This window comes from Paraglaciecola sp. G1-13 (assembly GCF_055809255.1).
Genome location: NZ_CM147903.1, coordinates 4554116 through 4669458, shown reverse-complemented (window position 1 = coordinate 4669458; position 115343 = coordinate 4554116). Strand labels below are relative to the sequence as shown.

Annotated in this window: 99 protein-coding genes and 1 tRNA gene (1 of these 100 cut by a window edge); 53 read left to right on the top strand and 47 right to left on the bottom strand. The window is 45.0% G+C overall.

Features of this window, described 5'->3' with window-relative positions; genetic code table 11:
* The 6 genes from proB to AC0L6N_RS19815 all read left to right on the top strand — a co-directional run.
* Positions 1-910 carry the 3' portion of a glutamate 5-kinase gene (gene proB / locus AC0L6N_RS19840; protein WP_473477122.1) on the top strand. The gene continues 188 nt to the left of window position 1, outside the view, so only the last 910 of its 1098 coding nucleotides appear in the window; its start codon lies beyond the left edge, outside the window; the stop codon is at positions 908-910.
* Between the two features lie 48 nt (positions 911-958).
* Positions 959-2209, top strand: a complete 1251-nt coding sequence (locus AC0L6N_RS19835) for a glutamate-5-semialdehyde dehydrogenase (protein ID WP_011576951.1) — start codon at positions 959-961, stop codon at positions 2207-2209.
* A gap of 488 nt (positions 2210-2697) precedes the next feature.
* On the top strand, positions 2698-3990 hold the full coding sequence (locus AC0L6N_RS19830; RefSeq protein ID WP_041714152.1) for an NAD(P)/FAD-dependent oxidoreductase: 1293 nt from the start codon (positions 2698-2700) through the stop codon (positions 3988-3990).
* Positions 3991-4232: 242 nt separating this feature from the next.
* Positions 4233-5642 (top strand): nidogen-like domain-containing protein, encoded by a 1410-nt coding sequence (locus AC0L6N_RS19825; protein ID WP_473477119.1) that lies wholly within the window; start codon positions 4233-4235, stop codon positions 5640-5642.
* A 63-nt stretch (positions 5643-5705) separates the two neighbouring features.
* A complete protein-coding gene (locus tag AC0L6N_RS19820; RefSeq protein WP_473477116.1) occupies positions 5706-6194 on the top strand; it encodes an invasion associated locus B family protein in 489 nt (162 codons plus the stop codon).
* A gap of 240 nt (positions 6195-6434) precedes the next feature.
* The gene (locus AC0L6N_RS19815; RefSeq protein WP_473477114.1) at positions 6435-8330 is read left to right on the top strand and encodes a hypothetical protein; all 1896 of its coding nucleotides are present in this window, start codon (positions 6435-6437) and stop codon (positions 8328-8330) included.
* A gap of 29 nt (positions 8331-8359) precedes the next feature.
* On the opposite strand, the gene AC0L6N_RS19810 is transcribed toward AC0L6N_RS19815, so the two are convergent.
* A complete protein-coding gene (locus tag AC0L6N_RS19810) occupies positions 8360-9823 on the bottom strand; it encodes a M20 family peptidase (protein WP_473477112.1) in 1464 nt (487 codons plus the stop codon).
* Between the two features lie 73 nt (positions 9824-9896).
* Here AC0L6N_RS19810 and AC0L6N_RS19805 point away from each other — a divergent pair, with 73 nt between their 5' ends.
* The 5 genes from AC0L6N_RS19805 to AC0L6N_RS19785 all read left to right on the top strand — a co-directional run bounded on the left by AC0L6N_RS19805 (position 9897) and on the right by AC0L6N_RS19785 (position 14177).
* On the top strand, positions 9897-10793 hold the full coding sequence (locus AC0L6N_RS19805) for a DMT family transporter (protein WP_473477109.1): 897 nt from the start codon (positions 9897-9899) through the stop codon (positions 10791-10793).
* Complete coding sequence (gene can, locus AC0L6N_RS19800) at positions 10790-11380, top strand: carbonate dehydratase (protein ID WP_473477107.1); 591 nt, start codon at positions 10790-10792, stop codon at positions 11378-11380. The genes AC0L6N_RS19805 and can overlap by 4 nt, the downstream gene beginning before the upstream one ends.
* Positions 11380-11919 carry a histidine phosphatase family protein gene (locus AC0L6N_RS19795; protein ID WP_473477105.1) on the top strand — a complete coding sequence of 180 codons (540 nt, stop codon included), beginning with the start codon at positions 11380-11382 and terminating at the stop codon, positions 11917-11919. Before can ends, AC0L6N_RS19795 begins: the two co-directional genes overlap by 1 nt.
* Before the next feature lie 171 nt (positions 11920-12090).
* Positions 12091-13323 (top strand): multidrug effflux MFS transporter, encoded by a 1233-nt coding sequence (locus AC0L6N_RS19790; protein WP_473477103.1) that lies wholly within the window; start codon positions 12091-12093, stop codon positions 13321-13323.
* A gap of 206 nt (positions 13324-13529) precedes the next feature.
* Positions 13530-14177, top strand: coding sequence for a YiaD family glycine zipper/OmpA-like lipoprotein (locus AC0L6N_RS19785; protein ID WP_006994964.1), 648 nt, complete (start codon positions 13530-13532; stop codon positions 14175-14177).
* A 156-nt stretch (positions 14178-14333) separates the two neighbouring features.
* Here the strand turns inward: AC0L6N_RS19785 and AC0L6N_RS19780 are convergent, their stop codons facing one another.
* A complete protein-coding gene (locus tag AC0L6N_RS19780; RefSeq protein ID WP_011576940.1) occupies positions 14334-14666 on the bottom strand; it encodes a hypothetical protein in 333 nt (110 codons plus the stop codon).
* Between the two features lie 555 nt (positions 14667-15221).
* Positions 15222-16706 (bottom strand): ketol-acid reductoisomerase, encoded by a 1485-nt coding sequence (gene ilvC, locus AC0L6N_RS19775; protein ID WP_473477101.1) that lies wholly within the window; start codon positions 16704-16706, stop codon positions 15222-15224.
* 144 nt (positions 16707-16850) lie between these two features.
* On the opposite strand from ilvC, the gene ilvY reads away from it, so the two are divergent.
* A complete protein-coding gene (gene ilvY / locus AC0L6N_RS19770) occupies positions 16851-17705 on the top strand; it encodes an HTH-type transcriptional activator IlvY (protein ID WP_006994967.1) in 855 nt (284 codons plus the stop codon).
* Here ilvY and AC0L6N_RS19765 read toward each other — a convergent pair.
* The 3 genes from AC0L6N_RS19765 to AC0L6N_RS19755 all read right to left on the bottom strand — a co-directional run bounded on the left by AC0L6N_RS19765 (position 17702) and on the right by AC0L6N_RS19755 (position 21288).
* The gene (locus AC0L6N_RS19765; protein ID WP_473477098.1) at positions 17702-18838 is read right to left on the bottom strand and encodes a PepSY-associated TM helix domain-containing protein; all 1137 of its coding nucleotides are present in this window, start codon (positions 18836-18838) and stop codon (positions 17702-17704) included. The genes ilvY and AC0L6N_RS19765 overlap by 4 nt on opposite strands.
* Before the next feature lie 217 nt (positions 18839-19055).
* Positions 19056-20570 (bottom strand): YifB family Mg chelatase-like AAA ATPase, encoded by a 1515-nt coding sequence (locus AC0L6N_RS19760; protein WP_473477096.1) that lies wholly within the window; start codon positions 20568-20570, stop codon positions 19056-19058.
* Positions 20571-20667: 97 nt separating this feature from the next.
* Positions 20668-21288, bottom strand: a complete 621-nt coding sequence (locus AC0L6N_RS19755) for a trimeric intracellular cation channel family protein (RefSeq protein ID WP_473477094.1) — start codon at positions 21286-21288, stop codon at positions 20668-20670.
* 449 nt (positions 21289-21737) lie between these two features.
* Between AC0L6N_RS19755 and ilvD the strand changes: the two genes are divergently transcribed.
* Both ilvD and ilvA read left to right on the top strand, forming a co-directional pair.
* Positions 21738-23585 carry a dihydroxy-acid dehydratase gene (ilvD, locus tag AC0L6N_RS19750; RefSeq protein WP_473477092.1) on the top strand — a complete coding sequence of 616 codons (1848 nt, stop codon included), beginning with the start codon at positions 21738-21740 and terminating at the stop codon, positions 23583-23585.
* Positions 23585-25135 carry a threonine ammonia-lyase, biosynthetic gene (ilvA, locus tag AC0L6N_RS19745; protein ID WP_473477090.1) on the top strand — a complete coding sequence of 517 codons (1551 nt, stop codon included), beginning with the start codon at positions 23585-23587 and terminating at the stop codon, positions 25133-25135. Before ilvD ends, ilvA begins: the two co-directional genes overlap by 1 nt.
* A gap of 93 nt (positions 25136-25228) precedes the next feature.
* On the opposite strand, the gene plsB is transcribed toward ilvA, so the two are convergent.
* Positions 25229-27664, bottom strand: a complete 2436-nt coding sequence (gene plsB / locus AC0L6N_RS19740; RefSeq protein ID WP_473477088.1) for a glycerol-3-phosphate 1-O-acyltransferase PlsB — start codon at positions 27662-27664, stop codon at positions 25229-25231.
* A gap of 193 nt (positions 27665-27857) precedes the next feature.
* On the opposite strand from plsB, the gene lexA reads away from it, so the two are divergent.
* From lexA to AC0L6N_RS19710, 6 genes are all read left to right on the top strand, one after another.
* Positions 27858-28481 carry a transcriptional repressor LexA gene (lexA, locus tag AC0L6N_RS19735; RefSeq protein WP_011576932.1) on the top strand — a complete coding sequence of 208 codons (624 nt, stop codon included), beginning with the start codon at positions 27858-27860 and terminating at the stop codon, positions 28479-28481.
* 409 nt (positions 28482-28890) lie between these two features.
* Positions 28891-30015 (top strand): cytochrome c oxidase subunit II, encoded by a 1125-nt coding sequence (coxB, locus tag AC0L6N_RS19730; protein WP_473481393.1) that lies wholly within the window; start codon positions 28891-28893, stop codon positions 30013-30015.
* A gap of 10 nt (positions 30016-30025) precedes the next feature.
* Positions 30026-31624 (top strand): cytochrome c oxidase subunit I, encoded by a 1599-nt coding sequence (gene ctaD / locus AC0L6N_RS19725; RefSeq protein WP_011576930.1) that lies wholly within the window; start codon positions 30026-30028, stop codon positions 31622-31624.
* Positions 31625-31642: 18 nt separating this feature from the next.
* Positions 31643-31870 (top strand): hypothetical protein, encoded by a 228-nt coding sequence (locus tag AC0L6N_RS19720; protein WP_473477086.1) that lies wholly within the window; start codon positions 31643-31645, stop codon positions 31868-31870.
* Positions 31867-32469, top strand: coding sequence for a cytochrome c oxidase assembly protein (locus AC0L6N_RS19715; protein ID WP_473477085.1), 603 nt, complete (start codon positions 31867-31869; stop codon positions 32467-32469). The genes AC0L6N_RS19720 and AC0L6N_RS19715 overlap by 4 nt, the downstream gene beginning before the upstream one ends.
* Before the next feature lie 11 nt (positions 32470-32480).
* The gene (locus AC0L6N_RS19710; protein ID WP_011576928.1) at positions 32481-33362 is read left to right on the top strand and encodes a cytochrome c oxidase subunit 3; all 882 of its coding nucleotides are present in this window, start codon (positions 32481-32483) and stop codon (positions 33360-33362) included.
* A 61-nt stretch (positions 33363-33423) separates the two neighbouring features.
* Here AC0L6N_RS19710 and AC0L6N_RS19705 read toward each other — a convergent pair whose 3' ends face one another.
* On the bottom strand, positions 33424-33633 hold the full coding sequence (locus AC0L6N_RS19705; protein ID WP_011576927.1) for a DUF2909 domain-containing protein: 210 nt from the start codon (positions 33631-33633) through the stop codon (positions 33424-33426).
* 69 nt (positions 33634-33702) lie between these two features.
* Between AC0L6N_RS19705 and AC0L6N_RS19700 the strand changes: the two genes are divergently transcribed.
* The 6 genes from AC0L6N_RS19700 to AC0L6N_RS19675 are packed head-to-tail and all read left to right on the top strand — an operon-like array spanning position 33703 to position 38130.
* Positions 33703-34416: an SURF1 family protein gene (locus tag AC0L6N_RS19700; RefSeq protein WP_473477082.1), complete on the top strand. Its 714-nt coding sequence runs from the start codon at positions 33703-33705 to the stop codon at positions 34414-34416.
* Positions 34400-34960 (top strand): hypothetical protein, encoded by a 561-nt coding sequence (locus AC0L6N_RS19695; protein WP_473477080.1) that lies wholly within the window; start codon positions 34400-34402, stop codon positions 34958-34960. Before AC0L6N_RS19700 ends, AC0L6N_RS19695 begins: the two co-directional genes overlap by 17 nt.
* 10 nt (positions 34961-34970) lie before the next feature.
* Positions 34971-35948, top strand: coding sequence for a COX15/CtaA family protein (locus AC0L6N_RS19690; protein WP_011576924.1), 978 nt, complete (start codon positions 34971-34973; stop codon positions 35946-35948).
* A gap of 9 nt (positions 35949-35957) precedes the next feature.
* A complete protein-coding gene (cyoE, locus tag AC0L6N_RS19685) occupies positions 35958-36875 on the top strand; it encodes a heme o synthase (RefSeq protein ID WP_473477077.1) in 918 nt (305 codons plus the stop codon).
* Entirely contained in the window at positions 36872-37510 is a 639-nt protein-coding gene (locus AC0L6N_RS19680) for an SCO family protein (protein WP_473477075.1), read from the top strand. The genes cyoE and AC0L6N_RS19680 overlap by 4 nt, the downstream gene beginning before the upstream one ends.
* A 2-nt stretch (positions 37511-37512) precedes the next feature.
* On the top strand, positions 37513-38130 hold the full coding sequence (locus AC0L6N_RS19675; protein WP_473477073.1) for a GNAT family N-acetyltransferase: 618 nt from the start codon (positions 37513-37515) through the stop codon (positions 38128-38130).
* Here AC0L6N_RS19675 and AC0L6N_RS19670 read toward each other — a convergent pair.
* The gene (locus tag AC0L6N_RS19670; RefSeq protein ID WP_473477069.1) at positions 38127-39176 is read right to left on the bottom strand and encodes a polysaccharide deacetylase family protein; all 1050 of its coding nucleotides are present in this window, start codon (positions 39174-39176) and stop codon (positions 38127-38129) included. The two genes, AC0L6N_RS19675 and AC0L6N_RS19670, sit on opposite strands and share 4 nt — an antisense overlap.
* A 115-nt stretch (positions 39177-39291) precedes the next feature.
* Here AC0L6N_RS19670 and AC0L6N_RS19665 point away from each other — a divergent pair, with 115 nt between their 5' ends.
* Positions 39292-40635, top strand: a complete 1344-nt coding sequence (locus AC0L6N_RS19665) for an MATE family efflux transporter (protein ID WP_473477067.1) — start codon at positions 39292-39294, stop codon at positions 40633-40635.
* On the opposite strand, the gene AC0L6N_RS19660 is transcribed toward AC0L6N_RS19665, so the two are convergent.
* Both AC0L6N_RS19660 and nfuA read right to left on the bottom strand, forming a co-directional pair.
* A complete protein-coding gene (locus AC0L6N_RS19660) occupies positions 40580-40858 on the bottom strand; it encodes a hypothetical protein (RefSeq protein ID WP_041714148.1) in 279 nt (92 codons plus the stop codon). The two genes, AC0L6N_RS19665 and AC0L6N_RS19660, sit on opposite strands and share 56 nt — an antisense overlap.
* Positions 40859-40870: 12 nt before the next feature.
* Complete coding sequence (gene nfuA, locus AC0L6N_RS19655; RefSeq protein ID WP_011576918.1) at positions 40871-41449, bottom strand: Fe-S biogenesis protein NfuA; 579 nt, start codon at positions 41447-41449, stop codon at positions 40871-40873.
* Between the two features lie 159 nt (positions 41450-41608).
* On the opposite strand from nfuA, the gene AC0L6N_RS19650 reads away from it, so the two are divergent.
* A complete protein-coding gene (locus tag AC0L6N_RS19650) occupies positions 41609-44167 on the top strand; it encodes a M14 family metallopeptidase (protein WP_473477064.1) in 2559 nt (852 codons plus the stop codon).
* On the opposite strand, the gene AC0L6N_RS19645 is transcribed toward AC0L6N_RS19650, so the two are convergent.
* Entirely contained in the window at positions 44151-44825 is a 675-nt protein-coding gene (locus tag AC0L6N_RS19645; protein WP_473481391.1) for a ComF family protein, read from the bottom strand. The genes AC0L6N_RS19650 and AC0L6N_RS19645 overlap by 17 nt on opposite strands.
* Before the next feature lie 108 nt (positions 44826-44933).
* Between AC0L6N_RS19645 and bioH the strand changes: the two genes are divergently transcribed.
* The 3 genes from bioH (at position 44934) to AC0L6N_RS19630 (ending at position 47078) form a co-directional block, all read left to right on the top strand.
* The gene (gene bioH / locus AC0L6N_RS19640) at positions 44934-45710 is read left to right on the top strand and encodes a pimeloyl-ACP methyl ester esterase BioH (protein ID WP_473477060.1); all 777 of its coding nucleotides are present in this window, start codon (positions 44934-44936) and stop codon (positions 45708-45710) included.
* A gap of 68 nt (positions 45711-45778) precedes the next feature.
* On the top strand, positions 45779-46042 hold the full coding sequence (locus tag AC0L6N_RS19635) for a hypothetical protein (protein ID WP_011576914.1): 264 nt from the start codon (positions 45779-45781) through the stop codon (positions 46040-46042).
* Positions 46043-46076: 34 nt separating this feature from the next.
* Positions 46077-47078 (top strand): putative metalloprotease CJM1_0395 family protein, encoded by a 1002-nt coding sequence (locus AC0L6N_RS19630; RefSeq protein ID WP_473477058.1) that lies wholly within the window; start codon positions 46077-46079, stop codon positions 47076-47078.
* 71 nt (positions 47079-47149) lie between these two features.
* Here the strand turns inward: AC0L6N_RS19630 and AC0L6N_RS19625 are convergent, their stop codons facing one another.
* The 3 genes from AC0L6N_RS19625 to AC0L6N_RS19615 form a co-directional block, all read right to left on the bottom strand.
* On the bottom strand, positions 47150-47590 hold the full coding sequence (locus AC0L6N_RS19625; protein WP_473477055.1) for a hypothetical protein: 441 nt from the start codon (positions 47588-47590) through the stop codon (positions 47150-47152).
* A gap of 207 nt (positions 47591-47797) precedes the next feature.
* Positions 47798-50125, bottom strand: a complete 2328-nt coding sequence (locus AC0L6N_RS19620; protein ID WP_011576911.1) for a Tex family protein — start codon at positions 50123-50125, stop codon at positions 47798-47800.
* Between the two features lie 354 nt (positions 50126-50479).
* Positions 50480-51382 (bottom strand): LysR family transcriptional regulator, encoded by a 903-nt coding sequence (locus tag AC0L6N_RS19615; RefSeq protein ID WP_473477052.1) that lies wholly within the window; start codon positions 51380-51382, stop codon positions 50480-50482.
* 125 nt (positions 51383-51507) lie between these two features.
* On the opposite strand from AC0L6N_RS19615, the gene AC0L6N_RS19610 reads away from it, so the two are divergent.
* Positions 51508-51855 carry a hypothetical protein gene (locus tag AC0L6N_RS19610; protein WP_473477050.1) on the top strand — a complete coding sequence of 116 codons (348 nt, stop codon included), beginning with the start codon at positions 51508-51510 and terminating at the stop codon, positions 51853-51855.
* A gap of 162 nt (positions 51856-52017) precedes the next feature.
* Positions 52018-52797, top strand: a complete 780-nt coding sequence (locus tag AC0L6N_RS19605) for a hypothetical protein (RefSeq protein WP_473477047.1) — start codon at positions 52018-52020, stop codon at positions 52795-52797.
* 582 nt (positions 52798-53379) lie between these two features.
* Here the strand turns inward: AC0L6N_RS19605 and AC0L6N_RS19600 are convergent.
* The 6 genes from AC0L6N_RS19600 to trxA form a co-directional block, all read right to left on the bottom strand.
* Entirely contained in the window at positions 53380-55746 is a 2367-nt protein-coding gene (locus AC0L6N_RS19600) for an Ig-like domain-containing protein (protein ID WP_473477044.1), read from the bottom strand.
* A 466-nt stretch (positions 55747-56212) separates the two neighbouring features.
* Positions 56213-56288, bottom strand: a tRNA-Thr gene (locus AC0L6N_RS19595).
* A gap of 84 nt (positions 56289-56372) precedes the next feature.
* Positions 56373-57515 (bottom strand): 5-(carboxyamino)imidazole ribonucleotide synthase, encoded by a 1143-nt coding sequence (locus AC0L6N_RS19590; RefSeq protein ID WP_473477041.1) that lies wholly within the window; start codon positions 57513-57515, stop codon positions 56373-56375.
* Positions 57512-58003, bottom strand: coding sequence for a 5-(carboxyamino)imidazole ribonucleotide mutase (gene purE / locus AC0L6N_RS19585; RefSeq protein ID WP_473477040.1), 492 nt, complete (start codon positions 58001-58003; stop codon positions 57512-57514). Before purE ends, AC0L6N_RS19590 begins: the two co-directional genes overlap by 4 nt.
* Before the next feature lie 275 nt (positions 58004-58278).
* The gene (rho, locus tag AC0L6N_RS19580) at positions 58279-59544 is read right to left on the bottom strand and encodes a transcription termination factor Rho (RefSeq protein ID WP_006995004.1); all 1266 of its coding nucleotides are present in this window, start codon (positions 59542-59544) and stop codon (positions 58279-58281) included.
* 267 nt (positions 59545-59811) lie between these two features.
* Entirely contained in the window at positions 59812-60138 is a 327-nt protein-coding gene (trxA, locus tag AC0L6N_RS19575; protein ID WP_008303866.1) for a thioredoxin TrxA, read from the bottom strand.
* Between the two features lie 101 nt (positions 60139-60239).
* On the opposite strand from trxA, the gene rhlB reads away from it, so the two are divergent.
* Positions 60240-61505 (top strand): ATP-dependent RNA helicase RhlB, encoded by a 1266-nt coding sequence (rhlB, locus tag AC0L6N_RS19570; protein ID WP_006995006.1) that lies wholly within the window; start codon positions 60240-60242, stop codon positions 61503-61505.
* Positions 61502-63013 (top strand): Ppx/GppA phosphatase family protein, encoded by a 1512-nt coding sequence (locus tag AC0L6N_RS19565; RefSeq protein WP_473477037.1) that lies wholly within the window; start codon positions 61502-61504, stop codon positions 63011-63013. Before rhlB ends, AC0L6N_RS19565 begins: the two co-directional genes overlap by 4 nt.
* Positions 63014-63209: 196 nt before the next feature.
* Here the strand turns inward: AC0L6N_RS19565 and hemB are convergent, their stop codons facing one another.
* From hemB to tatA, 7 genes are read right to left on the bottom strand one after another with little or no spacing between them, the layout of a single operon-like run.
* The gene (gene hemB / locus AC0L6N_RS19560) at positions 63210-64211 is read right to left on the bottom strand and encodes a porphobilinogen synthase (protein WP_473477035.1); all 1002 of its coding nucleotides are present in this window, start codon (positions 64209-64211) and stop codon (positions 63210-63212) included.
* Between the two features lie 48 nt (positions 64212-64259).
* Complete coding sequence (locus tag AC0L6N_RS19555) at positions 64260-66155, bottom strand: sensor domain-containing diguanylate cyclase (RefSeq protein WP_473477032.1); 1896 nt, start codon at positions 66153-66155, stop codon at positions 64260-64262.
* A gap of 3 nt (positions 66156-66158) precedes the next feature.
* Positions 66159-66947 (bottom strand): TatD family hydrolase, encoded by a 789-nt coding sequence (locus tag AC0L6N_RS19550; RefSeq protein WP_473477030.1) that lies wholly within the window; start codon positions 66945-66947, stop codon positions 66159-66161.
* 1 nt (position 66948) lies between these two features.
* Entirely contained in the window at positions 66949-67533 is a 585-nt protein-coding gene (locus tag AC0L6N_RS19545) for a hypothetical protein (protein ID WP_011576903.1), read from the bottom strand.
* Entirely contained in the window at positions 67530-68339 is an 810-nt protein-coding gene (gene tatC / locus AC0L6N_RS19540; protein WP_473477028.1) for a twin-arginine translocase subunit TatC, read from the bottom strand. The genes AC0L6N_RS19545 and tatC overlap by 4 nt, the downstream gene beginning before the upstream one ends.
* A gap of 6 nt (positions 68340-68345) precedes the next feature.
* Entirely contained in the window at positions 68346-68645 is a 300-nt protein-coding gene (tatB, locus tag AC0L6N_RS19535; RefSeq protein ID WP_006995013.1) for a Sec-independent protein translocase protein TatB, read from the bottom strand.
* Positions 68646-68659: 14 nt separating this feature from the next.
* The gene (gene tatA / locus AC0L6N_RS19530) at positions 68660-68914 is read right to left on the bottom strand and encodes a twin-arginine translocase TatA/TatE family subunit (protein ID WP_011576901.1); all 255 of its coding nucleotides are present in this window, start codon (positions 68912-68914) and stop codon (positions 68660-68662) included.
* A gap of 145 nt (positions 68915-69059) precedes the next feature.
* On the opposite strand from tatA, the gene AC0L6N_RS19525 reads away from it, so the two are divergent.
* A complete protein-coding gene (locus AC0L6N_RS19525; protein ID WP_473481389.1) occupies positions 69060-69980 on the top strand; it encodes a hypothetical protein in 921 nt (306 codons plus the stop codon).
* A 62-nt stretch (positions 69981-70042) separates the two neighbouring features.
* Here AC0L6N_RS19525 and ubiB read toward each other — a convergent pair whose 3' ends face one another.
* The 5 genes from ubiB to prlC form a co-directional block, all read right to left on the bottom strand.
* On the bottom strand, positions 70043-71677 hold the full coding sequence (ubiB, locus tag AC0L6N_RS19520; protein ID WP_473477026.1) for a ubiquinone biosynthesis regulatory protein kinase UbiB: 1635 nt from the start codon (positions 71675-71677) through the stop codon (positions 70043-70045).
* A 3-nt stretch (positions 71678-71680) separates the two neighbouring features.
* Positions 71681-72322, bottom strand: coding sequence for a ubiquinone biosynthesis accessory factor UbiJ (locus tag AC0L6N_RS19515; protein WP_011576898.1), 642 nt, complete (start codon positions 72320-72322; stop codon positions 71681-71683).
* Positions 72323-73123, bottom strand: a complete 801-nt coding sequence (gene ubiE / locus AC0L6N_RS19510) for a bifunctional demethylmenaquinone methyltransferase/2-methoxy-6-polyprenyl-1,4-benzoquinol methylase UbiE (protein WP_011576897.1) — start codon at positions 73121-73123, stop codon at positions 72323-72325.
* 145 nt (positions 73124-73268) lie between these two features.
* Positions 73269-73976: a DNA-3-methyladenine glycosylase I gene (locus tag AC0L6N_RS19505; RefSeq protein ID WP_473477024.1), complete on the bottom strand. Its 708-nt coding sequence runs from the start codon at positions 73974-73976 to the stop codon at positions 73269-73271.
* 30 nt (positions 73977-74006) lie between these two features.
* Complete coding sequence (gene prlC / locus AC0L6N_RS19500; RefSeq protein WP_473477022.1) at positions 74007-76049, bottom strand: oligopeptidase A; 2043 nt, start codon at positions 76047-76049, stop codon at positions 74007-74009.
* Between the two features lie 267 nt (positions 76050-76316).
* Between prlC and gorA the strand changes: the two genes are divergently transcribed.
* Together gorA and AC0L6N_RS19490 are read left to right on the top strand one after the other, a co-directional pair.
* The gene (gorA, locus tag AC0L6N_RS19495; protein WP_011576894.1) at positions 76317-77666 is read left to right on the top strand and encodes a glutathione-disulfide reductase; all 1350 of its coding nucleotides are present in this window, start codon (positions 76317-76319) and stop codon (positions 77664-77666) included.
* A gap of 327 nt (positions 77667-77993) precedes the next feature.
* Positions 77994-78794, top strand: coding sequence for an RMD1 family protein (locus AC0L6N_RS19490; protein WP_473477020.1), 801 nt, complete (start codon positions 77994-77996; stop codon positions 78792-78794).
* A gap of 88 nt (positions 78795-78882) precedes the next feature.
* Here AC0L6N_RS19490 and secF read toward each other — a convergent pair whose 3' ends face one another.
* The 7 genes from secF to AC0L6N_RS19455 form a co-directional block, all read right to left on the bottom strand.
* The gene (gene secF / locus AC0L6N_RS19485; RefSeq protein ID WP_473477018.1) at positions 78883-79869 is read right to left on the bottom strand and encodes a protein translocase subunit SecF; all 987 of its coding nucleotides are present in this window, start codon (positions 79867-79869) and stop codon (positions 78883-78885) included.
* On the bottom strand, positions 79866-81692 hold the full coding sequence (secD, locus tag AC0L6N_RS19480) for a protein translocase subunit SecD (RefSeq protein ID WP_473477017.1): 1827 nt from the start codon (positions 81690-81692) through the stop codon (positions 79866-79868). Before secD ends, secF begins: the two co-directional genes overlap by 4 nt.
* 169 nt (positions 81693-81861) lie before the next feature.
* Positions 81862-82431, bottom strand: a complete 570-nt coding sequence (locus AC0L6N_RS19475; protein ID WP_473477015.1) for a hypothetical protein — start codon at positions 82429-82431, stop codon at positions 81862-81864.
* Between the two features lie 211 nt (positions 82432-82642).
* Positions 82643-84817, bottom strand: a complete 2175-nt coding sequence (locus AC0L6N_RS19470) for a glutamine synthetase III family protein (protein WP_473477012.1) — start codon at positions 84815-84817, stop codon at positions 82643-82645.
* A gap of 467 nt (positions 84818-85284) precedes the next feature.
* Complete coding sequence (locus AC0L6N_RS19465; protein ID WP_006995027.1) at positions 85285-85716, bottom strand: 3TM-type holin; 432 nt, start codon at positions 85714-85716, stop codon at positions 85285-85287.
* Between the two features lie 47 nt (positions 85717-85763).
* Positions 85764-87158, bottom strand: coding sequence for an N-acetylmuramidase domain-containing protein (locus AC0L6N_RS19460; protein ID WP_473477010.1), 1395 nt, complete (start codon positions 87156-87158; stop codon positions 85764-85766).
* A gap of 257 nt (positions 87159-87415) precedes the next feature.
* Complete coding sequence (locus AC0L6N_RS19455) at positions 87416-88303, bottom strand: LysR family transcriptional regulator (protein WP_473477009.1); 888 nt, start codon at positions 88301-88303, stop codon at positions 87416-87418.
* Positions 88304-88425: 122 nt separating this feature from the next.
* Between AC0L6N_RS19455 and nhaA the strand changes: the two genes are divergently transcribed.
* The 5 genes from nhaA (at position 88426) to AC0L6N_RS19430 (ending at position 93660) form a co-directional block, all read left to right on the top strand.
* The gene (nhaA, locus tag AC0L6N_RS19450) at positions 88426-89631 is read left to right on the top strand and encodes a Na+/H+ antiporter NhaA (RefSeq protein ID WP_011576886.1); all 1206 of its coding nucleotides are present in this window, start codon (positions 88426-88428) and stop codon (positions 89629-89631) included.
* Positions 89632-89744: 113 nt separating this feature from the next.
* Positions 89745-90254, top strand: a complete 510-nt coding sequence (locus AC0L6N_RS19445; RefSeq protein WP_473477008.1) for a hypothetical protein — start codon at positions 89745-89747, stop codon at positions 90252-90254.
* Between the two features lie 287 nt (positions 90255-90541).
* On the top strand, positions 90542-90916 hold the full coding sequence (locus AC0L6N_RS19440) for a PA2779 family protein (RefSeq protein ID WP_041714147.1): 375 nt from the start codon (positions 90542-90544) through the stop codon (positions 90914-90916).
* 27 nt (positions 90917-90943) lie between these two features.
* Complete coding sequence (locus tag AC0L6N_RS19435; RefSeq protein ID WP_473477007.1) at positions 90944-91987, top strand: PA2778 family cysteine peptidase; 1044 nt, start codon at positions 90944-90946, stop codon at positions 91985-91987.
* A gap of 539 nt (positions 91988-92526) precedes the next feature.
* Positions 92527-93660 carry a serine hydrolase domain-containing protein gene (locus AC0L6N_RS19430; protein ID WP_473477006.1) on the top strand — a complete coding sequence of 378 codons (1134 nt, stop codon included), beginning with the start codon at positions 92527-92529 and terminating at the stop codon, positions 93658-93660.
* Between the two features lie 116 nt (positions 93661-93776).
* Here AC0L6N_RS19430 and hslU read toward each other — a convergent pair whose 3' ends face one another.
* The 4 genes from hslU to priA form a co-directional block, all read right to left on the bottom strand.
* Positions 93777-95108, bottom strand: a complete 1332-nt coding sequence (gene hslU, locus AC0L6N_RS19425; protein ID WP_011576881.1) for an HslU--HslV peptidase ATPase subunit — start codon at positions 95106-95108, stop codon at positions 93777-93779.
* A gap of 78 nt (positions 95109-95186) precedes the next feature.
* Entirely contained in the window at positions 95187-95711 is a 525-nt protein-coding gene (hslV, locus tag AC0L6N_RS19420; protein WP_006990951.1) for an ATP-dependent protease subunit HslV, read from the bottom strand.
* 206 nt (positions 95712-95917) lie between these two features.
* Complete coding sequence (locus tag AC0L6N_RS19415; protein WP_011576880.1) at positions 95918-96448, bottom strand: SPOR domain-containing protein; 531 nt, start codon at positions 96446-96448, stop codon at positions 95918-95920.
* A 131-nt stretch (positions 96449-96579) separates the two neighbouring features.
* A complete protein-coding gene (gene priA, locus AC0L6N_RS19410) occupies positions 96580-98757 on the bottom strand; it encodes a primosomal protein N' (RefSeq protein WP_473477003.1) in 2178 nt (725 codons plus the stop codon).
* Positions 98758-98982: 225 nt separating this feature from the next.
* Between priA and rpmE the strand changes: the two genes are divergently transcribed.
* Together rpmE and AC0L6N_RS19400 are read left to right on the top strand one after the other, a co-directional pair.
* Positions 98983-99198 carry a 50S ribosomal protein L31 gene (rpmE, locus tag AC0L6N_RS19405; RefSeq protein ID WP_011576878.1) on the top strand — a complete coding sequence of 72 codons (216 nt, stop codon included), beginning with the start codon at positions 98983-98985 and terminating at the stop codon, positions 99196-99198.
* 607 nt (positions 99199-99805) lie between these two features.
* Positions 99806-101053, top strand: a complete 1248-nt coding sequence (locus AC0L6N_RS19400; protein WP_011576877.1) for a malic enzyme-like NAD(P)-binding protein — start codon at positions 99806-99808, stop codon at positions 101051-101053.
* A gap of 76 nt (positions 101054-101129) precedes the next feature.
* Here AC0L6N_RS19400 and AC0L6N_RS19395 read toward each other — a convergent pair whose 3' ends face one another.
* Positions 101130-101717 (bottom strand): TetR/AcrR family transcriptional regulator, encoded by a 588-nt coding sequence (locus AC0L6N_RS19395; RefSeq protein WP_473477001.1) that lies wholly within the window; start codon positions 101715-101717, stop codon positions 101130-101132.
* 155 nt (positions 101718-101872) lie between these two features.
* On the opposite strand from AC0L6N_RS19395, the gene AC0L6N_RS19390 reads away from it, so the two are divergent.
* The 8 genes from AC0L6N_RS19390 to AC0L6N_RS19355 all read left to right on the top strand — a co-directional run bounded on the left by AC0L6N_RS19390 (position 101873) and on the right by AC0L6N_RS19355 (position 113914).
* Positions 101873-103291 (top strand): NAD(P)-binding protein, encoded by a 1419-nt coding sequence (locus tag AC0L6N_RS19390; protein WP_473476998.1) that lies wholly within the window; start codon positions 101873-101875, stop codon positions 103289-103291.
* 1 nt (position 103292) lies between these two features.
* The gene (locus AC0L6N_RS19385; protein WP_473476996.1) at positions 103293-104378 is read left to right on the top strand and encodes a DUF2855 family protein; all 1086 of its coding nucleotides are present in this window, start codon (positions 103293-103295) and stop codon (positions 104376-104378) included.
* 137 nt (positions 104379-104515) lie between these two features.
* Positions 104516-106012: a methyl-accepting chemotaxis protein gene (locus AC0L6N_RS19380; RefSeq protein WP_473476994.1), complete on the top strand. Its 1497-nt coding sequence runs from the start codon at positions 104516-104518 to the stop codon at positions 106010-106012.
* 72 nt (positions 106013-106084) lie between these two features.
* On the top strand, positions 106085-106645 hold the full coding sequence (locus tag AC0L6N_RS19375) for a DUF6436 domain-containing protein (protein WP_473476992.1): 561 nt from the start codon (positions 106085-106087) through the stop codon (positions 106643-106645).
* Between the two features lie 226 nt (positions 106646-106871).
* Positions 106872-108368: a methyl-accepting chemotaxis protein gene (locus tag AC0L6N_RS19370; RefSeq protein WP_473476991.1), complete on the top strand. Its 1497-nt coding sequence runs from the start codon at positions 106872-106874 to the stop codon at positions 108366-108368.
* Positions 108369-108581: 213 nt separating this feature from the next.
* A complete protein-coding gene (locus AC0L6N_RS19365; RefSeq protein WP_473476990.1) occupies positions 108582-110186 on the top strand; it encodes an ABC-F family ATPase in 1605 nt (534 codons plus the stop codon).
* Positions 110187-110581: 395 nt separating this feature from the next.
* Positions 110582-112756 (top strand): hypothetical protein, encoded by a 2175-nt coding sequence (locus AC0L6N_RS19360; RefSeq protein ID WP_473476988.1) that lies wholly within the window; start codon positions 110582-110584, stop codon positions 112754-112756.
* 51 nt (positions 112757-112807) lie between these two features.
* Entirely contained in the window at positions 112808-113914 is a 1107-nt protein-coding gene (locus AC0L6N_RS19355) for a Fic family protein (protein ID WP_473476985.1), read from the top strand.
* 13 nt (positions 113915-113927) lie between these two features.
* Here the strand turns inward: AC0L6N_RS19355 and AC0L6N_RS19350 are convergent, their stop codons facing one another.
* Entirely contained in the window at positions 113928-114149 is a 222-nt protein-coding gene (locus AC0L6N_RS19350) for a histidine kinase (RefSeq protein WP_473476982.1), read from the bottom strand.
* On the bottom strand, positions 114142-115185 hold the full coding sequence (locus AC0L6N_RS19345) for a GGDEF domain-containing protein (RefSeq protein ID WP_011576867.1): 1044 nt from the start codon (positions 115183-115185) through the stop codon (positions 114142-114144). The genes AC0L6N_RS19350 and AC0L6N_RS19345 overlap by 8 nt, the downstream gene beginning before the upstream one ends.
* Positions 115186-115343 lie beyond the last annotated feature (158 nt).

The window sequence follows — 115343 nt, the reverse complement described above, 5'->3', positions numbered from 1 at the left end:
CTATAAACATCACCCATCGATCGCTGAAAAGCAGGCGATGGCTGCGATTGGGCAAACGCATATGATGGCGAATTGGGCGCGTTTATTTGATTTCGACTGCGCACAAATCTTGCTGACGTCTGATGATCTGCATAATCGCACGCGCTACGTCAATATCAAAAACACGTTACGAGAACTGCTGCGTAACAATGCGCTACCAATCGTGAATGAAAACGACACGGTTGCTATTAATGAATTAAAAGTAGGCGACAATGATAACTTAGCGGCTTATACCGCGTTAGTTGCCCAAGCTGATACTTTGATTATTTGTTCTGATATTGATGGCTTGTATGAAGCAGACCCAAGGCAAAACCCACTTGCCAAGTTCATTCCGACGGTACATGAGATTGATCAAAGTATTCATGACTTAGCCGGTGGAGCCGGTACAAGTGTGGGTACTGGAGGCATGCGCACCAAAATTCAGGCCGCCGAGAAGTGTGCTAAAAGTGGGATCCAAACGTTAATCGTCAACGGCCGCAATCCAGATGTGTTTGAGCAACTTGCTCAAGGGCAGCAGCCGGGAACGTTATTCTTGCCCATGAAAAACCAAGACGGTGCTCGTAATCAGTGGTTACGGCATACGTTGCGCTCAAAAGGTACGTTAGTCATTGATGAGGGTGCTCAGAAGGCGCTGATCCATAAAGGCGCTTCGCTGCTTCCTTCAGGTATTACCAGTGTCTTAGGGGCGTTTAAACCCGGTGAAGCGGTTGATATTCGGTTCAAAGACCAGATAATAGGGAAAGGCCTTTCCCTATATGGCAATAGTGAGTTGCAGCAAATAAAGGGGCAACGAAGCGATAGAATCGAACCTATTCTGGGTTATTCATCGGGTGAGGTTGCCATTCATCGTGACGATTTGGTTTTACTCTAGCTATCGCGGTTCAACGAAGTTTGTTATCAATTTAAAAGGTGTTTAAGAATGGAATTTTCAATCGCTCAAGCGGCCAAAGCGGCACGTATTGCCTCGCGTCAGGTAGCTAAACTGTCTGCCACTCAAAAAGAAACACTGCTAAAAGACATCGCAGAGCGGATGTTGGGCCAAACTGAAACCATTATTGTAGCCAATGAAAAGGATTTAGCAGCAGGGCGAGATAACAATTTGGACGATGCCATGCTTGATCGTTTATTACTGACGCCGCAGCGCATCCAAGGTATTGCAAATGCGGTTTTTGATATCGCAGCGCAAGCAGACCCCGTGGGCAGTATTGACCATATGCAACAAATGCCGAGCGGCATCCAAGTAGGGCGAATGCGTATTCCCTTAGGCGTGATCGCTATGATTTACGAGTCTCGCCCGAATGTGACTATTGATGCCGCAGCGTTATGCTTAAAAGCCGGTAACGCCGTTGTATTACGCGGCGGAAAAGAAGCCCTACATTCGAACTTGGCGCTTGCCGCGTGTATCAGTTACGCCTTAGAGAAGCACGAAATTGACCCCGCTGCAGTGGTTGTTGTGCCAAATCCTGACCGCGCAGTCATGAATGAACTGATGACCCTTAACGAAGATATTGATTTGATTATTCCACGGGGTGGTGAAGGTCTGATTAGATTTGTAAGCGAAAATAGCAGAATACCTGTGATTCAGCATTACAAGGGCGTGTGTCATTTATATGTGGATGATGCCGCTGATGAAAATAAGGCACTCAACCTACTAAAGAACGGCAAAACTCAGCGCACAGGCGTATGTAACTCACTTGAGACCTTGTTAGTGCATCAAGATATCGCTCCAACGTTTATGCCGAAGGTGAAAGCGTTATTTAACGAGCATAAGGTTAAGGTTCATGGCTGTGAGCGAAGCCTACAATATTTCGATAATGCATCTCTTGCTACACAAGATGATTGGCATGCTGAGTACTTAGCGATGGAAATCGCAGTGCGTATAGTAGATGATTTTGATACTGCGATTGAGCATATTGAAACATACAGTTCAGGGCATACAGAGGTGATTGCCACACAAGACTTCAGCCGAGCACAGCAGTTTATTCGTACTTTGAATTCAGCCGTGGTGATGGCTAACGCCTCGTCGCGTTTCTCGGATGGCGGCGAATTAGGCTTAGGCGCAGAAATTGGTATATCGACAAGTAAATTACACGCTTACGGACCAATGGGCGCTGAGTCGCTAACCACTCAAAAATTTATTGTGTTGGGTGATGGTGAAGTACGCGGGTAGCTATTTCAATAGCCTATTAGATTAGCGCTTTTTATAAATATGATCAGGGCTCACAACTCGGGCCCTGCTTCACTTGGAGTTTACTGTGTACAAAGTGTTAGCGCCGCTGCTGCTTACTTTTTTTCGAGTCAGGCTATCTGTGAATGATAAGGGCGCTGTTTGGGCCGTTATCACTAAGCGCACCAACATTTTCCGGCCGATATACGCTCTGAGCGCCATCATTTCGTCTTCGATGAACAGTTATTTTTTCGCCATACAGCAAAGAGTTAGTGTGTACTTGCTTACCTCTTCTCTGTTCATTTTTGATACCCTTTATTCATTTAAAATCAGATGTTTAATCACAACTGATGATTCTGTATCTTTCCTTAGCCAATTCTTCGCTGCTTGTTCCACCAGCTGCTTATTCCAATCTTCTGCGCTGTTTTTCATGTCTTCAGCCCATGGCAAGGTTAAACCCTATTCTATCGCAACTTTAAAAGGTAATTTTTATGAAACGAATAGTCGTTGTAGGCGGCGGGGCGGGTGGTCTTGAGTTAGTTGCTCAACTAAGCCGCTATTGTCGTAAGCACGCAGCTGTGGAGCTGGTCTTGGTCGATAAGGTCAGAACACATGTTTGGAAGCCACTTTTACACGAAGTGGCGGCTGGCATTATCGATAAAAACTCCGATGGAGTGGATTATCGCATTCATGCTAGTCGTCTTAAATATGAATTTCAGCAAGGCACATTGAAAGGTATCGATGAGCAAAATAAATCGATAGCGCTGGACGCACTTTATGATGAAGAAGGCCAGCTGATCCTGCCTGAGCGCAGTATTGAGTACGACATACTCGTATTAGCGGTTGGAAGTGTGAGTAATGACTTTGGTACGCCAGGCGTGAAAGAGCACAGCTATTTCTTGGATTCTTTAGAGCAAGCTGAGCGTTTTCATCGTGCGTTGCTCAACCAAATGCTGAAGGTCAACCAGCCCAATACTCAACAATCGATGCTACGAGTATCGATTGTCGGAGCTGGCGCAACGGGTACTGAGTTAGCAGCACAATTACATCATGTTGCAAATTTATCCCGGGCTTATGGTATGCCTGCCATGTCGGCCCAACGCCTAGAGATCTCGATCATTGAAGCGGGCCCCAGAATATTGCCAGCACTGCCGGAGCGCATCGCCTATGCAGCCAAAAACGCGTTACAAAAAATTGGCGTAAAGCTGTATGAAGATACAAAAGTGACAAGGGCTGAGAAAAATGGATTTGTCACTGCTGATGACGAACTCATCGAAGCAGATTTAATGGTATGGGCAGCAGGTGTTAAAGCGCCTAATCTGATTAAAGAGCTCGATATGTTTGAAACCAATCGCGCGCAACAAATTTTGGTCGATCCGCAGTTAAGGGCTAAAAACCACCAAGACATATACGTGCTAGGTGACTGCTGTGCGTTTCAGCAAGAAGACGGTACTTGGGTACCCCCTCGAGCGCAATCTGCTCATCAAATGGCATCGACAGTGTACAAAAATATAGTTAATCAACTCCAAGGTAAGGAGTTTGAAAACTATCAATACAGTGATTATGGTTCGCTTGTTCACTTGAGTAAGTACAGCACAGTAGGCAGCTTAATGGGTAACCTGTCTAACAGCAGCATGTTTGTGGAAGGTAAGCTAGCGCGCTTGGTGTACACCTCACTCTACAGTATGCACCAGTTCGCAGTACATGGATGGTTAAAAGCAACCTTAACCATGCTGAGTCGCAGAGTGAGCAAATTTGTTGGGCCAAAACTGAAATTACATTAACCGTCAATGAGTTACTAAAGCCAAGCACTTGTCTTGGCTTTTTCTGTTACCTAAATCCTGCTCAAAGAGTATTTAATTAACCTCACACTTTACGAAAACTGTCAAATAATTTTACATTTCGAATCTACTAACTCTCGCTATTTTCGATAACTATTTGTTTTTTATAATTTTTTACCTTGTGGTCTAGTAATTGCTATCGCGCATCCCTGAATGATTTCGGTGTAAACAAAAGGATGTAATAAATGTTTGATTTCAAGAAGTTAGTAAAGGCCGTTGCCCTCAGTGGTGTTATGGCAACCAGTATTTCTTCTCTCTCGGCAAACGCAAGTGTGTTACTGGAAGGTTGGGAGGGTGCAGGTGAGTCAGGTTTTGGCCAAATAGCACTAGAAAAAAATGATGATGGATCAAGTGGTGAAATTTTCTTCAACGATTATGAAGGCTTAGGTTTTGACTCGGGCGTTAACTTTTTCGGGCGTAGTCACAACTCTTTCTACGTAAACAATAACGGCAATATTAGCTTTAATGGTGCTGTTGGTCAGTTCACACCAGACCCATTCCCCAACACTTTGATTGGAGATGATGACTTTGACGGCGGTGGCGATTGTGGTGTCGATTGTATTGATATGCCTCAAGCGCAAACTAATCCAGCATTTATCACAACCGAAAATGATGATATTCCAATGCCCGCTGATTTAAATACGATTGCTATGATCGCTCCTTTCTGGGCTGATGTAGACACAGGCTGTGACGACTGTGGTGACGTGTTTATTGGCTCGCCTAATGCTGAAACTATGGTTATCACTTGGGATGGTGTAGGTTTTTACCCTTCAGATAGCTCGCTAACGAATACCTTTCAATTAGTCCTAATTGACCGTGCTGACACCGGTGCTGGCAACTTCGATGTGGAGTTCCGTTATGAAGACATTAACTGGACTACTGGCGGTGCTTCAGACGGTGAGAACGGCCTTGGTGGTACACCTGCTCAAGCGGGTTATGATGCTGGTGATGGCGTAAACTTCTTCACTCTTCCAGGTTCACGCACTGGTGAAGTCGTAAACTTAGATACAGCTGACAGCAACACAGGTACGGCAGGTATTTGGAAATTTGCCATTCGTGACGGTGAATTACCGGGTGACAACGCTGAAAACCCGCTTATTCCAGTAATTAATCCTGAAACACCAACTGACTACAACTTTGAATTCGTTATTATCGAGCCTGAAACACCGATTTTTATCGACCCAGATGTAGCGGTTGGTTATGACTATATCGTCAATAGCGGCCCCAGCATTACCTCGGTTATGTTACCTACTGGTTTTGGCGATGATGTTTATGACCTTTGGTTGTGGGATGCCGCCTTGATGGATTGGTACGATACTGGGGAAGATTTGCTTGGAGGTGTAACGTTTGACTTCACCACCGCGGTTGACCGTTTCCGTATTCTTGGTATTGAGACTTCAGAAATGGTAGATCCAACGGATCCCAATGCATTTGTAACCGCATTGACCTTTGATGCAGCTGGTACAATTAACATGAACCAAAATGCAATTACCGAATTTGTTGACGACCCTCAGGCGGTATCTGCACCTGCTGGGCTTGGTATCTTCGCGTTATCTTTGTTGGTATTCTTACGCGCAAGAAAGCGTCGCGCTTAAGACTTTATCGATTGAAAAGAGGAGCGATGGCTCCTCTTTTTTTTGCCTAAACGGAGTTGTGTAATGCGTTTTATTTTTGCTTTTTTTATTCTTGGCATAAGCATTTCTAGTGCGGTACAAGCACAGAGTAAGCAGAATTTTGGTTCGTGGAGTTTACTGTGTGGCGAGCACGGAAATTGTTCTGTTAGTCAGTTGGTGGCGATGGATCCTGAGGGAACGAAGGTCTTGCTGGGTGCCAACATAAATTTCTCTATGTCGAACAGCTTTCCCGTTTTAATGCTGCGTATGCCGCCAAATTTGAATAAAAGCAGCGGCGTTGGCATTAAGATTGATGATAACAACGCTATTCAAGTTGCCTTGTCTCAGTGCACATCTGTGGCATGTCAAAGCGTGATTAAAATCGATAAAACTTTGTTTGCGGAAATGCGTGGTGGTCAAGTCGCAAAAATCGCATTCGCGTTAGAAAAAAGTAAGCAACTGACCTTACCTTTGTCACTTGAAGGGTTTGCAGACGCATATGCAGCTTTACTTGCTACGCGCAAAGCATCTTAATTTCTAATATTCGAGGTGGTTGTGTTCTATGCCCACCTCATGTGAACCATCTCAAATTAAGCACCTCATTCTTTCAACTGAGTCTCAATTATATTGTCGCTGCGATTAGACTCTCGTATTAGCGCCCGGCACCCGTCTTTATTAGTCTTAATGAAACTAAGACTTGTATCGACAGTCAATAGTCTTTAAGTTTCTGAAAAATAGTACAAAAACTACGAACATTTAAAAGGATGTATTGCAATGGCATATGATTTTGGTACCAATACCTTAGGGATCAGTAACCCATTTAAACCTGAAGGTTTGGCTAAGGCGGTCAGTGGTGTGGCGATTGTCGTACTTGGGGTCATTGCGCTTTTAGGCGTGGCAGAAGACTTAAAGACAGACATGGTGTTGGCTTGGGTGAATGCATTACTGGGTTTAGCGCTTCTTACCTTGGGCTTGCGGCATGCCGGTATAGGTTTGTTTCAACTGTTTAAGTATTTTGTTGGGCGCTCCGTGCCTACTTCTCTTGCTTACAATCATAATTCGAGTGAAAAGCAAAACGCCCAGCGTGAACGCTTGCAAACGGCCTATGACGCACAAGAATTAGAATCCATGTTAATGGGGCGAAAAAATGCCACCTTTACTGAGCCAGAAGGCTGGATTGCGCGCCTTATTCATACCCTATTGCCTCGCTTAATATTTAGCCCCTACCCGATCCGTAATTTTGTACAGGAGTTGGGCGGTTTAGTGTGTGCTACCATCGTTGGGTTGATCGCATTTGGCGCGGCTTACTTTGTATCGGCATCTGGCTTAGTGGGTAATGCGGGTGTCATTATTACCCCTATTCTATCTGTATTGTTGCTAGTGTATTTGATTGCCCAGTGGCGAGGCACATCGCATTCACTAGCCGCGCCGAACATGCGCAAGTTACAAGCGAAGACGGCTGCCAGCCTAGCGAAATTGCTCGTGTTTGCCATAGTGGTGCCGATTGCCATCGGTTTTGCTTACAACCAATTGGATGGCAGCACAGCTCAGAATGTTCAGCAGGTACTAGCCGATGTTGTAGCGTTCGATGCATGGTGGAACTTATTGCTACTGATCGTACTCGTCTTGGCTGTTATCGCTTTGTCCTGGGTCATGATACGTGAGCGTTTAGCGCTGGCAAACCCGAGCACAGAAGTAAGTGAATTTCGTGAAAATTTACAAGAGTCGGTGCATCCGAACGAAATATTTATCAATATTGAAAACATCGTTTTAGCTAATCGTCGCTATAAAGAAATTCCCAATCGCATGTATCAAGAATTTGATCCTAAGCTACAAGAGCAAAGCCAAGGCAAGGGCAGTTTTAAGGGAAAATTGCTTATTGAAACGCAGCCAGAGTACAGTCAGTTAACCTTTAGCGAGAAGTTTAAAGCGTTTCGCCTTCTGGCAACGGTTGCCGCGCAAGTCATGATATTTGTCGGCGCTTTGTTATTCTTTTTTACTGTGCAAGATGGATATCAGTTGTATCAATTTATGGCTCAGCAGCTAATGAACATGGACGGCTTAAGCCAAGCTCGGGTTGACGTAATTTTGCAAGCATTTGGCTTGCAGCTAAGCGGATTTCTGGTTCTGCTGTTTAGTTGGTTAACCGTCTCTGCAGGGGCGACTATTTTGGCCAGAGGCACACATTTATTTTGGTCTGAAATGCAATTCAGTAGCCTGCTAATGTGGATGAAAACGGAGGGGACATTTACCGAAAGTAAGGTCTCTACTGGCATGTCTATTCATGATTCAACCCGCTCTGAAAATGTCGTGGTACGCAGCTCCATTACACCTTGGATCATTACCTCTCGCGTCATGACATCAACCTTTGCTACTACGGGTACTAAAAACTTGGAAATGCCACGTTATGTCATGCAAATGGACAAGAACAATCAAGAGCTACAAGGCATTGTTGGGGAAATTACCCAGTTTTTACGCAAGCGTGAAGCCATTGCTTCGATCACCAATGAGCAAGATTTATCCAGCGCTGAAAATATCTATCGGGTGAACGAAGCAAGCCGAGCGAAGCCTGAGCGATTAGAGGGTGAGACAAGCGAAGCGGAAAAACGCAAGCTTGAGGAGCAAGCGGCCGGTAAACTGCGCCAAGACGACCCTAACGAGTCGTCTTAAATTACACATGGTTTAACAGGATAAGCAGGTTAGCCTTGTGCCGCCTGCTCAACCATTGCGTAATAAAATTGAATCGCTTGGATATAATCTTTAACCAAAATTTGCTCATTTACTCCGTGAAAACGTTTCATGGTTTTCGGGTTAAGGCGCACCATCATAAATCGATATACATTGTCCGATAGTCCATAAAAATTAGAGGCATCCGTTCCGCCTTGGACTAAATACGGCGCGACAAGCAGGTTTTGATCTAAGCGACGAATAGTTTGCTCAATCAATTTATAACCGTAGCTTTCGGTGGACGATACCGGTGATGCTTCATTAGTCATAAAGGCCTCAATGTTGACTCTGGGGTCGTCTATGGCGCGAGTGATATGTTGCGTGACGCTGTCTATGGTGTCGCCGGGTAAAATTCTAAAGTTCACCACTGCTTGTGCTTCAGTAGGCAAAATATTCGACTTAGAGCTGCCTTTGAGCATAGTGACCGCCGTAGTGGTGCGAATACTCGCAGCTGAACTGGGGCTTTTTAGCATCATACTTTCAACTGCTGGCGAAAACAGCCACAAGTTAGACATAGGCAATCGAGTGGCTAAATCGGTCGCGAAACCTATGTGCTTGAAGGTATCTTGAATAAAGCGCATGTCTGTAGCAAATGGGGCTGCTTCTACTTTTACAATAGCTTGGGCGAGAATACCGGCAGCGGTATGTTCAGGAGGTTGTGAAGAATGCCCTCCTGGCGCGTTAACCGTCAAACGTAAATTAACGAAGCCTTTCTCCGCAATACCAATAACGGCAACAGGCTCGGTCACACCGGGCAGCATATCTTGGGTGACTACGCCGCCTTCATCTAGTACAAATTCGAACTCGACATTTTGTGTCGCTAGAAAGTCAGCAATTTTGCGCGCGCCATCTTTTCCGCCGGCTTCTTCATCGTGACCAAATGCATAGTAAATGCTGCGTTTAGGCTGAATATTCTGTTCAAGCAGCATCTCCATTGACTCCATCAGGGCTACCACACTGATTTTGTCGTCTATTGTGCCTCGGCCCCAAATGGTGCCGTCAACCACCTTGCCACTAAATGGTGCTTGCTCCCATTGGTTTGCTGTTGCCTCGTCGACCGGTACTACATCCATATGGCCCATAAATAGCGCAGGTTTCAGGCTTGGGTCACTGCCCTTTAGGTGGTAAAGCAAACTGAAATCATTGATGACTGTAAGTTCAGCGTGTTGATTAACCCGTGGGAAATTCTCTTTTAGATAATCTTGAAAGGCAATGAACGCGTCTTGGTCAAATTGACTGCGATCGTCAAAGGAAATAGTAGGGATTTGAATCGCTTTGCTGAACCGAGATAACACGGCTTGCTCATCAACAGTGACTGGAATCATAGGCGTATCGACTACGTACTGTTTATTCTCAAAAAAGCTGCTAGCGCGGTAAAATAAAACGCCACACAGTACCAATAGTAAAACCGCAAAACTTATTATTATTTTTTTCATATTGCGCCACTTATTGTCCGTTTAAAGTTAGAATCGCCAGCCAGTATAACGCTATCTGATTCAGGGGATCTAGTTGTCAAATTCAATCTTGTTTTCAACAGTTGCTTTGATATGGGGTACAACGTGGATCGCAATTACCTTTCAATTAGGTGAAATTAACCCTGTTTTGTCTGTGGCTATTCGGTTTACTTTAGCTGCCGCTATTTTAGGGTGTTACTGCGTAATAAAAGGCCTTTCGCTGCGCCTACCCCTTCACTTACATATCAAGATGGCTTCTGCAGGACTGTGCTTGTATGGCTTAGAATATAGTTTGCTGTATTTGAGCCAGCAATACATTATTAGCGCGCTGGTGGCTTTGATGAGTTCGGGCATGATTTACATTAATGTGGTTTTGCGAAGAGTCATCCTTAAAAAGCCGATACGCATGGAAGTGGTCATTGGAGCGGCATTTGGCATGTTAGGCATGGGCTTTATTTTTTATCCTGAGTTTTCTCAGGTGCAGGCTGATACGGTACTCGCTTTAGGAATTGCGTTAGCTTTGGCTTCATTTTTATTCGCCGGGTTTGGCAATGTAATATCGGAGCGTATTCTTGATTATGGTACGCCTGTTATCCAAATGAATTTTTGGGCAATGAGTTATGGTGCTTTGGGTATTTATACCTTTGCTCTGTTAAGCGGCGCAACATGGACATTGCCAAGTCATTGGCAGTATTACGCGGCATTGACCTACTTAACGCTTTTCGGCTCAGTCATAGCTTTTGGCGCATATATGAAACTGATTCGGCGAATGGGTTCTGACAAAACTGCTTATGTAGCGCTGGTGTACCCTATAGTGGCCTTGGTTGTTTCCACTCTATTTGAAGGGTATCAATGGTATTTCGCTTCTGTGCTTGGGGTACTGTTTGTCATTTTGGGTAATGCTATCGCTATGGGTAAGTTACCGATAAAACGTTTCAGCGAGGGTGTATGAGCGATATAAAACAGCTACTTGAGAACAACAAAATTTGGTCACAAGGCATGAAAGAAGCTGACCCAGACTTTTTCGACAAGCTTTCTAAGCGTCAAACGCCTGAGTATCTTTGGATTGGCTGTTCCGACAGTCGCGTGCCAGCTAATCAGCTTTTGGGCTTGGTGCCTGGAGATATCTTCGTTCACCGCAATGTGGCGAATTTGGTGGTGCACACCGACTTCAATTGTTTGTCGGTTCTGCAATACGCAATTGAAGTACTTAACGTAAAGCATGTCATTGTGTGTGGCCATTATGGCTGCGGTGGGATTGACGCTGCACTACGAGACCAACAATTGGGGCTAATTGATAACTGGCTTGGGCACATAAAAGATATCGCGACAGTCTATAAAGAAGAGCTAACAACACTTTCAGACGAGCAGCGTTCGGCGAGATTGTGTGAACTAAATGTCATCGAGCAAGCTAATAATATTCGTCGCAGCAATATTTTCAAAGACGCACAAACCCGAGGGCAAAAAATACGCATTCATAGTTGGATATACAGCCTCAGAAATGGCCGAATTAAAGATTTAGCGAAGCAAGGATCGTGATGATCAAAACAGACAAATTCCTACGTTTGGGACTAGCATTATTTATTGCATTGGTTCTGAGCATGGCAGTAAATGCAACGGTCAATGCAAGTTTTGCGGCAAGCGGCCTAGTTGAGAGCCAATCACTACAGCGTTGGTATTTTGTGCGTCATTTTGAAAAGAAAACCGGTGCTGATCCCACATTAACTGACATAGGGTATAGGCGGGCAGCCGCATTGGCCGAGTATTTTCGTTATGTGCCATTAACCTCGGTGTATTCAACGAATTATAAGCGCACCATGCAAACTGCAACGCAAAGTGCACAGCAACAAGGTTTACTGATTAATTCATATGATCCTAGCCATCCCAAGGAATTGATAGAGCGGATTGCACAACAAAGCAGTGTGCTGGTGGTTGGGCACAGCAATACTGTACCAGACTTAATTCGCGCAATGGGCGGTAAGGCAGATGATTTATCAGAGAAGGATTATGGGCGTCTGTTTATTGTGACAAAAGCAGGTGGTCGTACTAGCACGCAAAGCATCATTATTCCTTATTAGATTTTTCGTTTTATGGCGCAGATATATCAGCACAACATGTGTAATGAAGGTCAACACCCTCTGAATTTGTTCACTATTTCTTACCTTAATTTTCCATCAAAGCAGATAAAACATTCAAGTCACACTTCAGTCGATGATAGAATTATCATTTAGTCTAACAAAGGAATTCTCATGGCCAACGCCCGCTTTACTACTGATGCTAAGGTTAAACCTGCCCTAGGGTTAGTTGAATTTGTGGCTCTGATGGCGTTGATGACTTCTTTGGTGGCTTTAAGCATTGATGCCATGTTGCCGGCGTTGAATCAAATCGCTTTAGATTTGGTGATTACTGACCCACAAGATACGCACCTAATCGTTTCGCTATTTTTCATTGGCATGGCATTTGGCCAATTATATTTCGGCCCTGTGTCGGACGCAAAGGGACGCCGCTTTACCATCATTACCGGGCTGATTATTTTTGGTTTGGGTACGGTTGTGTGTATGTTCGCTGAGTCTTTGACCGTGCTCTTAGTGGGCCGAGTAATACAAGCTTTTGGTGTGTCTGGACCTCGGATCGCGGCTTTAGCCGTTATACGAGATCAGTATAAAGGCGAAGCGATGGCCCGGGTGATGTCTTTTATCATGATGGTGTTTATTTTGGTACCCATGCTCGCGCCCAGCTTTGGCCAAGCTATTTTATTTTGGTTTTCTTGGCAGCATATATTCTCATCTTTTTTAGTGATCGGTCTTCTTACTGGTATTTGGTATTTTAGTCGCCAGCCCGAAACATTGCCTAAAGATAAACGCGTTCCCTTTAGCTGGAAGCAACTCTCAATTTCTAGTCGCTATATCTTGGGCAATAAAATGGTGATGTTTTATACCTTGGCAATGGGGTTCGTGTTTGGGAGTTTTCTGGCGTACATCAGTGCCTCTCAAACCGTTTTTCAGGTGATTTATGATACAGGCGAGCTTTTTCCTCTGTATTTTGCTTTGCTGGCTTTCTCTATCGGCTTTGCTTCATTTATTAACGGTACGTTAGTCATGCGCTTAGGCATGCGTAAATTGTGTACCTGGGCTGTCTTTGGTTGGTTAGGTTTTACCACTTTGCTACTTGTAATGTGCCTAATATATCAAGGCCTTCCGCCACTATATGGCTTAGTCAGCATCTTATTTGCCGCGTTCTTTTGCATTGGTATTTTATTTGGAAACCTCAACTCTATGGCAATGCAACCTCTGGGGGATACCGCGGGCCTTGGGGCAGCGATAATAGGGTCGTTAAGTAGCATGGTATCAGTTCCTGTCGCGGTATTTGTGGGTAGCTTTATAGATAGGACAATGACCCCTATCGCCGTCGGGTTCGTAGCTTTCGGGGTTATCACCTCTTTGTTTTTCTGGTTTGCTGAACGCCCCCAAAGCAACACTTAGTTTCACCCAACTAATAGTCAGTCAATCAATCAATTTAAACCCCAGGTGCGAAAGATGATACGCGGGGGTTACATTGGAACAGTTCCTGCTTTCTCTCAATCATTCATATATCGTTCAGCTATAAGTTGGATAATTCACACTATAAATTTTGCCTTGCGAAGTGCAGTTGCAAAGTTAGGTCAAAGACGTTTTATAAGGAGTGTCAGATGTACAAGAAACTAGTTATTGGTGTAGCGCTATCGGGCCTAGTATTAAGTGGTTGCGCGTCGAATTCTATGGGCGGCGCATCGAATACACAAAAGGGTGCAGGCATCGGCGCCATCGTAGGTGCATTAATTGGTAAAGGCACTGGTGACAACGATAAGAGCCGTTATGTATGGGGGGCAGCGGTAGGTGCACTAGCAGGTTCAGCCATTGGTAATTACATGGATAAGCAAGAGGAGGAGTTCCGTGAGGAGCTTGCCGACAGCGGTGTAGAAGTGTACAGAGAAGGTGATACTTTACGTCTATACATGCCTGGCAGCATCACATTCAGTTCTGGAAATGCCAGCGTTGACAGTAGCTTTTATCCTGTACTTAAGGATGTTGCTTTGGTGATAAACAAGTATGAAAAAACTACATTGATGGTAGAAGGGCATACTGATAATACCGGCGCAGATGACATGAACCAGCGTTTATCTGAGGCACGAGCAAACAGCGTTAAAAATTATTTAGTCCAAAACGGTGTTGATAACAGACGCGTTTCTACCTTGGGCATGGGCGAGTACACTCCTATCGCAGATAATGCTACTCAAGCTGGTCGTCAGAAAAATCGTCGGGTAGAGCTGAAAATTATTCCTATGAGTAAGAATTAAGTCGTAGTCAGTTTTGAGGGAGTAATGGTAAAGAAGGGAGTCGTTAAAAGCAGTGGGGCGCAATGCAACGTGCCTCATTGTTATCCTTAACAATGAAAGCAATACGTCGATAATACGATTTTAAGATTTTCTGAAGTGGTGGGTAGTTCTGAAGGTTTACTTAACTAAACGAATAGCGGGACGCTGAATTTTAGCCGGTTCTATCTCAATTACTTTTGAGCTACGAACCCCGTTTTTCATCCGGTCATAAGATACATATTTCATATCTAATGATTCGCAGAACTTGTAAATGGTTAAGAAGTCGCTCTTAGAAAGTTCTTCATTGTCTTTGGTAAGCTGTGTATCAATGTACATCTGCTCGCCATTTGCTGTAAGCATCGCTACAGCTGAATAGGGATCGCCATGGTTGGCTACTTTGAGTGCTCTAACCATTTTTACTTCAAATACCCAATCGCCCATTTTAGTCATTCTAGTGATTCTTTCGCTCATTGGATTTCCTGTTGTGTTAGTGGGTACATACTTAGGGAGTTCGGGATCATCCTATAAGCAATACGTGGGCCATGTTGCTGATCGCGCTATGTAAGGGATGTCGGCAATAAGTCATCGTTTAATGTTTCTTTTTTGCTACAGTGCTATTCGATAAGTGCCGAAATTGTTAAAAAGTTGTACTCATTTGGCATGGTTAAATTTTTGACCTTTGATTTATAAGATAAAAATGCTCCCGAATGGGTGTATGTATTCGGTAACACTCTTTTTATTTTATTTAAGGATTGGGACATAGTTTGAGACAAAATCAGTTATTGAAAACTCTTCTTGGAAAGTTCAACTAGTCATGTCGGGTAAAATAATTGGTCGCACATAAGTAACAGATCCTAGCAATAAACTGAATTTGATCCTGCATTTCCACCCTTTTAAGAATTTGTTTTAACGTGAGTTTTAGAAAATCACCCATAAAAAAGCCCAGCCAAATTGGCTGGGCAAAGAGGGCTTTTTACAGCACCTAACGACAGAAATCGTTCAATTTACTATTCGTTACTAGAAGGGTTACACCGCTTCAACTATGGCTTTCATGTCAGTCATGTAACCACGTAGTGTATCGCCTACACTTTCAACGCCATGCTCACGAATGGCTTTGTTAACGGCTACAAGTGTTTTATTGTCAACGCTATTGCTAGCTGCAGCGAAAGGCTTACCAATTAACTCTGTACCAATGCTTGGCATTAATTTATCAGCCAATAAAGGAATGGCCGCGTTAGCGAACAGGTAGTTGCCATATTCTGCAGTATCAGAGATAACTACATTCATTTCGTACAAGCGCTTACGGGCGATCGTGTTAGAAATGAGCGGCGTTTCATGCAATGACTCGTAGTAAGCAGACTCAGGTAAAATGCCCGCTTCAACCATAACGTCGAATGCTAACTCAACACCCGCTTTGATCATGGCCACAATGAATACACCGTTATCGAAGAATTCTTGCTCATCGATTTTACCATTGTATTCAGGCGCATTTTCAAAACCTGTTTGGCCTGTTTCTTCACGCCACTTCAATAAGTTAGCGTCACCATTGGCCCAATCTTCCATCATAGTACGCGAAAATTCACCGCTGATGATATCGTCCTGATGCTTACCAAATAGTGGCTTTAACATGTCTTTAAGTTGCTCAGATAAATCAAATGCCTTGATTTTAGCTGGGTTCGATAGGCGATCCATCATGTTGGTCACGCCACCGATTTTAAGTGCTTCGGTGATGGCTTCTAGGCCAAACTGAATCAACGCTCCGGCATAAGCGGGGTCGATGCCGTCAGCCACCATTTTCTCGTAACCAAGAACGGCCGCAGCTTGTTGCATACCACAAAGGATCGTTTGCTCGCCCATTAAGTCAGACTTAACTTCGGCTACGAATGAAGACTCAAGTACGCCTGCACGATCGCCGCCTGTTGCGCTTGCGAGTGCTTTAGCGATATCCCAACCTTGTTGCTGAGGATCGTTTTCAGGGTGAACCGCAATTAATGTCGGAACACCGAATCCACGCTTGTATTCTTCACGTACTTCAGTGCCTGGGCATTTTGGTGCACACATCACGACTGTGATGTCTGAACGAATTTGTTGGCCTTCTTCAACGATGTTAAAACCGTGAGAGTAACCTAATGAAGCACCTTCTTTCATAAGAGGCATAATAGCTTCAACTACGCTTGAATGCTGTTTATCAGGCGTTAGGTTGTAAACCAAATCAGCACTTGGAATAAGCTCTTTGTACGTACCAACAGTAAAACCATTACCGCTTGCACGTTGGAATGAATCGCGTTTTTCATCGATAGCGGCTTGACGAAGCGCATAAGCAACATCCAAACCAGAATCTCGCATGTTAAGGCCTTGGTTTAAACCTTGAGCGCCACAACCTACGATGACTATTTTTTTGCCTTTAAGGAAATTACAGCCTTCTGAAAATTCGCTGCGCTGCATGAATCGGCAACGACCAATTTGGTCAAGTTGCTGACGTAAAGATAATGTATTGAAATAATTTGCCATTTTTTTATAAATCCTAGTAAGTGCAACAAGTCAGTGACGATCTCGTGTGATTGAGAGAATAGGGTATTTCATCTATTGAATAAAATGATATATTTGCAACTTAATATTTCATATTCTGCAATAACGTTTTTGTGAAGGAGTAAGATGGACATTCGAAGCTTGGAATTATTCCAACATTTAGCCAGTAGCTTGCACTTCAGCAAAACTGCTGAAGCGTTGTTTGTCAGTCCCTCTACCCTTAGTCGTGTCATTCAACGCCTTGAAGATGACTGTGGCACACCACTGTTTGTGCGGGACAATCGAAAAGTAAAGCTCACCGCCGCTGGAGCAAAACTATTGCGCTTTTCACAGCAAACCTTGTCTGAATGGAAGAAAGTCAAATGGGAGCTGCAACAAGATCACGAGCAAATTCAAGGCGAATTAAGTTTGTTTTGTTCAGTGACGGCCAGTCAAAGCCATTTGCCAAAATTACTTGATAGCTTTCGTCATCAATATCCCCAAGTAGAGATAAAGTTAAACACCGGCGACCCAGCTCTATCTGCTAGTAAGGTGATGAAACAAGAAGTGGATGCAGCCATTGCCATTCATACCCCTGACTTCCCTCCTGACTTGACGTTCTTACCCCTTGGCGAGGTGCCTTTACTGCTTATCGCACCCAAAGAAACCCAGCTAACCCGTTTGAGCCAAGTGGATTGGCGCGAACATTCTGTCATTCTGCCTGACTCGGGACCATCAAAACGAATTGTGCACCACTGGTTTGCTGAGCAAGGTATTCGACCGCGAGTGTACGCAACGGTAGCGGGTAATGAAGCGATTGTAAGCATGGTAGCGCTGGGTTGCGGCTTGGGCATTGTGCCTGAAATAGTGTTAGACAATTCCACCATAAGTCAGCGTGTAAACCGTATTCGGTTGGATGACATTGAGCCTTACCAAATTGGTTTGTGTTGCATCAGTAAGCGGCAAAGTGAGCCTGCTATTCAGGCGCTATTTAACTGCTAACGAAGGGATTGCGTTTTCAAAGTTGAAGACCCTTTTTTGCTCGTGCGCAATCGCCAGCGAGTGAAGCCTAAGCTAAATAAAGCGAATACAATTGAGCCACAAATTACCCACAAAATCCGAAGTGCTAAGCCCCCTACACTGCCGTTGTGCAAAGCATGCAACCAACCTTTTATGCTATTTGCAGGGCCATGCTTCCACGCAGAATATGTACTAATGATCTGCCCTGAGTGGGCATCCACGTATACAAATGTATTGGGGAAGCGATGAGATGGATCTTCAGGTATTTGGAAGCGAAACGTATAGAATTGTTGAGCACTTAAATTGTTGTCGGGGGTTTGGATCCATGCCAGACGTGATTGCTGTAGGTCAGCGCCATTTTGAGCAATGTTTGCCTGTCTCGCTGCATTAATTGCATCAGAAATCGGCACAGTATGCTGTATTGTCGTATTCGCAACACCGCTTAGTTTAGAGGCTGTTTGCACTGGCGAAAACAGCAGCCCCAGGACCTTATTTGTTTCTTGTGGCAGGGATAGCATCACGCCAGTGGCAACAAGCAGTAACAAGGGAACGACACTCGCGAGTCCCAGTATTTTGTGCCAATCGTAAAGCAAACCGATACGTGAGCGGCGTCGTTTAAATGTAAACGCCCTATGCCACTGGCCTTGCTTCGGCCACCATGAAACTAATCCGCTCACTAGCAAGAATAATGTCGCTAGACCTATGTAGCCTATGACGAAAGTGCCTATTTCACCAAAGAGCAACGTGTAGTGTAAATTGTATAGCCAAGTGGCCAAATAGTGCCCCCAATAGTCTTCGCGAAGCACTGATAGGCCGTCACTGCTTAACCACACCATTAGGGGGGCAAACCCTTCACTACGAGTCTCTACGGGGTTGTAATAACGAGCTGATATTGCGCTTTTGCTGTCACTCACCTCAATTCGCCAAGGGCCTTTTTTATTCGGATACGTTTTATTGAGTGTATGTAATGCGCTGTCCCAACTGCTATCTGTGGCCAGTTGCGAACGTTCGAGTTCTGGGTGTAGCCAAGTATCTATCTCAACATAAAATACTAACACCGCCCCTGAGAGGCATATTATTGTCAGTAATACGCCGAGACTTAAGCCCAACCACAAGTGGAGCCTTCTGGTGTATTTGCGAAATGAAAATGAATGCAATGTGAGCCTTGATGCGCCAGGTGATTTTTTAGCTAATACCAATTCCAATAAATTATTGCTAGGTGGCTAATTATTTAATGGAGTGGGTAGATTAAGGACTGTTAATAGCCTCGGTTAAGAAAGCATAACCTGAAAGATTTTTAATTCACAAGAAACACTCACATAAAGTGAAAATTTAATTGTAAGCAAGCTGCGCCAACATACGATCAAAGGCTCGGTAATTAAGGGCTTCGGCCAGATGTTGGCGGGTTATGTTAGGCTGATTAGCAAGGTCTGCGATAGTGCGAGATACCTTTAATACTCTATGGTAGGTACGCAGTGACAAGCCTAATTTTTCAACGGCAACTTGCAAAAAACGTTGATCGTTACTTGAAAGCTGACAGTACTCTTGCACCTCTTTGCTACCAAGCATAGTGTTGGGTTTGTTGCTGCGCGAAAGGGCAATATTACGCGCAAATACGACTCGCTCTCTGGTTTCTTTACTGCTACATCCTCGCGTCTTAACTTGCTCAGAGAACTCATTGCCGTTGAGCTTAGGCACATCAACTTGTAAATCGATACGGTCCAAAAAAGGTCCTGAAATACGATTTAAATAACGCAATATTTGGTCAGCAGTGCAGCGCCCGTCATTAAGGCTGCCCGTTGGGCTCGGGTTCATCGCTGCGACTAACTGAAACTGAGCCGGAAACTGCGCTTGTCTGGCGGCACGTGAAATAGACACCGAGCCTGACTCTAGCGGCTCTCGAAGTACATCAAGCACTTTGCGATCAAATTCTGGTAATTCATCTAAAAACAACACGCCGTGATGAGCGAGTGATATTTCCCCGGGCCTTGGCACACTGCCACCACCGACTAACGCAACGGCCGAACTCGTGTGGTGGGGATGGCGAAAAGCGCGCTGTTTCCACGTTTGTGGGTTAACCGGTTTACCTACGATCGAATGAATGGCGGCGCTGGCGAGGGCTTCTTCATCGGTCATGGGCGGTAAAATAGTGATCAAACGACTGGCCAACATCGTTTTACCTGTGCCTGGTGGGCCAGTGAATAACAAGTTGTGTCCGCCGACTGCCGCTATTTCTAGGGCACGTTTTGCTGAACTTTGCCCGACCACATCTTGTAAATCCACGTTATATTCGGCTTCTTGCAAGATGTTGTCAGATGTAAATAAGGGGAGAGTTTTTTGCTTGCCTAAATGGTGAAACACATCAAGTAATTGATATGCAGGGACTATCTTCGCTCCGCTGATAAGAGCAGCTTCATTCGCATTTTTAGCGGGTAATATAGCGGTACGACCCTCCTTAAAACATGCATAAGTAAAAGGCAGCGCGCCTTTGATGGGGCGTATTTCACCGGAAAGTGCAAGTTCCCCTACTAACTCAATGCCCTCAAGGCTTGCGCCTTTTAGTTGATTACTAGCAGCGATAATACCGATAGCGATGGCAAGATCGAATCGACCGCCTTCTTTCGGTAAGTCTGCGGGGGCTAAGTTAACGGTTATACGACGAGCAGGAAATTCAAAGCCTGAATTTATCAGGGCGCTACGCACGCGATCTTTGGCTTCGCGCACCGATGCTTCAGGCAACCCAACTAAGTTAAAACAAGGCAGCCCGTTGGCTAAGTGCACTTCTACAGTGATAAGCGGCGCATCAATGCCGACACTCGCTCTTGAAAATACTACCGCTAATGACATAAGCAAGGCCTTTTGCACGTCAAACTCGAATGCCATAAGGCTAGTCAAGTGAGCAGGTTAGCGCCACTTAGCATAACGAACAAAGCGGTTTAAGGCTTCATTCCATGTGTTCCGGGTTGAATACAGGTAAATGCCAGTGCCATTTCATGGCGGCTAAACGGGTGGTCAGTGTTACCGCAAAGCCCATGATCATGCAGCTATAAGTGGATAAGCCGAGATAAGATCCCGCAATGTACGTGGCGCCGCCAATGATACATGCCGTTGCATACAAATCGCCTTTCAAGACTAATGGAATTTCGCGACAAATCACATCACGAATTAAGCCACCAAACACAGCGGTCATGGTACCAAGGGCTATCGCGATAAAAGGGGATGCGCCGTAGCTAAGGGCTTTTTGTAAGCCCATGACGTTGAAAAAGGCTAACCCTATGGCGTCGGCAACTTGCAAATATCGCAGGGGGAAGCGATGGCTAATACGTAGCCATATGATGGTACAAAGCGCGGCGCCTAGAATAGCAAAGAAGAAGCTATGATCTTGCACCCAAAACACAGGCAGATCTAAAATAATATCACGCAGAGTGCCGCCACCAATTGCCGTCACTGAGGCTAAAACGACGACGCCAAAGCCATCCATATGCTTTTTATAAGCCATTAATGTGCCAGAGACGGCAAAAACAGCCACGCCCATTAAATCAATCCAATGTAACCAGGTACTCATATTTTTCTCACTGCTATTTGAGGCTGAATGATACCGATAAATGACAAATTCTAAATAGCCAAACTCAGCGTTTGTGTATAAAGGACACAAAAAAAGCCTATAGCATTGCTTGATCCGTTGTGGGGGTTCGTGTTACCAATATAGGCAGTGACGATATACCAAATTTAAATTAGAAATTTATCTAATGTTCTATTCCGACTCGTGCAGCAAAGTAATTATTTTGGTGACAGTGGTGGAGACATGTTCTCCGCGGGGATAGATCTGAATTAACGTCAGACAATTTTAACCCCCCGCACGAAAGTTCGGGGGGTTTTTTGCTTTTAGCGGCAACATTTTCCGAGATATCAATTTCGACAACCGGACGAGGTTTTTCGCGCATACCGTTTCACCTGCGACCTCGACGGATTTTTACACTATTAATGCACTATTTAAGTTAGAGAGAAGAGACAATGCCAAAGTTACGTTCAGCAACCACAACCCAAGGTAGAAATATGGCCGGCGCTCGCGCGCTTTGGCGTGCGACTGGTATGAAAGATGGGGATTTCGGCAAGCCGATTATCGCGGTGTCTAACTCATTTACTCAGTTTGTACCGGGTCACGTGCACCTAAAAGATATGGGGCAGTTGGTGGCGCGTAGCATTGAAGCGGCTGGTGGAGTGGCAAAAGAGTTCAATACGATTGCGGTAGATGACGGTATTGCTATGGGTCACAGCGGCATGCTTTACAGCTTACCTTCTCGCGAAATCATTGCTGACTCGGTTGAGTATATGGTTAACGCGCATTGCGCCGATGCGATTGTTTGTATTTCTAACTGCGACAAAATCACCCCTGGCATGTTAATGGCGTCAATGCGTCTAAATATTCCGGTTATCTTTGTTTCTGGTGGCCCGATGGAAGCGGGCAAAACCAAGCTTTCAGATCAAATCATTAAATTGGATTTGGTGGATGCCATGGTCGCGGGTGTTGATGACAACGTGAACGACGAGCAAAGTGGTGAAATTGAGCGTTCTGCGTGCCCTACATGTGGCTCGTGCTCAGGTATGTTTACTGCCAACTCAATGAACTGCTTAACGGAAGCGCTTGGTTTGTCATTACCAGGTAATGGTTCAATGCTTGCGACGCACGCTGACCGCGAAGGTTTGTTCAAACAAGCGGGTACGCAAATTGTTGAGTTGTGTCGCCGTTATTATCAGCAAGACGATGAATCAGTTTTACCGCGTAACATTGCCAACTTTAAAGCATTTGAAAATGCCATGAGTCTTGATATCGCCATGGGCGGTTCAACCAATACTATTTTGCATTTATTGGCGGCAGCGGTGGAAGGTGAAGTGCCTTTTACCTTGGATGACATTGATCGCTTATCTCGCAACGTACCGCACCTATGCAAGGTTGCGCCTTCTACCCCTCAATACCACATGGAAGATGTGCATCGTGCGGGTGGTGTGCTTGGCATATTAGCCGAGTTGAATCGCGCCGGTTTGTTGCACGAAGACACTCCACATGTGTTAGGAAAATCTATTGGTGAAGTCATAAGTGAGTGGGATATTACCCAACCTGAAAACGCCCATGCCCTCGAGTTTTTCCGTGCAGGCCCTGCTGGCATCCGAACCACGAAAGCATTTAGCCAAGATTGCCGTTACCCTACCGCCGATACCGACCGTGAAAACGGCTGTATTCGTAGCCGCGCAAATGCATTTAGTGAAGAAGGTGGCTTGGCCGTGTTGTTCGGCAATATTGCGCAAGACGGTTGTATTGTAAAAACAGCCGGTGTGGATGAGTCCATTCACGTATTTACTGGTCGCGCACGTATTTACGAAAGCCAAGATGACGCAGTGAAAGCTATTTTAGCCGACGAAGTGATTGCTGGTGATATAGTTGTTATCCGTTACGAAGGCCCTAAAGGTGGACCGGGAATGCAAGAAATGCTGTACCCCACGACTTACTTGAAAGCCAAAGGATTAGGCAAAAAATGCGCTCTTATCACAGATGGCCGCTTCTCAGGCGGTACGTCTGGTTTATCGATTGGCCATTGCTCGCCAGAAGCCGCTAGCGGCGGTGGTATCGGTTTAGTGGAAGAAGGCGACAGCATGACCATCGATATCCCCCAGCGTAAAATTGGTGTTGATATTAGTGATGAAGTGCTTCAAGCCAGACGAGAAAAAATGGAGCAGAGCGCTAATCCTTGGAAGCCAGTCAGCCGTGAGCGTAAAGTGTCACTCGCGCTTAAGGCATACGCCTTATTGGCAACAAGTGCGGATAAAGGTGCTGTGCGCGACGCAAGCAAATTGGAAGACTAATGACCACCAGTGCCCAAGAATATTTAAAAAAGGTTTTAATGTCGCCAGTGTATGACGTGGCGGTAAACAGCGAGTTTGTCCATCTAGACAAATTCTCCGCTGTTTTAGGGAATGATGTATGGCTCAAGCGAGAAGATCAGCAACCGGTTAAGTCGTTCAAATTGCGTGGTGCATATAATAAGATCAGTCACTTAGATGATGAAGCGCTAAACGCGGGGATCATTACCGCATCAGCGGGCAACCACGCCCAAGGTATTGCTTATTGCGCCTCTCGCAAGAATATTCAGGCCACTATTGTGATGCCAGAAACCACCCCTGACATTAAGGTGGACGCGGTGCGCAACTTCGGAGGTGCTAACGTCAATGTAGTGCTTCATGGTACTAGCTTCGACCAAGCCAGTGAAGAGTCTAAACGTTTGGCTGCGCTGCATGGGTATACCATGATCCCGCCATTTGACGACCCAGACGTTATTGCCGGGCAAGGGACCATTGCCAAGGAAATGCTTGAGCAAAACCCGAATCTGGATATCGTTTTTATCGCAGTGGGCGGCGGCGGTTTAGCCGCTGGCATGAGTGTGTATTTGAAGCAGCTCAAGCCCAGTATCAAAATTGTCGCTGTAGAGTCCAGCGAATCTGCTTGTTTACAAGCGGCTTTAAAGGCTGGTGAGCCTACTCCTTTGCCCTTTGTAGGGATTTTTGCAGACGGTGTAGCAGTGAAAACCATAGGTACTGAAACATTTCGCTTGTGTCAGCAATATGTAGATGAAGTCATTACCGTTAACAATGATGAGTTATGCACGGCAATCAAAGATATTTTCGATGATACCCGCGTGATTGCTGAGCCAGCAGGCGCATTGTCTGTTGCAGCCATGCGTAAATACGCTAGGCTAAATGACGTTAAGGGTAAAGTCTTTGGTGGCGTGTTATGTGGCGCTAATATTAATTTTCACACTTTGCGTTATGTGTCTGAACGCTGTGAATTAGGTGAGCAAAAAGAAGCCGTATTTGCCGTTAAAATCCCTGAGAAAAAAGGCGCGTTTAAGCACTTCTGCGAACTGCTAGGTGGTAAAACCATCACTGAGTTCAACTATCGTTTTTCAAGTGAAAAAGAAGCGCATATTTTTGTGGGTGTGAAGTTGCGAAGGGGCCAAGAAGAGTTTGCTGAGTTGATGGCCACTTTGAGTGCAAATGACTACCCTTGTCTGGACATGTCAGACAATGAAATGGCAAAACTGCATGTGCGCTACATGGTAGGTGGTCGCCCCCCTGCTCTGCTTCATGAGCACTTGTTCTCATTTGAGTTTCCTGAACAGCCAGGAGCCCTAATGACCTTCTTAAAAACCTTGGGCGAACGCTGGAACATTACTTTGTTTCATTACCGTAACCATGGTGCTGCGGAAGGTTTAGTGCTAGCGGGGTTTGATTTCCCTGATAACGAACGTGCTGATTTTGAGCAACACTTAGGTCAACTCGGCTACCAATACTCTGAAGAAACCGAAAATCCCGCCTATAAGTTTTTCTTATCAGACGTGAACGGTATTTTCAGCTAATAATTTGCGGTTATCGGTTAAAAAAATGCGCTCGGTTAATCACCTAGCGCATTTTTTATGTGCTCAATATTCACTCATTAGCGTATACACGATTTAAATTTGCTGAAGTCGTTGAGTGATCTCAGGCGAAATTAATTCCTCCACACTTGCTAGCAGTGCTTCGCTGGTATCTGAATGCTGCAACTGCCCTTCGCTAGATGCGTTGATTAATTCGTTATCTTTCAAGGCGTGAATGAAAGTAGATAGTACATTTTTGTCGAAAAACTCTGGTGAATTAATGCCATGTAACGCCGCTAAACGCTCTGCAAATTCTCGACTCTGTTTTTCTAAGCGACCACGGCCAATGGTTTGTTCCTTCTTAAGAATGGTCAGCACGGCAGCATAACGTTGCAGGGTTTCTTGAATGCTTCGATTCAGCAACCAGAATGAATAAAACGCTTTGCTAGTGGCAGCGGGCGGGCACAGTGTGTCATCTTCAGCACGCAGTAAACCCATATCGATCATCGTGCTAAGTAAGCGATCTGTATAATTCATTGCTTCTTCGTGGCTCATATAAATAAATAGCTCGCGCTGCAGCAAAGGATATAGCTGGCCAACGAGGGAGATGACTTGCGGCCTTGCCAAGCCTTTATGGGCAAATACAATGGCGCTGACTAAGCCAGGTAGGGCAAACAAATGCAAAATATTATTGCGATAATAGGTCAATGCCACCGCATTTTTGCGTTTTAGGGAGATGATAGTGCCAAAACTGTCTTGGGATACTTCCAGCTTATTTAGCTTTAACGTATTTTCTACCAATGCTTTGCCATCAAGCTCAGGGATGCTAGATAAGTCACTGTAAGGCGCGGCCTTTAACAAGTCTAGGTAGTCGTCAATGGCGCGTTCGAGTTCATCCTGTGCCATTGCATGTTTCTTAGCGGAAAGTAAGCACATGGCGCACAGTGACATACCGCTGACAGCGGCCGCTTGGTTGATTCGGCCCATAACATCATTGGCTAAGGTATTCACGGCAGGGGTTAACCAGCGCGGTTTTTTATCGGGTTCTAAATTTTGTGCTTCACGCCAATCTGGCACTTCGCTATCAAGAAAGTTGCTTAAATTAATTGGATCACCGAAATTTAAAAATCCGTTTCCGTAGTTTTTCAGCTTACGTACCGCGGAGAACACCTGAAAAAAAGATTCTTTCTTTTTGTCTGTGCCTTTGAGCTCTTTCAAATAGCTTGAGACTTCCATTACGTGCTCGTAGCCAATGTATACAGGTACAATACTGACGGGGCGGTTAATGCCTTTAATCAGTCCCTGAAGGGTCATGGCCAACATACCCGTTTTAGGCGGTAGTAAGCGACCTGTTCGACTTCGGCCTCCTTCAGGATAATACTTCACGGAATAGCCTTTGTTGAAAAGTAGCTCTAAATACTCTCTGAATACCGCGGTATACAGCTTGTTGCCGGCGAAGCTGCGACGTAAGAAGAATGCGCCACATTTTCGTAAAATTCCGCCAATCGGCCAAAAGTTGAGATTGATACCCGCAGCAATATGCGGTGTCACTAAACCTTCGTGATAGATGACATAAGTTAAAAGGAGGTAGTCCATGTGGCTTCTATGGCACGGCACGTAGATAATTTCGTGGCCATTTTGCGCTAACGCCCTGACTTTATCGGCATGTTTTACTTCAATGCCGTTGTACACTTTGTTCCATATTTTTGTGAGTAAGCGGTCGCCAATTCTTACTAACCCTTCGCGATAATCTGCGGCAATTTCATCGACATATTTCTTCGCTTTGGCTTGTATCTGGTGATTTGACTGCTTCTTGCTGCGCGCTTCGTCGCTAACTGCTTGGCGAACAGAGTCTGCGCCCAATACTGCGTTATATAATTCTTGTCGTTCGAGTAACATTGGGCCTATGAGATTTTGGCGGCGACGATGAAAGTGCGTGCCCGCTAAGCGGATAAGCTTGTGGCCTATTTCTTCATCACTGCCTTTTAAATCTGCCATGGTACGAGAGGATACAGCCTTGCTGTAACAAACGAAGTTATCTCTACCTAAAAACAGCACAATAAAAAACTTACGTAACCAGTTTGGAGATACCTGGTTGGCGATAATATCTGACCAGCCGGATAGCTTTCGGCCGGGTGCTCTGCCCCAAAAAATGGAAACCGGGACGATTTGCAAGTCTAACTCTGGGTGCTCTCTGTGGATCTGGAACAGACGAGTAACATCATCTGCAATTTTGGTGATCTTCACTTTTCGAGTAAGCAAAGAACGTGGTTGTTGTAAAAACAAACATGCGGGTAATTCCTTACCACCGATTTGCACCGGCTCGGAGGGCTTAGGCAAGCCTAGGGAATTGGTAGACATTTTTAAAGCAAATTGATCAGTGACCGAGTGTGTGCGCAATAGATAAATAATGGGTTTGGTGGTATCGATCCCAAGTTCGGTCGCTATATCTGTAGGAATGCTATTAACTTTAACCAGCCATTTTAGCGGAACAGATATCATTGTCAGCAGCAGTTTATGCAGCCATGCCATAAGAGTGGTACCTAGATAATGAAAGACCTGTATAGGATACCACGTTATTCGGCTTTTCCACCCCGCGTAATCAGTTTACAGGTCAGAGGTCTTATAGAAAATTACCTTTAATAAACAACAAAGAAGAAAAATTTGAGATTTAGCAACGACTGTATATACTCACAGTTAAACTGTATGAAACAACAGGCTGTGTATGCGTCCACTAACTCCCAGACAAGAAGAAGTCTTGCAACTGATTAAAACCACCATGCTAGAAACAGGCATGCCGCCAACACGTGCAGAAATAGCACGGCACCTTGGTTTTAAATCGGCAAATGCGGCTGAAGAACACCTCAAGGCTCTGGCTCGTAAAGGAGCAATTGAGATCTTGCCCGGCACGTCAAGAGGTATCAGGCTCACTGAGCCTTTAGAAGATCAATTAGAAGACCAAGGTTTGCCGCTTATTGGTCGTGTTGCCGCCGGTGAGCCCATTTTGGCTCAAGAGCATGTTGAAATGCATTACAAAGTTGACCCAAGTTTATTTAAACCCAGCGCTGATTTTTTACTTAGAGTTAGCGGCATGAGTATGAAAGACATTGGTATTTTGGATGGTGATTTACTGGCCGTGCATAAAACAACGGATGTGCATAATGGTCAGGTGGTAGTTGCGCGAGTAGATGAAGATGTAACCGTTAAACGGCTTGAGCGAAAAGGTCGACAAGTCGTACTACATGCTGAAAACGAGGATTTCCAACCTATTAAAGTCGATCTAGCGACGCAGCCTTTTAATATCGAAGGTATCGCTGTTGGTGTTATTCGTAATGCTGACTGGATGTAGTTGAACATTTTTTTAGGCAGTTTGCTGTTACATTATTGATCATTTTCGAGCTTCGCAATGGAGTTCGAAAATATTATTTTATTCCATGAAAACATCCCATCTTACCTACCTCATATTGCCTTTTCGCATATCATTTAATCTATGTGTTTGTTACTGAGTTGTTAACGTAACACACTGATAGACTGATTAAAATTTGGTCGATTGAATATAAAATATACAAAAAAACTGGACTACTCCCCCTATTTTGAGTAATGCTTGTTACACGATTAACAAGTCAGTAACAAAACTTGTCGCGTGCTGAACCTTACAATAATAAATTAGAACGTAGAGTTTGATGGTTATCACCACTATTTTACGCGTTTGACAAGCAGGGGGTCGAGTGAAGAAAATTTCGTTGAGTGTAATGGCAATGTTAGGTGCATTTAATTGCAGCACCGCTTTTGCAGATTCAGTGTCCGACTTAGATCAGTACCAATTAAACATGCGCAAAGGTGTGACTGATATCAGCGCCGAGGTATATGACCTACATATGTTGATGTTCATCATATGTGTGGTTATCGCTGTTGGTGTGTTTGGCGCTATGTTCTACTCCATTTTATTTCATCGTAAATCTCGTGGGGCTAAGCCTGCAAACTTCCACGAGAGTGTTAAAGTTGAAATCGCTTGGACCGTCATCCCTTTTATTATCCTCATTGTAATGGCTATCCCTGCAGCCAAAACGTTGATCGCTATGGAGGATGCCAGTGAACCGGAAGTGACGGTGTTGGTAACAGGGTCACAATGGAAGTGGCACTACAAGTACATGGATAACGACGTCGAATTTTATTCTCGCATGGCAACTCAAGCCGATGAGATTACAGGTAAATTAGACAAGGGTGTTAATTACCTCTTAGAAGTAGACCAACCTTTGGTGATCCCTACCGATAAACGTGTGCGTTTTCTTATTACCTCAGACGATGTTATTCATTCTTGGTGGGTACCAGACTTCGCAATCAAGCAAGACGCTAATCCAGGTTTTATTAATGATGCTTGGGCTAAGGTCAATGAACCGGGTATTTACCGTGGGCAGTGTGCTGAATTATGCGGAAAGGATCACGGGTTCATGCCGGTTGTGGTTATCGCAAAAGAGCCCGCCGAATATGATAAGTGGATAGGCGAGCGTCAAGCCATCCAAGAACAGGCAAAAGCTGAAGAGCAAAGATTACTAGCAATGAACATGAGCAAAGAAGAGCTCATGAGCAATGGTCAAAAAATTTACAATTCTGCATGTGCAGCCTGTCATATGCCTAATGGTGAAGGGTTGCCAGGGGTATTCCCAGCATTAAAAGGGAGTGACATTGCGCTGAACGATATGGCTGCGCATATTGATATCGTGCTTAACGGTAAATCAGGTACCGCAATGGCCGCCTTCGCTAAACAGTTAACAATGTCAGAACTTGCCGCAGTGATTACCTATGAGCGAAATGCGTGGGGTAACGATACGGGTGATCTAGTTCAGGCGAAAGACATTAACGCTGCATTAAACGGGCAGTAGGGAGACGATCATGAGCACAGTAACCGACACGATCCATCACGAAAACGATCATCACGAGCATCATGCGCCTCCTTCTGGTATTAAGCGCTGGTTGTACACGACAAACCACAAAGACATAGGCACGCTGTACCTTTGGTTCGCATTTATCATGTTCTTAACCGGCGGCGCGATGGCGATGGTCATTCGGGCGGAATTGTTTCAGCCGGGCCTGCAGATAGTTGAGCCTAACTTTTTCAATCAAATGACCACAGTTCATGGCTTGATCATGGTGTTTGGTGCTGTTATGCCCGCTTTTACAGGGCTAGCTAACTGGTTAGTGCCTATGATGATTGGCGCGCCAGACATGGCTTTGCCTCGCATGAACAACTGGAGCTTCTGGATCTTACCCTTTGCGTTCTTGATTTTACTGTCTTCGTTATTTATGGAGGGGGGCGGCCCTGCATTTGGCTGGACGTTCTACGCTCCTCTATCAACTACGTACAGTGGTGACAGTACTGCTCTGTTTGTTTTCTCGGTACATATCATGGGGATTTCATCCATTATGGGGGCGATTAACGTCATAGTGACGATCTTTAATATGCGCGCCCCAGGGATGACATGGATGAAAATGCCGCTCTTTGTTTGGACGTGGCTGATAACAGCATTTTTGCTTATTGCGGTCATGCCTGTATTAGCCGGCGCAGTGACTATGGTGTTAACAGATAAGTTTTTTGGTACTAGCTTCTTCGATGCCGCAGGTGGCGGCGACCCCGTGATGTTCCAGCATATTTTCTGGTTCTTTGGGCACCCTGAGGTTTACATCATGATACTGCCCGCCTTTGGCATTATCTCGCAAATAGTACCGACCTTTGCACGCAAACGCTTATTTGGCTATGCCTCTATGGTGTACGCCACGGCATCTATTGCATTGCTGTCGTTTATCGTCTGGGCTCACCATATGTTTACGACTGGGATGCCGGTTTTTGCTGAGATGTTTTTCATGCTAGCCACCATGCTGATATCTGTGCCCACCGGTGTGAAAGTATTTAATTGGGTAGCAACCATGTGGCGAGGCTCCATGAGTTTTGAAGTACCTATGTTATTTGCTCTAGCGTTTATCGTGCTGTTCACGATAGGTGGTTTATCTGGCTTGATGCTGGCGATAACGCCTGTGGATTTCCAATACCATGATACTTACTTTGTTGTTGCGCATTTCCATTACGTATTAGTGACGGGCGCCATCTTCTCAATTATGGCGGCGGTATATTACTGGCTACCCAAATGGACAGGAAAAATGTTTGATATTACGTTAGCTAAATGGCATTTCTGGTGTTCATTAATTTCTGTAAACGTATTGTTCTTCCCGATGCATTTTGTTGGCTTGGCCGGTATGCCAAGACGTATTCCAGACTATGCATTGCAGTTCGCTGATTTTAATAAATGGATAAGCTTAGGTGGATTTGCGTTTGGTTTATCTCAATTGATTTTCTTAGCGTTACTTATCAAGGCATGCCGTAAACAAGGTGACCCGGTAAGTGACCAAGTTTGGGAAGGGGCAGAAGGTCTAGAATGGGAAATACCTTCACCTGCTCCGTATCATACGTTCGAAACTCCGCCTGTTATTAAATAGGCGGTACAGGAGCATATTATGTTGCTAGTCAAAAAGAGGTTTTCCAAGACGCGACTTTTGAAGCGTTCTGTTGCATTTACTTTCGGCTTAATTGCGTTTGGCTTTTGCAATAGCTTGCAAAGTGATGCTTATTTTCCTCTCAATGATACCGTGCATTTCGCATTACAAAGTGAATATACCAATGCGCAGTACGCTCAGCAGGGTCTGGCTCAGTCTTACTCAGGGATGTTCTGGCACTCGCTATGACAGACAACAGGCAAGAGCCTAATACGTCAGATGCTGCCAGTGCTGAAAAGCCGAGCAGTCATGGCAAGATGGTAATTAAATTACTCGCTATCGTATTGGGGATGTTTGGTTTCGGTTTTGCATTAGTGCCTCTTTATGATGTGTTTTGTGATTTAACTGGGTTAAATGGTAAAACGGCTAACTCCGCGGCGGTTTATGAGGTCATGGAAATCGATGAGTCTCGCACTATAACCATCGATTTCATCACACGAACCAATACCGGTATGGCGTGGCAGTTTGAAGCAGAAAAACGTCAAGTCCGGGTTCATCCGGGGCAGATGAATGAAATTAATTTTACTGTTAAAAATCCGACTGCTCACCCTGTTGTCGGTCAAGCTGTACCTTCGGTTTCACCTGGTACGGCGGCGTTATTTCTAAACAAAACAGAATGCTTCTGTTTTGAGCAACAGGTTTTGCAAGCAGGTGAATCAGCGGTTATGCCCATGCGGTTTTATGTGGACCCACAGTTACCTGAAGACATTACCTATTTTGCATTGCAATACACCCTGTATGACGTCACGGCGACAGCGGGTGATCTTGTAATGAATAGTGGTCAATAGGAGAACGAATAATGGCTCAGCCAGATTATGAAAAGTATTATGTTCCGGATAGCAGTCCTTGGCCGATAGTGGGAGCCATTGCATTATTTTTAATTGCCGTTGGTGCAGGTAACTTTGTGATTGAACAAACCAAAGGCACGTCTGGTTACGGTGGATATATTCTGACAGCTGGTTTTGCGACTCTGATATTTATGTTGTTTGGTTGGTTTAGAAATCAAATTCATGAGTCGATGAGTGGCTTATATAGCGATCAATTAGGACGCTCATATCGACAAGGTATGGCTTGGTTTATCTTTTCTGAAGTCATGTTTTTTGCAGCATTTTTCGGTGCGCTTTTTTACGCTCGAATGATTTCAATACCTTGGCTAGGTGGCTCTGGCAACAACGCCGCTACAAATGAAGTGTTATGGCCTGCATTTCAAGCAATGTGGCCGCTGGTGCAAACCCCTGGCGGCACAGAAACAGAAGCCATGGGCTGGTATGGCCTACCTCTGATTAACACCGTCATCTTATTAATTTCATCCGTTACTTGTCATTTTGCGCATGTGGCACTTGAAGAGAATAAACGTGGCCGCTTGAAACTTATGCTTGGTATAACTGTGCTGCTTGGAGCGATTTTTATGTCGTTGCAGGTTGAGGAGTATATTCATGCTTATCAAGAAATGGGACTAACCCTGCAATCGGGTGTGTATGGCAATACCTTCTTCTTATTAACCGGCTTTCACGGACTGCATGTGACGTTGGGCGCAATTATCCTGTTTATTATGCTACTTAGGATCTTTAAAGGGCATTTTACTCCTGAAAATCACTTCGCTTTTCAAGCAGGTAGCTGGTATTGGCACTTTGTTGATGTGGTTTGGGTAATGCTGTTTTTCTTTGTGTATATATTGTAATTAAGGTGACGTACTCACAGGTTAAAAACGGGCTTGTGGGTACGTCGTGTAAAGTAAAATATTAATAAGGACGTGGGTTGGGCTCAATAAGACCAGTGGCCATGGCAATAAGTATGACCACTACAATTGCCACCGAGGTTAATACCCGTCTTCCAATATATTTGCTCATATTCGCTTGTTTTGGTTCGTTTTTAAGCATTACAGTCATGGCTTTAAATAAGTTATAAATCATAACGATAAGTAGTATTCCGATGATTATCTTGATGAGCACTTTGTTCTTTCCTCTCGCTGTTATTTTTATTGTTGATTAGGCATGCTTAGGCTTATTAAGCGATTACCTATGATTTCTACACTAGTGACTTTGTGCGCAGTTGTCATCATGTTTGCACTGGCTAATTGGCAATTGCACAGAGGATTAGATAAAGGTAAGAGAATGCAAAGTATTGCTTCTGTATCGAGTAACGCGTCATTGTCATTCGAGAGGGTACTCACTATCGATAAGGATATTCAGGATTTGCCGGTAAGCTTTAGTGGCGCAATTGATCCTCAAAAGATTTTTTTAGTCGATAATCGTATCCATCAAGGCCGCCCAGGGTTTGATGTGTATGGTGTAGCACGGCGGCAGACTCAAAACGTGCTGATTAATTTTGGTTGGATTGCAGGTAACTTAATGCGCAATGATCTACCACAAGTCACTTTGCCAAACACGTTATCGGGCGCACTAGGGAGAGTCGTTGAGCCCACAGACAACCCGATGATCACAGAAACAGCAACGCCAGAAGCAATATGGCCTAAGGTCATACAGCAAGTCGATATCCACTTTATAGAGCAAGTTATACAGTTAGAGTTGCCACCTTTCGTGATAACGCTAACGGACAGTAGTGATGATTTCATCCGCAACTGGCAACCCGTGGTTATGCCTCCTGAGAAGCATTATGCCTATGCTGTGCAGTGGATGGGTTTAGGCATCGCCGCTTTTTTAGTTTACTTTTTCGCACTTCGCGCACGTTTTCGCGCTGCACATAAGAAGGGATCCCATGAACAACACGAGTAACAAACGTTTGATTATCACACTCGCCGTGGTGTTTATTTTGCCTGTGGTGTTAGCCAAATTGGCTTTAGATAATAACTGGTTCAATAAAGCAGCGACTAACAAAGGGGAGTTACTATCACCCATATTAGACATGAGCGCTATTCAAGACAACGCTGCTGAGCCCAAGTGGCAGCTGGTATACGTCTTACCTTCACAGTGCAGTATTGAGTGTGAGAATGCCTTGTACAGTGTTGAGCAAGTATGGACAGCGCTTGGAAAAGAGCATGACAGAGTGCGTGCAACTGTCATTAGTACACCTGATAGTGACGTCAGTGTCGCTAGGCGGTTGTATGAGCATAGTGCTGTTAAGTTGTTAAAAACTAACGTGGAAAGTGTTAATAATGTGTTTAAAGGTGAGCCGGTAAATGCTATTTTCATTGCTGATACCTTGAATAACGTGATCTTGCGTTATCCACTTCAAGTTGAGCAACAGCAAGCCATTTTGCATAGTCGTGACATTTTATCTGACCTACGCAAGCTGCTGAAATTATCACGTATTGGTTAGAGGGTCGTTCATGAGGAAATTGGTGTTGGCAGGCCTTATTCTTGCCATAACTGTGATTGTGCTAGGTGCATACACGCGGTTGACCGATGCAGGGCTGGGATGTCCAGATTGGCCAGGTTGCTACGGACACTACAAAGTGCCCGTGGCGCAAGAGCAGATAAATGCTGCAGAACTGGCGTTTCCAGAACGACCTTTAGAGCCCCAAAAAGCGTGGAACGAGATGATCCATCGCTACTTCGCGAGTGCGCTAGGCTTACTCATCTTGATCATCTTTGTGGTGAGCATAGTAAAGCGTGCTTATCATCGACCTATTAAGTTACCGTTTTTCCTGCTATGCCTGGTCATATTTCAAGGCATGCTAGGTATGTGGACCGTCACCCTTAACCTTTTACCTATTGTCGTTATGGGTCACCTTTTAGGCGGCTTTGCCGTGTTGTCATCGTTGTTTCTGCTTTACTTACGCCTTCTACCATATCGCATACCAGGTGGTGATCAGCAAACCCGACGTCTAGCAAAGTTTGGCTTGATAGGGATTGCCATCCTTATAGGCCAAATAGCATTAGGCGGCTGGACATCAGCAAATTATGCGGCGCTAGCCTGTACCGAAATGCCAATTTGCGAGAGCAACTGGTACGAGCGCCTAGATTTTATAGGAGCCTTTAGCTTGCCAGAAGCAGATAACTACGAGTACGGGGTGCACGATTATGCCCAGCGTATGACCATGCATATAGTGCACAGGGCTGGCGCGCTAATTACGTTTATTTATCTGTGCTGGTTGGCTATTCGCATTTACGGGGTAGCAAGCTCTGGATTGTTAAAAAAAATTGCCACTATCATGGTATTAGTACTAGGCATTCAGGTCATTTTGGGTGTCAGCAATGTGGTATTCAGTCTGCCGGTCGGTGTGGCCGTTATGCATAATGCCGTTGCCGCTACACTACTACAAATTTTGGTGTTACTTAGTTACACCCTCTATCGCAAAACATAGGAGAGACCAATGAGCAAATCTGTTGGTGTTGCACCTCATAACATAGTAAATAAATCAGGCCTCCACTGGCGTGATTATTACGAGATGACAAAACCTAAAGTGGTAATGTTGCTCCTACTGACCGCTTTGGTAGGCATGTGTTTGGCGAGTGAAACTTGGATCAGTTGGAAAATACTTTTGGCAGGTTTGACCGGCATTGGTTTTTTATCTTCTGCAGCAGCGGTTATTAACCACGTAGTTGATCGTAAAATTGATGCGCAAATGGCGCGGACCTCGAATCGCCCGATGCCTAAAGGCAAAGTTTCTCCCCAGCGAGCGCTCGTTTTTGCAGGCGTGCTTACGGTGGTGGGCTACCTTATTTTAGAATTATGGGTCAATCGCTTAACCGCTTTGTTGACGTTAGCCAGTTTAGTGGGGTACGCATTTATTTATACCATGTATTTAAAACGCGCTACGCCTCAGAATATTGTTATTGGCGGGTTAGCTGGTGCAGCGCCACCATTACTCGGTTGGACGGCGGTAACGAATGATATCCATGCGCATGCATTACTCTTAGTGCTCATCATATTCATTTGGACCCCTCCACATTTCTGGGCGTTGGCCATTCACCGTGAAAAAGACTACGCTCGGGCGAAAATCCCTATGCTGCCATGCACGCACGGGATCGAATTTACTAAAACATCCATTTTACTGTACACGGTGCTATTAGCGCTCATTGGCGTGTTACCTTATCTGATTGGCATGACAGGCGCGATATATTTGCTAGGCTCCAGCGCATTAAACGCTGGCTTCTTGTATTATGCATGGAAATTAAAATTCGCCAGTGACGAACACACCGCTATGAAAACGTTTAAGTTTTCGATTATCCATTTAATGGTACTGTTTGTGGTCTTACTGGTTGACCATTATATGAGATTTACTTTTTGAGCAGATTAAATTTAGCGTTAATCGCCTTAGTGGCATTGGTTGTCGGTGTTGTGATCGCAGTGACTATAGCGCCCCCAAAGAGTGATGAAACGCAGTATATTAAGCTTTACCCGCAAGCGAGAGCCTTGCCTGATTTTTCTTTGACTGACAGTAAAGGCCAACCATTAACCAATAAAAACTTGCAAAATCAATGGACGCTCGTTTTCGTTGGCTACACTTTTTGCCCTGATATTTGTCCCACAACGCTGGCTGACTTAAGCAGCATTTATCCTGAGTTGCAACGCATTAAAGGGCCTTACCCGGTCAAGGTGGCGTTTATTTCGGTCGACCCAGCGCGAGATACAACAGAAAGACTAGCGGAATATATCGATTTTTTTGAGCCTGACTTTATAGCCGCAACCGGCGAGCATGCTGATTTGTTTCCTTTCGTTCGCGCAATGGGCATGATGTATTCGACGTCACAAAGCACAGACGACGAAAACTACTTGGTGGATCACAGTTCATCTGTGGTGGTGGTAAATCCGCAAGGTCATGTTGTGGGTCGCTTTAAACCAGAGTTTGCCCCAGGCAAAGTTGCAGTGAGCGACAGTAAACGGATTCTGCATGACATGACTATCTTAGCGACAACCAAATAACTGTGCCTCGCGTACGTCAGGCAACAGCTCAAGACACGCAAGAAGCGGTAGCCTTGATTATCTCTTCTGCGCCTGAAGCCATTCCCCTTTTATTTAACCAACAATCCCTGCAGCATCAATATTTTGCGCGCAGTTACATGAAGCAAGCTTTTTTACATCAACATGGCCAATTTGGCTTTGGTAATCATTGGGTCATAGAGTTGCAAGGGCAACTTGCTGGGATAGGCTGTGCATGGCAACGTGAAATGGGGGCAATGTATGTACAAGCAACTCTTGAAAGCATGACACAGTATTACCAAGGTACTGATGTTCTTGAAGTGTTGAATCGATGCCAGTCATTACAGCAAGTATTTGCTCGTCCTGCAGACGATGAATTGTGTATCGGGCATATCGGTGTTGCAAAGGCGTTTCAGCGAAAAGGGCTATGCAGTGAACTCCTAACTCATTTTACAGAAAAGGCTAATGAGTTAGGCAAACAATTTCTTACCTTAGACGTTAAGCAAGACAATGCGCCCGCTATACATTGTTATCAAAAATTTGGCTTTAACATTGAGCGCTCTACTGTGGATAGCAGCCCAATGAAATTGGGCACCTACCTGCATATGAGAAAAACGCTTTAATCTAACCACTGCCCCTTATCTGAGGTAATAAACCAAGGTTTTGAGTACCAATAATAACGTGAGGGCGCGCGTTTGCTCGGCGCTGTGCAGTTTATTCTGGAGCGCCCGGCAGGCAATTTTTGTTTAAAATCCACTCTGATCAATGCCTGGTTCACGGTGATTTTCTGTGCATCACCCTGAAAATAGCAGGTAATTTGTGCGTTGTTTATATCATCGCTTTGCACGCTGAATTCGAAGGTAAAAGGTTCGCCACTAACGAGTGGTGTATTTGGCGATGGATTTTGTACTGGCATAGCAAGACTGGCCATTTTCACTTTTAGACGTGCCAAATTCGCGTAAATACCGGCTGCCGGAAAGCGCGGAAGCGCTGAAAAATCACTAAAGCTTGCAATAGCACCAGAGTGCTGAGCAAAGCTCACGTAACCTAATTGTGTAAGCTGTTTTTGTAGTTCAGGGGAGTATTCACCGTAAGGATAGGCTAAGAATTTATCTCGTACGTTTAAATTATCTTCTAGTAATTTTTCGGCTTGTTGAATATCGCTGATACGACGAGCTAGCCATGCTTCATCACTCTCATTGGCTAACCGATTAAGTAAATGCTCATGACGTAAATTATGGTTGGCAAAGCTGGCACCTTGTTTAGTCATGGCCCGCATGTCTTCCCAGCTCAAGTGATAATTCACCTTACCAACCAAGTCAGGATTGATGAAAACCGTATACGGTAAGTTGAGCCTAGCGAGTATCGGGTGACCGTTTTGATAAATGTTGTTAAAGCCATCATCAAAGGTTACCGCGATAGCGTTTTCAGGTAGGAGCTGCTCGTTTTGTAACGTAGTAACTATGTCTTTTAATGGTAAAACATTATAGTTTTCAGCCAAATAAGTCATATGTTCGTTAAATGTGTCGGGTGAAACACTGGTAGAAGCAGGCGTATCTTCGCTCACGTGGTGATAAAGAAGGATAACCGCGTTGTCACTGGCTTGGGCATAGTTGATTGAGATGCAAAAACCAAGACAAACCATTACATAAAAAATGATACGATCCATAACGTTCCCTTTGTGAGGCTTTGAATGGCGCTAGTGTAACATTGAATGCTTAGTGCATAGCGGACGAGAAACTGCTTTCCCATATTTATTTTTTATCTATTAAGTGAGATTTTTCTTGGCTATATCTCCAGCTCGTGAACAACACCGTTTTTGGCACTTGGCCTCTCATAAACAGCTGATTCTGTTAGCGCTACCAATGATCTTAAGCAATATAACCACGCCACTTATTGGTATGGTCGATACTGCTGTGTTAGGTCATATGGGCAGTAGTCATTATCTGGCTGGCGCAGCAATAGCCTCTCTAATTTTAACTCAGACCTATTGGTTGTGTGGCTTTATTCGTATGTCGAGCACAGGCTTAAGCGCCCAGGCCAAAGGCGAGCAAAACAATGAAAACAAGAGTCGTGTGTTCTGGCAAAGCTGCAGCGTAGCTTTGGTTATCGGTCTGGCAATATGGGCCGCGCAAACACCTCTACTGACATTAGGAATTCATTTCGCTCAACCAGAAGCGCAACTTCTTAATGTTATTCAACAATATTTTAGTGTGCGTATTACCGGGGCTCCAGCCGCTTTAGTCAATCTGGCCATCATTGGCTGGCTGATAGGCCAACAAAAAACAAAGCAAGTTCTTTATATTCAAATATTTGCCAATTTACTCAATGCTGGGTTAAGTGTCTTACTGGTATTCGTGTTCGATGCAGGCGTTAAGGGTGTCGCGGTAGCAAGTGTTGCTGCTGAATACAGTATTTTGATACTTGGCGTTTGGGTGGCGATAAAAGGAATGGGCTTACAAAGGCCTCATTGGGGCTTGTGGCGGTGGTCTTCATTGGCGCAGCTGATGAGCCTAAACGGTTATAGTTTTGTGCGTAATTTGGCACTGCAATTGTGCTTGGCGTTCGTTATTTTTCAAGGGGCCAGATTTGGGCCATTAACGGCCGCGAGCAACGCGATTATCATGCAATTTTTTGCACTGATTGCGCTAGGGTTAGACGGCATTGCTTACGCTGTTGAGGCGTTAACAGGTGAAGCTAAAGGGAAAAAGGACGCCAGTGAAATTAATCGCGTGGTAATGCGCGGTTTATTTTGGTCATCCGTAGTGGCCGGCGGTTACAGCTTAAGCTTTGTAGTATTTGGTCAGCAGATCATCGCAATACTGACGGATTTGCCAGAACTTAGAAACTTCGCTGCGCAGTACCTATTCATCATCTGGTTGTTGCCCATCGTGAGTCATTGGTGTTTCCTACTGGACGGCGTGTTTGTGGGGCTAACACGAGCAAAGGCAATGCAAAACAGTATGTTGCTTAGCGCCACGTTTTTCTTTTTTCCTAGCTGGTGGCTACTGCAAGAATATCAAAACTATGCTTTGTGGGTAGCATTGTTGTTGTTAATGCTCGGGCGGGGCCTTAGTCTTGGCGGTTACTTTGCTTATCTTTATCGCGGTGGGCGTTTGATAAACTAAACGCATTCTGCATGCGGTAGGCCAAAATACCTATATAGCCATACAAGGCCAACACACAGCCAATGCCAAGCCCTATCAGTCCTGGAATTTGCAGCCACACCCAATTTTGACTGCCAATGAGTATCAGTATGACGCCAATAACAAAAAAGCCGAGGCCGTATTTAAAACGACCCCAGCTTTTATGTGGATCAGCGACTAATTTACTCAGTTGCTTTTTAAGCATGTTAACGACTAATTAGTAGTAAGAGTGCTCGCCGGCTTCATGTTCGGTAGCGTCTTTTACTGCTGTTAACTCGCCAGAAAATTGGGCTAACATTTGCTTTTCAATACCATCTTTAAGCGTCACATCAACCATTGAACAGCCGTTACAACCGCCGCCAAACTGAAGTATAGCTTCACCTTTTTCGGTGATCTCCATCAGCATAACCTTACCGCCGTGGCTGGCAAGTTGCGGATTGATCTCTGCTTCAATCATATAATTAATGCGCTCTTCTAGTGGGGCATCGTCATCAACTTTACGCGCTTTGGCGTTTGGTGCTTTCAGGGTTAATTGAGAGCCCATTTGGTCAGTCACAAAGTCAATTTCTGCTTCACTTAAAAAAGGAGCACTTTCTGCATCAACAACGGCATCAAACCCATTAAATTCTAGGGTGGTGTCGGTTGACTCCACGGCGTCTGGTGGGCAATAGGAAACACCACATTCAGCGCTAGGCGTACCGGGGTTAACGACAAAAACCCGAATATTAGTGTCAGGCTCTTGTTTTTCAAGCAATTTACAAAAATGCGCTTGGGCTGTATCTGAGATAGAAATCATAAAAAAGGTCCTGTATTTGAAACATATCGAGATTGTATCAAAATTACTTGACTAAAACACTCAAGTAATAATGTTTACTTATGTCAATTTCAGCTAAAACATGCGAACCTTTCAGGATGATTTTTAGACTGATTTTGATGTAACAAAAGGTGTAAACGTATGAAGTGCGGTTGGTTTTGGGGTTTTGTGTGTTCTGTTTTTTTGTCTGTCTCGGCGCAAGCGCTCACCGATAACGAATATTTACCCGCCAATACGCAGTTTAACGATGCTATCCCTAGCCCTTCCCAAGTCCTCGGGGCGTCTGTGGGTGAATGGCATGTGCGCCATGATCAACTAGTAGAGTACATGCGCATTTTGGCCGACAAATCTGATCGAGTGTCACTGCAGGAAACCGGCCGAACCCATGAAAATAGGCCTCTATTGTTACTGACGTTTACGGCAGCTAAAAACCAACAAAATATTGAATCTATTCGTAACAATCACCTCGCTTCGTTCGGGCAAAAAAGTGCCTCAGATGATCCTCTCATATTGTGGATGGGCTACAGCGTACACGGTGATGAATCATCCGGTGCCAATGCTGCATTGCTGGTGGCTTATTATTTAGCGGCAGCGCAAGATGAGGCTGTTCAGCAATTGCTTGAAAATAACGTAGTACTCATGGAGCCGAGCATTAACCCTGATGGCTTAGCAAGATTTGCCCAGTGGGCGAATGGCAATCGTGGCCAGCAATTAGTGGCAGACTCAAATCACAGAGAGCATCAGCAGCCTTGGCCGAGTGGTCGAACAAACCACTATATGTTTGATTTAAACCGCGACTGGTTATTGCTGACCCACCCTGAATCACAGGCGCGTATTGCGCAGTTTCAGCGCTGGCGACCCCATGTACTTACAGACTTTCATGAGATGGGTACCAATAGTAGCTATTTTTTTCAGCCGGGGATCGCGTCGCGTAATAATCCTTGGACGCCCAAACGTAATACCGAACTGACAGCCGAGTTAGCCAAATTTCATGCAGCTGCGCTGGATGAAAAAAAACAGCTGTATTTCACTCAAGAAGCCTACGATGATTTCTATTATGGCAAAGGCTCGACGTATCCAGACGCCCAAGGTAGCATAGGGATTCTATTTGAGCAGGCCAGCAGTCGTGGACATAAACAAGAGTCTATCAATGGTGAACTGAATTTCACTGATACCATTCAAAATCAAGTCACCACGTCTCTTTCAACGTTCAAGGGGGCACTGGCCAATAAAGCCGAGTTGTTGGCTTACCCAACAGAATTCACTGAACAAACCAACGAACTGATAAAAGACGATAAAACGGTGGGTTATCTTCTTAGTGAATCACAAGATACGACTCGTTTTTCTGACCTCAAGTCGATATTGCAGCAACATCGAATCAGGTTTAATTACCTGAATAAAGAAATGCGCGTAGATGATCTGACTTATCAGCCATTGAGCAGTATTTTTGTGCCCTTAAACCAGCCTCAATATCGCCTAGTGAAATCGCTTTTCTCTGAGCGTAAAAGCTTTAATGATAATAGTTTTTACGATGTATCAAGCTGGAACTTGCCTCTTGCATTTAATATTCAATACTCCCCAGTGGAGCGAAAGTTGTGGCGCAAAATGCCTGTTGCCAATGAGCCCAATAATCAGCCGGAAAACAGTCTCCCAGTCAATACAGAGAGCGCATACGCGTATGGGTTTTCTTGGGCCGACTCAAAAGCACCTAAGTTACTGAGCCAACTGCTCCGCGAGGGCGTGCAAGTTAAAATTGCAGGGTCTGATTTTGCTGCCGCAACCGATCAAGGCAATATTAGTTTTAGCGCAGGTTCGGTACTGATCCCATTAGCGCTGAAACAGCCTAGCAACCTATTGGCATTACTCAATAGCGGTGCAAATCAAACGAGTATTAAAATTTGGCCCATTTTATCAGGCCTAACGGCGCAAGGTATCGATATTGGCAGCCGTGAAATGTTCGCCGTCAAGAGCCCTCAAGTGTTGCTAGTTGGCGGTGATGGCACATCACAATATGAAGTGGGTGAAGCCTGGCATTATTTGGATACCGTGGTGGGGATGCCTGTCACTGTCACTGATTTACCTCGCTTTTCTCGTCTTGATCTCTCTCGCTATAGTCACATCATTTGGGTTAGCGGAGACTATTCTGACGTACCTGAGAAAACAGTTAGATCGTTGGAAAAATGGTTGTCTGCGGGAGGGGTAATGATAGGCCAGCGAACAGCGGCAAAATGGTTTGCTGACAAAGATTGGCTTAAGGCATCGTTTTTAAATGAAGATGAAATCAAACGTGCGTTTTCCAAAAAAGACTTAACCTACGCAGATAAAGACCGATTAGCGGCTAAGCAGCGTATCGCAGGGGCGGTATTTGAGACGCAATTAGATACCAGTCATCCACTTACCTTTGGCTTTCCCCGTTCGCATTTACCTTCATTTAAAAACAGCACAGTCGTGATGCGTGCGCCCAAAACGCCGTTTATCACAGTTGGGCGTTACACTTCACGCTCCCTCGTGTCTGGTTACGCTGCTGATGAGTTGCAAGAGCTTATTAATAATAGCGCTTCTATCGTGGCTCACAGTGTTGGAAAAGGTAAAGTGATTGCGTTTACCGACAACCCAAACTTTCGTGGTTATTGGCGCGGAACAAGGCGTTTGTTGAGCAACGCAATATTCTTGTCCAGTTTAATTAATGCTCCAGGGTAAGACACATACACCATACATCCACTCGTAAACTTGGATGATGCTTATTTAGCAGTTGGTGCACGGCCTCAACGGTAGCGCCTGTGGTGATCACGTCATCCAATATGGCGATGTGTTGATAGCTTAGGGGACGCTGAAGCGTAAACGCATTTTTCATATTGGCTTTTCGCTGAGCGCTGGAGAGAGACGTTTGCGTTTGTGTGGCTTTATGTCGAGTGATCGCATCAGTCACTAACGGGATGCCGGTTAGGGCTGAAATGCGTTTCCCTAACTCGATACTTTGATTATATTTGCGTTCTTGATAGCGCCTCGGGTGCAGCGGAACTGGCATGAGCGCTTGAGGCATTGCGCAGCGGCTGTTCAGCGCATGTGCAACAAAAAGTTTGGCCAAAGCGTTGGCGTGCAGGATTTTATTAGAAAACTTCAAGCTAGTGAGTAATTGCGACAGAGGCCACTGATAATCAGCTAGCGCTAACACGTTATTTGCCGTCAGATGCTTTAAACCGCGTTTCGCTTTGGGCCAATTCAATAAATTGTAGTCGTATTTTTCACACTCAAACAAGGTTAAGTCATCCCTGCAGTAATCACAAATAAGCGCGTCGCTGTCTTGCCTGCACAGCAAACATTGTTGTGCTATTTTGGCCGCTTGTATGCTTTTCACTTTTGTAAGCCCTAGCCAATTAAGGGTGAGCACTTCTAAGCCATTCACTTGATTTCACTTTTTTCATCTCTACACTGACACACCAGTTCTTAAGGGTAGTAGATTTATATGCACACGACTTTGAAAACACGTACGGTAGGCAGTGGTCCTAATTTCGTTCTACTTCATGGATGGGGAGTGAATAGCGGTGTTTGGCAGCCAATAGCCAAGCAGCTCGAGCAACATTTCAGCGTTACTTATGTTGATTTGCCAGGCTTTGGTGAGAACAATCAAATGATGCCTAAGCCGTACGATTTAAAAAATCTGGCTGAGTGTATGGCAAATGTGCTCCCTGAGAACAGTGTGCTTGCAGGCTGGTCGTTAGGTGGCTTGGTTGCTCAACATGTTGCATTACTTGAGCCTACGAACGTTAAACAGTTGATACTGATAGCCACATCACCCAAATTCCAAAAAGGCAATGATTGGGCGGGGATTGATCCGAATATTCTGCAAGCGTTTTCGCAGCAACTAGTGAAAAACCTGAGCAAAACTATAGAGCGCTTTTTGGCAATACAGGCCATGGGCAGTGATTCAGCGAAAACAGATATTAGAAAGATAAAAAGCAGCATAGAAGCGTCGCCCCAGGCGGATATTGCCGCACTGACAGCGGGGTTAGATATTTTAGAGCATGTTGATTTAAGAGACCAAATAGCGGCTTTGAAAATGCCGATACATTGGATGTTGGGGCGTCTTGATAGCTTAGTGCCTGTAAAGCTTCAAGGGTATGTACAGCAAAGCTTAGCTAAAAATCACAGTGTTACGATTTTCCCCCATGCTTCACATGCGCCATTTATATCGCACACAGAGGATTTCCTGGTTGATCTGATGGAAAACACCCTCAGGTAAAAAGTCGCTGTTAAAATAACATTTTTTGGTTAATAATTAACCATGAGAGGTTAGTAGAGGTACTCAGTGTGGACATTTCAAATAACAGCAACATCAGCGGCGCTTTTGCCAGTGGTTTACAGGGCGTGCAGCGCGGCACAGAGCAAGTTACGCAGGCATCCAGAGAGATTGCCAGCTTAAATGGCGATGCACAGCAGGGCAGCCTATCCAGTGCTAACCTGACTAGTAGCGTGATAGAGCTTCAAACAGGTGCGATAGGAGTTGAAGCCTCAGCTAAAGTAGTAGATGTAGCTAATGACACCATAGGCACTTTACTAGACACCTTTGCATAGGTTCACTAACCAATAGGTATCATTAAGATATAAAATGAACATTGTAACGCCTATCCCAACGGCGGTTGTTTTTACTACCGCCAATATCAACACTGAAGCTGCGCGCAGAGATAATACCCTGCGCGAAACAGTACCAGCGTTGACTGGGTCTGAAAATTCAGCCGCAGAATCGGGATTAGCCAGTGATCATGACAAAGTAAAAAGCCCTGCTCAACCTCTTGTATATGAGCGCCCTCAAGTGCAATCCCAAGGCGAACCTGCATCGGATATTCAGAAAAACGCTGATCAGGACAACGCCCAGCAAGAAAGTGCGGGTAAACAAGACGCTGAACAAGAACAACAAGCCCAGCAAGAGCAGCAAGAAAAAGCTCAAATAGACGAGTTGAAAAAACGCGATACTGAAGTACGTACTCACGAGCAAGCTCATGCCAACACAGGTGGCCAATACGCTGGCGCACCCAAGTATGAGTACACAACCGGACCGGACGGCAAGCGTTATGCCACAGGCGGAGAGGTGTCTATTGATGTATCAGTTGAGAATTCTCCTGAAGACACTATTCGCAAAATGCAGCAAGTCAAATCTGCAGCTCTCGCTCCTGCTGAGCCCTCGGCGCAAGACTTGAGGGTAGCGGCTGAAGCCAGCCAAAAAACGTTTGAAGCACGCAAAGAGCTAGCAGAAGAAAAAAGTGAAGGTGTTGGTGTTGTTGCTCAAAATGATACACAGAGTGATACCCAAGGTGAAAATGTAAATGCGGCAGGTAAATCGACTGCCAAATCAGAATTTGGCCCTGAGTTAGATGAAATAGTACGCGGTACTGATGAAGGTACGCCAATCCGAGACCTAGATACATCTGAAGTCGCTAAAGCCACCTTGAAAAGTGAGCAACTAGGTGACGTTTTTGCTAGTGAGGCAGGCAGTGCATTTGCTACTCAAGCTAGCAGAGACGACAATACCTTAGTAGCGGAGCGTGTTGTTCAACGGTATTACCAAGGGGTAAGCGAACCCAAAAGCTATGGTTTGAATTTCTCAGCCTAATAAAGCTGGTATTTATCACCAGCGCCATCGACCAAACTTCCTATAAATTAAATTCACAAACACCGCTCATATTAATAACCGTAATGATTGGCGAATTTACGTTTATCCTCTGGGGTGGCCGTTTCGTTACACATGCCGAGGATATGCAGTCGACTACTTGATTCGTAAGTGTCTATTTCGGTGTAGCCCTCACGGCAATAACCTGACTCGCTGAGCTTCGTTTCAAGGTGGGCAAATAGTTCATCGAGTCGTCTTTCTTTCGGATCGTCACTTTTGGCTTTGTTCTTGTTACCTCTCTTCTGTGGCGGGCCGTCAGCACCGCCACGCTCTAGTTTACTTCTAACCGAGTTTTGGTTCGCGCTAATACTGAAATTAAACACTTTCTTGTTAGTATTTTTGATGTTTGTAGCGAGCATATCGGGCTCTTTAGGTTGCGGTTTAGGCTTGCCTGCGCAGGCACTTAATACAATAGGTACCACAAGCGTTAAAGGAAGTAGTTTTTTCATCGTCATAATGGACTCACGTTATCAATTATTGGAAAGCGTTTTCTGTGTGTATGACGTTAAAGAAGGATTGATAGTTTCTGTCGGGTAAGTAAAGGCTGTGTAAAGGTTACCCCAGTCAAGTGGCGACCAACGAGCAAATAGGATGTATTTATTATAGACATAAAAAAACCGGTGAACGGTGTCACCGGTTATCATATTCGCTTTTAACCTTTTCTATTTTTTCGCTTTGGCAAAGGCATCGGCAAAGGCATTGCCCATCGCTTGATTAGCAGAAGCAGGTGCGGGTTTCTTATTTTGAGTCTTACCACTTGGCCTGTTGCCTTGACGAGGTTTATTGTCACTGTTGCCGCGGCTTTGATTCGGCTTGGCGCTGATATCGTCATTCAAGCGCATGGTGAATGACACACGCTTACGCGCCACATCTACTTCCATTACCTTGACCTTAACAATGTCACCGGTTTTGACGATTTCCCGTGGGTCAGAAATGTATTTGTCAGTCATAGCCGAGATATGCACTAAACCGTCTTGGTGGACACCTACATCAACGAACGCGCCAAAATTAGCGACGTTGCTCACTACGCCCTCTAAAATCATGCCTTCTTTTAAATCGTTAAGCGACGACACGCCCTCTTTAAAGGTGGCGGTTTTGAATTCAGGACGAGGGTCTCGGCCTGGCTTAAGTAGCTCACTGATGATATCAGTCACTGTGGGCAACCCGAATGAATCATCCACAAATTGCTGCGGCTCAAGCTTTTTCAATAGCTCAGTGTTACCAATTAAATCATTAACAGCACTGCCTGAGTTACTCACTATGGCTTGGACCACAGGGTAAGCTTCAGGGTGAACTGCCGAGGCATCAAGCGGGTTAGTGCCATTTACTATGCGTAAAAAGCCAGCGGCTTGCTCGTAGGCTTTTGGCCCTAAGCGTTCTACTTTTAACAAGTCTTTGCGACTGCTAAACGCGCCATTGGTATCTCTGAAATTTACGATGTTGGTGGCAAGTGTGCGGTTTAAGCCTGATACATGACTTAATAGCGCGGCCGAAGCCATGTTTAAATCCACGCCAACGGCGTTTACACAATCTTCAATAACACGGTCAAGTGAGCGCCCCAAGTTACTTTGGCTTACGTCATGTTGGTACTGACCAACACCGATAGCTTTGGGTTCAATTTTAACCAGCTCTGCGAGTGGATCTTGTAAGCGCCTAGCGATGGATACAGCGCCGCGAAGCGACACATCCATATCGGGTAGTTCATTTGATGCCAGCTCAGAGGCCGAATAAACCGATGCGCCTGCTTCACTGACCATAATTTTGCTCAAACCCAGTTCGGGGTTAGCTTTAATAACCTCTGCGGCGAGCTTGTCTGTTTCACGTGAACCTGTGCCGTTACCAATGCTGATTAACTTCACCTTGTGTTGCTTACACAGCATACCTAGCGTTCGCAGGCTTTTGTCCCACAAATTTTGTGGCACATGGGGGAATATGGTGCTGGTGGCTAACACTTTACCTGTGGCATCAACGATTGCCACTTTTACGCCGGTACGTAAACCGGGATCAAGGCCCATGGTGGTTTTCGCCCCAGCAGGCGCCGCCATCAACAAGTCATTTAAATTTTTAGCAAACACCTGAATTGCTTCTTGTTCGGCTTTTTCTTTTATCACACCAAACAATTCTGTTTCCATGTGAAGAGCAATTTTTACTTTCCATGTCCACTGAACGACACTCGCTAACCACGCATCCGCCGCACGGTTACTAAAATTCAAACCCAGATGCTGGGCAATGATGTGTTCACCGAATGAGCTTTTGTCTGATTCTTCTTTTTGCGGATCAGCATCCATTGATACTTGCAGAAAGTTCTCATTTCGGCCGCGAAACAAGGCTAGGCAGCGGTGCGATGGTATTTTACTGAGGCGTTCACTGTGCGCAAAGTAATCTGAATATTTAGCCGCTTCTTTTTCTTTGCCTTTAACCACACTGCTTTTGATATGAGCGTTTTCCATTAAGTACTGGCGCACTTTTTGTAGCAATGCTGCATCTTCAGCAAATTTCTCCATCAAGATGAATTTTGCCCCCTCTAACGCTGCCTTTTCGTCAGCTACGCCCTTATCTGCAGCAATGAACTTTGCGGCTTCAGACTCAGGCGATAAGGTCGGGTCGGCAAATAAAGTGTCTGCAAGAGGCTGTAAGCCTGCTTCGATGGCTATTTGCCCCTTAGTGCGACGCTTAGGTTTGTAAGGCAGGTATAAATCTTCTAATTCGGTCTTGTTGTCGCAGCTTAAAATACTGCGCTTAAGTTGGTCTGTAAGCTTGCCTTGCTCATCAATCGTTTTGAGGATCACGTTACGTCTGTCATTAATATCGCGCAGGTAAATCAAACGCTGCTCAAGCTGACGGAGTTGAATGTCATCTAAGCCATTTGTGGCCTCTTTACGATAGCGAGCAATAAAAGGGACACTCGAGCCTTCATCTAACAAGGTGACGGCAGCTTGTACTTGAGTGGGTTTTACCTGAAGTTCACTCGCGATTTTTTCAATGATCATGTAACGGCCCTATTTTGGCGAAGTTATGCAGATTTACTGTATTTAACAAATGGCTTAACAAGGCGATATATGGCCTCGACGGTAAAATACCAGAGTAGCGACACATTATTACCGATTATTTTTGAAATTGCAGAGCTGGGCAGTAAAGTGATGATATAAAAGCTCGCGATACTGATTTTAAATTTTCGACAATTGTTGAACATTTACTTTAAGCCAGAATGAATAGCTTGGCTTTTATGCTGTTATTTTAACACCCGTTCAACGTGGTGAAGCCTTGTGGTGAAAATGCCACTCAATTTTATTTCCTCTTTGTTGCAGCGACAGTGACGTTTTTATGAACTTGCGTTAACACCTTTAGGCATGGGTGACTATTTTTGCTTTTAAAAAATCGATAAACACTCGGGTTTTTACGGGTAAATAGGAACATTTTTGATAGACTAACCAAGCCGCAGTATCGAACTCTGTTGCGGTACATGCATAGTCTGGAAACATATCGATCAGAAGGCCACTTTTTATCTCATCTTGACACAGCCAGTCTGGTAATAGAGCGGGGCCAAGACCCGCCACAGCGCAAGCGGTCATGGTCAACCCATGTGATATCAGTAAATGCCCGGTGACAGGCACGTCGAATGTATTGTTGTATGTATCCCGAAACTTCCACGTTCTGCAATACCCCGGCATTGAAAACAATAGGCAATCAAGTTTACTCAGGTCAACTGGGTCGTTAGGGGAACCATTGGTTTTTACGTAGGTAGGGCTTGCACAAACATGAAATCGTCTTGAAACCAATTTGTGTGCGGTGAAATTACCCTCCGGTCGTTGCCCGAATCGGATAGCCACATCGATTTGCTCTTTGACAAGATCGACGAGGCTGTCCATTAGTAACAATTCAAGCGTAAGGTCTGGGTACAAGGCACGAAATTCTGGCAATATCGGCACTAGCACTCGTTGCCCGAATGAAGTACAAGCGGTTATGCGTAAAGAGCCATTAGGCAGGCTAACCAAATCTAGAGCGGCTTCACTAGCGCGGTCAAACTCACCAATTAGATCTTTCACCCGAGAAAAATATTCACTGGCTGCTTCGGTAGGGGCAATCTTGCGGGTTGTTCTTTGGAATAATCGAAAGCCCAGCTGTGATTCTAAACTCGCTACCGAGCGAGAAATAGATGATGGGTCAACGTTGCGTTGACGAGCTACGGCCGCAAAACTTCCGTGTTCCATTACATCTACAAAAACCCTTACGTTTTCGAAATCCATTCGTGCGCTCTTTACACTAAAGTGATGAGTATAGGTGCCTTTATCTAATTAGCGACTATGGCTAAGCTCAAATACATGTCATGGCGTTGTTGTCTGCCATATACGCTTCAACATTTAGGGAAATTATGATGAGCCTACGATTTTACAGTGAATTTTTTGACTCCACCGAAGACGTACTTAACGATGTAATCAAACAGGGAACTTGGCCAACAACATTTGTTTCTGGTCCATCAGAAGGATTGCACGAACACTGGCATGCCGACGAGGTACACGCATATATCATGGAAGGAGAGACAGATTTCTTCGATGCCAAAAGCGGTATGCGAACCCAAGTCAAAGCGGGAGATAAAATAGTGATCCCCGCTAAGGCATTGCATGCAGAGGGAGCAGTGAAAGAACGGGTCGTATATATCCTCGCCCTTCCAAAACCACTGCCGCCAGAAGAGTTTCTGGCCATGCACGGCCCTGCATAGAATGGAGTCGACTAAAGCATGCGGTTCATTTCTTCATTGTGGATGTTCACGATAGCACCGACTTTGTCTGCTTATGTGCCCTTTTTGACTATTGATGTTTCACCGCGTGTACTTCTAATCTTTTTATATTTTACCTTAATATTATCGTAAGGAAGCCCAAAGATGAGAAAGCCACTATATAAACCAACACTATTCGGAAATAACTATTATGCAAAGCGACTAGTAGCAGTCTGCACTACTTTAATGTGTTTCTGCATACTCGGATGTGATTCTTTAATAAAAGATGTTAAACCGCCCAGTTCTGTGACTAAAGCTCTCGCTCATCTTGAAGAGTTACCCCCAAGGGTTGCAATACATAATTTGCAGCCAATGTTTAAAGTGGAAGCTATTGGATTCACAGCAGTAGACGAAACCGGTTGGGATTGGGCTGGCTCCGATGAAATTTACGCTGTTTGGCATAGCAATGTGATCGTTTCCACGCTTATTCAAGGTGATGTTGACAGTGGGGAGTCTTTTGATTTTCATTCTTTACAAAGTTGTGTTTATCCTATCGCAGGGGACACGCTAATAATAGATGGTCGATATGGGGGAGAGGGTTCAGGTTGGATTTGCAAGGAGGAGGGGGCTGCAAGTCCAATACAATTCTCTGTTGTTTTTTACGAGGATGATAGTCCTTGGGCACATTTTCCATTTTGTTTTTCCGGGAGTATTGTTAAAGACTGTGAAGACCAATTCGTTGGAAAATATAATGGTGCTTGGAATACTCAAGAGTTGTTAGAAATTTTACCTGCTATAGGTGATATTCGAAATTTCACAGTTAGATTAAATCCTTGTGAGGGGCCTGCTGTATGCGGAGATGATAATTTTTCCGACTATGATTTTCGTTTTCGTATAGTAAGAATGACTGATAAAGAAGTACTGAGACAACATTCACTTCAGTAAGCTTCGATGAGTGAACGCCTTTGAAGTAACAAGTTCGCATGGACTGAAATAGAAAAATAAGCCGAGAGCGCACATTTCGCTTTAGGCTACGGAGGTCTTCATTCAAGTTGGTGATGCCGTCGCTGCTTTTGTACCGACTTCAATTTTCTATGTTTTTAATCGAATTGCCAAATGACCAGTCAGGGCAGCCCGTGGCTTTTAGAGGCACAACCTCTGTCGGGTGAGCGATTCGCCGACGCAGTGTTGAAGTCGATTTAAAATAGGAGAGCACAATAGGTTGGAGGGTGGTCTTTACAAAGTACGCCCTGGACTCTGTGGGTTAACCTTGTGATGTTCAAACGTTTTCCGACCATTTTATCTTGGTAACTTGTTTTTGCTGTTGACCAATATTTACGGGATAAATATGGAACAGCTTTAGCCAACTCGACATGCTTTGGCAAGTAATCCTTAGTCAGAAAAATAGCCGCAGGACATAGATAAGCGAAGCGCATGCCCTAGTGGCCACCGCGCATATATTGACGACTTAACTACTTTAAAAATGCTAAGCGACGGAGTCGTCGCTTAGCATTTTATTGTAAAATATTACAGACCGGTTAGGGAGCCATTCTCTACGCTATTCGCCCATATCCGATCGTATTGACTTAAATCTATTTGTTCCAATATTGTCAGGCGAGGGTTAATTAACGGGTAGGCATTTTCGTAAGTTCCGTCATTATCAAAGTCGTCAGCTCCAGAAGAGTATTTGACTATGTAGATGCGACCGTTTTCATCTTTTGATAGCACATGCCACGTACTTTGTTGTTTAAAGTTAAATAATTCGCGGTTGAATATTAACCGACTGTCAGTTTCGCTCCAACTCCAACTAGTAGCATCGTTTCTAAACAGGGTTATTGGCGAGCCACTATGGCTTTCAACGCTGCTAAACACTCTACGCATTTCAAAATTGTCAGTTAGGTTATAACCGAAAATCGATTCAACGCTTGACGGGATCTCTTGGGACAAGTCTGGGCTAAAGTTAGTACCGATCTGGACATACGTAAAAGGTAGTTCAACTACTAAATCTGTTGCTGTAACTTGGGCTGTATTTGATTTAATCATTTGGCGTACGGTGATGTTTTCTAGCTCATTCTCATTATAATATTCTACAGTCGCCATCTGTACTAAGCCGCTCTCAATTAGAGGGGTAACGATAAACTTCTTTGTATCTGTTTCTAGGGTTATGGTTCCATTGGCAAACTGCCAAGTATAAACATTTTTGCTTAAGAGCCCTGATGCTGTGCCATCTAGATTAAACGTGACAATATCAAATTGATCCCCCAAACCATATTGAAGGTCCGTTGTATCGTCATTTACATCAGTAATAAAGGTATAGTTGAGCGACATAGCCCAAGTACCTGCAATGTCTTCGTCGCTTTTATCAGCAAGTGTTGTTTCTGGGTTAAACAGAAAGCTACGAGTTTCCATGACGGTTTCTGTTGCTGTAGCAGTGTAGATGTCATAGATCTTTATAATATGTTCTATTTCTTTTTCGCTCGAGATCGTTGCTTGACGCTCTCCTTTGGACAAAACAGAAATTTTCTCACTAACTGTTTTCGTTAACACTTCCAGTTGGAAAAACTCTCCTCGATCAAATAACTCTTTTACCTCTTGCGCCGTTTCTAAACCCCAAACACTTAAAATGTAGCCATAATCATAAAAAGGAATATCTGTTAGATGAGGGAGGTTTGAATAACTAATATTAAGTTGTCCATTTTCTATTTCCCAAGAAAAGTCATCGGAAAAAGAAGTTAAAACGTTGCTCCCGCTAGAATGGGAAACACCTTGCTTGTCTTCTGAAAATTGATATACATCTGCAGACGCTGGTAAAAGCCCACTTTTATTCTTAGCTAAAGATATGACTTTACGACCTAAAAGCATTTCTTCTGTGAGTGCTCCAGTTAAGTACTGTTGCTTAAGGGATTGCTCTATGGCAGTTTGCAAATCCGCCAGGTAGTTAGCACTCGGTGTATCTTCATCCCACAACTCTTGTTGAATTAAATAGGTGTTTATTGATTCGGATAGTGAATTATCTGAGCCTTGTAACACCGTTAACGTGGTTGAGTTTTCAGGTACATTGTAATCAGGGTTATCTACTAATAATTTTATAAAACCGATTAGTGTCGTTAACTCTGCTGCAGTGAATTGATCCACGCTTTTGCGAAGTTCACCCATATTTACAGGGGATACACCGTTATTTTTTTCTACGGCTAACAAATAATTAGCAGTAGAAAATTGAGTGATATTCAGTGCCGCGTTTTGCTCTGCAGTTAACTGGCGACTGGTATTTGGGAGCTCGACGATATCAGTATAACTTCCCAAATAACTGACCAATTCAATAGATTCTTGTTGGTTCTGAGTTGAACCCTTCGCATTTAATAAGAGAACTGCGTTTGCATCATCAAAAACGACCGTAAGGCTGTATACACCATTTTTATCTGCGGTAGCGGTAAAGACTTTATCTGACATGGCCACAGATACGGTAGCGTCAGCGATAGGCTCGTCTATTACCACGCCAGATAGGGTGTAAGATTGGCTATTAGTAATGTGAACTTGGGCTTGTGAGGAGAGGTTCCCGTCAGATATCTGGTAGCTGAAACTATCGGAGCCAGCATAATATTGCTCTGGTGTATAAGTAATTGAATTATCGCTAATTGTTACTGTACCAAACTCAGGCTCTACACTAATTGAGCTTATGATTAGAGGATCGTTTTCAGGATCTGAATCATTAGCTAACACTTCAATAATAACGGCTTCATTATCGAGCGTATTGGCATTATCAGAGGAAGCAACTGGCGCTTTATTTAAAGAAGGTGGTTGAGATGGGGAGTTGGAGCCACCACCACCACAGGCAGTTAAAAAAAATGACACGGCAAGCGAGCAAATCGCGCTCCGTTTTAATGCTAAGTCCATAATACTGCTTTCCTTTATTTTTATAATTTTTATTAGAGATGTTTATTACCTAGTTTTTTGACTGCTCTCATCCCAAACGTAATAAACACGCAGAATGAGTGTATAAATGATAATCAGATAAATCTAGAAAAATTACTCTTATCATTCCCCTAGTATATATGGGGTATCAATAGTAAGACCGACAGGACAAGGTGGGCACTTTACAGGTAGCCATACATGGGTGAAGTCATCGTTTTTAGGGACACCGGCCTGTCGGGTGAGCGATTCGCCATTGACGGTGGCGCTAGTTCGCTGCAAGGGATGGTCTGTCATATCCAGCATTGATTCTGTTACACGAAGCTTATATTTTCAGTGTACGCAGTACATAATGTGGCTGAAAGTCATAAATAAACGTAGCGAATAGAATATAAAATTTTAGTGCCCGAAGGGCATAAACAAACAGGGACTTTAGTACAAAGAAGGGAAATGGTGCCGACTACCGGAGTCGAACTGGTGACCTACTGATTACAAGTCAGTTGCTCTACCAACTGAGCTAAGTCGGCACACTAGATTCCCGCTCTAGGCAGCTATGTGCTAGAGCGAGGCGACATTCTATTGATTCCACTTTTGTTGTCAACCAAAAGTTATTATTTTATCTGTAAAAGGCGCTCTGCTTCACTGTTCAGTGTCGGGAAATAGCTTTCCGGTAACCACTTTTGCAGTTTCTGCATCGCTTCGCCCAGTTCAGCGTAATCATTGCCAGTGATATTGATGTGGCCCATCTTGCGCTTGGCGCGTGGGGTTTTCATATAGCCGTGTAAATGGGTTCTAGGTACACTGAGCATGTCTTTTGGCGGTAAATCACAACCAATTACGTTAAGCATTACGCTTGGTGCCAACACTTGGGTTGAACCTAGTGGTAATTCACAGATAGCGCGCAGGTGATTTTCGAACTGACAGGTATCGGCACCTTGCATGCTCCAATGCCCTGAGTTATGCACGCGTGGGGCGATTTCATTGACTAGCAGCGTATCACCCATCTGGAAGAATTCCACTGCCAGTACGCCAACGTAATTTAGCTCGCTAGCGAGGGCGGTAAAAATCTGCTCGGCTTGAGTGACTAATTCAGGGGTGATGGCCGGTGCAGGTGCAACACAGGTATGCAACTGGCCTTGATGATGTAGGTTTTCAACCAAAGGATAAAGAGCGATCTGTCCGTTCTTACCGCGTGCGCCAACTAATGACACTTCACGCTCAAAGCTGAGCATTTTTTCAACCACCAAAGGCACTTTCTTTAAATCAAGCTCGGCCAGTGCTTGCTTGATATCAGGCAGTTGCTCTTTGCTAGATAAGCGCCATTGACCGTAACCGTCGTAGCCGTCGCGGCTGGCTTTAATGATCAGCTTTTCGCCTAGTTGTGCAACGGCTTGTTCGAGCTTAGCCGCGTCATCCACAATCATGTAAGGGCAATTGGCGATATTGAGCTTGTCGAGTAACGCTTTTTCTTTAACTCTGTCAGCTCCGGCTGCGATAGCTTCAACACTTGGCATCAGCTTACCGCTACGATTGACTTGTTCAAGCAAAGGCTCTGGAATGTGCTCGAACTCAACAGAAATCGCGTCGGCGGCCTCAATAGCCGTTTCAAGGTGAATATCCATCACCTTTTTGTCTATGGGGTTAACCACTTTATGGTTGCTTACATCTACCGCTCGTACTTCAATCCCTAAAGGCACACCTGCTAGCGCCATCATTCTGGCGAGTTGGCCGGAGCCTAAAATCAACACGTTCATTCAGGTAGTTCCAGTGCGGGTTGGGCTAATACGTCAGCCGTTTGTTTTTGTCTGAATTGAATAATCGCATTGAGTACGGTTTCATCATGCAAAGCAACAACTTGCGCGGCAAGTAAGCCGGCGTTAGCTGCGCCAGCTTCACCTATAGCTAAGGTACCTACAGCAACGCCTTTGGGCATTTGTACAATTGAGTACAAAGAATCTACTCCACTTAGCTGGCTTGAACGCACAGGCACACCAAATACCGGCAGGTGAGTATGCGCGGCTATCATGCCAGGTAAGTGCGCAGCGCCGCCAGCGCCACCAATAATCACTTGGTAACCTTTGTCGGCTGCCGTTTCTGAAAATTCTGTTAACAGGGCAGGGGTGCGATGAGCCGACACCACTTGGGCGTGATAACTTACGCCTAAGGCATCTAACATTTTTGCCGCTTGGGCCATGGTGGGCCAATCAGACTTTGAACCCATAACAATCGCAACTTGAGGCATTTTCACTCCCACTATATTTCGGTTTTATTTGGTGCAGCGGACTTGAACAAGCAGATGAAATCTCATGCTGATAGACAAGATATTGCTGACCAGTAAATTTCGGAAACGGATTGTAGCTCAATTCAAACAACGAGTCCCGCTTGAACGTTAATTGAGCAACTTTCTGTGTCTTTTTATCGGTTTTTACTTTTTTCAGAAGATAAAGCACCGTAAAAACAAAAATCCGCTGCGGGCGAACCTGCAGCGGATTTTAAAAAACGTATTATGCTGTGATGCTAGCTTTTTTGCTTGCGCATCGCAGTGAAGAACTCATTATTGGTTTTGGTCATAGACAACTTACCAATTAAGAATTCAATTGCGTCAATTTCTGACATTTCATGCACGATTTTACGCAAGATCCACATCTTTTGTAATTCGTCTGGGGTGGTCAGTAATTCTTCGCGGCGAGTACCAGAGCGATTGTAGTCAATCGCTGGGAAAACACGCTTTTCCGCAATTTTGCGGTTCAGGTGTAATTCCATGTTACCCGTACCTTTAAACTCTTCGTAGATAACTTCATCCATTTTAGAGCCAGTATCGATAAGCGCAGTAGCAATAATGGTTAAGCTGCCGCCTTCTTCGATGTTACGCGCAGCACCAAAGAAACGCTTAGGCTTGTGTAATGCGTTAGCATCAACACCACCAGTAAGTACTTTACCGGATGATGGGATTACGGTGTTGTACGCTCGGGCTAAACGTGTGATTGAATCAAGTAAGATAACCACATCTTTCTTGTGTTCGACTAGACGTTTGGCTTTTTCAATCACCATTTCAGCCACTTGTACGTGACGACTCGCAGGCTCATCAAAGGTAGAAGCAACCACTTCACCTTGTACAAGGCGTTGCATCTCGGTCACTTCTTCTGGGCGCTCATCAATCAACAATACCATGAGCAAACATTCTGGATGATTTGCTGCAATTGATTGGGCGATATTCTGTAGTAAAAGCGTTTTACCGGCTTTAGGCGGTGCAACGATAAGACCACGTTGACCACGGCCGATTGGAGAGGCTAAATCAAGTACGCGAGCAGTAATATCTTCGGTACTGCCGTTGCCTCGCTCCATGACTAAACGCTCATTGGCATGCAGTGGCGTTAAGTTTTCGAATAAGATTTTGTTACGGGCGTTTTCAGGGCGGTCAAAGTTAACTTCGCTGATCTTCAACAGGGCGAAGTATCGCTCGCTGTCTTTGGGTGGGCGAATTTTACCTGAAATGGTATCGCCGGTGCGCAAGTTAAAGCGACGTATCTGACTAGGTGATACGTAGATATCATCTGGTCCCGCCAAGTATGATGCGTCGTTAGAACGCAAGAAACCAAAGCCGTCTTGAAGTATTTCTAGGACGCCGTCGCCGAAAATATCTTCACCACTTTTGGCGTGGGTTTTCAAAATTGAAAATATAATGTCTTGCTTACGAGCGCGAGCCATGTTTTCTAGGCCCATTTTTTCGGCCAGTCCAACCAGCTCACTGATGGGTTTGTTCTTGAGTTCCGTTAGGTTCATATTGGTGGGTCTTTTCATGCTTGAAAGTTTTGCCATATCAGCAAAAATTGATTGAATGGTTCAAAGGTATTTACTTATAAAAATCTCTGATTGGTGCGAAAGTACAGGTCTGTTCAGGTGTGAACAATGAAAAGTTAGCACCAAAATCACGGTACGTCTAGTGAAAATAGTGGTTTAAAAGGTATTACATTGAACAAAGCTTTGCACAAAGAGTATACAAGAAATAAAAAAGCCCGATTTGGTCGGGCTTAATTTTTCAGCACTTAATTAGATGTTTTCGTTCAAAAACTCTTCTAATTGGCTTTTAGATAGTGCGCCGACTTTAGTTGCAGCTACATTTCCGCCTTTAAATAAAAGCAAAGTAGGGATGCCACGAATACCATACTTAGGTGGTGTTTCGTTATTTTCATCGACATTCAGCTTGCCAACTGTTAACTTGCCGTCGAATTCGTCAGCAATTTCATGCAAAATTGGCGCAATCATCTTACACGGACCGCACCATTCCGCCCAGAAGTCAACTAGTACAGGACCAGTAGCATTGATAACATCTGCCTCGAAACTATCGTCCGATAACTGGATAATTTTGTCGCTCATTCTTTTCTCCGTCATTAATTCTAGCGCCGATATAATTCAGCGTGATCGTGATTGTTATATAGAAACTGTTTTTTAATGCAAGCACTGATAAGCTATAAGCTATGCAAACAACTCATTTAACCGAAACACATTTCGCGGACTTGCCAATCAATGAGCAAGTCGTTAAGGCGTTATCCGCCGCAAACTTTAGTCACTGCACGCCCATTCAAGCGTTAAGCTTGCCCCCTCTATTAGAAGGGAATGACATAGCAGGTCAAGCGCAAACCGGAACCGGTAAAACTATCGCGTTCTTGGTGGCAACTTTTCATTACTTGCTAAGTAATCCGCAGCCCACTAAAAAACAACCAAGAGCCATTATTATGGCGCCAACCAGAGAGTTGGCGGTTCAGATCTTTAACGATGCTGAACTGCTAAGTCAACACACTGGTTTGTCTCTCGGTTTGATTTATGGGGGCGAGGGTTACCAAAGTCAACGGGAAAAGCTGGAAGAAGGTGTAGATATTATTATCGGCACTACCGGCAGGATCATTGACTACTACAAGCAGAACATTTTTTCGTTAGCCGGTATTCAAGTCGCTGTACTTGATGAAGCGGACCGTATGTTCGATTTAGGCTTTATTAAAGATATTCGTTATCTTTTCAATCGCATGCCTAAACCGACAGAGCGTTTAAGCATGTTGTTCTCGGCGACGTTGTCGTACCGAGTACAAGAGCTAGCTTATGAGCACATGGATAACCCCACTCACGTGCAAGTAGAGCCGGAACGCAAAACCGGCACGCGCATCAAAGAAGAGCTCTTTTATCCTTCTGATGAAGACAAAATGGCCTTGCTACTTAGTTTGATGGAAGAAGAATGGCCGGATAAAGCCATTGTTTTTGCGAATACTAAGCACAGCTGTGAGAAAGTTGCCGACTGGCTACAAGCAGATGGTCATCGAGTGGGTCTATTAAGCGGTGATGTTCCTCAGAACAAGCGCTTAAAAATCCTTGAAGATTTCACGTCTGGCAAGCTAGATATACTGGTTGCTACCGATGTGGCCGCTCGAGGCTTGCACATTCCTATGGTTAGTCACGTGTTTAACTATGACTTACCAGATGATGCTGAAGATTACGTACATCGTATCGGCCGCACCGGTCGTGCTGGTCAAAGCGGTAGCTCAATCAGCTTTGCTTGTGAACGTTACGCGTTAAACTTGCCAGCGATTGAAACCTACATTGAGCATGCTATTCCGGTAACAGAATATCAAGCCGATGCGCTACTTCGAGATGTGACACCACCTAAGCCTCGCCATAAAAAGCGAATGCAGAATGGTCGCAACCCTCAGAAGCGCCAATCATCAGGCTCGCGTAACCGCAGGAAGCCATGATTACATCTACCCGATTACCGCAAAATCACCCCGAAGAGCTATATGCAGCCGTTGATTTAGGTTCAAATAGTTTTCACTTAGTGATAGTTCGCGTGGTAGCGGGTAGTGTACAAATTATTGGTAAAGTGAAGCAAAAAGTGCGTTTAGCCGCAGGGCTAGACGATAACATGATGCTTGACGATGAAAGTTTAGAGCGCGGCTGGCGCTGCCTCGAAACGTTCGCAGAGCGTCTGCAGGACATTCCCCGAGACAACATTCGTGTGGTGGCAACCGCCACGTTACGTTTAGCTAAAAATGCTGACGTATTTACCGTAAAAGCCCAACAAATCCTCGATCACACACTAAGCGTTATCAGTGGTGAAGAAGAAGCACGGCAAATTTATTTGGGCGTGGCATATACCTCTGCCAATCAAGGTAATTCTTTGGTTATTGATATTGGTGGCGCGAGTACCGAGATCATTATCGGTAACGATATGACCCCCATTCACCTAGTTAGTCTCAACATGGGCTGCGTGACGTTTAAAGAGCGTCACTTTGCAGGTGATGTTCTCAGCGAGGAAAACTTTGCAGCAGCGATTGATGCAGCCAAAGCGATGGTCGATGCTGTTGCAGATAAGTTCGTATGCTTTGACTGGCAGCAGTGCTTAGGCGCATCAGGTACACCTCAAGCGATTACAGAAATCTTAGTTGCCCAAGGGATCAGTGATGCCATTAGGCTCGACTATCTTTACAACTTGCGCCAGCAATGTATTGATTGCGCGACGCTCGACAACTTAATAATTGATGGTTTGGATGAATCCAGGCGGATTATTTTCCCCAGTGGCTTAGCCATTCTCATCGCTTTATTCGAATCGTTGTCTATCCGCGATATGCAGATATCAGGGGGCGCACTACGAGAAGGTCTTATCTATGGCATGCTGGAAAACATGCAGCAGAATGACCGCCGTATGCAAACTATCCATCAGCATATGCAGCACTTTCACATTGATTCGGAGCAAGCGGAACGGGTCACTGAGGTCGCCCTGACGTTGTTTAAGCAACTTAGTGAGCAAACTGACGTTGACGGAATCGATGGTGAGGCTATGCTGGTTGCGGCCGCTATGTTGCATGAAACGGGTTTACACATTGAATACAAATTGCATCACAAGCACGGTGCTTACATTTTAGGTCACGTGCCTATGGTGGGGTATACCAATTTACAACGTGATGGCATAAAAACGCTGGTATTGAATCATCGTCAGCAAATATCACCTGAAGTATTCGATCAAAACCACAGTGAAACCCGAGGCATTATGCGTAGCCTAGTAAGGGTGCTGCGTCTAGCTTGTATTTTGTCGATACGCCGTAAAGATAACCTTCTACCGCAATTTCGCTTAGAGGTAGAAGAAAATGACTGGCGCTTAGTGTTCCCCGAAGGCTGGTTGAAAGCGCATCCTTTAATCGATGCAGAATTGGCTAATGAGAAATGGCAGCAACACAAAATGGGTTGGCACCTCACCTGCGAGTAGTGCTATTTTCAACGCGCGCTCTACCTTAGTTTTCTGACCGAATTTTCTAACTCACGTTCCCAACAGCGCATCAGAAAGTATTCCTCTTGACAGTGTCTCTCGCAAAGGTCATGTGCGTACATCTTTACTTGTTTATACAAACAAAAACGCCAGCAAATCTGCCAGCGCTTGTATCAAAACCTCACAAATCTAATTTCTATTTATCTCGCACTAAAATTTGCGCTGCTTGTTTGGCAAAGTAGGTCAAAATGCCGTCTGCGCCGGCGCGTTTAAAGGCTAACAAAGATTCCATAATCACAGATTCTTCATCTAACCAGCCTTGCATGAATGCAGCTTTGTGCATGGCGTATTCGCCACTTACTTGATAAGCAAAAGTCGGCACAGCAAATTCGTCTTTACAACGACGCACTATGTCTAAATATGGCATACCAGGCTTCACCATAACCATGTCTGCGCCCTCGGCAATATCAAGGGCGATTTCACGCACTGCTTCGTTGGAATTTGCAGGATCCATTTGGTAGCTCTTTTTGTTGCCACCTTTAATATTGCCAGCAGAGCCAACCGCATCGCGGAATGGGCCGTAGTAGTTGGACGCATACTTAGCGGAGTAAGCCATGATGCATGTGTTGATATATCCGTGGCTCTCCAGCGCTTGACGAATGGCACCGATGCGGCCATCCATCATGTCTGATGGGGCAACAATGTCAGCACCCGCCTGAGCGTGGGATAAGGCCTGTTTGATAAGTACCTCTATCGTTTCATCGTTAAGTACGTAACCCTCTTCGTTCAGCAGGCCGTCTTGCCCGTGAGAGGTGAATGGGTCTAAGGCGACATCTGTGATAATGCCCATATCGGGTACAGCGGCCTTCAAAGCGCGTACGGCATGCTGGGCTAAACCATCAGGGTTAAACGCTTCACTGGCACATTCTGATTTGCGCTCAAGGGGCGTAACCGGAAACAGCGCAAGCGCTGGAATGCCCAGTGCGTGTAACTCTTTTGCTTCTTCAACCAACAAATCGACAGATAAACGCTCAACGCCGGGCATTGATTCAATTGCCTCACGCTGATTATTGCCTTCTAACACGAATACCGGATAAATGAGATCTTTGACGGTTAATTGGTTTTCTGCCATGAGGTCTCGGGTGAAGGTGTGGCGTCGCATACGGCGCATTCGTGTTTGAGGATAAATTTCGGCCATGTTAGATGTCCTGTAAGGTTAGGTCTTAATAAATTCGAGATATTACATTTATTCAGAGGTCGGCAGCTGCTGCGCCACGATGCAATTTCGTCCGTTATTTTTAGCTTGGTAAAGTAATTGATCCGCAAAGCCGATTAACACATCTTCACTCTGCTGGGGGTCCATGATGGCGCTGGCTAAGCCAATACTCACAGTTAAATTAACAACCACACCCGCGCTATAAACGGGGGTATCTTGAATATCTAGCCTTAACTGCTCGAGTAAGTCCTGAGCGCCTTTAATATCGGTGCTTGGCAAGATGACAGAGAACTCCTCTCCCCCATAGCGACATACATCATCACTGGGGCGCTTAAGGGCTTTTTTCAAGCGCTCGGCGACAAACTTAATACATTCATCTCCTACTAGATGGCCATGCTCATCGTTCACGCGCTTAAAGTGATCAATATCAATCATAGCCACAACTAGTTCGGTGCGCTCACGGCGGCTTCGGCGCACTTCCGCTAAATATTTCTTATCAAAATAGCGACGGTTACGAATACCCGTTAACGCGTCTAATGTGTTCTTTTCTTCTAATTCGCGGTTAATTTCTGATAACTCCCTAAGGGCTATCTCTAACTCTAACGTGCGCTCTTGCACGCTATACTCCAATTCTTCTTGGGCGTTGTTTTGCTGCTCGAGCACTTCGTCTTGCACTGCACGCATATCTCGTTCTTTACGCAATGCTTCCCGCTGAGCTCTAAACAACTGACGGCGCTGGTGATTAACGCTCAAAGCTAGCATGAGAGCCAATAAGAAAGTTTCAATGATGACACCTAGCATCAGCAAGTAGTTAGATGAAATAGACAGGGTCAGCACATTGAGGTGGTCAAGACAGGCAATCAAGGAGCTGACTAACAGTGATGTCCAAGCTAGTGTGTAAAAGCGCGCCAAATGGACTTGCTTATACCAACACCAAATACCGACTGCGTATATGAACAAACTAATCCCGCAAAGTGCAAATAAGAAGGGTTCCAAAAACCATGATTTGGGAATAAACAAGCCCGCGATTAAGCTCATAGCAAATAAAATGGCCAACCCATTTAAAATTTTGTGCAAGCGCAGGCTGATACTTTTGATATCTAACAGAATATTGGTAAATACGATCGCGTAAAAGACCGTGGCATTCGCCCAGATAGACACACTGTGTTTTTGCATCCATGGGCTGTCGGACCAAATATACTTGTACCCAATGCCTTGCATCGCAGCGAGTAGCAGCGCAAAGCTGAATACATAACCTGCATAAAGTAAAAACACAGGCTGGCGGCTGATCACGAAGAAAAACAAGTTACTGATCCCCATGGCGAACAAGATGCCAAAGAAAAGCCCTATCAGGATGCTGTGCTCACCATTGAATACTAAAAACGCAGACTCGGCCCAAAGATTGATTGGCACCTGTAACGTACCATCACTGCTAAGTCGCATAACAACACGTAAGTTTTCATCAAATTTAGGGATGGAAAACATGAACGTTTCGTAGGGCATACTGCGAGATGCAAATGGCAGAGTGTCGCCCGTTTGATAATGATCGAGAAGTTCGCCTTCTTCAATAAACCACACAGAGATGTGATCAATAAGTCCATTGTTCAACTCAAGTAACCAATGTTCATTGGAGCGTAAATTGGGAATCGTAAAACTCAGCCAATGGGGCGTGTCTGACATGGGCAGGCCAAGCTCAAAATCATCAACTGCTTTCCATTGAGGGCTGTTTGCATCTGGCAGTGTATTGATTTTGTATTGCTGTTGAGTATCGGTGAGAACAGTTAATTGGCTATTCGTCAGTGACTCTGGTGTTTGCAGCTTAATTGAAAAAACCGTGACCAAAAAAAGTAAAATACAGGTAACTGACATCAGCTGAATGGCAGCACGTTGAGTCAGCACGCTGTGAAATAATGTGTTTATTGCCACCGCTTAACCTATAGCCAGTAAGTCGTGGCTGTTGCGCAAACTAGCGTCAGCCAGTGCAGTTAACGGTGTATTCATTAACGCCGTTAGCGCTTTGGCAATAACGGGTAAATAGCAAGGTTCATTCTGTTTAACACCAGTGATCTTGTCGCTACCCAGTTTTTTAGGTTTCAAATAAGGAGCGTCAGTTTCCAATATGAGGCGCTCTATTGGCAGATGCTTGACGGCTTCTCTTAAATCACCGCCACGTTTTTCATCGGTCACCCAACCCGTGATACCAATATAGCAACCTAGCTCAAGGTACGCCTGCATTTGCTCAGTATTGCCCGTAAAACAATGCACTAGCGCGCCGCTTAATTGCTTATGGTATTGGTGTAGTAATTTATACTGGGCGTCAAACGCATCACGCTCGTGTAAAAAAACCGGCAGGCCGGTTTCACAAGCGATAACAAGCTGCGCTTCAAATACCGCGAGTTGGATATCTCGTGGTGAGAAATCACGATTGAAATCAAGGCCGCATTCACCAATCGCTAACACTTGAGGTTGCTCAGCAAGGACTTTGATCTGCTGTCGGTAATCAATAGCGGCGTGCTGTGCATAATGAGGGTGAATACCCGCAGTGCTAAATACTTGCCCAGGATGCGCTTTAGCAAGCGCTGAGGCTTGTTGGCTGATGCTTATATCGGTGCCCGTAAGCATTATTTTTGCGACGTTGGCGTTAGTTGCGCGCTCAAGCATAGGGGGCAAGGTAGTGACATCGCTAGGTACGTTTACGCCAACGTCAAACCATTGCATGTTATTTTGACCGCTTCACTCGAATACGCTTGTTGCTTGACTCTTTGCCTAAGAAGTAAGAACCCAGCGCCCCTTCTTCAACATAAACCTCTTGTCCCGGTTTTAGTCTCAGTGATGTACTGTTGGTCTGGCGCCAAACTTGGCCTGTTTCCAAGGTGATGATCAGTTTGCCGTAAGGATTTTTTTGTACTGATGTAATAACTGAGGTTATTTTTTCAACTTTTTCTTGTGGCTCCGTCACCTTCGACAAACCAAAGCGCTTCACTTGATCTTCTCGGCTGGCATAGTTATCTGTTGGCGCGCGTTTCTCTGCGCTAACGCTTACAGGAGATGTAGCTGGTGACTTAGTCGGCGTTATGACAGGTGGTGTTGCGGCGTTACTGTTTGGTGTGCTCACCTTAGTGACATGTAGGTCATTCTTGATGTTTTTTTCCGCATATTTAACAGCAAGTTTGTCGTAGCAGGCAAGGCGAACAGCATTGTCTGTTTGAGCGCGACAAGCCTGTAACTGGCTCGCAATATCTTGCGCGTGAACTGTGGTGATGCTGCTTAGCAGTAATCCAATGGCAATAATGACATTCTTCATGATTGTTCCTGTTCCTTCTTTTCTTGCTCTGTCTGTTCTTCTTTTCGCATTTCAGTCGGCTCGTCGCTGTGCTCGTCATCGTCAGCGTGTTCTTTGCGTTTGACGTACATGCTGCCGACTAAAATGCCGACTTCAAACAATATCCACATGGGTATCGCCAGTAATGTTTGCGAAATGATGTCAGGCGGAGTCAGCAGCATACCTAAAGTAAACACACCGACAATGACGTAAGGGCGCTTTGCTCGCAATGAATCTGGAGTGCTGACACCCGTCCAGCACATCAAGACGATTGCCACGGGGATTTCAAACGATAAACCGAAGGCAAAAAAGATCTTCAACACAAAATCTAAATAACTGCTGATATCAGTGTTAATGGTCACGCCCTCAGGGGCGACACCAGTGAAGAAAGCAAAAGCAAGAGGGAACACCACATAATAGGCGAACGCCATACCCGAATAGAACAACAAGGTGCTGGAAAACAACAGAGGCGCCACTAAACGTTTTTCATTACGGTATAAACCGGGGGCTATAAAGGCCCAAATTTGATACAGCACAACAGGGATTGCGATAAAAAACGACAACACCAAGGTCAGTTTAAACGGTGCAAAAAAGGGTGATGCAACGTCCGTGGCAATCATTTCTGCTTGATCTGGCAAGGTTTCAAGCAGAGGGGTCGCGAGCCAGTGGTATAGGTCTTGGGCGAAATAGACCAAGCACAAAAACACCACAAACACACTCAATACTGCTTTTAACACTCTGCCACGTAATTCGATTAGGTGGGCAATTAAGCTATTTGGATCTGACATCCGTGACTACTTTTTTTCGTATGGTTTCTGAACAGACTTCGCTGCGTCTCGCAGTTCATCTACGGATTTTTGCAATTCAGGTGATAGATTCTCTAAACCTTGTTGCTCAGCTTTTTTCAGGTTTTCGTGTAATTCGTGAATTTTAAATTGCTGTTCCACTTCTTGCCGAAATCCCGTGGCCATGCTTTTGACACTGCGCACAGTGCGCATGGTCGAGCGAATTGCGCCAGGCAAACGCTCAGGGCCCAGCACCAAAAGAGCTACCACGCCAATAACGAGTAATTCGAGAAAGCCAATATCAAACATGGGTAATGCTCGCGTTACTCACTTTTAGCCTTAGTATCTGACTCACTTTTGACATTCTGTTGTACAGTCTGGTCATTTGCTTTGCTGTTATCTTCGACTTTCTCATCAGCTTTAAAGTCTGCGTCCTTGTCATCATCTGATACGGCTTTCTTAAAACCTTTTACCGCAGAGCCTAAGTCTCCGCCCATATTACGAAGTTTTTTAGTGCCAAAAAGTAAAACGACGATCACTAAAATAATGATTAACTGCATTGGGCTAATACCGAACATAACAAACTCCTCTTAAATATTTGAGCCCATTATACGTAGCAAATTAAAAAGGTCACTGGATTTGATTAAGCAAACATTTCAATGCACAGTAATACCTTAGAATACAGGGAGTACGGCATTGAATTTTAAATACCTGATTTTGCTGATGTCGTTTAGTGCATTTCATTGCCAAAGTGCCCAAGATGAGCAAGGTACAGCGCAAAAAGAGGAGCCAGAACCGGTCTATCCTTGGCTCGATGATATGCATAATAATATCGCGCAATCGGTGCAAGATACGGCAATATGGTTTGATGATTTCTTTTTTCTCGACGGTGTCATGCATCAAGAGGTCGCTCAAGCAGAAGCGAGAATTCGTTTAGGTTGGGAGCCGCGTACGCGAGAGTTAGACCAATTTCAAAATCGTTTTCGAGTGCGAGTACGTTTACCTAATTTAAAAAACCGCTTAGATGTAGTCCTGTCAGATTACGACGATGAAGCTGGTTTGGGCAATGAACGCCTAGGTCGGGACAATAGTTTCGGTGATACAGATCGACTCAACCTAGCGCTTAGTTGGCGCTCTCGACCCAACAGTGGATTTTCACATCGCATTGGCGTCGGGCGCGGCCTGCAAACCTTTTTAAAGAGCCGTTATCGTAACCATTATTCACTGGCGACAGATACGCTAATGCGTGTTGAAGGTTCTGTTTATTATTACAGTGATGACGGTTTCGGCAGCCATTTCTCAACCAAGTTTGACTACAGCGCCAATGCTGACACTCTGTATCGCTTTGACAATAACTTTTACTACCGGGATCGAACCAAAGACTGGTTATGGCGCCACAGCTGGCAAAGCTTGCATCAATTCAATCGTAAAACTGCCATTATCACCGGCTACTACATTGAAGGATTAAGCAAGCCAAACTATCAGATAAACGAGCATTACGTGAGTATGCGCTGGCGGCAAAACACGTTAAGAGAATGGCTATTTTATGAAGTCGAACCTTTTATCTTGTTGCGCAGGGACGAACATTTCTCGCCCTCTTATGGCTTGGCTCTACGAGTTGAAGGCTTTTTTGGGCACTCGTAAAGGAGCGTATCAGAAAGCAAAAAAGACACCAAAAGTGCCTTTCATTATCAGTTTCATAGGGCCTACTCTGGCACTCTGCAGCGCCACGCAATTAACCAGCTAAAAACGCCAAATGTAGCGATACTCGCCGGTATCCACCAATGCTGAATGTAAACAGGCATCACACTGGACACTACCAACAACGTTGCTCCAATAATGGTAAATACTAATCTACGCTGTTGCTGCTTCACCTGCCACTGCTGCTTTTCGAACTGCAACTTTTGTTGCTCGGGATAGCGTTTGATTTGGCGCATAGAGTCATACACTAAATCGGGAATTTCTGGCAATTTTTCAGACCAGAACGGTAAATTCGCTGAAACCTTGTTATACATGGCTTTTACGCCAATTTGTTCACGCATCCAATTTTCTAAGAAGGGTTTGGCGGTTTGCCATAAATCTAATTGCGGGTACAACTGGCGGCCTAAACCCTCTATATACAACAGGGTTTTTTGCAGCAGCACCAATTGCGGCTGAATAATCATATTGAAGCGTCTAGCGGTATTAAATAACTGCAGTAGAACATTACTGAATTCAATTTCAGCCAGAGGCTTTTGGAAAATGGGCTCGCACACGCGGCGAATCGAGGCTTCAAATTCATCAATGCTGGTGGTGCTCGGCACCCAACCTGAATCAACGTGAAGCTCAGCTACTTTACGGTAATTACGGTTGAAGAAAGCGATAAAATTTTCCGCTAAATAGCGTTTATCTTCGCTATTGAGCGTGCCGACAATACCGTAATCTATGGTGATATACTGTGGGTCGTCAGGGTTATCAAGGGCGACAAATATATTGCCGGGGTGCATGTCAGCATGGAAAAAGCTGTCTCTGAACACCTGGGTGAAAAATACCTCTACCCCGCGTTCGGCAAGCTTTTTCATATTGGTGCCACGGGCTTCTAACGTGGCAACATCAGAAATGGGAGTGCCATAAATACGCTCCATTACCATCACATTTGCATGGCAGTAATCACTGTAAATATGCGGCACGTACAACGCGGTAGAATCTTCAAAATTACGTTTAAATTGAATGCCATTGGCGGCTTCGTTAAGTAAATCCAACTCGCCAACGATCGTTTTTTCGTATTCTGCGACAACTTCAACCGGGCGTAAGCGTTTACCATCTGGCAGTAATTTTTGTAATGCATTAGCAAAAGTGCGCATAAGCTGAATATCAGCATGGATCGCGGAGCCTATATTTGGGCGAATCACTTTAACGACGACTTCTTCGCTATGACCAATCAGTTTGGCTGCATGCACCTGGGCGATGGATGCTGACGCTAAAGGTGTTTCTTCAAATTCACTGAAGACTTCGCTTAGGTCGCTGACGCCAAGCGCATGGCGAATAATTCGCTGAGCTACCTCGCTGTCAAAAGGCTCGACCTGGTCTTGCAGGATGGCCAATTCGTTAGCAATGTCTTGGCTTAGCAAGTCTTTACGGGTAGACAACATTTGGCCAAATTTAATAAATACTGGCCCTAAAGACTGCAACGCTAAACGAATACGGGCACCGGGGGATTTATCTTTATGCTTGTTACGCAACCAGAAAAAGCCGAAGCGTCCTAATTTAGCGTACCAAGGCAGCCACTTGTCAGGAATAAGTTCATCTAAGCCGTGTTGTAAAAAAACTTTATTGATTTGGTATAAACGAAGGATCCGCACGAGTTATTGGTCATCCTGTTGTGAGGCAATGAGGTGATCGATTCGCGCTTCAAGCCTATCGCTGGCGCTACGTAGGTGATTTACCTGATCACAAAAATCCGCAACTTCGATTTCGGTAACCGCGACGGCTTCAGGTTGGGTTAAATGCGCGCTGAGCTGGTCAGCGAGTTTCTCCACTTCTTGTTGAGCCGTATTGAAGAACGCTTTCACGCTACTAAAGGTTTGATGAGCAACCACGTCACCTGTGTATTTAGATAACTGTTCTTCCCAATCAATATCCAGCTCTTTCATTAGATTGCTAAATCCTTGGGCAACATCGATATCACCGTCTAAATCTAGCTTTCCTTGTTGAATCAGTTGACTGATTTTACTGCTGTCACTTAATGCGCTAAGTGTGCTTAGACTAAGAGTAATATGGCAATCTGCTGCGGCATCAGCGGGTGCTGACTGTTGATCTTGCTGCAAGGCGCTGACATCAATTTGCTCAGAAAAAGTAAACAGTAAAGACCAAGGCAATTCATTAATAGTGACCTGCAGTTGTTTGCCCGCTAACTTTTTTAAGCGAGGTTTACAATCAGGATCGAGCTGCAAAAGTTGGTTAAGGGTTAACTCAACGCCCGCGCTTATCAGCTGCCCGACTAACATTTAAAACTTAAACCCGCGGTGCAGAGCAACAATACCGCCTGTTAGGTTGTGATAGGTCACTTGCTCAAAACCGGCTTCTTGCATCATGTCTTTCAGCACATCTTGCTCTGGGTGCATGCGAATCGATTCTGCTAAGTATTTGTAGCTGTCACCGTCTTTGGCAACCAGCTCGCCAATTTTAGGCAGTAAATGGAATGAATAGGCATCATAAACCTTGTTCAATACTTCGCTGGTAGGTTTTGAAAACTCCAACACCAATAACCGCCCGCCGGGTTTCAAAACGCGGTACATAGACGCTAAGGCCTTGTCTTTGTCGGTCACGTTGCGCAGGCCAAAGGCAATGGTAATGATATCGAAACTGTTATCAGGAAAGGGCAGGGCTTCGGCGTTAGCCTGTACGTATTTCACATTGCTGACAATGCCTTTGTCGCGCAGCTTGTCACGGCCTACTCGTAGCATGGCATCATTGATATCGGCTAACACCACTTCACCGCTGTCGCCTACAATACGTGAAAACTTAGCGGTTAAGTCACCTGTGCCACCGGCTAAATCGAGTACTTTGTGGCCGGCTCTTGCACCGCTGCAGTCTATGGTAAAGCGTTTCCATAAACGGTGAATACCCATAGACATGACGTCATTCATGATGTCGTATTTCGCGGCGACCGATTGAAAAACCTCAGCAACCATAGAGGCTTTGGCATTCTTATCGACTTGTTGAAAACCAAAGTGGGTTTTTTCTGATGATTCTGGGGCTTGCTCGTGGCTGGTATCTGAGGCCCCGTGTTGCTCGCTAACGCTCATGTCAATTCCTTAATAAACTCATGGCGCTAGTGTATCGAAATTCACAGTGCCAATCTAAAAAAATTACAGCGTTATACGTCTAAACTGGCGCAAAAGATTATTCACCGGCACATGCGTTATTGCCTTGCGCTAATACACTAGCAGATCAGGCTACTAAATTGTCTCCTACGCTGATAGCAATAAGCGTACTGAGGGCCTGCATAGAGCGGCCACTTTGCGCCTGTAACTGATTAAACGCTGCTTGGATTGCACTTAAGCTACGCTTGGATGTCACTCCACCTGAAATAATATCCCGTTGGCTAAAGTAACTCGTGACATCGCGGGTCAGCAAAAAAGTATCTTTGCCTAATGCACGCAGCGCGTAAGGACCTGTGTTGCCACCTAAGCGAGCGCCATGCTTCTTCAAATAGCCCCACAGACCAGTGATATCAGCCACAGGCCAGTCTGCGACAAACTGCGCAAAACTGTCGTGTTCACGGCGAACAGAGTCGATCATGATGGCGTTGTCGCGAATGGTTTGCACTTTTTTATAGTTGCGAATAATGGCTGGATCTTGAGCGCGCTTTTCAAGCATTTCATCCGGCATAAGCAGTACTTTGTCGATATTAAATTCGAAAAACAAACGTTCGAACTCAGGCCACTTATTGCGTACCACTCGCCATACAAAACCTGATTGAAAGACCTTTTTGCTAAATTCAGCTAAGAAACGATCATCACCCAATTGGGCGATGTCTTTATCGGCAAGGGGGTCACTAAGTAAACTTTCAACGGCGCCAGGGCCGCCTTTTCGTTCGCAGGCACGTTGGTAAATGGCCTGATAATGTTCCAAATTGGCTAAAACGTTGTCGCTCACCCTGACTCCTAACATTAAAAATCTACTTGTTTACCCTTCAATACCGCTGTGGCGCAATAATGCATCAACTTTCGGCTCACGGCCTCTAAACGCAACAAACAATTCCATGGGCTCTTTACTACCACCCTTTTCAAGAATGTTGTTCAAGAAATCTTGACCTACCTGCTGGTTAAATATGCCTTCCTCTTCAAATCGACTAAACGCGTCTGATGACAACACCTCAGCCCATTTATAGCTGTAATAACCTGCTGCATAACCACCAGCAAAAATATGCCCAAAACTATTCTGGAAGCGGTTAAACTCAGGTGGAATAACCACAGCTACTTTGCTACGTACGTCATCTAACAAGCCTTGCACTGAGGTTTTCTGCTCACTGTTATATTGCTCGTGTAAGCTGAAATCAAATAAGCTAAATTCCAATTGACGCACCATCTGCATGGCTGACTGGAAGTTACGTGCCGCTAGCATTTTATCCAACAAGTCTTGGGGGAGTGGCTCGCCCGTTTCATAGTGGCTTGAGATAAACGCCAATGCTTCAGGCTGCCAGCACCAGTTTTCTAAAAACTGGCTGGGTAACTCAACCGCATCCCATGCCACACCGTTGATGCCTGATACGCCAGCAACGTCGATTTGGGTCAACATGTGATGAATGCCGTGGCCAAACTCATGGAATAAGGTAATCACTTCATCGTGAGTGAATAACGCAGGCTTGTTGCCTACTGGGCCACTGAAGTTACACGTTAAATAAGCCACCGGCAGTTGCATTGTGCCATCAGGTTTGGCGCGACGCGTTTGGCACTCGTCCATCCAGGCGCCGCCACGTTTGTGTTCGCGAGCGTACAGGTCTAAGTAAAAGCTGCCGCGTAAATCACCTTTTGCGTCTTTGATATCAAAGAAGCGCACATCTTCGTGCCAAGTGTCTACACCATCACGTTCGCTAATTTGTAGACCGTATAAACGTGATACCACTTCAAATAAGCCATCCACTGCTTTATGGGCAGGGAAATACGGACGCAGGGCTTCATCTGAAATGGCGTATTTCTGCTCTTTGAGTTTTTCGCTGTAATAAGCCAAATCCCACGCTTGTAGCTCAGGCTTGTCATATTGGGTTTTGGCGAATTCTGCCAGTTCGGTTAAGTCTTGTTGGGCTTGTGGTCGTGAGCGCTGCGCTAAGTCTTGCAAAAAGCCTTTTACCTGACTGGTCGATTCTGCCATTTTCGTGGCCAAAGAGCGTTCTGCGTAATTGGCGAAATCTAATAAGTTGGCGAGCTCTTGGCGCAATGCCATGGTTTCATCGATGAGTGGGCCGTTATCCCATTGGCCTGCATTTGGCCCTTGGTCAGACGCGCGTGTCGTAAATGCGCGGTACATTTCTTCGCGCAATAGGTGGTTATCGGCATGCATCATCACAGGTAAATAGCTAGGGATATCAAGGGTGAACAACCAGCCATCCAACTCTTTGCTTCCAGCAAGTTGTTTGGCAGCGGACAAGGCGGACTCGGGTAAACCGGCCAACTCAGTTTCATCGGTGATGTGTTTTTGCCAGCCTAGCGTAGCGTCCATCACGTTGTTGCTAAACGTTGAGGATAAATCTGACAAGCGGCTTTTTATCTCGCCGTAACGCTGTTTTTTCTCGTCATCTAAGCCGACGCCCGATAACTCGAAATCACGCACTGTGTTCTCAATGACTTTACGTTTTGCCTCACCCAGTTCAGCGAACTCCGCACTATTTTGAATATGCAGGTAGGCTTCGTATAAGCCCTTATGCTGACCAACCCAAGTGCCATATTCAGATAACAAGGGTAAGCAAGCGTCGTGCGCTTCACGCAGTTCGTCATTGCTGACCACTGAATTCATGTGTGAAATCGGTGACCACATGCGACCAAGTTCATCGTCTTTGTCTTCTAATTTAGCGGCGAAGTTGTCCCATGTGTAAGTTGGCTGGGCAAGCAAGGTTTCTATGGTTTGTTTAGCATCTTCAATCGCCTGCTTAACAGCGGGCTGAATTTGCTCGGGACTAATTTCTGAAAAACGTGGTAATCCAGACAAATCTTGCAACGGGCTTAGGGACATAATGAACTCTCAAGTAGAGGGAATAATGACTAGTAAGTAAGGCAGTTCATACGCGAATTCAAGTGTTTGTATGGATCTAGGCTAAAATCAATGCGTTTATAGGCGATTTGAGCAGCTGTAGTTTTGTTGCAAGTTATTCTCTGCTTGATAGGTCTATAATGCTCAGGTTTATTATTTTCGATTAACCCGATTAAAAAATTCATTTGTCTTTAATCAGACGAACCTTATATCGTGTAGTCACAGCTAGTTAATTTAGGATGAGTAAAAATGGCAGATTTTGATTATATATGTATCGGCGGCGGCAGTGGCGGTATTGCTTCAGCAAACCGAGCATCCAAGCACGGCAAAAAAGTAGCGTTAATTGAAGCACGCCATATTGGTGGCACGTGCGTTAACGTAGGTTGTGTGCCTAAAAAAGCCATGTGGTTTGGTGCTCAGGTCGCTGAAGCCATTAATCATTATGCCGCCGATTACGGTTTCGACGTGACGGTGAATAAATTCGACTGGAAAAAACTAGTAGACAGTCGCGAAGCATATATCAAACGTATCCATGCCTCTTACGATCGCGTGTTGGGCAACAACGACATCACGGTGATCAATGGTTTTGCTCGTTTCGTGGATAAAAATACCGTAGAAGTTGACGGCAAGCATTACACCGCTGACCATATCCTTATTGCCACTGGTGGTCGCCCTGTTACACCAAGCATTCCTGGTGCAGAGTTAGGCATCGATTCAGACGGTTTCTTTGAATTAACGGAACAACCTAAACGCGTTGTGGTAGTAGGTGCCGGTTATATCGCCGTTGAACTAGCAGGTGTATTACATTCTCTTGGTAGCGAAACCCACTTAGTTGTGCGCAAGCATGCGCCACTTCGTTCATTTGATACCATGTTAAGTGAAACCTTGGTTGAGATAATGGCTCAAGACGGCCCAACGCTACATACCCATCGTATACCAGAGAAACTTGAAAAGAACGAAGATGGCAGCTTAACGCTAACTTTCGAGTGCGGTGAGAAAATCGAAGCGGATAGCGTCATTTGGGCTATTGGTCGTGCACCAGCAAACGACAACATGGGGTTAGACAAAGCCGGAGTGACGGTGAATCAACGTGGTTATATCGCAGTGGATAAATACCAGAACACCAGTGTTGATGGCATTTACGCGGTGGGCGATAACATAGGTAAAGTAGAACTTACACCTGTGGCGGTTAAAGCGGGTCGTTTACTTTCGGAGCGTTTGTTTAATGGCCAGAAAGACGCACACATGGATTACACTCTGATCCCAACCGTTGTCTTCAGTCACCCAGCTATCGGTACAATGGGCTTAACTGAACTTGAAGCGGAAGCCGAGTTTGGCAAAGATAATGTCAAAGTTTACAACTCGAGCTTTGCGGCCATGTACACGGCGGTGACTAGCCACAGACAAATGACGCGCATGAAGCTGATTTGTGTGGGTGAAGAGCAAAAAGTCGTTGGCTTACATGGTATTGGCTACGGTATGGATGAAATACTGCAAGGCTTTGGGGTGGCGATGAAAATGGGCGCAACTAAAGCGGACTTTGATGCTTGTGTGGCCATTCATCCTACTAGCGCTGAAGAGTTTGTTACGCTTAACTAGTCACGATTTTATCCGCTTGAGGTGTCGTTAAACACTTTTAAAAAGATAAACGAAAATTCTCTCTCAACGCCTCTGTTATTTTTGCTAACAGGGGCGTTTTTTATGAGCCGACTTTATAGCGCATAAAGCAGCTTGTGTCGCTCTAATAAAGGCGTGTTGAGCGAGTTCCATGAGTGTGAAATCTACGATTTAACAGCGGGCTTTCAGACGAAAAAATCATCTTAAAAATATTTTCAAATTGCACAAAAATTCCACTGTACACGGATTGAATTCGGCCTTACATTAGCGCGATTTTCTCTTACTGGCCATGGGCCTACCGGATACATTGTGAAATTTAGTAATAATCGCATTTCAGCCATTTACTTAGGTAATGAAGAGTCGATTTTAAGTTCTGAACAAGATTGGTTAAATGCAGAGCGCGGCGCGCGTTATCGCGACGCGGTACATATTGCGTTACCTGGTGGTGAAGTGTGGTTATTTGACTACGGTATTGCCGTATTTTGGGGTGTGGATGAAGACGAACGGTTAGCGTTATTGCATCGGTTAAGTTTGGCTGAAGGTTTATTAACTGCCGCTAGCCAAGAGCATTTTCGCTTTGTGTTAGATGCACCTGAATCTCGTATCAGTCAGGATACCGTGAGTTTGGCCCAAGATGATCATTTGTCGCGTTTGGCGGTGAGCCATGCGTTAGCACAATCGTTAAAGCTAAACGAATATGAAAGTCAGGCACAACAAACAATCCAAGACCACGCGCATATTCCGCAAACGTTGGCTGAAACCGGTAAAATCAAATTATCGCGACGCAATATAGCGAAGATCCGCGGTACGTTGTTCAGTACCAAAAGCGATATTATTTTGCATTATGGTTTGCTTGATACCCCTGAATTTTTCTGGGAATACCCAGAGTATGAAAGCACCTACAATTTGGCCGCACGCTATTTAGAAATTCATCAACGGGTTGAGTTGCTGTCCAAAAAGTTAGCCACCATACATGAATTATTCGACATGCTTGCGGGTGAACAGAATCACCAACATTCATCGTTCTTAGAATGGATCATTATCATTCTAATTGCAGTGGAAATTGTGATGTTTGGCGCAAAGGAAATGCAGATACTCTTAGGCCTATGAGCCAATAAGTGACTTATATTAATGATGTAAGCCCGCTAAAGAGCGGGCTTTTTTATACGCTAATAACCAGAAGGGCTAACGGTTAGGTTTACGGTTCATCGTTAAGCAACAACTCTTGGGCTCTGTGCTGATAAAACTCAGGATTTAAGCCGATAAGCTGAGGGATCGTTGCCGATACAGCAATAGACGACAAGGTACCAAATACCACGCCGGCGAACAGCCCAATAGCAAAACCTTGTAGCGGCTGACCGCCGAATATCCAGATGGCGCCTATGGTAGCGAGTGTAGTACCGGAGGTAATTAGTGAGCGTGTTAAGGTCGATTTTACGGCTGTATCGACTATGTCACTCATGCTCATATTGGTTTTCGCGCGCATCACTTCACGTAACTTATCACCGATGACAATAGAGTCATTCAGCGAGTAACCAATGATGGCCAGCACGGCCGCCAATACCGTCAAATCAAACGGTAAACCCAGCCAGGCGAATAACCCTAAAACCACGAGTACATCATGCACTAACGCCATGAGCGAGCCACAGGCTAAGCGCCATTCAAAGCGCCATGTTAGATATATCATCATGGCAATTGCAGCGACGATCAAAGCCAATCCGCCATTATCAATCAGCTCAGAGCCTACTTGTGAGCCAATATAAACCGAGTCTTGTGGGCTGATGTCATAGCCCGATTGCGCCGCGAAGTTGTTAAGCCAGTCTTTGTCGATGACATGGTTGGCACCATCAGCTTGGCGAATCGTCCATTGGGTGTTTGCCCCACTACTGTTTAACTCAAAATCGCCAGTTAGATGCGTGGCAAGCTGGTCTTGCATTTGCTCTTTATTGATACTTTGCGAGGTAGTGAACTCAGTCATGTAGCCACCCGTGAAATCTAGCCCGAGGTTCAGCCCTTTAAAGCCTAAGCCGATAGCCGAAAGCAGCATCAATGAGATGGCGAGATAAAAACCAGCCAAACGTACCTTACTGAACATGGCCATGGGTGAATGGACTCCCGTAGATTGGCTGATTGTGTTTGTCGCTTCTTGCGTACTAGTTGCATTTTTCAATGTGTTTGCGCTCATGATCTTAGCTCCTTTTGTTTGATGGCTATTTGCGGTTTAACCAATGACGTCAATACATGAGCAACGAATACGCCGGTAAACATACTGGTTAAAATGCCCAAACTTAAGGTCATCGCAAATCCTTTGACCGGCCCATAACCGATACTCAACAGTATGAGGGCGGTGATCATGGTCGTGACGTTGGCGTCTAAAATAGTGGCGAAGGCTTCTTTGTAGCCCGTTTCAATCGCCAAAAAGTTACTCCGCCCGCGTTTTCGCTCTTCATTTATACGCTCAAAGATCAACACGTTAGTATCGACCGCCATGCCCACGGTGAGCACCAAACCAGCGATGCCGGGTAGGGTGAGTACAACATTGGGCAATAGCGCCATTAAGCCTAATAAACATACTAAGTTAAGAATCAAGCTGGTATTGGCGATAAGCCCTAACTTGCGGTACCACAAGCCCATAAAGACCAACGTAAAACCCAAGCCTATAGCGAGTGCCATGATGCCATTACCGACGTTTTCTTGTCCTAACGACGCTTGAATGGTGCGTTGCTGCACTATGGTGATAGGTGCATCTAGTGAGCCTGCACGCAATAATAAAGCGAGATCGGAAGCCGCTTGTGGGCTATCTAAATTGGTGATGCTAAAGCGGTTGCCTAACTGACTTTGAATGGTTGCTACACTAATGACCTTGCTGCTTTTGACCATCTCATCTGCGCTGTTTTTATGGTATTCAGAGAATATTGTGACCATAGGATTGCCAATATTGTCTTTAGAGAAGTCAGACATCTTCTTACCGCCGATGCCGTCAAGCGCTAGGTTTACTAGTGCAATACCCATCTCATCACGCCCTGAGGTCGCATTTTCGATATTTGAGCCAGTGAAAATGGGTTTAGGTGCCAAGCGCAGACGACGACCATTTTCATCAGTAAAGGTTTTGGCACCCACTGTGCCGCTTTGGGCCATTTCGTAGAAATCCAGCGATGCGGTGGCACCGATAATACGCTTGGCTTGCTCTGGATCTTTCACCCCTGGTAACTCAATACGTATTCTGTTTTGACCTTGGCGCTGGGTAACGGCTTCTGTGATGCCAAGCTCTTCAATACGCCCGCGTAGGGTGGTCAGAGCTTGGGCCATAATTTCATGATGAAAGGTAGTGACACTTTGATCTGAAAATACCAGCGCGGCATCGCGATCGCCGCTTGCGGTATAGGTTATGCCGGGTAGTTGCTGTTGTAACTCATTGACCACCTTTTTGACTTGGCTTGCTTGGTGAGTGAGAAAGTGAAGGTTAATCTTCTCTTGTGAGTCGGCTAGCTTAACGCTTATACCACGCAAACCTTCATCATGGATAAGCTGCAGCACTTCGTCCTTTGCGTTGCCTAAACGTTCTTGGTCGGCTTTATGAGTATCGACCTCAAGCACAAATAACACGCCGCCGCTTAAATCTAAGCCAAGCTTGATGGGGGACATTCCCATGCCTTGTAACCATTTTGGTGCGGCTGACTGGCTGCCTAAGCGTACTTGAAAGTCGTCGCCTAAGGCCGTTTTAAGTTGGGTTTGCGCTACGAGTAAAGCTTCGTCGTCTCCGTCAATAACGATTTTACTACTCGATTCACTATTGATGATTTGCTCTACGTTGATGTTCTGCTGTTGTACTGCCTTGCGTAACGTTTGTGTATTGGGCAATGACTGTGTTGGGTTAACTGCACTGACGAGTAAGGCATTGTGATTGCCATAAAACGTCGGAATGGCATTTAAGCCTAAAATGATAACGGTGACGATAATCACCAAAATTTGCCAAGTGTACTTGGGCTTTGCTGTTGTTTTTCGCATGTTCGTTCTCTTAATTACCCAGTAGGCTTGGCTGTGTGATGTTGCAGCGCAAACTCGCTAGGAGGCGTTAGCGTTTTGACACGCGAACGCAAAAAATCTATTGCTTAAGCACTCACCGGCACTTAAACAGCATAAGAAAGTGACGCCTGTAAAAGGGCGAGAGAACGATTTAACTAAGGTAGGTAATGGCGGCAGTATACTGAGCGTTACTGTCTTTCCAGCCTGCAAGGCGACTGTGGCTATTTGACATATCAGCACGCAAATACCAAGGAACGGAAATGTGTGTGGTTAATGGCGCTAAAAAGTGTTTTAGGCCTAAAATTTCAGGTAAAAATTCGTATACCAATACAAAGCTTGGCTCGTTTTGAAACACGGACCCAAACGCGCTCGCAGCTTGACGCTCAAAAGGCGGTAAGCTGACATTGTGATTAAATCTAACTTGAAATGTCGGTTTCTTGCTCCCTGACAAACGATCTTCATCGGTATTGTCAGGCAGTTGGGGGGAGCTTGACCGTTTGGAAAACGATACGTCAGCTAATAGTGTCTGACCTAAGGTTGAGCTGTGCTGTAGCGCACTATCGTTTACGACAGAGTCACTGTCAGACATTGCCTGTGAATATACAACATCACTTACTAAATTTAGTGGAGAACTGATATTTGCTGTGGCGCAGGCAGGGCTTGCTATTGCTGCAAAAAGAGCAATACCCATGCTGAATATAAACGCGCGCCAAACCAACATAAAATTAAACATTTTCCATAAACAAAAGTCGCGACATGATAAAGGTGAGTAGCATAAAGACAAGTAATAAAGTGTGACAAAATACGTTGTCCTGCGGCGAACTTACGCGAGCAATAAAAAAGGAGCCTAGGCTCCTTTTTACTTATCTACTTGTTAGCTTACTTAGTCATTAGCATGTAAGTCGTCTCATTGAGCGCAACTTGGCGCAGGGTTACTTAATAAATAACATCTCTTGATACTTAGGCAGCGGCCATAAGTCATCAGCTACCATGCCTTCAAGTGTATCTGCGTGTTCACGTACTTTTAGCAACAATGGGCACAAGGTTTTCGCGCTAAAGGACATGTGTTCTTCCGTGCTCGCAAAATTATGCTCTGCTAGTGCTACTTTCAGCTCTTTTACCGCGCTCATCATGCCATTGGCCTGTTCTACCGCTTCGTTTAAGTCGGTGTTCTCTAGACTTAAACTCAGGCCTGATAAGGTTTGGCTGACATCCGCTAAGTGGGTTAGATGCTGAGTCACTGCAGGGTATATTTGCGTGGTGGCCATATCAATAACGAGTTTTGCTTCTACCTCAAGAGATAAAATATATTGCTCAGCGTACACTTCAAAGCGGCTAAATAACTCGTCTTGTGACAACACGCCTGTGTTAACAAATAAATCGATCACTTCTGGCGCTTTAAATTCAGGTAGGGCATCGGCACTGGTGGGTAGGTTTTTGAGGCAGCGAACTTCTACCGCTTCTTTATGCCATTCTTCACTGTAGCCGTCACCACCGAAAACCACATTACCGTGCATTTCCATTAGTTCTTTTAGCACCACAATAACCGCCGCAGTTTTATCTGTTCCGTTGGCAAGTGCAGCCTCAAGCCTTTCAGCTATCCAATCTAATGAATCGGCGAGCATGGTATTCATAGCGACCAGAGGCCCAGAAACTGACTGAGACGAGCCTACCGCGCGGAATTCAAAGCGGTTTCCGGTAAAGGCGAAAGGAGAGGTACGGTTACGGTCCCCTGGATCACGTTCAAACTTTAATATTTGCGACAAGCCTAGGTCCATCAAACCGCCTTTGGCTTTTTCAAGTAATTTACCGGCTTTGATGTCGTTGAATACGCTTTCTAATTGGTCGCCTAAATACACCGAAAGTATGGCTGGTGGTGCTTCGTTTGCACCTAAGCGATGGTCATTTGATGCCGAAGCAATAACCGCACGCAATAAACCGCCGTGTTTGTGCACACCGCGAATAACCGCGCCACAGAACAGCAAGAAGTTTAGGTTATCGTGTGGTGTGCTACCTGGGTCTAGCAAGTTGCCTTGGGTGGCGTTGCCTACTGACCAGTTTACGTGCTTACCAGAGCCATTGACGCCAGCGAAAGGCTTTTCATGTAACAGGCACAGGAAACCGTGCTCTTTAGCCGTGCTTTTCATCAATGTCATCATTAATTGTTGGTGATCAGCGGCCACGTTTGAGGATTCAAAGTAAGGTGCTATTTCAAATTGCCCGGGCGCCACTTCGTTATGATGAGTTTTAGCCGGTATACCTAAACGGTAAAGCTTGTCCTCAAAGGCTTGCATAAACACCTGAACACGGGCTGGAATAGCACCAAAGTAATGATCATCGAACTGCTGGCCTTTCGCAGGAGCTGCACCAAATAAACTGCGACCTGCAAGTAACAAATCTGGACGCAAGTTGGCAAAATGCTCATCCACAAGAAAGTATTCTTGCTCTGCACCACAGCTAGCGTTCAACGGCGCAATTGTTTCTTCGCCCATAAGGCTAAGTACTTTGCGGGCTGCTTTATCCATGGCGGCATTTGAGCGCAACAATGGGATCTTTTTATCCAGCGCTTCCCCAGTCCACGAAATAAATACGCTAGGGATCATCAACGTCGCGCCATTAGCAGTATGCATAATGTAAGCGGGGCTGGTGGGATCCCACGCGGTATAGCCACGTGCCGCATTGGTCATACGTAAACTACCATTAGGGAAAGATGAACCGTCAGGCTCCCCCTTAATCAACAGGCTGCCCGTAAACTCAGTTATGGCAGCACCTTCTGGATTAGTAATGATGAAGCCATCATGCTTTTCGGCCGTGATGTTGGTCATAGGGTAGAAGACATGCGAAAAGAACTTTGCCCCTTTGCTGATAGCCCATACTTTCATCGCTGAGGCAACTACATCCGCGGTAGCTGGATCGAGCGGCGCGCCAGTCGTGACGGTATTTTTAATCGCTTTAAATGCATTTTTCGACAGGGCTTCTTCCATTTTTGCTAGACCAAATACATCTGTCGCCCAAATATCTGTTAGCGGCTTAGTACCGGCGCACTCTTTTGGTGCTCTGTTAGTGATTTGCGTAATAGCGTTAAGGCGTGAAGCATGACCCGACATAGGTATTCCTTGTTGATAAGTAATGGGTTGTGAGCGCAGCGGCCGTGAGACCAGTATTATGCGTCTTCTGGATATAACTTGTGCTATACAATAACTGCGCCAAAAACTGCTGTTTTAACGAGCAAATTTGAAAATATCCAATATGTTAACGGAACTGCCTGTTTAGCAAGCAATTGAGCCTATCTAAAGCCTTTACCAGCGCACAGAAGGCAGGGCTTAGCGAGCAGGGCGAAGGGCAACTAAGTGTCATATCATCTTGGAATTCGCACCAAATTGGTGCTAAAAAAGAGAGCTTATCAATCTTTGCTTCTTATTGGTGCGAAAAGAGAGGGGGAATATGAGGTAAAGCCGAACAGGTGAAATGTGACAGTAAAGGACGCAATGCATCACTCATTAAGTGAAGAGCGAACATATCTTATACGCTCGACCCGCAGAATATAGCAGGGTCGCTCTCGTTAACGCATTCACTAACCCTTTGCCGATGAAGCTGCTTTGCCATCAGCAGGTCTGGCTTGTAAATATTGCTGGGTGATTTTCTCAGCTGAACGACCCGCAACATAACCACCTAAGCCTATTTGTAACAATGTCCAAGCCTCATCAGCCAAGGGGTTGGGTAACCAACCGAAACTGTCTAGTACCACTAGAGCTAAAAACGTGAGCATGGTGATAGGACGCCAGTTGCGCTGGATCCAAGATTGCCCAGTAGACTCCGCTGTGATGATCGCGGTCTTGCTTTGTAGTAATTGATTTTCATAGTCTATGACCTTGGCTAACAGTTCGTTTTCAACGGCTTTAATTTGGCTTTGTAACTGCAAGCGTTCTTCATCACTGGTATGTAGATCGTCAACTAGCTTTACGGCAGGTTCAAACAAATTACTGATAAATGAAAATACGTTCATGTTCTTGCTCCTCGGGTGTTTCCGTGGGGTGATTTGTGGTGCTTGAGTTATGCATTCGGGTGTAATTTTATAAATGCGTCGTTGTGGTTTTTTATCAGCCGGCCGTATAAGGCTTTTTGACCGCTCCCGTTGTATAAGGCTGCAAAGTTCTCGAAAGCATGGTCGCGTAAATGCTGATGCATAATGTGGTCAAAAAACTCAAATAAGCCGTGTATGTGCGCGGGTATGCCTTGGCAAAAGGCGTCGAACATCTCGACCACAGACTGATAACCAATGCGTTCATAATGGAAGCCCATTATTTGCGGTGCACCCATACTGATCGATAACATGGCGGCATTTTCATCTAAACTGCGTGCAAACTCGAATACCTGCCACTCTTTTGATTGCACACCATGAAAGTTCTGCCATGGATCACTCGGATTTGCTCGCCATTGATGCTTAGTCCAGACTTTTTTCGGATCATAAGAAAAGTGCTGACGATACTGCTGAGGGTGGTGCTTGCCCCAATACTTCCAAAATTTATGATTCTCAAACCGAATAATCAAACGGTCACTGTTGTTTTGCTCAAAACCTTTACCTCGGCTTTCTACGCACAAAACAGCGACCGCGCAGGCCACATCAATATCCTTTTCAGCACAGAGCGTTGTTAGCAGCGCACCCCAGCGATTCCAGGTAGCGGCCACAGCACGTTGCTCTTTGCTACCAGCCACCGTGAGAATAAGATTTGGGGTTAATTGTTCTGCCGGCTCTAGGGCTGTAGCAGCAGTAGGAAGCTCGTTATCGAGTAATTCGTCATGTGGATCCTGGTGATCACTTTGTTTTGCAGGCGTGCCATCGTCAGCTACCGGCGCGACTTGCAAATAGGTGCTGGCCACATACCCGCGATTGCCATTAAAGCGTATTTGCGACCAAGTTTGCTGATCTCCTTCCACCCAAACGAGGCTATTAGCAGCGAGTTGACCAAAAATGCTAGCTTGATGATGCGGAGCACTGCGCACGTTCAATGCACTGGCAGTGACACTCGCGTAATAGCCGTTATCGGCGTACACCAAATCGACGTGTTTTGCGAACGTGTAGGCTTGGTGCCCATTAAACTCAACTTCTAACCAATCGCCCACCACCGCTAAGGTTTTAATTGAAGCCCCAAGGGCAACGCTGGCTAGTACGGTTGCGCCTGCATGTGGTTCTTGGCGAATGTTTAGCAGTTGTGTATTTACTGTGCCCGTTAGGCGGGTTAAGTCGCGTACGGCTTGCAGATAGTGACCTGATACAAAGCCGAATGTGCCACCGAAACGAAATTGCACCCAACCATGCTGCATCGGGGTGGTTACCATCACCATACCCCGCGTGAGCTGTCCGACGATGGCGCTGGTGGTTGACGGCAAACTTCGCACGTTAAGTACGTCGGCGCTGACAGCATCTAGCATAAGGTGCTCACGCATGTCAGCATTGTTGAATGTGGTAAGTCGGATGGTGAAGTGGATATTCTGCGCTTAAAAGGGAACATGACGGTGCCTCCTGCATATCAATGACCTTCAATTAAATTGATAGCAGGTTTAGCCAGTTAAGCCAGTTTTTTTGTACAAAAAACATACAGAGTGTTCCTGTAGCATTTTTACGCTGTGCGCCCGATGACTAAATGGCAATACCTTTAAGACGCTGCTCTTTTATTAAGCTGTGCCCTCATTGAGCAATGCCTTTAACGAGCCGCGCCTTTAATGACTAACGGTGATAATAGAGGGTTGGTGACTTTTCGCTCCGGGGAAATCAGATACAAATGTTCCGTGATCATATCAGTGCGACCAATCACCCGTACCTTGTATTGTTTTTCTATATGATGCTCTACGGAAGTTGGTGCACAAAATACCCCGTAGCCGCGTTGAGCAAATAGTTTCATTAGTGCGCAGTCGTCAAATTCAGCTGCAATCTGTGGATTGATATTGTGTTTGGCAAACCAAGCAAGTATCGATAGCTTTTGGGCTGATTTATCGCCGGGTAATAAGAAGGGTTGGTTATCTAGACACTGGGGGAAGTCAACGAACTTCTCTGCTAGGACCTGAGCAACAAAAAAGCTTAACCCGCTGCGAGCAAGCAAGTGATTATATGCTTTAACATTGCTGGTATTGAGTAATGGTTGGTCAGATAAAATACCATCAATTTTACTCAGTGCCAGCTCTGCGGTAAGGCTATTTAGATCCCCTTCTTTACATACCAGGCGCACATTCGGATGGACTGTTAAGCTGCGTTGAAACATTTCGAATGCAAGAATTTTAGGCAACACATCGGTCACCCCTATGGACAACACGTGTTGTTGGTTTTGCTGTTGGTGTCTCACTGAAAGCAGTAACTCGTTACCCATACTAAAAATGTTTTTAGCAAAATTGTAGGTGAGTTGACCTTGGCTATTGAGCTGTAAGCGTTTCCCCACTCTGTCAAACAAGTCAAAACCGAAGTATGCCTCAAGGGTACGAATTTGTTCGCTGATGGTCTGTGGTGTGAGGTGCAGAACGCTGGCTGCTTTTATGATGCTGCCTTCGGTCGCCGTGACGTAAAAGTAATATAAGTGCTGGTAATTTAACTGATTCACGTTCTGAACTCACTTAATTGTTATCAGGAAAAACCTGATCGAAACGAAGATGAAAACGACTATAACTAACAGAGGCCTCTGCGTATATTAATTAAGATTATCTTCGTTTGAGGGGTGGAATTATGCAGTCTTATCTCGGCAAATTAATTCAACATGAAGCAGCCGGTGGCGTGTTACTGGTGATAGCTGCAGCCATTGCCATGGTCCTTGCCAACTCACCTGCATATGATTTTTACAACGGGCTGCTAGAAATTCCGGTCAGTATTCGTTTTGGAGCCTTTGAAATCGCCAAGCCGCTGTTGCTATGGGTTAACGACGGTTTAATGGCGATATTCTTTTTTTTAGTCGGCCTAGAAGTAAAACGCGAAGTGCTAGGCGGGCAGTTATCATCTGTTTCACAAATAACCTTGCCTGCTGTTGCCGCAATAGCGGGAATTGTATTTCCTGCACTCATTTACGTTTGGTTCAACATTGACGATCCAGTCGCTGTAAACGGTTGGGCTATTCCATCTGCTACTGACATTGCGTTTGCTGTTGGTGTATTCACCATCTTTGGCAAGTTTCTGCCTTTGAGCTTAAAGCTGTTTTTACTTAGCGTCGCGATATTCGATGACATCGGGGCAATTGTTATTATTGCTTTGTTTTACTCACAAGATCTTTCAACCACATCGTTAATCGTGGCGTGCGCAGGCTTTGTAGCGCTATTTTTACTCAACAGATTTAACGTACGTCGCCAAGCTGCATATGTCTTGATAGGCGTAGTGGTGTGGGCTGCAGTGCTTAAATCTGGCGTTCATGCAACATTAGCCGGTTTCGCGCTGGCGTGGTTTATCCCTCTTAAACTTAAGAATGAAGATGGGCACCCGATGCTGCCGCACCTAGAGCATAAATTGCATCCGTGGGTAGGCTTTGTGGTGCTGCCTATTTTTGCCTTTGCAAACGCTGGGGTATCGCTGTTTGGTGCAAGCATATCTGATTTGCTAAACCCCATTACCTTAGGCATTGCGGTGGGGCTATTCGTCGGTAAGCAACTAGGGATATTTGGTGTGTGCTGGATAACGGTTAAGACAGGATTAGCCAAATTACCTGATGGGTCCACTTGGGTGCAATTATATGGCGTGAGTTTGCTGTGCGGTATTGGTTTTACCATGAGTTTGTTTATCGGCAGCTTAGCGTTTGAAGAGCAAGGTTTGGCTTATCAAACGAGTGTGAAAGCAGGGGTATTGCTAGGGTCGTTAGTCTCAGCTGTGCTGGGCGCTGTGTTGTTGGCCAGAAGTAATGCGAAATCAAAAGAGCGTGCTGAGCGAGAAGCTGCCAGAGACGCTTAATGACAGTGACCGGTAAGGTTATTTAAAGATTGCCAAATTAGGTCATTTAATAAGGTCGCTCAATAAGGTCACTCAATACAGTACCTAGGCAGTGCGATAATTAGGAGAACGTTATGTGTAAATTTGCGATATCTAACATATGCAGCATACGCGTATACAGTGCCGTATTCTTAACTTTGGCTTGTATGCTCATCCCTCATTCGCTTTTGGCTTCGACCGATAATACTAAGCTAGGCGTCTGGCAAAACTGCCAGAATCTGAAGCATCAGTCAGGCCAGCGCGAGTCTGAATTATCTCAAGTCGTTGACTCAACCTGTTATCAATTTATTAAGGGGTTTCTGCATGGTGCTGTACTGACAGACGCCCAAATTATGCGTGGCCTAGAGCGCGGAAACGATATGAATAGCTTTTCTAAGCGAGCGATTCGCACGAGACTGGGCAGCTCACGGGCTACTGATGCTGATACCTATTTAGCTGAATTTTGTTTGCCCAACGCAGATGTGGATCCTGAGGTAGTGATGGCTATAGTGGGGGCCTTACCCAACAAAATCGATGCGAGGAAAAGTGTCGCTGAGGAGATTTACCAAGCAATCAAAACGACCTATCCCTGCCAGCAACGTTAATTGCTGGCTGTAAGCTTACAGGTCGGCGGGTAGAGGGAGTTTAGCGGGCTGTGAACTTATTACATTCAGTTTGCAGCTTTTCCCTTTTTCGTTGGTTATTTGCGACAGGATACTTTTTCATCTTTACCTGTCTTCAATCTAATCATTTGATAAGTAACAATTAATTCTCTATTTTTAAAATTTTTTAGCGATGGCATAAGACTTGTAATGTGCTAGTTCAGTTTCACAAAGTGAGAGGTAAGTGCCACGTAACGCTTAACTCACTGCAAAATTACAAAGAGAACTTAATGACTAAAATTATCACACTAGTAACCGCCCTATTTTTGACCATATCGTTAGGAACCGCCTCAGCAGGTGTTTACAGCTCAAGCGATGTACTTAATCAAGCCCATTATCAATTCAATAAGCAGCAAGTGTTATCAATGGTTGATAGCAGCGAAGTACAAGCTCAACTCGAGGCGCTAGGTGTAAGCACAGCTGACGCAAAGAGTCGTATCAACCATATGACACAAAATGAATTAAACGCATTGAACGAGCAAATGAACAATATGCCAGCTGGTGGCATTGTAGGGGCTATTGTGACCGTTCTTGCCGTGGTTGCTTTACTCGATTTACTCGGCGTAACAGATGTGTACCCGTTTATTCGCCCCATCAACAGCTAGAGCTTATTTAACTCGAGATATACCTATATGTTTCATAACGTTAAGGTTGGCATTATTGTCAGCCTTTTATATATGTTGTGTGCTTGTCAAAACGCACCGCAAACAGAAAAGCTGTTTGCTGAGAAAAATGACTTTGCAGCGACGCATCTCATCGAAAATGTACCTTTTTACCCTCAACAAGCATTCTATTGCGGCCCAACGACATTGGCTGAGGTGTTCAATTATTACGGTGATGAAAGCACTCCCGATGAGATAGCGCCGAACCTATTTGTTCCTGAATTAGAAGGCAGCTTGCAGCTTGAAATGGTCTCGGCGAGTCGTCAACAGGGCTTACTCGCTTATGCTGAAAAAGGTAATTTACAGACTTTGTTGGGCTTAATTCGAGATGATGTGCCTGTAGTGGTGCTGCAAAACGTTTCTGTAGCACTGTTGCCTATGTGGCATTATGCATTAGTGATTGGTTACGACTTGAACACCAAAGAAGTGATTTTACATACAGGTGAAACTGAAAATCACCGACTGAATTTCACCACATTTGAGCGCACGTGGGCGCGCGCTGATTACTGGCTGTTAGCCGCTGTCCCGCCAGACAAAATGAGCTATCAATTTAGCTCCCTTAATTACACTCAAGCCGCGCAAGATTTACTTGCTACAGGTCAGAAAAAAGCAGGGCGAGAGGCGCTGCAAACTGCCATTAAGACTTGGCCTGAGAATTGGTTGAACTACTTTCTACTCGCCAATGATTACCTTGCTGACAGCCCAAAAAAAGCGGTGAATTGGTTTCAGCAAGGTTACCAGTACAGCCATGCAAAGAGAGATAATGCTAACGTTGGAAATAACGCCGAAAACCACTTCGAGATTAGTGAAAACCTTCCTTATCTAAACAACTACGCGTACGCGCTGGCTTCGTTAGGGTGCGCCCCTCAAGCGAACATATTAATTAGTCGGGCTTTGGCCTATGAACCAAACAACGCCAACTTGCTTGATACCCAAAAACAGATCCCCGAGTTAATCCAAAAAGGGCAAAATCATAACGAAAGCGCGGCAACTCAATGCCCGCTAATCCGCTGACCGCAACTGGCGACAACAGTAGAGCGCGAAGCCAAAGGTCGATTGCCCAAGCAATCGACCTTTCTCGTTTGTAGCCTAGCAACTTGATACGTATCAAAGCATCTGTCGAAAATTAACAAGACATATATAGACGCTCCCCTGACAAAATTAAGAAAATTATCAAGACACCGAAAATTATCAAGACACCCATAAATTATCAAGACACCCATAACAACTACGCGCTAGTTCATGTGCTCTTCACTTTATTTTTAAAGGCGCATGAGGAAGAAAACATGCATTTTTATCATGGGTGTCCATATAAAAGCGTTATTTTTGAAGGCGCATGAGGAAGAAAACATACATTTTTATCATGGGTGTCCATATAAAAGCGGGGGTTGTAAGCGAAATGGTCGCCGGGTTGATTGGTATAGCGATATTCAGATGAGGCTAATAATTAGGCATAAAAAAAGCTGATGTTACTTGTGTTTTTAACCGTGATAAAACAGAGCATTCGTATGGTTATTGCCCACTGGTAGTGACCGAATCAGTGGGAGAACATTATGTCGTTTGTTGAAGTACAAGGTAGTTGGGATCCAAAGTTTGAGCCGGTGGTTGCAGCCTTTAAAGCGAATTTTGATCCGCAAAGTGCTACGCCTGAGCAAGGTGCCGGATTTTCTTTGTTTCACCAAGGTAAACCGGTGGTTGATATCTATGCAGGCAGCTATACCCAATCAGGTGTTTCAGCGCCTTGGCAGCAAGACACGTTAGTTAATGTTTTCTCTACGACCAAGGGTGTTGCCACGTTATGTGTCGCGCATTTAGTCGAAAAAGGGCAGCTTCTGTACAGTGACCGTGTTGCTGAATATTGGCCTGAATTTGCAGCAAACGGTAAACAAGATATCACCGTAGCCCAGGTGTTATCACATCAAAGTGGTTTGAACGCCTTTGACCTGCCGATAACGGTTGGGGGCTTACTCGACTGGGATGATTGCTGCAAGCGTCTTGCCGCCCAAACGCCATTTTTCCCGCCGGGGTCAAGAACCTGTTATCAGGCTGTCACCTTTGGTTTTTTAGTGGGGGAAGTTGTTCGAAGAGTGTTAGGCGTTACGCTGGGGGAGTATCTTAATAAAGAGGTCTGTCAGCCAAATAATATCGACTTTCACATCGGCTTGCCTGAAAGCCAACACGCTAGAGTTGCGGATTTGCTGCCACCAACGCGTGCCCCTTATATGCCTAAGAACATGCCTGCTCATGCATTGAAGGGGATGACAAACCCATTATTGCGTGCCGATTTCATGCTTACCCCACAAGCGCGCCAAGCTGAGTTGCCTGCCATTAATGGTCATGGAACCGCTGCGTCAATTGCGAGTTTGTACGAACTTTATCGCCCTGAAAATGGTTTCCTTAGTTCATCTACGCTCGCCAAAACCACGGAGGTAAACAGCACAAGAACGGATGACTTACTTGGCTTGCCCGTCCACTGGGCCATGGGCTTAGTCGTCAATGCGTTAGCGAATACCTATGGCAAAGAACCGAGTACTTTTGGGCACAGTGGTTGGGGTGGGTCGTTTGGCTGTCATGATCCAGCCAACGGTTTATCTATCGGTTACGTGTGCAGTCAAATGAGCCCAGATTTAGTGGGTGATACGCGCAGTCAGAGTTTGATTGAACAAGCCTATGCGTGTTTAGGCTAAATTTATCTCTCAGAAATTAGACCTTAGGGCAACACAAATAAAAAGGGCGAATACAGTACACTGAATTCGCCCTTTAAGTTTTCTGTCGTTAAATTCCGTTTTTAATGGCGTTGGCCTTATAAAATGAAGCGACTTAAGTCTTCGTTTTCCACCAACATTTCTAGATGATCGTTCACGTACTTGGCATCAACCGTTAGCTGCTCGCCGCTTTTTTCTGATGCATCAAATGAAATCTCTTCCATCAGACGCTCCATCACAGTGTGTAAACGACGTGCGCCAATATTCTCAGTACGTTCATTAACTTGCCATGCAGCTTGAGCAATGCGCTCAATACCATCTTGAGTGAAATCAACGTCTACGCCTTCTGTCTTGAGCAAAGCGATGTACTGCTCAGTCAACGAAGCATTTGGCTCGGTCAAAATGCGAATGAAATCTCCAGCGGTTAAGGCTTCTAATTCAACGCGAATGGGTAAGCGACCTTGTAGCTCAGGGATCAAGTCTGATGGCTTAGCCATTTGGAATGCACCCGAAGCAATAAACAAGATGTGGTCGGTTTTAACCATGCCGTGTTTAGTCGACACGGTTGAGCCTTCAACTAATGGTAACAAGTCACGCTGTACGCCTTCACGGGATACATCACCGCCACTGTTAGAGCCTTCGCGCTTACATATTTTGTCTATCTCATCGATAAACACTATGCCGTTTTGCTCAAGAGATTCAATGGCGTTGGCTTTCAAGTCTTCTTGGTTGACTAGGCGCGCAGCCTCTTCTTCAATCAATAACTTGAAGGCTTCTTTGATCTTTAACTTTTTCTTTTTCTTTTGCGAGCCAGATAAGTTTTGGAACATGCCTTGAAGTTGATTGGTCATTTCTTCCATACCCGGAGGCGCCATAATTTCTACGCCGACTTGCGGCAAAGCAACATCGATTTCGATTTCCTTGTCGTCAAGTTGGCCCTCGCGTAATTTTTTACGGAAGGTTTGGCGCGTACCTTTATCTTCGTTCTGTTCTTTTTCGCCCCACTGATTTTCAGCTGGCGGTAATAACACGTCTAAAATACGCTCTTCAGCGGCTTCTTCAGCGCGGTATTTTACTTTTTTAGTTTCTTGCTCTTTGGCCATTTTCACGGCGATGTCAGCTAAATCACGAATGATCGTTTCAACTTCTTTGCCCACGTAGCCCACTTCGGTGAATTTAGTGGCTTCAACCTTGATAAAAGGCGCGTTAGCTAACTTGGCTAGGCGTCGAGCAATTTCAGTTTTACCCACACCGGTAGGGCCGATCATCAAGATGTTTTTCGGGGTGACTTCTTGGCGAAGATCACCACTTAACTGCATGCGGCGCCAGCGGTTACGCAGTGCAACTGAAACGGCGCGCTTAGCATTTTTCTGGCCAATGATGTGGCGGTCCAATTCGTGGACGATTTCTCTTGGGGTCATTTCTGACATACATTCAACCCTTATCTAATTTGGTCTTAAACAGCCGTTAAACGGCGTAATAGCAGCATTTTTTGCGCAAACACTGGGTTAATAATCGATTTTTTCTACGGTGTGATTATGGTTAGTAAACACACAGATATTGCCAGCTATGGTTAAGGCTTTTTCAGCGATCTCCTCGGCGGACAGTTCTGTGTTATCTAACAATGCACTCGCGGCAGCTTGGGCAAATGGGCCACCTGAACCAATGGCGATCAAGTCATTTTCAGGCTGAACAACGTCACCGTTGCCGGTGATGATAAAAGATGCGGTTTCGTCGGCTACCGCGAGCAGGGCCTCTAGCTTGCGTAACATACGGTCCGTTCGCCAATCTTTGGCCAGTTCGACCGCAGCTCGGGTTAAATTACCTTGATGTATTTCGAGTTTTGATTCGAAGCGCTCAAATAAGGTAAAGGCATCAGCGGTGCCACCGGCAAAGCCAGCAAGGACTTTGTTGTTATATAGGCGGCGCACTTTTTTAGCGTTGCCTTTCATTACGGTATTGCCAAGTGAAACTTGGCCATCGCCAGCGATAACAACTTGGTTACCACGACGTACAGATACGATTGTAGTCACAGGAATTCCTCAATGGTTTAACTGCAATGCTTCCTTAATAGGACGGTGCACTGCGACAATTGAGTTAGATGTGGGGAGGATTCATAAATTTTCAAGTAATAAGAAAGTGTCAAAACGTAAACGAGGTAAACACTGTAAATCAGAACAGCGCCGCATTATTACTGCGGCTATTTTCACAAAGGGGGGCAAGGGTGAGTCGGCGGGTATTACAAATTCCACAACCAAATTTTACAGCCATTGATTTTTGCGCGCTGTAAGGTGTGACGCTGTTTTTCAGCTAGGCGTTTGCTTTCGTAAGGGCCAATAATCACTCGATACCAACGACCAGAGCTGCCTTCGCTAGGGCGAACCTGAGCTTCAAAGCCTTGAAAGGCAATGCGTGCTTTCAACTCTTCTGCTTGGCCTTGTTTTCTAAATGAGCCACATTGCATCAAATAGCGCTTGTCTGAAGCGGCTTGCTCTTCAACTTCAACTTCAACGCTGTATTCGGGTAATGTTTTGATGAACTCCCATTCTTCTTTAGGAACTTCTGGTAGTGGGTCCACTTGTTTTGCTTGGGCATTGTCTTTTTTGTTGGCTGGATCTTCAGCCTTATCGTTGATTGACCATAAAAAATAACCAAAACCAAAAACGAGGGCCAAAGTAATAACGATACGCGCCCATGGTAACGGGCGCTTTTCAGGCTCTGGGGCCTTTTTTGGGTTGCGCCCGCGGGCAACATAATCTTTGTGAGCCATATTTACATCCGAATACTAAGGCTAGAAGAACCGCGGATTTTACCTTGCTCAGCCTAATCCTCAATCAGAATTTGGTTAATCTGTGAAATATTATTAACAAGATGAACCGCGTCACCTTGTCCAGGAGCTATTTACATAAAATCTTGCGGGTCTACATCCAGCGCCCAGCGTACTTTGCTGGCAAGAGGGAGTTGTTCAATATTGGGCATGGCTTGACTCAAGGCATGTTGCAAAGCGGCGCGATTACCACTGCTTAACACCAATTGCATACGAAACTTCCCTTGGCGCTTTTCCATTAATGCGGGCAAAGGGCCAATACACTGTACATGCTTGGAATAGCTAAACTGCATGGAAATATCCATAAGCAATTGATTCGCCAAGCGCGGGTCGCTTGATTGCGCTCTGAATAACGCTTGGTAAGTGTGTGGCGGTAGCATGGCTTGCTCACGTTCAAGTAAGGCATAGCGAGCGAAGTGCGAATAGCCATTGTTGAGCAAATCTTGCAACAAGGGGTGGCTTGGGTCATGTGTTTGCAACCACATTTCCCCGGGTTTTTCAGCACGCCCTGCGCGGCCAGCCAGCTGAGTCACTAGTTGGGCTAAATGCTCAGCTGCGCGATAATCGGCGCTAAACAAAGCGCCATCGACTTCGAGGATTACCACTAAGGTCACATTGGGAAAATGGTGACCCTTAGACAATATCTGCGTACCAATTAATATTTGATACTCGTTACGGTTAATTTTATCCAGCATATCGTTTAGGCGATTTTTACCTCTGGCACTGTCGCTGTCGATACGCACACTGGTGTATTGGGGGAAGAGTGTTTGTAAGCCTTGTTCGAGTTGCTCTGTGCCTAAACCCATAGCGCTGAGCTCGGTACTGTTGCAACTTTGGCAACGCTTAGGTATTGCTTTGGCGCTGCCGCAATGGTGGCACTGCAACTTATATAATTGTTTGTGCAGGGTGTAAGGCTTGTTGCAACCAGGGCATTCTTCTACATGGCCGCAGGTATGGCAGACAAGGGCAGGAGCATATCCTCGGCGGTTAATAAACAACATCACCTGACTTTCTTGGGCCAAATGTTGGCCAATCCGCTCGATGATGCCTTTCGCTAATCCAAATTCTAATGGCTGATTTCGAATATCCAGCACTTGTTGCTTAGGATGAGAGGCATTGCCTGCGCGCTCATTTAAAAGCAGGTGTTGGTATTTGCCATTTAGCGCATTATTCAACGATTCAAGCGCGGGCGTGGCTGAGCCTAGAATAAGCGGGATTTTTTCTTGCGCGGCGCGCATCACCGCTAAATCTCTTGCGTGGTAACGCAGACCATCTTGCTGTTTGTAAGATGAGTCATGCTCTTCATCAACAATCAGCATGCCTGGGTTTTTCATTGGCGTGAAAATAGCGGAGCGGGTGCCAATGATGATTGGTAGTTGCCCCGCCTGACTCTGCTGCCACACCAGTAAACGTTCATTGTCGGTTAAATTAGAATGTAATATGCCCACAAGTACATTAAAGCGTTTGGCAAAGCGCTCAACGGTTTGCGGCGTTAAGCCGATCTCTGGTACCAGAATAAGTACCTGTTTACCTTGGGTAAGCACGCTTTCTATTGCTTGCAGGTAAACCTCGGTCTTGCCGCTGCCGGTCACCCCTTCAATTAAAAAGCTCGCATATTCACCTATTTTTGCCGTGATTTGGCTAATGGCTATGGCTTGCTCAACATTCGGAAGTGGTTTTTCGCCAATATTTAAGTGGGCCAGCCATTGGGTATCAAGGGAAGGAATGCGCTCAACCTGCTCAATTAACGTCTTTTGCACTAGGGCCTTGACAGTGGTGCTAGCATATTGAGCAAGAATACTGGAATAGCTAGCTTCGCCCTGTTGTAACTGAGCAAGTAGTTGCTGTTGCTTGCGGGCCTTGCCTAAATTTTCAGGGGCGCTTTGTTGGCCTGCGTCGGTGGTACGTAAAAAGCTCACTGGCTTAGGTTGACTCGAACCGCCTTTACGTAAGGAAACAGGCATAGCGCTATGCAATACGTCGCCAAGAGGATGTTGGTAATACTGGCTGAGCCATTGGCATAGCTTAAGTTGTACTGAACTGAATATGGCTGTTTCGTCGAGTACATCAAGAATGGCTTTGAGTTTGTCGCTTTGCCATTGTGATTCTTCGGTGGTTTCAAGCACCACACCAATTAATTTGCGCGGCCCAAATGGCACACGTACCCGAATACCTGGTTCTAGCGCGCTACTATGTTGGTACTCAAAAAACTGGCGCTTAGGAACAGGAACGGCAACGCGGATAATGGGCATAACGGGCTAATCATCTTGTAAGTTGGTGGTGTTAAAGTGAATTGGCGGTTGAAGTTTGCTTATTTGACCATATATTCGCCAATAGAGCTTGATCAGGGCAAGGCGTTACATTAATATGCCCGGCTCTTTGCGGCAAGCCGCATTGATCGCATAAATCGAATTTAATTTTCGTATGGTGTTCAACTTCGGGTTGGATAGCGATACGGCCTTACTTAGGGGTAATCCATGAAAACAGGTATACATCCAGACTACCAAGACATGAAAGCAACTTGTTCATGTGGCAATGTTATCGTTGTTCGTTCAACTTTGAAGAAAGATCTTAACCTGGACGTATGTTCAGCGTGTCACCCTTTCTACACTGGTAAGCAACGTAACGTTGATACTGGCGGTCGTGTTGACAAGTTCAACAAACGTTTCAGCGCACTTAGCACTAAGAAGTAAGCGTAAAAACGTGACGAAAAAGGCGCTTCTAGCGCCTTTTTTTGTGCCCGCAATTTAACAACCTTATAACGTTCTCAGTCTTTGAGACAAATAGTATACCATTCCACGTTAAAAAGTGTTCACTCAGCGAGAGTGTAAAAGGGCTTAAACAAGGCGCATGACTGAATGAATAGTTATTCTCTTTCGAAGTCATGCAACGCAGTGTAAGCCCTTTTAAAACTCGCCTGAAAGGAATGCCCCAGCGGCTTTTGCTCTGCGTTCTCACTATTTGAAAGGGAACAACCATTACGGCATAGCGACGCCTTAATCAAAAACCGCTGGACGCATTCTGAGGCGGGCACTTGTTAATGCGGATTGGTATTACTCATAATTCACCACGGTTATTAGCCTTGGCTATCTTGCTTAATTTATGATGTAGTCAGGCATATCAGCTATGTAGATACATACCTGATAAGTTAACGTTAAACGGGCTTTCACTAAAATAATAATAAGCCGTTCGGACACATGATTTCACTTAAGCGAATTGTGGAACCGTAAGTCGGAAATAAGACCATAAGAAAGCTAACGTACTCTGATTCAACCCTACACTTTAAGGATCTAGACCACGATGTCTGATTTTCGTCAACAAGCATTGGACTACCATGCTAAGCCAGTACCAGGAAAGATAGCGATTGCGCTAACAAAGCCCGCGGAAACTGTGACCGACTTAGCCTTAGCTTATAGCCCTGGCGTCGCTGAACCTGTACGAGAGATTGCTGCAGACCCAAATGCGGCATACAAATACACTGCCAAAGGCAACATGGTCGCCGTCATTTCAAACGGTACCGCTATTCTTGGCCTTGGCAATTTAGGCCCACTGGCTTCGAAACCGGTTATGGAAGGTAAAGCGCTATTGTTTAAACGCTTTGCTGGGCTAGATTCCATCGATATAGAAGTAAAGCACAACACCACTGAAGACTTTATTAACACCGTGGCGAATATTGCCGACACATTCGGTGGCATCAACTTAGAAGATATAAAAGCACCCGAGTGTTTTGAAATAGAGCAAGAATTGATTAAGCGCTGCAATGTACCGGTATTTCACGATGACCAACACGGTACCGCTATTGTGACCGCAGCAGGAATGCTCAATGCGCTGGAGGTACAAGGTAAGGAACTTTGTGACGTTACCATCGTTTGTATGGGAGCGGGTGCAGCGGCTATTGCCTGCATGGAATTATTGATTAAATGTGGTGCCAAGCGAGAACGTATTTATATGCTTGATACCAAAGGCGTTATTCATACCAGACGCGATAACCTTACTCACCATAAAAAGTTATTCGCTAATAATACTGACAAGCGTACCTTGGAAGATGCGCTAGACGGCGCAGACGTATTTGTTGGGGTGTCTGGTCCTGATGTGTTGCCGCCCGAAGCATTGGCATTGATGGCACCTAACCCAGTTATTTTTGCTTGCTCAAATCCTGATCCAGAAATAAAACCAGAGTTGGCTCATGCTGTGCGTGATGATGTGATCATGGCTACAGGGCGCTCAGATTATCCGAATCAGGTGAATAACGTGTTGTGCTTTCCGTTTATTTTTCGTGGTGCCTTGGATGTACGCGCATCGGTCATTAACGATGAAATGAAAATAGCGGCTGTTGAAGCGATCCGAAGTATTGCGCGCGAGCCGGTGCCACAAGAAGTATTGGCCGCCAGTAATTTAACGAGTTTAACCTTTGGTCGTGAGTATATTATTCCTAAGCCAATGGATCCGCGTTTGTTGCAACGAGTGGCTACCGCAGTCGCGCAGGCCGCGATTGACTCAGGTGTCACCACATTGAAAGCGCTGCCACCGGGTTATATGCAAGATTAGCTTGTTGGTTAATCGACTTTAAGAGCGCTAATGACACATTTTCTCTACAATTAGCGCTTTTTTATCAGCGAGTTACTCATAGATGAGTGCGTGTGGCTAGGATCGCATCAATGTGCATGCATAAAGCATCTTCGGCCATGACATACCAATCAGGTGTTTCGAAAATGCTGGCAACAGCATGGTGCTTTAAACTGACGTAGCCATGCACAAAAGCCCAAATTTCTAAGGCTTTTTTGTGTTTAAGGGCCATGTTGGCATCATCGGGCAGTAAAAGAGCTGTCACTTTTAGCAATTGGCCAAACGCCTTTTCGGCCACAGCCTTTGCTTCTTCTGAGGGAGTATAGCGGCTGTCATTCTCGCCGAAAATCAATCGGTAATGACCTTCGTGAGCCTCAGCCATGGCGAAGTAACCACGAATACCTCGACGCATGACTTCTTTTGGCGATAGGTCATGTTGCTCGAAATCCATAGCTTGCATCACTAACTCAAAACCTTGGATATACAGTTCATCCAAAATTCCTTCTTTGCCTTGAAAGTGGCTGTAAATGCCTATGGTCGACACTCCAGCGTGCTTGGCTATTGAGCGTACGCTTAAGGCCGCAATTCCACCTTCTAAAAATAATTCTGATGCGGCTTGAAGTATTTTACGTTTCGCAATATTCAATTAACATTCTCTTGACAAATATAACGGTGTTATTCTTTAATATAACGCTGTTATGTTCAATCGTTATTTTTTGGCAACGATAGAAACGTAAAAAGACTGCACCCGTGTTGAATCTCGTGTGCAAACACCTTAATCGAAGCAACACAGGAATAAGCATGACGACCTTCACCCATGAAACAGATTATTTAATTGTTGGCGCTGGCGCCGTAGGCATGGCTTTTGCCGATGTTTTACTTAGCGAGACTGACGCCAACATTATGATAGTGGACAAATATCACAAGCCTGGCGGCCACTGGAACGTGGCATATCCTTTCGTTACTTTGCATCAGCCATCCGCGTTTTATGGCGTCAGCTCGACGGAGTTAAGTAAAGGTTGTATCGATAAAGGAGGCTTAAACAAAGGCTTAAATGAACTGGCTACTGGAGCTGAAGTTAGCGCCTATTTCGATAACATCATGCGCGAGCGCTTCTTGCCTTCAGGGCGGGTGAGTTACTTCCCAATGACTGACTTCAAAGGCGACGGCAAGTTCGTTTCTGTTATCAATGGGGATGAGCACCAGGTGACCATTAACAGAAAAATGGTTGATGCGACTTATTTGAAAACGTCGGTGCCAAGTACCCATACGCCAAATTTTTCTGTGGATGATAGCGCCCAATTTATGCCGATAAACGATTTGGTGAAAATAACCAATAAGCCAGCAGGGTTTGTGATCATAGGCGGTGGCAAAACCGGTATCGATGCTTGCCTATGGTTACTAGAAAATAAGGTTAACCCAGATGATATTCAATGGATAATGCCACGAGACGCTTGGCTGATTGACCGCAAAAACACCCAACCTACACCTGAATTTTTTACTGACGCGATTGGCGCGCAAGCGGCTCAAATGGAAGCAATCGCCCAATCTACTTCGGTAGATGATATGTTCTCGCGCCTTGAGAAGGGCGATGTATTTATGCGATTAGATGAAAATGTTTGGCCAAAAATGTTTCACGGCGCCACAGTGAGTCAATTGGAATTAGCCGAGCTTAAGCGAATCAAAAATGTGGTGCGTATGGGCAGAGTGACCCACATAGGGCAAGACAGTATTCAACTTGAACAAGGCGAGATAAAAACCAGCCCGCAACATATTCACGTGGATTGCTCCGCCAGTGCCATTACAAATTTAGAGGTGAAGCCTATTTTTAATGGCAACACCATTACGCCGCAAACGGTACGCTCTTATCAACCCGCCTTTAGTGCTGCGTTTATTGCTCATATTGAAGCCAGCGCCAAGTACCCAGATGAAAAAACTAAAAACCATATCTGCGGCGTAGTGCCTTTGCCAAATACGGTGATGGATTGGGTGCGATTGACGGCGGCCTTTATGCGCAATCAGCATATTTGGTCTCAAGACGACGACCTAAAAGTGTGGTTGCTCAAAAATCGTCTAGATGGCTTTAGTCAACTTGTGCGAAGCGTGGATAAAGCCGACACGGAAAAAATGATGATCCTTGGGCGACTGCGTGAACATGCCATGCCTGCTATGGGTAAACTGCAACAATATCTAGCAGCTGAAGCTGCTCAAGGAGCATAAAATGAGTGAGTTTCAGGTAAAACAAAAACAGTTAATGAGCCATCGATTGGTGCAAACCCCGGCCATTGAAACCATCGAAGAAGGGCAAATTTCACTTAAAGTGGAAAGCTTTTCGTTTACCGCCAACAATATTACATACGCCATGATGGGAGACAGGCTCGGTTATTGGCAGTTCTTCCCACCTGCGGACAATAACGACAAACAGTGGGGCATCATTCCAGTATGGGGATTTGCCCAGGTTACCCAATCTAAGGCCGAAGGCATAGACGTTGGCGAGCGCTTATTTGGTTACTTTCCGCCAGCACAGCAGGTGGTGATGACACCGGTTAACGTTTCTCAGCAGCGCTTGGTTGATGGCTCAGCGCACCGCGCAATGTTGCCGCCAGGATACAATAGCTACAAACGTTTAATGGGTGAAAAAGGCTATAATCCAGACTTTGATAATGAACGTATGTTGTTGTTTCCTCTGCATATCACCTCATTTTGTTTATGGGATCGTTTGCAGGACAACAACTGGTTTGGCGCCGAGCAAGTGGTGGTCATCAGTGCATCGAGTAAAACCAGTTTGGGGCTAGGTTATGCACTGAGTGCCGATGCTACTGCGCCTCATAGTGTGGGTTTAACCTCGAATGGGAATATGACTTTTGTGCAAAAAGTTGGGGTATATGACCAAGTCGTAAGTTATAACCAAATAGGCGACATTGACGCAAATAAACCCACCGTGATTGTGGATATGTCGGGAAGTACGGATATTTTGACGACATTGGGTGCGCACCTTGGGGATAATCTTACTTATTGCATCAACGTAGGCTTGACTCATTGGGATGAGTTCTCAGCAGAAAGTGCTGCTGAGTCTGACCGAAGTGAATTTTTCTTTGCCCCAGGCCATATTCAGAAACGCATTAAAGACTGGGGGCCGCAAGGCTTTGAACAGCGCACAATGGGTTTTCTGGCAGAAACTGCGATGAAATGTAGAAGCTGGCTTGAAGTAAAAGAGCTGAATGGCTTAGGCCGCTTGGCTGAGACTTACGGACAAGTATGCGAAGGTAATATCCCGCCTCAACAAGGATTAATTATTAAACTTTAGGTCCAATCTTCCGATAGTAAGTAGAAGTGAATCGTGGCTAAGTGTCTGCTTGGTCGCGATTTTTTTTATTGCTTCTCATCAAGAAGCGCGAGACATGTAATCGTCTTATATTTATGTATTGATAGCGGGGAAGCGCATTGAACAACATTGACCGCCCATGGGTAAACAGTGCCAATAAAGGAATGCAGGTGACCTTTGTTGCTTTGCTTATCATTAGTTTAGCCATTGCAGGGATAAACCAAACCTGGTGGGAAGCCATACTTGTCGGTGTATCTACTACGTTTATAGGGATTACTGCCATTCGCCTTAAACCACAATCTCGCTTAACACAGCATATTGTTGCGGCGGGTTTGATGCTCTACAGCGCGTTGCAGATCCATCAAATGCATGGCCTAGTTGAAATGCATTTTGGTGTATTCGTGTTGCTATCTTTTTTAGCCTACTACCGAAACTGGCATGTATATATTACTGCGATAGCAGTCGTGGCTATACATCATGTGTCATTCTTTTTTCTACAAAAGAATGGTTTGCCCGTATACATATTGCTTGAGGGTGGCTTAGCATTTTGGTTAATCGCTGTTCATGCGCTTTATGCTATCTTGCAAGCTACAATGCTTGGCAAGATGGCCAACGATAATCGTAAAGAATCTTTTGGGACGGCGTCTTTGGTTTCCAGTGTTGAAGCTATCATGCAAGACAAACAAGCGATTGATTTAACCAAAAGAGCAGATGAGAAAATGGGTGCGAGCTCAGTTTCTGCTTTTAACAATTTATTGAATCTATTTAATAAGTTGATTAACGATGTGCGTTCAGCGGCGCACCAAATTGACCATAACTCTACCTCTAATAGCCAATACAATGCTTCGCTGCGCCAAGCGAAAGAGCAAAGTATTCAAGAGGTGGAACACATAGAATTGTCGTCCCAGAACATGATGCAATCAACGAATGCCATGAATGGTAATAATGAGCAGGTCAAGGCCGCATCGGACAGAGCTAAAGCAAACACAGATGAAGCTCAACAAACCATGGCGATAACGCATAGAGACGTTACACAGTTAGGAACAAAGCTACAGCAAACCAGTGAAACTATTCAAAGATTAGCGGCAGATTGCCAAGACATTTCCAAGGTTCTTGAAACCATTCAATCTATTGCAGATCAAACTAACTTGCTTGCTTTGAATGCTGCGATTGAAGCAGCAAGAGCTGGCGAGCACGGTCGCGGCTTCGCGGTTGTAGCTGATGAAGTGCGCACTTTGGCTTCTCGCACGAAATCGAGCACAGAAGAGATCAACGAGATCATCGTTAATCTGGTAAGCTCATCAAGAGATTCGAGTTCATCAATGACAAGTTGCGTAGAGCTTAGTCAGGTCACCACTGCGCATACGGGTTCTGTTAGCGAGCTCATGAGTGAAATTCAGCACAATATCCAAGATGTATCTGATTCGGTTGCAAAGATGAGCGAGTCTTGTGAGCAACAAGCGTGCAACAGTGATGTGATCCAACATGCCGCACTTACTCTTAAAGAAAGTAATAGGAAAGAATTGGAGACGATTTCATCGATGAATAAAGATGCTCAAGTCCTAAATGACATGAGTGAAGCATTAAATCGTCAAATGTCGGCCTTTCGTTCTTAATGCATCGCTTTGAATGTGCTTGTAAGCCCGCTTAGTAACGTTTTTAGTTTAGTGATATGGGGAACCAACTAAATGCCATTGCTAACACACTCTTTTAAACGTCTTGTGGTAGTAGGGGCGTTAATCGCTTGGGTTTTATTGACACTTGGCGGTTTGGCATACTCAAGCGCGCAAAGGCAGAAGGAATTTGACCCAGCACAAACCTTGGCTTTGGCCGCCATGTCCGCAGAATTTGCTCCAACAGTAACGTCAAGTATGCATGCACAATATCCATCATTAGCTAAAACGGTGGTGCATATTCAGCAAGCCGATTGCAGCTGTAATTTTTCCAATGATATACACGTCAATCGTATTGATACCATTTTAAACAAATCTGCCTATCATTCTGTTCATGCATCGGTAAATGACATACCTAAAGAAATTATCTTGCCCTCATTGCCTGCCATCATGGTGTTCGACGAGCAAGGACAGCTTGGTTATTTCGGGCCTTATTCCTCTGGTTATTTTTGCTCAACTGACACGGCCATCGTTGATAGGTTTTTAACCAATGTTATCGAAAACAAACATGTGGGAAGCGCTGTGGTCAGCGATGGCTATGGTTGCTACTGTGCGAACGCAAGTACGACGTCTTAAGTACTGAGTGAGTCTACTTTATGATCTAAGTCGCTTATTCAACGTAGGTTACAACGCACATTCATGGGGGCGTTTCTAAGATGCGCTTAACGCTGTTAGCGATATTGCGCGACGAAACTAAGAAGCGCACAATCATTAATTTACACCTTAAACGAACTGTTTTTGCTGCCGTTAAAGTGTGAATATTGTCAGTAGTGTTAGCAGCACAAGTCTTTGGAGAACAATCATGTCAGACCGTCATTATGCTTGGGTCACTAGCGCAAACAAAAATATGCAAATTACCTTCATTGCGTTAGCGATCATCAGCTTAGCCTTGGCCAATTTTAATCAAACCTGGATAGAAGCCATTCTGGTTGGCGGCTCGACGAGTGTTATATGTTTAACCTTTATTCACCTAAAGCCTCAGTCACGTTTAACTCAACATGTGGTGGCCATTGGCTTAATGCTGTTTACGGCACTTCATATTCACCAGATGCATGGGCTAGTAGAGATGCACTTTGGGATCTTTGTGCTGCTCTCGTTCTTGGCGTACTACCGAAATTGGCGGTTGTACGTGACCGCGATTTTAGTGGTGGTTGTGCACCATCTTAGTTTCTTTGTGATGCAATCAAAAGGGATCGGGGTGTACGTTTTAGCGGATGGTGGTCTGCTGTTTTATCTTATTATCGTGCATGCCGTTTACGCTCTGGTGCAAGCCTTGATGCTGGCTAAAATGGCAAAAGACAATCAAGTTGAGTCACTTTCTGCTGCAGCCCTTACCAGCAGCATCGAAAAAATCATGAGCGACAGAGCAGCAATCGATTTGAAGGTCAGGGCGGATCAAACACTCAATGCCGATTCTGTGGTGGCGTTCAATAATTTACTTAGCATGTTCGACAATCTGATCACCGGTATGCGCGGGGCTGCAGAGCAAATTAATAGTACCTCCGTGATCACCAACCAAAATAGCACGGAGTTACATGGGATTAAGCAAAAAAGTATGACTGAAGTGCAGTATATCGATACGGCTTCAATTGAACTGGCTCAATCGTCACGCACCATGAACGAAGACACAAAGCGCGTGCAACAGCAATCTACAGAGGCGCACAGTCATGTCCACGAAGCAGAACAAACGGTGGATGAAACGAAAGAAGACGTGACTAACCTAGGGACCAAGCTGAGTGAAACGAATGAGAATGTGCGCAATCTCGCTGATAATTGCCAGAGTATTTCTCAAGTACTTGAGACCATTAAATCGATAGCAGATCAGACTAACTTATTGGCATTGAATGCCGCTATTGAAGCCGCAAGGGCTGGAGAGCATGGCCGTGGTTTTGCCGTGGTCGCAGATGAAGTGAGAACGCTCGCTTCGCGCACTAAAAAGAGCACGGAAGAGGTAAACCTCATTGTTGAGAACCTGTTGAGTTCATCAAAATTGTCCAGCGATTCTATGGCTGATTGCCTATCGCTAAGTGGAACCGCTAATACTAGAACACAAAAAGCTCGCGACCTAATGAGCCAGGTTCAGCATAATATTTTGCAGATGACGGAAGCGGTCAATATGATGACGGAATCCAGTGAGCAACAAATACACAACAGCGAGACAATTCAAAGCGCCGCCACAAGATTGAAGTCTATTAACCAAGATGAGCTCACAAAGATCGCTGCCATGGATCACGAAGCAGGCTTGCTCTCGGGCAGAACCAAAGATCTTAATTTACAGTTATCGCAGTTTTCCACCTAGGGCTCGGTGGAAAACAACCAGATTTAGACGTTTGGGCAAGATAGAACAAACCATACATGAAGGCGCACAAAGCGCCTTTTTTGTTGATTAATTAAGCAACATACCTCGACATATTCCCCATGTTTCTTTATAGTGCGCCCCGCTAAGCCTTAACGGCAATAATGTTACTCCCTCTTTATTTGAAATACAGACACCATCCCTAGGAATTTTCTTTTGATATCTACCGCAAACATCACCATGCAATTTGGCGCTGAGCCTTTATTTGAAAACATTTCGGCCAAATTTGGTCACGGTAATCGTTACGGCCTGATTGGTGCAAACGGCTGCGGCAAGTCGACTTTTATGAAGATCCTAAGTGGGGATTTAGTGCCTTCATCTGGCAATATTTCCATTACTCCTGGTGATAAGCTAGGTATTTTGAGCCAGAATCAGTTCGCTTTTGAAGAATATAGCGTTGTAGATGCTGTGATTATGGGCGATTCAGCCTTGTGGAAAGTTAAACAGCAGCGAGATGAAATTTACGCCAAGCCTGAAATGTCAGAAGAAGATGGCATGTTAGTCGCACAGCTTGAAACAGATTTCGCTGAGATGGACGGTTACACTGCAGAAGCCCGCGCTGGTGACATTCTATTAGAGGCAGGTATCGCTGAGCACTACCACTATGGCCTAATGAGCCAAGTGGCACCCGGTTGGAAGTTACGAGTACTACTTGCTCAAGCATTGTTTTCAAACCCAGATATTCTGTTATTGGATGAGCCTACCAACAACTTGGATATTTACACCATTTCTTGGTTGGCTGATGTGCTAAATCAGCGTAAATGCACCATGATCATTATTTCTCACGATCGCCATTTTTTGAACTCGGTTTGTACACACATGGCTGACATCGATTATGGTGAGTTGCGTATTTACCCGGGAAATTACGAAGCCTTTATCGAAGCGTCATCTTTGATTCAAGAGCAACTGTTAACCAGTAACGCCAAGAAAACCGCTGAAATGGAAGACTTACAAGGCTTCGTTGCGCGTTTCTCGGCTAATGCATCAAAAGCCAAACAGGCCAGTTCTCGTGCCAAACGTTTAGAAAAAATTCAGTTAGATGAGGTTAAGTCTTCCAGTCGCCGTACGCCATCAATCACGTTGAAGCAGCACCGTAAGTTGCATCGCCAAGCCTTAATTTTAGAGAACTTTGGCCACGGTTTTGACGGTGAGTCATTGTTTAGTGGTGGCGAGTTGATCCTAGAAGCTGGCGCTCGATTAGCCATAACCGGTGAAAACGGCGTGGGCAAAACGACTTTTCTACGCTGCTTGGTAGACGAGCTTAAATTGAATGAGGGCACTATCAAGTGGTCAGAAAATGCTGTTGTTGGTTATTGCCCACAAGACAGCTCGGCAGATTTTGCCATGGATATCACTTTGTTTGATTGGATGTCTCAGTGGCGCACTCCTAAGCATGATGACTTAGCGGTTCGAGCAATGTTAGGTCGCTTATTGTTTAGCGCAGATGATTTCAACAAAAAAGTGAACGTGTGCTCAGGTGGTGAGAAAAACCGCTTATTGTTTGGCAAGTTAATGATGTCTGATATCAATGTATTGATCATGGATGAGCCAACAAATCACATGGATATGGAAGCAATCGAAGCACTTAATTCGGCGCTTAAAAAATTCGATGGGACCTTAATTTTCGTAAGTCACGACCGGGAGTTTGTATCCTCTTTAGCCACCCGCGTTATTGAGATCAAGGACACAGAAGTGATTAACTTCCAAGGCACCTATGATGAGTACTTCGCAAGCCGTCAAGAGACAAGCGCCGCTGCATAGCAACTCAATTTATTAGCCTGCGAGGTTCTCTCGCAGGCTAATAATGCCACTACACTGCATAACACTTCTTTATCAACCCTCACCCCAATATCGATATTCATATCCCTCTGGTTTTTCTGCCATAAAATTTTCGATCGTGAAAAATGCTGACGGTGTTTCAAAGCCAAAATTCCTTCATTAGTGACCTTGGAAAGATGACGTTTTCATTAAATTTAGGTAAAAAAACAACCCTTTAATTGTAACTTTTTTTTACCCTTGCTAACGTAGTGTAACTTGCTTCTTAGTATGAGGCAGGTAACTAAATATGCTCGAAGTAGTGTCAGTTTTTCGAGCATAACTAACGGAATAACTAGCTGATTGATGCGCCTAAACGCGCATAACAAAAGGGTTACGCAATGTTAAAACACAATAAAATAGTGCTGTTATTAAGTGGTCTAGGTTTAGTGGGAAATGCATATGCTGTCGAAACTCCCCAGAGCCAAGTGCAAGAAACATCTAGCTTTTATGAGGATGACGCTGAGTTTAACCAAGCCGCTGTGGGATCTGAAGAAGGATGGGGTTGGCAATTAAAAACATCGGTGTCAGCCAGTATACAGTGTGATACCAATTCGGATTGTGGAGGTGGGGGACCAATTGACCCGCCACCGGATGTGGCGCCATCGGTACCAAAAAGTATTGCGGTACTTCGAACCAAAGGAAGTAATTCCGTAGAAGTAAAGTGGCAAGGCAGCAACGCAGGCCGAGGATCTAATTTTCACTACGAGCTGCGCCAACAATATAAAGATCAGATACCACAAGATAGTGAAACCCAAACCCAGACGGCACCTTCAAGCACCGTTTCCGTTGGTAATAACCTTAGCTCTATCCAAAATCCTGGCGCCGACAAAATCGTCAAATATGCGGTTAGGGCATGCAATAGCGTTGGTTGTAGCCCGTACAAAACATCGCAGTATTATTCGATTAATGCGAACTATGATAATGGGGGCGCGGTAACCAAACCATTAGAAAGTGTGAGAACAAATTATCAACTAGCTCGCAAAGGAACCTATTCAGCCTTAAGCACAAACCAAACAGAACAAGAAACTGCACTCGCTGCGCTGAGCAAAGGCTACGATGCACTCAAGGGTGAGGTGTACGGGAATTCATGCTGGGATCTCTCAGGCGCCGCTCAACTTGATTCTGTTCAGTATATTAACGATCAAAAATACTCCTTCAGCCAAGTAGATACTTACGAATCTCTCGCTACAACACTAGATGTTAAGCGTTCAGGAGGCGGTTCGATATCGTTTGGTGGTTTTTCTATCGGGGGGTCAGGAAGCTCTTCGTTATATAGCGAAACATCCAAGGTTACTGAAAGTTCAGTTATCGTTTCGTCGTTTATCGATAAACAAAATCGATATCAAGCTAAACAAGCTCTCACTTTAGGTATGTCTACTCCTTATGTTAACTACTTAGTGAATAATCAGCCAAAAGAGTTTCGTAAATTCTGTGGTGACAAATTCATTGATACAGTTACCACAGGCAGAAAAATTCTATTTACGATCCGTGTGGTCAGTGAAAACAGTAGTTACAGTGAAATAAAGAGCAAAACTCTTGAGTTAAAAGCATCGCTGGAAAGTTATAGCGCGGATGGCAATTTTACCTCCAGTGAAGCGAGTAGTTTAGAGCAAGAGTTTGAAGGCTATACATTCGACATTATTGGTACGCAAACCGGTGGTTCAGATTCCGGTAACCTCCTTAGGCTCAATAGCATCACGGAATATATGACTGTGCTTACCAGTTTTGCCAATAGCAATGATGAAGATTTAGTCAATATAGAGTCAACAGAACGGGATTACCCTATACCGAGTGCTTTAGCTGGCACGAGCCATTTTGACGTGTTTTCTGACTACACTGAGTACCGTGACATATTGCAGACTTGGGGACGGTTAGACAGTCAGCTGGAGCGACGTTGTTGGATGTTAGATTTGAATGGAATTGACCCAGACGCAGTAGGCCAAATTGAAGAGGCAATGGGGTTAAGTTTCTACGAAGGAAACGTTAGCCAAAGAGATTTATGTGACTCTGCGAAAGACATGGTCGACCGCTTCGTAAACTATTGTTCAAATCAGGGTGAGTGGAATAAGTGTTTTCTTCCCAATTCTTCGAACTGTATCGATTCTATTAATAACGGATTGTGTATGCAGCGTCCTGAACTCATAAGTTTCAAAGGATTTAGACTTGAACAGGTACGTTTAGATTTATCCAAAGGGGGTTGTTTGTTTAGGTGCTATAAATCTAAGTCAGTACAACAATGTTTCACGAATACCGACATCATTCCTGACTTCAGTCGCAATGCAGTGATCACGAGTAGCTACTCGCCTTCTCCAGTTAGTGGTTTAGTTGTCACCGTTGACCGCTCGTGGAATGTCAGTAGCGCTAGTAATAGCATCACTAAGGTAAATGGAAACTACTGCTTAAAGGCAAAAGCTGAAGTCTTCGGAAAAGGAGGATTTGGCGCTGGGGGAAGATATGAGTCGAACAATCAGATGTTCGGATTTCAAACCCAAACTTTAGGTTATTCACTCTAAAGAGCAACCTTTAAGGGCTGTCTCGACAGCCCTCATTTGCTGGAACACATTATGTATATCGAAAAAGTATGGCCAAGCAATAATGCAAACTACCGATGCTTAATGCCTGAAAGTCTTGCCAATCAAACTTGTGCATTAGCGTTACCAACACCACTAGTATCGACGTTTCTAGAAACGCATTGTCAAGTTGGCAACTTGCAGCGTTTTACGTCACGTTATTTAGCTGGGGGGTTCAGCCTAAAGCAGGGCAGGTTAGTCTCTCGAAAGCGTCTATCGCTGATGCGTTTGGGCTTTAAGCGCAAGGATGAGTTGGCTGAATCTGTAACACTACAATCCGAACGGTATCGAAGCGCTTTACAATCATTACGCAAAAGACCACTTACACTGGGCACTTTGTGTGAAGTGCATAAGTCACTTGATCCTCATCATCACAATGGAGGGCGTTTCAGAGATGTGCAAAATTGGATAGGAGGGCGCTCACCCGATACGGCGCATATCGTTCCACCGCCCCCTGAAAAAGTCTCGGATTTAATGACTGATTGGATTAACTACGTTAACGATATCGAACAAGTAGGCATTGAAGATATCATTATGTTATCCAATCAATTTATTCTGATCCATCCATTCAATGATGGTAATGGGCGCCTTAACAGAGCAATAGTTGATGCACTTTTGAGTCAAATTATGCGGGATGAAAAGGCATATATCAGTCCATTTCTATTTCGTTTGGCTCACCAACATAATGGTTACTTAGATGCGCCAAGTGCTATTATGCAAGGGCAATGGCAGCAGGTTTTTGATTTTTGGGATGAGGCTATTCAATGGAGTATCAACACGACTGAGACCTTGTGCAAAAGGCTTATAGTGGCAAATTCATTCATTCAAAAAAAACTAACACTAAGACAACTCAGCCAGCATGCAGCCACTTTACTGTCGCACATCTCAGAGCAACCGATCGTTACTCCTGCTTATCTTTCAGGACAATTTGGATGGACATTGCTCGAAGCCAGTACAGCGATTACTGAACTGCTGGAATGCGGGATTTTGAATGAGCATAGGGTGAAAGAACCTATTAACACCATTATTTATGATTGTCAGGAAATATTCGACGCGTGGATGGAAATGGATGAAGTGTTGTTCCGTGTATCGAGTTCATAGTTAGTCACTACCGCTAGGGGCGATCAGGCGCCGCTAAATTACGGATTTTGCCTAGCTCTCGGTCACATTCCCGGCATTGCTGTAAAATGACTGAAAAAGCATTTTGCAGTTCCTGATTACTGGCTTGCCCTTCAAGTAGCATATTCCCTAACTCTGCGTGCAGAGCGATGCTGTTTAGGGGGTTCCTGACATTGTGGATGTGTTTACGAATTTGACTTGCTTCGTCGTTATTCATGATCATTTTCGCTTTTTAATTGGGCTGGAAGTTCAGGAATTTGAGAATGGCTCACACGATTTTTGCCAGCATGTTTGGCCGCGTACAATTGCCTATCGGCTAGTTCAATCAGCTCTTCCACTGTCATCTGTGTCGGTTGTTCGTGTTTTGCTTCAAACACTGTCAACCCTATGCTGATGGTCACTCTGTCGGCTGCACTCGCCCCTTGATGTTCAATATTTAAGCTCCTGACGGTTTGTAACAGTTTATTAGCCATCACAAGCCCACCATCTAAGTCTGTATCAGGCAACACCATGGCAAATTCTTCACCGCCGTAGCGACCGACGAAATCTGTTTCTCTGCGACGAACTGATTGGATAGCCTGAGCTACTCGTTTCAAGCAATCATCACCTTGCATATGGCCGTACAAATCGTTGTACGGTTTAAAATCATCAATATCGATCATCATTAAGGTCATACAGCGACCAAATCTGATGGTTGATGCAAAGTGTTGCAACAATACTGTATCCAACTGGCGACGATTTGCCACGCCCGTTAAGCCATCAACACTGGATAATATTTCTAATTGCTTACGGTAGTACACCAGCTCCATATGATTGCGTACCCGGGCACGCAGAATGGTCAAATTAACCGGCTTGGTAATGTAATCTACAGCGCCTAACAGTAGGCCGTGGGCTTCATCGTCGGTGCTGTCAGAGGCAGTGACAAAGATGACCGGGATGTGCGCGGTTAACGGGTTCGATTTCAATTCAGTGCAAGCGTCATAGCCGTGCATATCGGGCATGTCTAAATCCAGTAAAATTAAATCTACTGACTCTTGCTGGGCGTGTATTAATGCGTCCGTTGCGTTATCGAACATAACAACTTGGTATTGAAATTCAAACAGCGCATTCATCGCCTGTAAATTAGAATGATAATCGTCCACCACCATTAGGGTTTGCTTGCGCAATTCGCTATTGGCAACGGACGTACCGGCTGTCAATGCGGTTGCACTAGGTTCGATGTCCTGGTTGGGGCGTAATTCAGATACGCTCATGGTGGTTTCCCCATTCTTATGATTGTAATTCGATGTTTAAACGACTCTTTAAGCAGCTTAGATGCCACTTTAGATGATAACCTATAACATATTGATATTTTTTGCTTTTTAGGCGGGTATTGATGGTTAAATATGCGCTTGAGCGAGTGAAAATTGTA

Coding starts and splice junctions, on each gene's coding strand:
- AC0L6N_RS19835 (WP_011576951.1), top strand. CDS start 959: ATGGAATTTTCAATCGCTCAAGCGGCCAAAGCGGCACGTATTGCCTCG.
- AC0L6N_RS19830 (WP_041714152.1), top strand. CDS start 2,698: ATGAAACGAATAGTCGTTGTAGGCGGCGGGGCGGGTGGTCTTGAGTTA.
- AC0L6N_RS19825 (WP_473477119.1), top strand. CDS start 4,233: ATGTTTGATTTCAAGAAGTTAGTAAAGGCCGTTGCCCTCAGTGGTGTT.
- AC0L6N_RS19820 (WP_473477116.1), top strand. CDS start 5,706: ATGCGTTTTATTTTTGCTTTTTTTATTCTTGGCATAAGCATTTCTAGT.
- AC0L6N_RS19815 (WP_473477114.1), top strand. CDS start 6,435: ATGGCATATGATTTTGGTACCAATACCTTAGGGATCAGTAACCCATTT.
- AC0L6N_RS19810 (WP_473477112.1), bottom strand. CDS start 9,823: ATGAAAAAAATAATAATAAGTTTTGCGGTTTTACTATTGGTACTGTGT.
- can (WP_473477107.1), top strand. CDS start 10,790: ATGAGCGATATAAAACAGCTACTTGAGAACAACAAAATTTGGTCACAA.
- AC0L6N_RS19795 (WP_473477105.1), top strand. CDS start 11,380: ATGATCAAAACAGACAAATTCCTACGTTTGGGACTAGCATTATTTATT.
- AC0L6N_RS19790 (WP_473477103.1), top strand. CDS start 12,091: ATGGCCAACGCCCGCTTTACTACTGATGCTAAGGTTAAACCTGCCCTA.
- AC0L6N_RS19785 (WP_006994964.1), top strand. CDS start 13,530: ATGTACAAGAAACTAGTTATTGGTGTAGCGCTATCGGGCCTAGTATTA.
- AC0L6N_RS19780 (WP_011576940.1), bottom strand. CDS start 14,666: ATGAGCGAAAGAATCACTAGAATGACTAAAATGGGCGATTGGGTATTT.
- ilvC (WP_473477101.1), bottom strand. CDS start 16,706: ATGGCAAATTATTTCAATACATTATCTTTACGTCAGCAACTTGACCAA.
- ilvY (WP_006994967.1), top strand. CDS start 16,851: ATGGACATTCGAAGCTTGGAATTATTCCAACATTTAGCCAGTAGCTTG.
- AC0L6N_RS19760 (WP_473477096.1), bottom strand. CDS start 20,570: ATGTCATTAGCGGTAGTATTTTCAAGAGCGAGTGTCGGCATTGATGCG.
- AC0L6N_RS19755 (WP_473477094.1), bottom strand. CDS start 21,288: ATGAGTACCTGGTTACATTGGATTGATTTAATGGGCGTGGCTGTTTTT.
- ilvD (WP_473477092.1), top strand. CDS start 21,738: ATGCCAAAGTTACGTTCAGCAACCACAACCCAAGGTAGAAATATGGCC.
- ilvA (WP_473477090.1), top strand. CDS start 23,585: ATGACCACCAGTGCCCAAGAATATTTAAAAAAGGTTTTAATGTCGCCA.
- plsB (WP_473477088.1), bottom strand. CDS start 27,664: ATGGCATGGCTGCATAAACTGCTGCTGACAATGATATCTGTTCCGCTA.
- lexA (WP_011576932.1), top strand. CDS start 27,858: ATGCGTCCACTAACTCCCAGACAAGAAGAAGTCTTGCAACTGATTAAA.
- coxB (WP_473481393.1), top strand. CDS start 28,891: ATGTTAGGTGCATTTAATTGCAGCACCGCTTTTGCAGATTCAGTGTCC.
- ctaD (WP_011576930.1), top strand. CDS start 30,026: ATGAGCACAGTAACCGACACGATCCATCACGAAAACGATCATCACGAG.
- AC0L6N_RS19720 (WP_473477086.1), top strand. CDS start 31,643: ATGTTGCTAGTCAAAAAGAGGTTTTCCAAGACGCGACTTTTGAAGCGT.
- AC0L6N_RS19715 (WP_473477085.1), top strand. CDS start 31,867: ATGACAGACAACAGGCAAGAGCCTAATACGTCAGATGCTGCCAGTGCT.
- AC0L6N_RS19710 (WP_011576928.1), top strand. CDS start 32,481: ATGGCTCAGCCAGATTATGAAAAGTATTATGTTCCGGATAGCAGTCCT.
- AC0L6N_RS19700 (WP_473477082.1), top strand. CDS start 33,703: ATGATTTCTACACTAGTGACTTTGTGCGCAGTTGTCATCATGTTTGCA.
- AC0L6N_RS19695 (WP_473477080.1), top strand. CDS start 34,400: ATGAACAACACGAGTAACAAACGTTTGATTATCACACTCGCCGTGGTG.
- AC0L6N_RS19690 (WP_011576924.1), top strand. CDS start 34,971: ATGAGGAAATTGGTGTTGGCAGGCCTTATTCTTGCCATAACTGTGATT.
- cyoE (WP_473477077.1), top strand. CDS start 35,958: ATGAGCAAATCTGTTGGTGTTGCACCTCATAACATAGTAAATAAATCA.
- AC0L6N_RS19670 (WP_473477069.1), bottom strand. CDS start 39,176: ATGGATCGTATCATTTTTTATGTAATGGTTTGTCTTGGTTTTTGCATC.
- AC0L6N_RS19660 (WP_041714148.1), bottom strand. CDS start 40,858: ATGCTTAAAAAGCAACTGAGTAAATTAGTCGCTGATCCACATAAAAGC.
- nfuA (WP_011576918.1), bottom strand. CDS start 41,449: ATGATTTCTATCTCAGATACAGCCCAAGCGCATTTTTGTAAATTGCTT.
- AC0L6N_RS19650 (WP_473477064.1), top strand. CDS start 41,609: ATGAAGTGCGGTTGGTTTTGGGGTTTTGTGTGTTCTGTTTTTTTGTCT.
- bioH (WP_473477060.1), top strand. CDS start 44,934: ATGCACACGACTTTGAAAACACGTACGGTAGGCAGTGGTCCTAATTTC.
- AC0L6N_RS19630 (WP_473477058.1), top strand. CDS start 46,077: ATGAACATTGTAACGCCTATCCCAACGGCGGTTGTTTTTACTACCGCC.
- AC0L6N_RS19625 (WP_473477055.1), bottom strand. CDS start 47,590: ATGACGATGAAAAAACTACTTCCTTTAACGCTTGTGGTACCTATTGTA.
- AC0L6N_RS19620 (WP_011576911.1), bottom strand. CDS start 50,125: ATGATCATTGAAAAAATCGCGAGTGAACTTCAGGTAAAACCCACTCAA.
- AC0L6N_RS19615 (WP_473477052.1), bottom strand. CDS start 51,382: ATGGATTTCGAAAACGTAAGGGTTTTTGTAGATGTAATGGAACACGGA.
- AC0L6N_RS19610 (WP_473477050.1), top strand. CDS start 51,508: ATGATGAGCCTACGATTTTACAGTGAATTTTTTGACTCCACCGAAGAC.
- AC0L6N_RS19605 (WP_473477047.1), top strand. CDS start 52,018: ATGAGAAAGCCACTATATAAACCAACACTATTCGGAAATAACTATTAT.
- AC0L6N_RS19600 (WP_473477044.1), bottom strand. CDS start 55,746: ATGGACTTAGCATTAAAACGGAGCGCGATTTGCTCGCTTGCCGTGTCA.
- AC0L6N_RS19590 (WP_473477041.1), bottom strand. CDS start 57,515: ATGAACGTGTTGATTTTAGGCTCCGGCCAACTCGCCAGAATGATGGCG.
- purE (WP_473477040.1), bottom strand. CDS start 58,003: ATGCCTCAAGTTGCGATTGTTATGGGTTCAAAGTCTGATTGGCCCACC.
- rho (WP_006995004.1), bottom strand. CDS start 59,544: ATGAACCTAACGGAACTCAAGAACAAACCCATCAGTGAGCTGGTTGGA.
- trxA (WP_008303866.1), bottom strand. CDS start 60,138: ATGAGCGACAAAATTATCCAGTTATCGGACGATAGTTTCGAGGCAGAT.
- rhlB (WP_006995006.1), top strand. CDS start 60,240: ATGCAAACAACTCATTTAACCGAAACACATTTCGCGGACTTGCCAATC.
- AC0L6N_RS19565 (WP_473477037.1), top strand. CDS start 61,502: ATGATTACATCTACCCGATTACCGCAAAATCACCCCGAAGAGCTATAT.
- hemB (WP_473477035.1), bottom strand. CDS start 64,211: ATGGCCGAAATTTATCCTCAAACACGAATGCGCCGTATGCGACGCCAC.
- AC0L6N_RS19550 (WP_473477030.1), bottom strand. CDS start 66,947: ATGCAATGGTTTGACGTTGGCGTAAACGTACCTAGCGATGTCACTACC.
- AC0L6N_RS19545 (WP_011576903.1), bottom strand. CDS start 67,533: ATGAAGAATGTCATTATTGCCATTGGATTACTGCTAAGCAGCATCACC.
- tatC (WP_473477028.1), bottom strand. CDS start 68,339: ATGTCAGATCCAAATAGCTTAATTGCCCACCTAATCGAATTACGTGGC.
- tatB (WP_006995013.1), bottom strand. CDS start 68,645: ATGTTTGATATTGGCTTTCTCGAATTACTCGTTATTGGCGTGGTAGCT.
- tatA (WP_011576901.1), bottom strand. CDS start 68,914: ATGTTCGGTATTAGCCCAATGCAGTTAATCATTATTTTAGTGATCGTC.
- AC0L6N_RS19525 (WP_473481389.1), top strand. CDS start 69,060: ATGTCGTTTAGTGCATTTCATTGCCAAAGTGCCCAAGATGAGCAAGGT.
- AC0L6N_RS19515 (WP_011576898.1), bottom strand. CDS start 72,322: ATGTTAGTCGGGCAGCTGATAAGCGCGGGCGTTGAGTTAACCCTTAAC.
- ubiE (WP_011576897.1), bottom strand. CDS start 73,123: ATGAGCGTTAGCGAGCAACACGGGGCCTCAGATACCAGCCACGAGCAA.
- prlC (WP_473477022.1), bottom strand. CDS start 76,049: ATGTCCCTAAGCCCGTTGCAAGATTTGTCTGGATTACCACGTTTTTCA.
- gorA (WP_011576894.1), top strand. CDS start 76,317: ATGGCAGATTTTGATTATATATGTATCGGCGGCGGCAGTGGCGGTATT.
- secF (WP_473477018.1), bottom strand. CDS start 79,869: ATGAGCGCAAACACATTGAAAAATGCAACTAGTACGCAAGAAGCGACA.
- secD (WP_473477017.1), bottom strand. CDS start 81,692: ATGCGAAAAACAACAGCAAAGCCCAAGTACACTTGGCAAATTTTGGTG.
- AC0L6N_RS19475 (WP_473477015.1), bottom strand. CDS start 82,431: ATGTTGGTTTGGCGCGCGTTTATATTCAGCATGGGTATTGCTCTTTTT.
- AC0L6N_RS19470 (WP_473477012.1), bottom strand. CDS start 84,817: ATGTCGGGTCATGCTTCACGCCTTAACGCTATTACGCAAATCACTAAC.
- AC0L6N_RS19465 (WP_006995027.1), bottom strand. CDS start 85,716: ATGAACGTATTTTCATTTATCAGTAATTTGTTTGAACCTGCCGTAAAG.
- AC0L6N_RS19460 (WP_473477010.1), bottom strand. CDS start 87,158: ATGCGTGAGCACCTTATGCTAGATGCTGTCAGCGCCGACGTACTTAAC.
- nhaA (WP_011576886.1), top strand. CDS start 88,426: ATGCAGTCTTATCTCGGCAAATTAATTCAACATGAAGCAGCCGGTGGC.
- AC0L6N_RS19445 (WP_473477008.1), top strand. CDS start 89,745: ATGTGTAAATTTGCGATATCTAACATATGCAGCATACGCGTATACAGT.
- AC0L6N_RS19440 (WP_041714147.1), top strand. CDS start 90,542: ATGACTAAAATTATCACACTAGTAACCGCCCTATTTTTGACCATATCG.
- AC0L6N_RS19435 (WP_473477007.1), top strand. CDS start 90,944: ATGTTTCATAACGTTAAGGTTGGCATTATTGTCAGCCTTTTATATATG.
- AC0L6N_RS19430 (WP_473477006.1), top strand. CDS start 92,527: ATGTCGTTTGTTGAAGTACAAGGTAGTTGGGATCCAAAGTTTGAGCCG.
- hslU (WP_011576881.1), bottom strand. CDS start 95,108: ATGTCAGAAATGACCCCAAGAGAAATCGTCCACGAATTGGACCGCCAC.
- AC0L6N_RS19415 (WP_011576880.1), bottom strand. CDS start 96,448: ATGGCTCACAAAGATTATGTTGCCCGCGGGCGCAACCCAAAAAAGGCC.
- priA (WP_473477003.1), bottom strand. CDS start 98,757: ATGCCCATTATCCGCGTTGCCGTTCCTGTTCCTAAGCGCCAGTTTTTT.
- rpmE (WP_011576878.1), top strand. CDS start 98,983: ATGAAAACAGGTATACATCCAGACTACCAAGACATGAAAGCAACTTGT.
- AC0L6N_RS19400 (WP_011576877.1), top strand. CDS start 99,806: ATGTCTGATTTTCGTCAACAAGCATTGGACTACCATGCTAAGCCAGTA.
- AC0L6N_RS19390 (WP_473476998.1), top strand. CDS start 101,873: ATGACGACCTTCACCCATGAAACAGATTATTTAATTGTTGGCGCTGGC.
- AC0L6N_RS19385 (WP_473476996.1), top strand. CDS start 103,293: ATGAGTGAGTTTCAGGTAAAACAAAAACAGTTAATGAGCCATCGATTG.
- AC0L6N_RS19375 (WP_473476992.1), top strand. CDS start 106,085: ATGCCATTGCTAACACACTCTTTTAAACGTCTTGTGGTAGTAGGGGCG.
- AC0L6N_RS19370 (WP_473476991.1), top strand. CDS start 106,872: ATGTCAGACCGTCATTATGCTTGGGTCACTAGCGCAAACAAAAATATG.
- AC0L6N_RS19360 (WP_473476988.1), top strand. CDS start 110,582: ATGTTAAAACACAATAAAATAGTGCTGTTATTAAGTGGTCTAGGTTTA.
- AC0L6N_RS19355 (WP_473476985.1), top strand. CDS start 112,808: ATGTATATCGAAAAAGTATGGCCAAGCAATAATGCAAACTACCGATGC.
- AC0L6N_RS19350 (WP_473476982.1), bottom strand. CDS start 114,149: ATGAATAACGACGAAGCAAGTCAAATTCGTAAACACATCCACAATGTC.
- AC0L6N_RS19345 (WP_011576867.1), bottom strand. CDS start 115,185: ATGAGCGTATCTGAATTACGCCCCAACCAGGACATCGAACCTAGTGCA.